Here is a 113,669-nt window from a genome sequence, read left to right as displayed (position 1 = left end):
GCGCGACCAGACAGGTGGCTCGATCTATCTGCGCCTGTCGACCCGGCCGCTGGAACAGCCGGTCCGCGCAATAGACGAGGAGCTGTCGCGCGCCATCGTCGACGGCGCCTACTGGCTGCGCAAGCCCGGCCCGAACGCGGAGGTCGTCATCGCCTATACCGGCGCGGTGGCGCCCGAAGCGATCGAGGCGACGGGGCTGCTCGCCGAAGACCGGCGCGACATCGGCCTGCTCGCCATCACCTCGGCCGACCGTCTCAACGCCGGCTGGACGGCGGCAGGCCGCGCCCGCGAGCGCGGCCTGGTCCATGCGCAGTCGCATGTCGAAAGGCTGTTCGCGGACCTGCCGCATCATTGCTCGCTGGTCACGGTCCTGGACGGCCACCCGGCGACCTTGGGCTGGCTCGGCTCGGTCGGCGGCCACCGCACCCGCTCGCTCGGCGTCGAGCACTTCGGCCAGACCGGCACGATCGCCGATCTCTATCGCCACCACGGCATCGACGCCCAGGCGATCGTCCGCGCCGCCCTGGCGCTCGCCCCGGAACGCCCGGTCCGCTACCTGCGCGAGGCGTCGGGACCTGGGGTTTAGGGAGGTCGAGCGCTCCTCTCCCTGAGGGAGAGGTCGACGGCGTAGCCGGCGGGTGAGGGGTTAGGGCCCCATCCGGAGAGGGCGAGGGTTTTGGACGGAGTCAGCCGATGGCTCTGGCAAAACGCCCAACCTCGCCCGTCATCCCTACGAAAGCAGGGATCCATGCGGCCGAGGCATCGGGAGGCTTGCGTGCTCAAGGCTCCAGCTGAATGGATCCCTGCTTTCGCAGGGATGACGGCGGAGTGTGTGACTGGCGATCGCCCGGGATGGCGCAGAGTTCTATTCAGGGCGCCGGCCGACTCCCTCTCCCGCTTGCGGGAGAGGGCTGGGGTGGGGGTCTTCCCTGAATCGGCCTCAGACGATCGTTTCGGTCGAGGCGCCGACGCGCTCGAGCAGGGCGACAAGGCCGGACTTCATCTGCGGCGCGCCGGCGGCGATGCGGTTGCCTTGCAGCATGCCGTCGCCGGACAGGAAATCATTGTGCCAGCCGCCGGCTTCCTGGATCAGGCAAAGGCCGGCCAGGCAATCCCATGAATTGATGTGCTGCTCGTAATAGCCGACCAGCCGGCCGCAGGCGACGTAGGCCAGCATCAACGCGCCCGAGCCGTTGCGGTAGAACATGCCGCCGGCTTCCAGCAGCGCGGTAACGAAGCGGCCGACATCTTCCGGCGGAATGCGGTGGTTGCTGCCGAAGCCGAGCAGGCCGTCCTCGATGGCGCGGGCGGGCGCCACCGCGATCGGAGCGCCGTTCAGGAAAGCGCCGAGGCCCTTGGCGCCGGCGAAGAACTCGTTGCTGACCGGCGCGTAGATAACGCCGATCTCGGCCTCGCCGCCCACCGCCACGGCGATCGACACGCACCAGTGCGACAGGCCGTTCAGGAAAGGGCTGGTGCCATCGATCGGATCGACCACCCAGAGCACGCCGGACTTGCCCTCGACCAGGCCATCCTCTTCGCCGAGCACGCCATCGTCGGGAAACGCCTCGGCGATGCGGGCGCGGATCAGCACCTCGACCTCGCGGTCGGCGATGCTGACGACGTCCTGGCCGCCATGCTTGAATTCGACGGCCAGCGTCGAGAGGCGCTCGAAATAGCCGAGCGCCAGCGCACCGGCCTCGCGCGCGATTTCCTGCGCCAGGGTGAAGCGGGCGGTGCGGTCTTCGATCGAAAGGGTCACGTGATTGTTCCGTTCAGGCGTGGTTTCGCGCAAACGGTAGCACAGCCGCATGAAGGGGTTGCAACAAGCTAGGCAGGCCCGGCCGGTTCGGCCGGGAGTTCGACCCGCGGCAGGCTGATTTCCTGCACCAGGCCGCCTTGCTCGCCATTGCGGATCAGGATGCGCCCGCCCAGGCGCTCGACGATTTCCTTGGCGATCGCAAGGCCGAGGCCGGCGCCGGGCACCGACTGGCGGCGCGCCGGATCGACCCGGAAAAACGGCTCGAAGGCGCGCTCGATCATCTCGGGCGGAATGCCCGGGCCCCGGTCGACGATGCGAATCATCGCGGTCTCGCCCTGGCGCGTGACGCTGATCGTGCCGCCGCCGCCATGGGTCGCAGCATTGATCATCAGATTGCGCAGCGCCCGCGTCAGCGCCAGCGGCGCGGCGGCCACCGCCACGGCGTCGAGCGGGCCGACCTCGATGTCATGGCCCTGCACCGCCAGTTCCGTTGCCAGCCGGCGGACGAGTTCGTCGAGCTTGACCGGATCGCGGTCGCCCTCCTCCACCTCCTCGCGCACGAGACGGATGGCGCTGTCGGCGATGCGGTCGAGTTCGTCGAGATCGTTCAGCCAGTTCTGCCGTTCGTCGTCGTCGAGGAATTCGGCCCGGAGCCGCATCCGCGTCATCGGCGTGCGCAGATCATGGCCGGCGGCCGCGACCAGGCGCATCCGGCTCTCCATGGCGCTTTTTAGCCGGGCCGAAAGGCGGTTGAGCGCGCCGGCCGTGGCGCGCGTTTCGGCAGAGCCGGTTTCCGGCAGCGCCGGCAGAACGCCGTCCGCGCCGACCGAGGCGATCGCCGCCTCGATCATCTGCAGCGGCTTGGTCAGCCGGTTGGCGATCACCAGCGCGATGACGGCCGCGCCCAGGATGATCGCCAGCATCCAGCCGATCAGCACGATCCAGCCGGCGCGCGCCGGCGGCGAATTGGAAAGCGGCACGGCGATATAGCCGAGGTCGCTGATCGGGATCGAGACCAGCGCCGGCGCATGCGGCCGCGGCTGGGTGACGATCACGTCGCGCGGATGGCCGGTATGGTCGAGCACATCGCGCAACGCCCGGGTCAGCTCTTCATGCACCGGCCCCCGCGCCGGTCTCTCGCGGATCCGGATGCCGAGATCGCGACCATGCCCGGTTCCGGGCACGACCTGGCCGTCGCGAAAATCCTCCGGATGGCGCTCGACGAGCTGGGCGATCAGGTCGATCTGGATCGCCGTCGGGCCCAGCATCCGCCCGGGGCCGGGCTCGCCGATGACGCTGACCGCGACCAGCGTGGCCAGCCCCACCACGGCGACGATGGCGCCGATGACGAGCAGGCCGATCTTGAGGCGAAGCGAATTCAAGCCGCCCCCTCCGTCTCGACCTTCACCGCCAGCTGGTAGCCGCCATTGCGTACCGTCTTGAAGATGTTGAACTTGCCGTCGTCACCCAGCTTGCGGCGCAGACGGCTCATCAGCACGTCGATCGAGCGGTCGAGCGGGTCGGCCTCGCGGCCCTGGGTGAGGTCGAGCAACTGCTCGCGCGATAGCACGCGGCCGGGACGGTCGAGGAAGACGATCAGCAGGTCGAACTCGGCGCCGGTCAGCGCTATCTCGGCGCCGTCGGGATCCACCACGGTGCGCGTCTCGGGCGCGGCGACGAAACCCGCGAAGCGGTAGCTGGCCGCAAGCGGAGCCGCCTCGACCACCTCGGCCGAGCGGCGCAGCACGGCGCGAATGCGCGCCAGCAATTCGCGCGGGTTGAAGGGCTTGCCGAGATAGTCGTCGGCGCCGATCTCCAGCCCGATGATGCGGTCGACATCTTCCTTCAGCGCCGTCAGCAGGATGATCGGGATCGGCGGGCGCCGGTCGCGCAGCTGGCGGCAGATGTCGAGGCCGGAGCCGTCCGGCAGCATCACGTCGAGCACGATCAGGTCGATATGCTGGGTGGCGAGCTTGTCCTCCAGCTCGCGCTTGTCGGCCGCCAGCGTCACGCGCAGGCCCTGCCCGTCGAGATAGCGGCCGAGAAGCCGGCGGATTTCGAGGTCGTCATCGACGACGAGGATGTGCGGCGGGTTGGACATTGCGGCGCTGGGCCTCTTGAAACCTGTCTGAAGGAGGCCGGCGGGAGTTGGCGCGGCGCGGAACCAGGCCAAGCTCTACCCGCTCGACGGCGTCGGGGCTCGGCTTTTTCGTAACCGAACGTCTCAAAGCGGCCCCGGGAAACATTTCGCAACGAAATCGTTGATCGCGGACATGCTCCGACACGAAACGACCTACCGGGGAAACAGCCCGCTCCTAGCTTCGGATCGTGCCCAGCGTAAGCCATTGGAGATTTCTATGAAGCGTACCCTCGCAGCCCTCACGATCCTCTCCCTCGCCAGCGTCTCGGCGATTGCCGTCGCGCCGGCCTTCGCCAAGCCCGACGCCCCCGCCGCGACGGAAAGGGGCGACCGCCCCATGATGCGCGGCATGCATGAAGGCCGTCACGGCGATATGCGTGGCCATGGTCCGCGCGGTCCGCGCGGCGAGCGCATGCAGATGTGGCTCGCCCAGAACCTCAGCACCGTGGAAACCCTGATCGGCATCCGCGCCGACCAGCATGACGCCTGGCGCGACTATACCAACGCGCTGCTCGCCATGTTCCAGCCGCCGGCTCCCCCGGCGCCGCCCGCACCGCCGGCCCCGCCGACAGCCGGCACCACGGATGCGCAGACCGCTCCGGCCCCCAAGCCCGCTCCGCAGGCCTTCGCCCGCGAAGAACGCCTGATCCGGAACGTCACCGACCGCGCCGCCAAGGCTGCGGATCTGTCGAAGGCGATCGATGCCCTCAAGGCCAAGCTGACCCCCGAGCAGCTGGACAAGCTGGCCAATGCCGACCTTCGCTTCGGCCCGCCGATGGGCCCGCGCGGTCCCGGCCGTGATCGTGGCCCCGGCCACGGCCCGCATGGCCATGGCCCGCATGACCGTGGCGGCCCGATGGGCGGCGACCACATGCGCGGTCCCGGCCCGATGGGCGACGACGACATGGGCGGCCCCGCCGGCCCGGCCCCGGATGAAGGCGGCCCGGCGGATGGCGGACCGGCCGATGGCGGTCCGGATGCCGGCCCGGCCGATTGATCCGGCGCGCGAAAGCGCGACGCCAACGCGGCCGGGGAACCATCCCCGGCCGTCGGAGTTGACAAGACAGACTAACTTCTGACCCCCCAATACGGCCCCGCCCTGAACCCCAGGGGCGGGGCCATTTTTGTTTTTGCCTGGCCCAATCGCGCAGGAGGGGCGGGGCAGCGTCACCGCATATTGCACGCGATATGCGTTTGTGGTTACATCGCCCTCGCGAACGTGGACTGGTGGAGCAGGCCGCGTCAGTCGCTGAGGGAGGACACCATGAATCTACGCCACCGTGGCGCGCGCTCGCGCGCCCTGCCGATGCTTGCCGCCGCCCTGTTCGGACTTGCCGCAGGCGCCGCCCACGCATCCGACAACAAGATCGCGCTCATTCCGGGCGGCCCGCATCCCTATTTCGCGCCCTGGGAACAGGCCGGCAAGGACGCGGCGAAGGACTTCGGCATCGCCGCCGTCGACTTCAAGGTTCCGGCCGAGTGGAAGCTGAACCTGCAGACCGAGCTGGTCGAAAGCCTAGTCAGCCAGGGCTACACCGCCTTCGGCATCTTTCCGGGCGATGCCGTCGGCATCAACCAGACGGTCGAGGAACTCACCGCCAACAACATCCCGGCCGCGGCGCTCGCCGGCTGCGCGCAGGACCCGACCAAGATGTCGTTCTGCCTCGGCACCGACGTCTTCAATTCGGCCTATCTCGGCACCCAGGCTCTGATCAAGTCGCTCGGCGGCAAGGGCAAGATCGTGCATCTGGCTGGCCTGCTGGTCGACCCGAACACCAAGCTGCGCATGGACGCGGTCGAGAAGGCCGTCAAGGAAACCAATGGCGCGGTCACCATCGTCCAGCACATCACCGATACCGATGCGCAGGAAGCCGCCGACCAGAAGATCAACGCCCTGCTCGGCGCCCAGAAGGACGAGATCGATGGCCTGATCTCGACCGCCTACATCCCGTCGGTGGTCGCGGCCAAGTCGCTGCGCAATCTCGGCGACAAGCGCATCAAGCTGGTCGGCATCGACGATGACCAGATCGTTCTCGACGGCATCAAGGACGGCTTCGTCGCCGGCACGATGGCGCAGAACCCCTATGGCCAGGGCTATGTCGGCGCCTATGTGCTCGACCTGATCGCCAGCGGCACCTGCACGGTCAAGGCCGATGCTCCGTGGATCAAGACGCCGCAGACCGAGCATTTCATCGACTCGGGCACGCTGCTGATCTCGAACGACAACGCCGCGACCTACAAGGACGATCTGAAGAAGATCACCGCCGAGATCCAGTCCACCTTCAAGGACAAGTATCTCACCTGCAAGTAAGCGGGTCGCACTCCCGGGATGATGGCGGGATCAACCGCCGCCATCATCCTGAGGTGCCGCGAAGCGGCCTCGAAGGAGGCTCGCGCTCGCGAGACATCTGGATCACCCTTCGAGGCTTCGCTGGCGCGAAGCACCTCAGGATGATGCCGGGTTCGATCTGGTCAAGGCGTCGCCCGGCCAGCGTCTCGCCATCCTCTCACATGGCTTCACCATGACCCTTTCCGTCCCATCCGATTCCCGCGCGCGGCCTTCCTTTCTGGCGGAACAGTCGAACCTGATCGGCCTCGCGGCCATCATCCTGCTGTTCTGGGTGCTGTTCACCAGCCTCGCCCCCGGCTTCGTCTCGACCTTCAACCTGTTCGCGCTGTCGCGCTCGCTCGCGGTCGACGTCGTTATCGGCTTCTCGACCATGGTGGTGCTCGCGACCGGCGGCATGAACCTCGCCATCGGCTCGATCGGCGTCTGCGCGGTGATGGCCTCCGGCTATCTGATGCAGACCCTCGGCCTGCCGATCCCCGTCGCCATGGCGCTGGCGCTGCTGCTCGGCGCGTTTCTCGGCTGGCTGAACGGCTTCGTCATTGTCCGCTCCGGCGTCAATTCCTTCATCATCACGCTCGCCAGCGCCAGCCTGTTCCTGGGCGGCATGCTGATCCTTTCCAAAGCGCAGACCTTCAACGCGCTGCCGCCGGAGATCGCCGCCTTCGGCCGCATGCGCTGGGGCTTCCTGTCGCCGCTGCTGTTCGTCGCGCTCGGCCTCGGCGCCGCGCTGATCGTGCTGTTCCGCTTCACGGCGCTGGGCCGGGAAATCCTCGCCGCCGGCGCCAATGCCCGCGCCGCCGAGCTTTCCGGCGTCCCGGTCGGCCGCGCCATCATCATCGCGCATACGCTGTCCGGCGCGCTCGCCGCCTCGGCCGGCCTGATGCTGGTCTTCCGGCTCGGCGCCGCCATGCCGTCGATCGGGCAGGACTGGCTGTTGCCCTCCTTCCTCGCGCCGGTGCTGGGCGGCACGCTGCTCGCCGGCGGCTATGTCTCCGTCGTCGGCACCATCCTCGGCGCCTTCCTCGTCACCACCATCCGCTCGGGTCTGCTGGTCATGCAGATCGGCAATTTCTGGCTCCAGCTCTTCCTCGGACTGATCCTGCTCGCCGCCGTCATGCTCGACCGCTATCGCAGCGTCTATGCCGAGCGCCGCAGTTTGGGCCGCCGCAATTCGGGACGCCGCGCATGAGCACCCTCACCCGCAACATGAGCTTCGGCCAGCGCTTCCTCGCCAATGAATGGTCGGCGCTGGCGGTGGCGATCGTCATCGGCCTGGTGGCGCTCGCCGCCCTGTCGCCGGCCTTCCTGACCGAGTTCAACCTCTATGTGATGCTGCGCTCGTTCTGCGTCGTGCTGATCGTCGCCTTCGCGCAGATGCTGACGCTCGCCGTCGGCCAGATGAACCTTTCGGTCGGCGCGCTGGGCGGCCTCGTCGCCATCGCGGTCGGCGGCATGATGGAGAAATGGGGTTTCCCGGTTCCCGTGGCGATCCTCTGCGGCCTCGCCATCGGCGCCGCCGGCGGCCTGCTCAACGGCCTGCTGACGGTCCGGACCGGCATCAACGGCTTCATCATCACGCTCGCGACCGCTTCCGCCTTCACCGGCATCAATCTGGGCATCACCGAGTCGATCCCGTTCTACAATCTGCCGGCCGGCTTCGTCGCCTTCGGCACCGGGCGCATCTCGGCCCTGCCCTATCTTCTGCTGCCGCCCGTGCTGATCGCCATCGCGCTCGCCTTCTTCCTGGCGCGCACCGTGCCGGGCCGGCAATTGCTCGCCGTCGGCGGCAACCCGCAGGCGGCCGAGCTTTCCGGCATCCCGCGCGACCGCGTCATCGTCATGGCGCATACGCTGTCCGGCCTGCTCGCCGCCGCCGCCGCCATCCTCGCCGTGGCGCAGCTGGGTTCGGCCCAGCCGACCATCGGCGTCGACTGGCTGCTGATGTCCTTCGCCGCCCCGATCATCGGTGGCGCGGCGCTGACCGGCGGCCATATCTCGGTCGCCGCCACCGCGCTCGCCGTCGTGCTGATCGTCATCATCCAGAACGGCATGGTGCTGGCCAAGGTCGACCCCTACTGGGTGCAGTTCCTGCTCGGCGCGCTGATCCTCGCCGCTGTCGGCCTCAACCGGCTGCGCGCCGTCCGCGCGGGAGGCGCCTGACCATGCGTCTCACCATCGAAGGCATCGGCAAGGATTTTCCCGGCGTCACCGCGCTCGACGACGTCTCGTTCGAGATCCTGCCCGGCGAAACCCACGCGCTGATGGGCGAGAACGGCGCCGGCAAGTCGACGCTGATCAAGATCATCACCGGCCTCTACCGGCCGGATCGCGGCCGGCTGCTGGTCGACGGCAAGCCGGTCGACTTCACCTCGCCGCGCGACGCCATCGCCGCCGGCATTTCGGCCGTGCACCAGGAGCGCAACCTGATCCCGCGCTTCACGGTCGGCGAGAACATCATGATCGAGCGGCCGCCGACCCGGAACGGCGTCATCGACTTCGACCGCGTGCATGCCGAGGCGCGAAAATTCCTCGACCTGATCGATCCGACGATCGACACCCGTACCGAGGTCCGTCATCTCTCGGTGGCGCAGATGCAGATCGTCGAGATCGCCAAGGCGCTGTCGCTGGAAGCGCAGGTGCTGCTCCTCGACGAGCCGACCGCCTCGATCACAGGTCATGAGGCCGACGCGCTGTTCGCCGTCGTCCGCCGCCTGCGCGACGAGGGCAAGGCGATCGTTTTCGTCAGCCACAAGCTTGAAGAGGTGATGGCGATCTCCGATCGCGTCACCGTGCTGCGCGACGGCAAGATCGCCGCCGCCGGCGAGCCGATTTCGGCGATGAACCGCGGCAAGATCGTCTCGGCGATGATCGGCCGCGAGGAGCGCGTCGCCGAGATGGGGGCGCGAAGCGCCGACCGCTCGCAGACCGTGATGGAGGCGACCAACCTCGCCACCTCCTTCGGCCACAAGAACGTCAGCTTCCAGCTGCACAAGGGCGAGATCCTCGGCCTTTACGGCCTGGTCGGCGCCGGCCGCACCGAGCTGGCGCGGGCGCTGATCGGCGACGGCAAGGTCGTTTCGGGCGAGCTGCGCCTGCATGGCAAGCCGGTCACGATCCCCGACGTTCCGACCGCCATCCGCCGCCACCGCCTCGGCTACATCTCCGAGGACCGCAAGGCGGAAGGGCTGATCCTCACCCATCCGATCCGCTCGAATGTCGCGATCACCGTCTGGCGGCGAATCGCCTCCAGTCTCGGCCTGATCACCCGCGCGACGGAGCGCAAGCTGGTTCATCCGCTGGTCGACAAGCTCGAGGTGAAGACGCCGTCGATCGAGCAGGCCGTCGGCAAGCTCTCGGGCGGCAACCAGCAAAAGGTTTCCATCGCCAAATGGCTGGCGGCCGGCGTCGAGATCCTGATCATCGACGAGCCGACGGTCGGCATCGACATCAAGACCAAGACCGCGATCCACGAGTTGATCGGCGAGATCACCCGCGAGGGGCTTTCCGTGCTGCTGATCTCCAGCGACATGCCGGAGATGATCACGCTGGCCGATCGCATCCTGGTGATGCGCGATTTCGCCATCGCCGGCACGATCGAAAACTCGCGCCGCTACGAGCCAATGAGCCGCGAAATCATGGCGCTGATCCACGCCGGCAGCGCCGAGGCGCACCAGGCAAGCCCGGCGCCCGAGGCGGCGCGTGTCTGACCGGCGGCAAGGCGGCCGCGCCGGACGATCGCCCGTGCCGGCCCACGCCGCCGCGTCGCAGGACGGGCCGGGAGGGCGCGCCCATGTCGGCGATGGCTGAACCGGAAGACATGGAGCTGCCGCTCTACGAGGTGATCTACCGCGTGCTGCGGCGGCACATCGTCGAGGCGCGGCTGCCGCGCGGCCTGGTCATCGGCGAAACGGCGCTGGCGCGGGCCTTCCAGTCGAGCCGCATCCCGGCCGGCGCCGCGCTGCGCCGGCTGGAGGATGAGGGCCTGGTCGTCCGCTTCGGCGGGCGCGGGCTGATGATCGGCGAGGACGCCGGCGCGCCACCGCTGCGCCTCGACCTGATCGAGGCCGGGCTCACCCTGCCCGATGCGCGGATGATCGAGCCGCGCACGCGCAACCGTCGCGCCACCATCTATCCCGAGGTCGAGCACATCGTCGCCTGCTGCCTGCCCTATGGCCGCTTCCATCTGAACGAAAGCCTGCTCGCCGACCATTACGGCGTCAGCCGCACCGTGGCGCATGAGGTGCTGACCGGGCTCGATCGCGCCGGGCTGGTCACGCAGGACAAGAACCAGCGCTGGTATGCCGGGCCGCTGACGCCGGAATTGCTGCACGAGCATTTCGAGGTGCGCTGGCTGCTGGAGCCGATCGCGCTGGAGCAGGCTCTGCCGCATCTCGATCCGGCCGAGCTGCGCGCCCGGCACGAGCGGATCCGCCGCGTGCAGGCGGGCAGGCGCACCCCGGCCCGCCTGGAGCAGCTGGAAAACGACCTGCATGTCGAAACCGTTCTCCGCTGCGGCAACAGCCAGCTGCGCGACGCCATCCGCCGTAGCCAGCTGCCGCTGATCGCCATGCACGAGACGTTTCAGCGCCACCGCGACACCGACGAGATCGAGGTGATGCTGGGCGAGCATCTGGAGGTGTTCGAGCACCTTCTGGCCGGCCGGACGGCGGAGGCGCAACGGGCGCTGGAGCGGCACCTGCGCCGTTCGGTGATCTCCAACCGGGAGCGGCTGACCCAGCTCGACCGGCAGGGCCGCCGGCACCGCGTGCCGTTCCTGATCGCGGTCAGCTGACGCATTCCCCGCCGCCGTCACGGGAACCGGATCGGCGTTGACGTGTTTTCTTCCTGAGGAAGCGAAGGAGACATTTCATGTCGACGCCGTATGACAAGGACAAGGCCGGAGGCAACAGCAGCTTCGGCAACGAAAATCGTCCTTCCGACATCCAGGGCGACGACCCCGGCAAGCAGGCGGAGCCGCACGATCCGGCCAAGCCCGCGCGCACCGAAGGCGGCAAGGCCCCGCCGCTGGGCAGCCCGACCCAGGACCAGGACGGCTAGTCCCGAGATCCCCCATCATTTTCCGGCCGATGCTCCTGCCCGATGCATCGTCCGGGGCGACGGGCCCGAATGCCCCCGATTCCGGCCCGTCGCCAACTCTTCAGCGCCCAGCCCTACCCCGCTTTTCAGCGCCCAGCCCTACCCCGCTTTCGCCAGCCCGACCGCCTGCCATGCGGGTGCGGGCCATTTGCATTGGCACGGGCGCCACGGGACAATTTTTCTCCGAGCGAATTCCCCCGAAACCCATCGCTTCGATCGTGACGCCACCACGATCGTTCAGTAGCTTGATGGCCTACGAGAAATTCTCAGGAGGAAAAGAATGTATCTCGAAAAGCTCCGCCTCGACGGCAAGGTCGCGCTCGTCACCGGCGGTGGCCAGTCGATCGGCCTCGCCACCGTCGAAGCGCTGGCCGAAGCGGGGGCGACCGTCATCATCGCCGATCGCGACGAAGCCGTTGCCAAGGCCGGCCAGGCCAGCCTGAAGGCCAAGGGCTATGACGTCGAGGTCGTGGTGATGGACGTCACCGACTCCGCCCGCGTCAACCAGGTCGCCGACGACGTCGTCGCCAAGCGCGGCAAGATCGACATCCTGGTCAACAATGCCGGCATCGCCCGCAGCATGACACCGGCCGAAACGGTTACCGACGAACACTGGCTGAACGTCATCGACGTCAATCTGAACGGCACCTTCTGGTGCTGCCGCGCCTTCGGCAACTACATGCTCAAGGCGAAGAGCGGCGCGATCGTCAATATCGGCTCGATGTCCGGCTTCATCGTCAACAAGCCGCAGGAGCAGGCCTTCTACAATGCTTCCAAGGCGGGCGTGCACCACCTGACCAAGTCGCTGGCGGCCGAATGGGCCTCGCGCGGCGTCCGCGTCAATGCCGTGGCCCCGACCTATATCAACACGCCGCTGACCGCCTTCGTGAAGGACGATCCGGTGATGAACGAAGCCTGGATCGGCGGCACGCCGATGGGCCGCATGGGCGAGACCGACGAGATCGCCTCGGTGGTGCACTTCCTCGCCAGCGACGCGGCCAGCCTGATGACCGGGTCGATCGTCTCGGCCGATGGCGGCTATACCTGCTGGTAGTCAGGCAGCCCTGGCCATTTCGGCCACGCGCTTGAGATCCTCGAGAAAGCGCGCGTGCTCGCGCGCTTTCATCGCCTCGTCCGGCAGGCGCAGCAGATAGGACGGGTGGATCGTCGCCAGCAGCGCCGTTCCCGCCTCGGTCTGCAGCCTCTGCTCGCGCGCCGAAGCCAGCGTCATCGTCTTGCCGGTCAAGCTTCGCACCGCGCTCAGGCCGAGCGCCACGACCAGGCGCGGCCGCAGGATCTGGAGCTCCTGCGCCACCCAGACATGGCAGGCGACGATCTCCGAAACATTCGGCTTCTGGTGCAGGCGGCGCTTGCCGCGCGGCACGAATTTGAAGTGCTTCACCGCATTGGTGACATAGACGCGGCCACGATCGATGCCGACGTCGCGAAGGGCCGCATCGAACACCTGGCCCGCCGGACCCACGAAGGGCTTCCCCGCCAGATCCTCCTGGTCGCCCGGCTGCTCGCCGACAAAGACGATCTCGGCATCCTCCGGCCCCTCGCCGAATACGGTCTGCGTCGCCGGCGCCCAGAGCGGGCAACGCCGGCAGCCTGCCGCCTCGGCCCGCAATGCCGCGATCGTGCCCGCCATTGCCGGCGCCTCGGTAACCTCCGCGGGCGTTGGCCGCGCGCGCTGCGGCCGGGGATTGGCCGGTGTCGTGGCGGACTGAACCATCTCGGCGCTCCTTCGCTCCGCCTGGTCGATCAGCGGTTTAATGAGCGACGCCTCGGGCAGGTTGCGCCAGTATTTCTGCGGCATCTCCGACATCATGGCCTGCACCTTGAGCCGGGCGGGATTGAAGATTGACGCATAATAGCGCCGCCAGAGATCCTCCAGCGCATCCTCGCCCGGTGCGGCCGAGCGGTCGACGCCCTCCGACAGGCGCAGGATCTCGCCGTCCCAATGCACGCTGCGCTCCGGCGTCAGGATCGACCAGCGCATCGAGGCAAAGCGGCGGGCGAAGAACGGCGCCGCCGCCTCGACGATATGATGCTCCGGCTCGAACCAGGCGATGAAGCACTCGCCCGCCTCCGTTTCGACAGCGCGGAAACGGACGAAGGCATGCATCTTGTGGATGTCCCGCCGCACCGATTTAGCGAAGCCGTTGAGCCGGACGACCAGCGGATCGACGCTGTCCTCCAGCGCGTCATGATTCGTCCTGAGCCGGCAAAGCATTGTGTAGAGCAAGGCGAACCGTTCGGGATCGCTGTGCAGGATCGCGGTCTCGGCGAGATCAAGAAAGGCGCGCGGCACGGCAAAGGCCGGCCCTTCCGGCGCAGGCGCCGCCGGCGTTTCCAACCCCGGCGCGCCGAACAGATCGCTGGACTCGCCGACGACGGTCCAGACCACGTCGGCGGGTTCGACGCCCTGCCGCGCCAGCCGGCGGGCAGCGTCGCGCCAGCCCTTGAAATCGGTGGGTCCCGCCAGCGCGATCCGGTGCATGGCTACGGCAGTCCTCCAGCCGTCCTGGACGATCCACCCGCTCGGCCATCATCCTGAGGCGCTTCGCGTGAGCGAAGCCTCGAAGGAGGATCCAGCGGGCACTCTAGACTTGTTGAAAGGCTCAAAATCCGGTGCCCCCACGACAATTCGCATCCGATGCTCGCTGGACCCTCCTTCGAGGCCCGGCTTTGCCGGGCACCTCAGGATGATGGTCATGCCGCCTGCTATCGCGAACGGCTCCCACCCAACGAGCTTCTAGAACGGCAGTTGCATCTGCGTCGGCTTGGGGCGCAGCAAGGCCGACAGCCGTTCCGAATCGAGCAGGCTGGAGGGCTTGTGGTCGCCGAGCACGACGAAGGGCATCAGCTTGGCGAGCGGCAGGCGCAACTGCACCAGATCGTCGCTGCGCAGCGTGCGGTGGCGGCGGGCCGAGATCAGCCGCTCGACAGTCTTCGATCCAAGCCCCGGCACGCGCAAAAGCTCTTCGCGCGGGGCGCGGTTGAGGTCGACGGGGAAGCGGTCACGGTTCGCCAGCGCCCAGGCGAGCTTCGGATCGATGTCGAGGTCGAGCATGCCGCCCTTGCCGCCGATCTCGGAGACCTCGAAGCCATAGAAGCGCAGCAGCCAGTCGGCCTGGTAAAGCCGGTGCTCGCGCATCAAGGGCGGTGCCTTGGGCGGCAGCTTCAGGCTCGAATCCGGGATCGGGCTGAAGGCGGAGTAATAAACCCGCTTCAACCGGTACGAGCCATAGAGGTTGGCGGAGAGATCGAGGATCGAGCGGTCGGTCGAATCATCGGCGCCGATGATCATCTGCGTGCTCTGGCCGGCCGGGGCAAAACGCCGGGCGTGCTTCAGGTGCTTCTCCGACTTCGCCTCATCGAGCTTCAGCCGCAGCCGGCCCATGGTGCGGCGGATCGAGGGGATGCTCTTTTCCGGCGCCAGCGCAGTCAGCGCTTTCTCGGTCGGCAGTTCGACATTGATCGACAGGCGGTCGGCATAGAGCCCCGCCTCGGTGATCAGCGCCTCGCTCGCCTCGGGGATCGTCTTCAGGTGGATATAGCCATGAAAGCCATGATCGAGCCGCAGCGACTTCGCCACCGCCACCACCTGCTCCATCGTGTAATCGGGATTGCGGATGATGCCGGAGGAAAGGAACAGGCCCTCGATATAGTTGCGGCGGTAGAAATCGAGCGTCAGCTTGACGATTTCGGCCACGGTGAAGCGGGCGCGCGGCACGTTGGACGAGGCGCGGTTGACGCAATAGAGGCAATCGAAATTGCAGGCATTGGTCAGGAGCACCTTCAGCAGCGAGATGCAGCGGCCGTCCGGCGCATAGGAATGGCAGATGCCCATGCCCTCGGTCGAGCCGAGGCCCTTGCCGGCCGGGGCGTGCTTTTTGTCGGTGCCGCTCGAAGCGCAGGAAGCGTCATATTTGGCGGCATCCGCCAGGATCCCGAGCTTCTCCAGCATGTCCATCGTGGCCCGTCCTCATCCTGTTCACGATATGTTCTAGGGCGCTGACGGACGGGCGGCAAGGGGCGGCAGGTTGCAAAGCGTCGCGGTTCAGGGGCGCAGCGGCGGATCGCTCTCGCCCGGCACGAGTTCCATCGGCCAGATCTTCTGCACGGTGCCGAGCGGATAGAGGTCCTTGTAGGCCGGCATGGTGGCGAGCAGCGATTGGGCCAGCTCGACGCCGACATCGTGCAGCGAGAGCCGGTAGCAGGTCAGCGCCGGCGACAGGAATCGCGCCTGCGGGCTCTGCCGAAAGCCGATGATCGCCATGTCGCGTCCGGGCGTCAGCCCAGCCTCGTGCAGGCGGCGGTAGAAGCCGATCGCCAGGCTCTCATTGACCAGCACGACGGCGGTCGGCCGGTTTGGCAGCGCCAGCAGCTTCTCGCAAGTCTGATAGCCGCCCAGTTCGGTGATATCGCTGCGCAAGACGATGTCGGGATCAAAGGCGATGCCGTGTTCGGCCAGAGCCGCGCGGTAGGCATCCTCGAAGACATAGCTCAGATTGATGCCGCGCGTGGTGTTGGCGAGCGCGATGCGGGTATGGCCGCGCGCGACCAACCGCGCCACGGACTGCGCCGCCACGCCCTCGAAATCCATGTCGATCCAGGAATGCTCGCCGCCGGAAAGGCTGCGGCCGAGCGTCACGAACGGGATGCCGCGCTCGATCAGATAATCGATGCGCGGGTCCTGGCGCTGGGTGGCCGAGATGATCAGCCCGTCGGCGAACTGGCGCGAGACGACGCGGCGGACATGGTCGAATGGATCGTCATCGGACGAGCAGAGCAGCACGACGAGATCGAGCTTGTGGCGGGCGAACACCGTCTGCACGCCGTCGAACACGGTCATGAAGAAGGTGTCGCCCTGCGACTTGGTCTCGACATTGGTTTCGATGGTGAAGCCGATGACGTTGGTCGCGCCCTGGCGCAGGCTGCGGCCGGACTGGTTGGCGACATAGCCCATCGCCTTGGCGGCGGCGAGCACGCGCTTGCGCGTATCGGGATTGACGTCGGCGCGCCCGTTCAGCGCCCGCGACACGGTGCCGATCGAGATATTCAGATGCTGCGCCAGATCCTTGATGCTCAAGGGTACGTCTCCTCCCCTTCCGGGCCGTTCCGCGAGGCGATCGCCTTGCGTACATCATTTTCGGTGGATCGTGCACCCGCTCCTTGCGGGGTTACCGCGCGTTGCCTGAACCCTCGCACTTGACAAGCGTACCTCAATTTGGTGTTGTCGTAAACGTTTACGGCCTTATTGCACCGCACCGTAAACGTTTGCGGTGCGATGTTTGAGGAACTGGCCGTGGGAGGAAGTCCGGAATGCAACGTGCCGTTTTGATCGGTTGCGGAGCGATGAGCCGCGCCTGGCTCGCCGCCGCCAAGACCATCCCCGATCTGGAGATCGTGGGGTTGGCCGACATCAACCCCGATGCGGCGCGAGCCCGCGCGGCGGAATTCGAGCTGGGCGACATCGTCATCGCCACCAGCATCGAGGAACTAATCGCCGAGGCGAAGCCCGATGTCGTCTTCGACGTCGTTATCCCGGCCGCCCGCCATCACATCGTTTCGACGGCGCTGGCCGCCGGCTGCCATGTCCTCTCCGAGAAGCCGATGGCCGAGACCCTCGACCAGGCGCGCGACCTGATCGCCCGCGCCAAAGAGGCCGGCAAGCTGCATGTCGTCGTGCAGAACCGCCGCTATCTCGAAGGCGTGCGCCGCATCCGCCGCGCCATCGACCAGGGCGCGATCGGTGACGTCACCTCGATTCATTGCGATTTCTTCCTCGCGCCGCATTTCGGCGGCTTCCGCGAGCAGATGGACCATGTGCTGCTGCTCGACATGGCGATCCACACCTTCGACGCCGCCCGCTTCATGTCGGGCAACGTGCCGGAAGCGGTCTATTGCCGCGAATGGAACCCCAGCAACTCCTGGTACCGCCAAGGCTCCTCCGCCGCCGCGATCTTCGAGTTCGGCGAGGGCGTGATCTTCAATTATCGCGGCAGCTGGTGCGCCGACGGGCTGATGACGAGCTGGGAAATCCGCCTGGCGCATCGTCGGCACCAAGGGGACGCTCGTTTGGGACGGGCACCAGGACATTCGCGCCGAGATCGCAGGAAAAGCGATCGACGGTCTCTTCTCCGAGGTGGTTGCCAGCGAGATCCCTCCACTCGCCGAATCCGACCGGACCGGCGGCCACCTCGGGGTCCTGCAGGATTTCATCGCCGCCACGCGCGGCGGGCCGGAGCCGGAAACGGTCGGCCACCAGAACATCAACAGCCTCGCCATGGTCTTCGGCGCGATCGAAAGCGCCGAGACCGGACGCCGCGTCGAAATCACGATCTGAACCTTTGCTGGCCGCGTCCCCGCGACGTCGGCCGAAACGCTCCAGGGAATTGATGCCTTGACCAATCCGCTTCTCGACATCCGCATCGGCACGATGATCAAGGGGAACCTCCCCGACCCGGCCGCCTACGTCCGGCAGATCCTGCCGCTCGGCTTTGAATCGATCGAGCCGTTCTTCTGGCAGACCATTGGCGGCAAGGACATCCCGAAGCTCGCCGCCGAGCTCAAGGAAGCGATCGGCGACGCCGACGTGAAGATCGACACGCTCGGCATGTTCGGCAATCCGCTCGAGACCACGGACATCGACCAGCAGACGCTGGAAGGCTGGAAGACGCTGATCGACAACGCGCATCTGTTCGGCGCCAAGACGATCGCCGGCTTCACCGGCCGTATCCGCGGCAAGTCGATCGAGGAAAGCCTGCCGCGCTACAAGGAAGTCTGGAGCGAGCTTGCCAAGCGCGCCGCCGACAAGGGCGTGCGTCTCGCCTTCGAGAATTGCGCCATGGACGGCAACTGGGCGAGCGGCGACTGGAACATCGCCCACAATCCGGACGCCTGGGAGCTGATCTTCAACGAGACGCCGGACGACAATATCGGCCTCGAATGGGAGCCGTGCCATCAGATGGTCTATCTGATCGACCCGATCCCGCAGATCCGCAAATGGGCGCCGAAGATTTTCCACGTCCATGGCAAGGACGCGACGATCCGTTGGGACGTCATCCGCGAGAACGGCATCTTCGGAAAGTATCCCTTCGTGCAGATGCGCTCGCCGGGCTTCGGCGACAGCGACTGGACCCGCGTCATCAGCGAGCTGCGCCTCGCGGGCTACAAGGGCTGCATCGATATCGAAGGCTGGCATGACCCGGTCTATCGCAACGAGCTCGAGATCACCGGACAGGTCAAGTCATTGAATTACCTGAAGGAAGCCCGTGGCGGGATGTCCTTCATCGCCAACCCGGCCTGATCGCCGGCGCCGACGACCAACCCGCCGGCTTGCCGGCGGGGACTGCAGGGGCCGTGCCCCGCCACGCGGAGGAGCGTGGGTTTGATTGCTCGCCACCAAGGAGGAAACCGATGGCGAATTTCACCAAGACCCTGTTGCTGGGCGCCGCTGGCGTTCTGGCCATGACCGCCGCTGCAACGGCGGAGCCCGTCGAACTGAACGTCTGGACGATCGATCGCCAGGCGGATCCGGGCTATAATTACGTCATGGCGGATGAGTTCATGAAGCTCCATCCGGACATCAAGATCAACATCAAGCGCGTCGAGTTCGCCGATTGGGCGAATGATGTCATGCGCGCGGTCGCGACCGGCACGACCCCGGACGTCGCCTATGTCGACAATCCCAACACGCCGTTCCTGTCGGCCAAGGGCGCGCTGCTCGACCTGACCCCCTACATTGCCGATTCCAAGATCGTCGACACCTCGAAGATCTTCCCGGGCCCGCTCTCTTCCGTCACCTGGGACGGCAAGATCTACGGCCTGCCGCGCGGCTCCAACACCATCGCGCTCTACTACAACGCCGACATGTTCAAGGCCGCCGGCCTCGATCCGGACAAGCCGCCGCAGACCTGGGAAGAGCTGTACGAGACAGCCAAGAAGCTGACCGACCCGGCCAAGAACGTCTACGGTCTCGCCTTCTCGGCCAATTCGAACGAGGAAGGCACCTTCCAGTTCCTGCCCTGGGCGCAGTCGACCGGCGCCGATTTCGATCACATCGCCGATGACGGCGCCGTCCGCGCGCTGGAGATGTGGCAGAAGATCATCGACGAGAAGCTGGCCTCGCCCGATACGCTGATCCGCGGCCAGTACGACTCGATGGCTTCGTTCAACGCGCAGAACGCCGCCATGGGCATTTCCGGCCCGTGGGAGCTGCCGCGCATGGCGAAGGACGTCAAGTTCGACGTCCGCGTCGCGCTGCTGCCGACCGAGAAGGTTGGCGACACGCGCGCCTCGGCGCTGGGCGAAGGCAACAATGTGATCTTCGCCAAGTCGAAGCATCCCAAGGAAGCCTTCCTCTATCTCGAATACATGTACTCGCAGATGCCGCGCGTCTGGAACGAGTTCGGCTTCATTCCGTCCTACCCGGTCGAGGCCAAGGACCCGAAGTGGGCGCCCCAATACAAGGTGTTCGAGGAATCGATGAAGTATGCCCGCGTCCGCGGACCGTCGCCGGATTGGGCGAAGATCTCCAAGGCGATCTCGACCGCGATCCAGCAGGCGCTGACGCACCAGGCTGACGCCAAGACCGCGCTGACCACGGCGCAGACGACGATCGACGGCATCGTCAAGAAGTAAGCGCCCTCCCAAGCGCACCGCCGGCACGCTGCCTTCCCTCGGGCGGCGTGCCGCCCCCCTTTCCGCCGTACCTGGCCGCGCCTGCGCCGCCGGACGAACGGCACCCCATCATCGGCAGTTTTGCGAACGCGCGCCCCCGGCCCGTTCCGGATCCTGGAGATAGCCAATGTCGGCGCTTCTGCGCAGCCTACGCGATGGACGCGGTTTCGACGTGGCGCTGGCCGCCCTGGCGCTCGCCTACCTGCTCGTCTTCTCGGCCTTCCCGCTCGTCTACAACGTCGCCATGTCCTTCCAGGAAGTGGACATGTTCTCGCTCGGCGACCTGATCCGGCCCTTCGTGGGCCTCGCCAATTACCGGGCGTTGTTCGCGGCGCCGGAATTCTGGTCGATCATGGGCAATACGGCGCTGTTCGTCAGCCTGAGCATCGTGTTCCAGCTCGCCATCGGCTTCGGCCTGGCGCTGTTCTTCCAGCAGGATTTCATCGGCGCCACCTATCTGCGCGGCCTGTTCCTGGCAGCCTGGATCATCCCGGCGCTGGTCGCCGGCGCGATCTGGAAATGGATCTTCGCCGGCGATTTCGGCGTGCTCAACTACATGCTGATGTCGACCGGCATCGTCAACGACAAGATCTTCTGGCTGTCGACGCCGGCGATCTCGCTCTATTCCGTCATCATCGCCAATATCTGGCTCGGCATCCCGTTCAACATGATCCTGCTCTCGGTCGGCCTTGCCGGCATTCCGAAGGACATGTACGAGGCCGCCGCCCTCGACGGCGCCGGGCCCTGGGGCCGGTTCTGGCACATGACGCTGCCGATGATGCGCTCGACGATCGGCGCGGTGACCTGTCTCGGCATCATCTTCACGCTGCAGCAGTTCGACCTGTTCGCCTCGCTGACGCAGGGCGGCCCGGCCAACTCCTCCAACGTCGCACAATACTGGTCCTGGCAGCTCTCGTTCCAGAACTACGACATCGCCACCGGCAGCGCCGTCTCGGTGCTGATGCTCGGCTTCGTCATCGTCGTCGCGCTGCTGTACGTGCGCTCGACGCGCCAAGAACACCGGGCCTGAGGAGCGCGACCCATGAAACGCTATGTCCTGCTGGTCGTCGCCATCGGCTTCCTCGCGATCTACCTGTTCCCGCTCTACTGGATGTATCTGACGGCCTTCAAGCCGTCGTCGGAGACCTTCACCTATCCGCCGAGCTTCTGGCCGGCCGACCCGCAGTTCAACTTCGTGCGGGTGTTCATCGACAAGAAGATGGACGTCTATCTGTGGAACTCGCTGGTGGTCGCCATCGGCACCACAGTGATCGCCGCCCTGATCGGCACGGGCTGCGCCTATGCGCTGGCCCGCGTCCGCAGCGTCTGGATGGACCTCGTCCTGTTCCTGATCCTGATGATGCAGGTGCTGCCGCCCTCGCTGATGGCGACGCCGATCTTCGTGCTGTTCAACCAGATCGGCCTGATCGCCACGCCGCGCTTCGCCGTGGTGCTGGCGCAGACCGCCAAGGTGCTGCCGCTCTACATCGTGCTCTGCCGCACCTCCTTCATGCAGATCCCGAAGGAACTGGAGGAGGCGGCCCGCGTCGACGGTGCCTCGCGCATCGTCGCCTTCTTCCGCATCATCGTGCCGCTGGCGCGCAACGGCATCCTCGTCACCTCGGTGCTGATCTTCCTGCAGTCCTTCGGCGAATATGTCTATTCGCGCACGCTGATCTCGCAGGAGGACCTGCAGACGGCGACGGTGGGGCTGATGAACTTCATGGGCCCGAACACCACCGACTGGAACGGCATCATGACCTATGCGGTGATCTATGTGACGCCGATCGTCATCGTGTTCATGCTGCTGCAGCGCAAGATCGTCAGCGGGTTGACCGCCGGCGCGCTGAAATAGAGGCGAAAACGAAAGGGCCCCGCTTCGGCGGGGCTTTTTTGTTTGGTCTGCCATGCACGGCCCGCTGCGTGCCCCCCCGACCATCATCCTGAGGAGCCCGGCGCAGCCGGGCCTCGAAGGAGGGTCCAGGGAACTGGTCTTGCCGGATCCGGACCGGACTGCAAGCAGCAGTGCTCCGCTGGAACCTCCTTCGAGGCTTCGCTGCGCGAAGCACCTCAGGATGATGGCGGAGCGGGTTTATCTGCCCGGAAGACTTCGCGGCCCCCTACTTCACCTCCGCCACCGACCCCTTGGCGACCCAGCCATCCACCGTCGCCGTGTTAAAGCCGAACTCGCCCAGAATCTCGCGGGAATGCTCGCCGATGCGAGGCGCCGGGCGATCGATTTCGGACGGCGTCTTCGACATCTTCACCGCCGGGGCCACGACCTTGACCGTGCCGGCGGTCGGGTGCTCGTAGCTGGTGATCGCGCCGATATGCTTGACCTGCGGGTCCTGTTCGGCTTGCAGATGCGTCTTGACCTCGCCGCACCAGATGTCGACGGCGAGCAGCGCCTGCATCAGCTCGGCGGTGGTCCAGCCCTTGGTCAGCGCCGCGAGCTTTTCCCAGATCTCGTCGCGCTTGTCGAAAAGGTCCTTCGGGTTGTCATAGACCAGCAGGCTGTCGTCGCCGAGCACGCCAACGAAGCGCTTGAACGGGCTCATCGCCACCGTGACCCAACCGTCGAACGTCGGATAGACGCCGAAGGGCGCATCCATGCCGGGGTGGCCGATGCCGGAATTGGGGCGGACGAAGTCCTGCTGGAAATTCATCGCCATTAGCATTTCCTGGCCCTGATGCGCCAGCATGGCCGAGAGCAGGTCGACCTTGATCTCCTGTCCCTCGCCGGAGCGCTCGCGCCAGTAGAGCGCGGAGAGAATGCCATAGACCATGTTCATGGCGCCGATCTGGTCGGAAAAGCCGGAGCCGACCGGAACCGGCGGGCCGTCGCCGCGGCCGGTCGCCGCCATGATGCCGGTCAGGCCCTGGATCAGCATGTCCTGCCCCGGGCGCGCCAGATACGGCCCGCTGTCACCATAGCCGGAGCCCGAGCAATAGATGATGCGCGGATTGACCTTGGCGAAGTCGGCATAGCCGAAGCCGAGGCGCTCCAGCACGCCGGGACGGAAATTCTGCACCACGACATCGGCCGTCTCGGCGATTCTGTAGAGGATCTCCTTCGCTTCCGGCGCCTTCAGGTCCAAAGCCAGCGACCGCTTGTTGCGGTTCCAGGCGAGGAAGTTCGGGCTCTCCGTGCCACCGACCCAGCGATTGTTGAAGGTCAGCGTGCGGAACAGGTCGCCCTGACCCGGCCGCTCGACCTTGATGACATTGGCGCCCATATCGGCGAGCAGCTGGGTGGCGAAGGGGCCCTGCAGGAGATGGCTCAGATCGAGGACGGTGACGTCCTGGAGGGCCTTGGCGGCGGTCATGGTCGAATCCTCACTCGTCGTTTGGCCGGCCGCATCGGCGGCAGGCCCTGGCTGGTCAGCCGGGTTCGCCCCGGGCCTGCCGCCAGAGCGGCGTCCCGAAGGTGTCGGTATCGATCTTCGTCACGTGCCAGCGGCCGAGATTGGCCGTGAACAGGGCCGCGCCGTCGAAGGCGATGTTGGTCGGATGGGCGAGGACATGCGCGGTCGCATCCTCGATGTAGATCTCGGACGGCCCACCGCCGGCCGGGATGCGCAGCACGCGCGACGGCTCGTAGCAACCGACGAACAGTGCCCCGGAATCATCGAAGGCGAGCCCGTCCGGCAGGCCCGGCAGATCGTCCGACCAGGTGGTCGCCTCCCCTGCCGAACCATCGGCCGCAATCGCGATCCGCGTGATCCGACGGGCGAAGGTCTCGCAGAGCAAAAGCGCGTCGCCCTCGGGCGCGAGCGCCATGCCGTTGGCATGGTCGAACGGGCCGCCATGCCAGACATCGCCCGCGCCGGTTTCGAGGTCATACGACCAGATCGACGGACCGGGATCGCCCGGGGCGCGGGTGTCCGAAACGTAGAGCCGGCCGCGCACGCGATCGACCACCGCGTAGTTCGGCACCTCGATGCCCGGCGCGGTGAAGCGCCTTAACGAACGGTCGGCGAGGTTGAGACGGAACACCGCCCTGTGCCGCGAGTCGCAGGCAAACAGCGCCCGGTCGCCGTCAAAGGCGAGGCCGAGCAGGAAGCCGCCCGTCGAGGCGACCTCCCCGATGGCAGAGCCATCCGGCGCGATGCGCAGGATCTGGCCATTCTCGCTGCCGGCCCAGACCCAGCCGTCCGGACCCACCGCGACGCCCTCGGGATGTTGCAGGCGCGGGGAGGAGAAGATGCCGTCGAACAGGACGGTGGCGCGCTCGGCCGGCAAAATCGTATTCCCGCCGGTCGAAAAGCCGTGATGGATCCCCGCGCCGGCCATCATGCGCCCCGCATCAGGAACTGCGCGTCATAGGGCACGGACGCCGTGCCGCCGGCCTCGTCGGTCAGCACCAGTTCGGACGCCCCGGCCTCGACCGAGGCCACGCGCGTCCAGCCCTCGGGCAGCGCGACGCCGCCGATGACATTGCGCACTTCCACCTCGCCGGCCGGATCGAGCGTCAGCGCCGTCGGGATGCCAGCCTCCGACCACGGGTTCGGCGCGATCGAGGCCTTGTGGCCATAGCCGGCATAGGTGCGGCCTTCCTCCAGGCCGAGCACGCCGATGTGGCGGCCATTCCAGGGCGCATAGTCCCGGCCGCCATTCGAGAACCACATCATGGTGATGGGGAAATCGGCCGGGTTCTTCAGCGACACGAAGATGTCGTGCTTGTCCGGGCGGATGGCGGCGGCCCAGCCGAGTACATTCTTCGAATCCTCGATCAGGGCGACGAAATCCTCCTGACGCGAGCCGATCGGATAGGTGGTGAGGTCGGCCGTGCCGCCATCCGCGCGCGGGGCCTTGGTCAGGTCCTCGAAGCGCGACGGATAGGCCAGGACCGAGCGGCCGCGCGCCGGATCCGGCTCCAGCCCGGTATCGGGCGTCATGCCGAACCGCTTGGGCGAGAAGGAGACCCGCCCGCCGGCGTCGAAGCGCGTCATGGCGTGGTTGCCGACCGGCACCGCACCCTCGCCACCGACGAAGATGTGGCGCTCATAGAGAAAGGGATGGCCGTCGAGTAGCGTAAATTCCTTGATGACCGTCGCGCCCAGCACCCGCTTTTCCAGCTCATAGCGCGCCGTCTGGCCGCCCTTGGGATGCGCCTCGACGCTGACCAGCTTCCAGGTCGAATTAGCCGGCCAGCCATGCGGCGGCGCTTGCTCGAAATCGGCGGCCGAGAAAGGCGCGCAGAAGAAATCGCCGGACAGGAAGCGCAGATTGGCGTCGAGGCTCTCGTCCTCATAGATCGCCTTGTCGTCGACCCAGGGGGCGGTGTGCAGCGGCTCGATCGTGCGGCCGTCCTGCTCGGTCGCGAAGACGCGGACATGGCCGCCACGCAGGTCGAGCGTCGCCTTGACGCCCCTGGCCTCGATCGTATGAAAATCGGTTGCGTTCATTCCGCTTCCTTCCGGTGATGGTTGCCGCGCGTCATTCGCCCCTGACGACGAGGCCGCCATCGACGCGCAGGATCTCTCCCGTGATGAAGGAAGCCCGATCGCTGGCCAGGAACAAGACCGCTTCGCCAACTTCCGGCGCTTCTCCAAAGCGGCCGAGCGGATGGGCGTTGTTCCAGCTCGAAATCAACCCCTCCGGATCGGGATGGGTGGCGAAGATCTTCTCGTTCAGCGGCGTCATGATCGTGCCGGGCGCGACCGCGTTGACGCGGATGCCATGCGGGGCGAGGTCGATCGCCGCCTGCTGGGTCAGCGCGTTGATGCCGCCCTTGGCCGCCGCATAGGCCGCCCAGCCCTTGAAGCCTGCCAGCGACTGCACCGACGACATGTTGACGACGGCGCCCTTGCCGCGCTTGCGCATTTCCGGGACGCAGACGCGCATGCCGCGCCAGACGCTGGAGAGGTTGGTGGTGATGACCGTGTTCCAGCTGTCCTCGTCGATCTCGTCGACGACGCCGCCGATCGCGCGGGCCGCATTGTTGACGAGGATGTCGATGCCGCCAAAGGCCTGCACGGCCGCCGCCGCCATCGCCTCCATGTCGGCCATGGCGGAGACGTCGGTGCGCACGAAGATTGCCTCGGCGCCGGTGCCGCGCAGGCCCGCCGCGGTCGCGGCCCCCGCATCTTCATCGATGTCGGCGACGACGATCGCCGCGCCTTCGCGCGCCAGCGCTTCGGCCGAGGCGCGGCCAATGCCCATGGCAGCGCCGGTGACGACGGCAACCCGTCCCAAAAGTTCGCTTCCACGCATCGTCATATTCCCTTGAAGACCGGATCACGTTTGTCGAGGAAAGCGTCGATGCCCTCCTGGCCGTCCGCCGTGCCGTAAAGGCGGAACAGAACTTCCTGCTCGAAGCCCTGCGCCACCGGCAGCGCCGCATCGGGCCCCTGCCGGATCAACCGCTTCATCTCCGCCTGCGCCAGCGGCGCGACCTTGAGCATGGCGCGGGCGCGGCTGAGCGCGGTATCCACCAGCGCCTCGTCGGCGACGCATTCGGCCGCGAGGCCGAGCTGGTACGCCCGCTCGCCGGTGATGCGGCGGGCGGCGAGCATCATGTCGGAGGCGACGATGCGGCCGACCGCGCGGGTCAAGCGCTGCGTGCCGCCGCCGCCGGGCGACAGGCCGAGCAGGCCCTCGGGCAGGCCGAGCCGGGCGCTGGTGGCGCAGAGGATGACGTCGCAGCAAAGCGCGATTTCAAAACCGCCGCCCAGCGCATAGCCACGGATCGCCGCGATGGTCGGTTTCGGCAAGGCTTCCAGCTTGTCGAAGACGCGCCGGCTTTCCAGCTGGTAGGCGATGAATTCGCCCTTGCGGTTGCCGCGATATTCGGCGATGTCGGCGCCGGCGACGAAGGCCTTTTCGCCCGCGCCAGCGAGGATAATGACGCGCACGGCGGGATCGGCGGCGAGGCTGTCGAGATGCGCCTCGAACTCACGCATCAGCGGCGTCGACAGCGCGTTCAGCTTGTCGGGCCGGTTGAAGGTAAGCCGGGCGATGCCGGGCTCGATGGCTTCGCTGAGAACGAGTGAACAGGTCATCGATCAGCCTTTCACGGCGCCGGCGGTGAGGCCGGCCACGAACTGGCGTTGCAGCAGGAAGAAGATCGCGATCACCGGCATGGAGATCAGCACCGAGCTTGCCATCAGCTCGCCATAGCGGATGCCGTACTGGCCGATGAAATCATTCATGCCGACGGGAAGCGTGCGCATGTCCTTGGTGGAGGTGAAGGAGAGCGCGAACAGGAACTCCTGCCAGGTGACGATCAGCACGAAGACGGCGGTAGCGACGATGCCCGGCTTGCAGAGCGGCAGGATGATTAGGAAGAAGATCTTGAACGGGCCAGCGCCATCGATCGCCGCCGCCTCCTCCAGCGCCACCGGCAGGCGCGAGAGAAAGCCGCGCAGCATCCAGATCGCCACGGGCAGCGTCACCGTCACATAAGCGAGGATCAGCGAGGCATAGGTGTTCAGCAGGTTCGCCGCCTTCATCATCTTGTAGATCGGGATGATGATGGCGCTGGCCGGGAACATCTGCGCCACGATGACGAGCAGCATCAGCACCGAAATGGCGCGCATCTGCGTGCGGGTGAAGGAATAGGCGGCGAACAGCGCCAGCGTCACGGTGATCACCACGGTCGACAGCGAGACCACGACCGAGTTGAAGAAATAGGTGCGGAATTCGGGCCGGAACGCCGTGACGTAGTTCTCCAGCGTCGGGTTCTGCGGCCAGAGCCGGGCCGGAATGGCGAAGGGCTCGGAAGCCGGCTTCAGCGACACCGACACCATCCAGAAGAAGGGCAGCAGGATCACCACGCAGAGGCCGAACTGCAACAGCATCAGGCCGGCGCGGGAAGTCTTGGAAGGAGCGACGCTCATGATGCAGCCTTTCGGCCAGAACCCTGGGCCAGGAAATAGAGCGTGATCAGGAGGGCGAGGATCACGATCGAGACGACGCCATAGCCGGCCGCCTCGCCGAAGCGGAACTGGCCGAAGCCGAGCTCGTAGATCTTGGTCGGGAAGATATGCGTCGCGTTCTGCGGCCCGCCGCGCGTCAGCACCCAGATCATGTCGAAATAGTTGAAGGTCAGGATGGTGGTCAGGATGAAGTTGATGACGATCACCTCCTTCATCGACGGCAGCACGATGTGCCAGAGCCGGCGGACCGCGCCGGCGCCATCGATGCGCGCCGCCTCCATCTGCTCTTCCTCGACGTTCTGCAGCGCCGCCAGATAGACGATGGTGCAGAAGGGAAAGCCCTTCCAGACGGCGGCGATCACCGCGGCGGCCATGGCGGTCGACGAGTCCGCCAGCCAGGCGAGGCCCTGATCGCCGAAGCCGGCGCTGATCAGGAACGAATTGATGAGGCCGAGCTGCGGGTCGTACATGAAGCGCCACAGGATGGCGGCGACGACGCCGGGCAGCACCCAGGGCAGCAGGATCAGCGAGCGCATCATGCCCTGGCCGGGCAGCTTCTGGTTGAGCAGCAGCGCGCTCAGGAAGCCGAAGACGTTCTGAAGCGCCACGACGGCCAGCGTCCAGACGCAGGAATTCCACACGATCTGGCCGAAATCGGCGCTGCCGAAGATCTTCTGGTAGACGGCGAGGCCGACGAATTTCGGCGTCGGGTTGATGAACGAGGTCGAGTAGAGGCTCTCGATGACCGTGCCGATCATCGGGTAATACATCATGACCGCGACCAGCAGGACGGCGGGCGTCACGAAGATCCAGGTGAGCCAGCGATCGCGTTTCAGCATGGTTTTTCTTTTCGGTATAGGCGTGCCGGACGCAGGTGTGGCTTCATCCCGGGCTTGACCCGGGATCCATTCAGCCTGAGGCGTCTCAGGCCTTGATGGATCCCCGCTTTCGCGGGGATGACGGAGAGGGTAGCGGCCGGGCAGCGCTTTCTAGACGCGCGCCCGGCGACAGGTCTTAGTTCAGGCCGTCAATGGCGGCGCAGGCCTTGGCGGCGGCTTCCTTGGCGTTGGCGCCGGAATAGACGTCCTGCGCCAGCGTCACCTGGATGTCGGATACTTCCAGGTAGCGGGCCGAGAGCGGGCGCGGCTGGGCGTTCTGCAGGTGCGTCATGATCTTGTCGGCGCCCTTGCGGTTGGCGTCGAGGAAGGTCTTGGCCGCCTTGACGTTGGCCGGCACCAGGTCGACGACGGCGCCATTGACGTCTTCGCGCGTCAGGAACTGGATGAACTTCCAGGCCGCGTCCTGGTGCGGCGACGACTTGTAGACGACGAGGTTCCAGCCGCCATAGGTACCGACCGGGGTCTTGCCCGCCGGCGCGGTGCCATTCTCGAAGTCCCAGTCGATCTTCGACTTCTGCAGCGTCGGCTGCTCCAGCGCCGGCCAGAACTCGACGGCGAGCGAGCCGTTCAGGAACAGTTCGCGCATGTCGCCCGACGAGGCATTGAGGATGCCCTTCGGCGCGAACGGCACCAGTGTCTGCAGATATTCGAGCGCGCCGACCGCCTCGGGGCTGGTCAGGGCGCACTTGCCGTTTTCGTCCAGCACCTTGCCGCCATTCGAGAAGATGAAGCTGTCGAGCACGGCGACGGTATCTTCGCCCTTATGGCCGAACAGGCCGACGCCATACTTGCCCTTGGCCGGATCGGTCAGCTTTTCCGCCGCCGCCTTCAGCCCCTCAAAGGTCGAGATCGAGGCCGGGTCGATGCCGGCTTCCTTGAACAGCGCCTTGTTCAGGAAGGAGAACTGCCAGACGTCGACGTTGAACGGAATGCCGTAGAGCTTGCCGTTATAGTTGGCCGAATCCCAGGCGCCCTTGAAGAAGCCCTCGGACGAGATGCCGGCCGCCTTGGCCTGCGCGTCGAGATCGGCGATCGCGCCGGCCTCGGCGAAGGCGCCCTGCCAGATCTGGTCGACGGTCGAGACGTCGGGCGCGTTGCCGCCCTGCACGGCGGTCAGCAGGCGCTGCTGGAATTCCGGATAGGGAATGGTCGTGACTTCGATCTTGATGCCGGGATTCTCGACCTCGAAGCGCTTGACCGCTTCCTGCTGGTACTGGCTCAGGCCGGATTCGGTCTGCTGGTTGTCCCAGAACTTCAGCGTGATGGTGTCCTGCGCGAAGGCGGCAGGCGTCAGGCCCGCGAACATCGTCGCGGCGAGAAGCAGTATCTTCATGGTATCCTCCCAGTTCTTCTTCAGTTTCTGCAAGCGTGCGGCCGTTCAGGCCTTCCGTCTGTCCGCCGGCCTGTGCGTCCGTGGCGCCGCCATCTCCTCCGGCTCCTCGTCGGCAAGCGTGATGCGCGTGCCCATCGAGGCAAAGGCGAGCCGATCCGCCGGCAGCGAGGCGGAATCCGTGATCAGGTCGTCGATCGCGCCGAGCGCCACGATGCGGTGGCTGGCCTCGACGCCGACCAGCGAATGGTCCGCCATGACGACGACCTCGCGCGAGGCGTCGACGAAGCGCTTGGCCGCCAGCGCCAGCCGCTCGTCCGTCGCCGAAGCGCCGAAATGCGGCGAGATGCCGTCGACCGAGAGAAAGGCGCGATCGACCCGCATGGTCTCGAACAGCGCACCCAGGCTGGGCCCGACCAGGCAGCGATCCTTCAGCTGGTATTCGCCGCTGGTCATGATCAGCTTCAGGCCCGGACGGCCGGAAAGCCGCTCCATGACGTCCACGGCGTTGGTGACGATGGTGATGCCTGTGCGGCCCATCAGTTCGTCGGCCAGCAGCGTCGAGAGGATGCCGCTGTTGATCAGGATGGTGTCGCCGTCGCGCACCAGCCGGGCGGCGCTCTTGGCGATCAGGCGGCGGATCGCGGCTATCTCGCGGGCAATGCCGGATTGCGGGGCGGCGATCTTCAGCTCGAAGCCGAGCGCCTCGGCCCGCTCGCGCATGGCGCGGGCCATGTTGCGATACCAGTCATGCGCGGGATAATGCGGCACGAAGCCGATGGCGCGGCGCGGCCCGACCGAACGCACGAAGGCCGGACGCTCGGCCGCGCCCAGGATCGACGCCTCGGCTTCCGGCGCCAGGCCCCAGCCTGCGCCGGATTTGCGATAATAGGGGTCGAGCGTGTCGGGCGTGACGACGACATGCGGCGTGCGGATCTCGTCCGGCATGGCGCTGCCATGCAGCGCGCTCGCCAGCGTCTCGACGGCGCGGATGCCGACAATTTCCGGGAACAGCGCGCAGGTCGCCTTGAGCTTGCCGCGCGAGGCCAGCGCATCGAACAGCGCCCCGCCCTCGCCGCCGACGGAAAAGGCGCTGACCTCGGCGACGCCGGCCCGGTCCGATGCCTCGATCGCCGCCAGCACCGAATGGTCGTTGACGCCGAAGATCACGTTGATATCCGGATAGGCGGCAAAGGCGTCGAGGCTGGCGCGCAAGGCGATGCGAAAGCTGCCCTGGCCGTCGACGCGCCATGGCCGCACGAGCCCACGAAACGTCTCGCCAAAGCCCTTGATGAAGCCGTCGCAGCGGGCGCGCGTGTTGGGCAGCGTCTCCAGCGAGACCAGCAGAACGCGGGCCTCGGCAACCGCGCCGGTCATCATGCGCCCGGCGGCGCGGCCCAGTTCGCGGCCGGCGGTGAAATTGTCGGGGCCGAGATAGACGCCGCCTTCCTGCGGCGAGGATTCGGCCAGGAACGGGATGCGGCGGCGCTTGGCCAGCATGCGCAGCGTATCCGCCCCGCGCCCGCCGATCGGCGGCAGCACGATGGCATCGACGCCCTCGATCTCGTCCTGCAGCGCGTTTTCACGCGGCGTCGGCGCCTCCGCGTCCTGCGGGGAGGTCGTCGGCAGCAACGCGCCGCCATGGGTGCGCTCGACGCGGCCCTCTTCCGCCAGCCGGACGATGTCGCGCCGGATCGTCACGCCGGACACCCGGCCAAGGCGCTGCGCGATTTCCAGCACGGAGACCTCCTCGCCCGCCTGGGCCAGAATGTCGAGAATGCGCTGTTCGCGTTGCGATTTGATCATCTTGATCACGATTCCTGCTCTGCCGGTCATTATTCAGACGGGCATTTTGCACGCAAGCCGGCAAACGGCCATGAGCGCGATTGATCAATTTGATCGAAATCAACGAGGACGCGTCATCGCGGGATCGTTTTGACCGTGCGCGCAACGGTTTGGTCGAAGCCGAAAGCGAGCGGCGGAGACCGCGCCCCCTGTTCATGCCCGCCAATCTGTCCGATCTTGGCCGCCCCCTCGGCGCGGATCGAATGCCGCGCGGGATAGAAGAACGGGCCGACTTGCCGGCCCGCCAGAACGATCAGGACCCAGAATGACAAGCCAGAGCGCCGCCCCCATCAAGGTGATCTACGACACGGACCCCGGCATCGACGACGCCATGGCGCTGCTGTTCCTGGAATATGCGCCGCAGATCGACCTCGTCGGCATCACCACCGTGCTCGGCAACGCCTCGATCGACACGACGACGCACAACGCCCTCTATCTGAAGCAGCTGTTCGACATCGCCGCTCCGGTCGCGCGCGGCGCGGGCAAGCCGCTGGTGGTGCCGATGGTCGAGGAGCCGCATTTCGTACACGGCCGCAATGGCCTCGGCGAAGTGCCGGTTCCCGAGACGCTTTCGGTCCAGGAGCATGAGCTGCCGGCACACCGCTTCATCATCGACATGGTGCGCAAGCACCCGCACGAGATCGTCATCGTCGCCGTCGGGCGCATGACCAACCTGGCTCTGGCGCTCCGCGAAGACCCCGGCATCGCCGAACTGGTCAAGGAAGTCGTCATCATGGGCGGCGCGTTCGGCTTCTACGGCCATTCCGGCAATGTCACGCCGGTGGCCGAGGCCAACATCATCGGCGACCCGCACGCCGCCGACGAGATGTTCGCCGCCCCGTGGCCGGTCGTCGCCGTCGGCCTCGACGTCACGCAGGAATGCGTGATGACCACCGCCTACATGCAGGAACTGCGCGAAAAGGGCGGCAAGGCCGGCCAGTTCTTCTGGGACATCTCGCGCTTCTACGAGGACTTCTACCGCCGCGCGACCGGGATCGACGGCATCTTCGTGCACGACTCGTCCGCCGTCGCCTATCTGCTCGATCCCAGCCTGTTCACGACCCGCGCCGGCCCGATCAAGGTTGTGACCGAGGGCATCGCGATCGGCCAGACGATCCAGAAGTCTGCGCTGCGCTCCTTCCCGCCGACGCCCTGGGATGGCCTGCCGGAGCAGAAGATCTGCACCGCCGTCGACGGCCCGCGCTTCCTCGAACTCTACTTCAAGGTCATCGTCGAAGGCGCGGCCGCGCGGGCGTAAGGCTCGGGGCCTGCAAGGCCCTCACCCTGCCCTCTCCCGCGAGCGGGCGAGGGTTCCGGCCGGCTCTCTTCATCGACGGAAGAGCGCGAGCCGTCGTCGCAGCTACCCCCTCTCCCGCCTGCGGGAGAGGGTTGGGGTGAGGGTCCTTGGATGGTTCGAGAGCGCGATGAGCCATGCGCCATGCGCCATGCGCAATGCGAGCCGTTGGGCGCTGCGTGATCCAGGTCTAGCCTCCCCGCTCTCCCACGCTCGCCGTCATCCTCGCGAAGGCGAGGGCCCATCCAGCCGGGTTTTCCCCGCGCGAGCCTCCCAAAACCTCCGCTGAATAGCTCCCGGGTCTTCGCCCGGGATGACGGCGAGCGTGGGGTGAGGTAGGGCCTGATGCGGACAGGCTGGGAGCCGGAATTGTCCTCTTTTTGTCCGCTTCCGGTCTTCGCGACGACGACCGCTTCCGGCCTTCGCGGCGATGGCTGGACTGGCTCAACGCTTCCAACCCCTCCCCGTCATCCCTGCGAAAGCAGGGATCCATGCAGCCGGGTTCTCGCCGCGCGAACCTCCCAAAAACCTCGCTGCATGGATCCCTGTGTGTTGAAGCTGTGCGATGATGGGGTGGCGGACGAGAGATCGTTGGATCCCTGGTCTTCGAGACCGTGAGCCGGCCCGGTCCTCGTCCGCCTGCTTCGATACCCAAGCCTGAACAGTTGATCGAGGCCGTGGTGACGGACCTCGCAGCACAGGGATAGGCATCATGAAGATACACCCTGGCTTTGTCGGTTGCGACATCTCCAAAGCCCATCTGGATCTGTTCGACGGCGCCGTGGGCGTGGCCGAACGCATCGCCAATCAAGCCGAGGCGATCGCGCAAAGGCTCGAACCTTGGCGGCATGGCGATATCCTCGTCGTGTTCGAGGCGACCGGTCCGTACGACCGGGTCCTCGCTCAGGCCCTGACAGAGGCCGGCATCGCTTTCGTTCGCGTCAATCCGGCCCGGGCGCGTGACTTCGCCCGCGCCACCGGCGTTCTCGCCAAGACCGACCGGATCGATGCGCGCATGCTCGCCGCCATGGCCCAGACGCTTCGTCCCGCGCCCCGCCAGCCGCGCTCCCCGGAGCGCAACCGTCTGGCGGAGTTGCACAAGCGTCGCGACCAGCTCGTCGCCATGCGCAAGCAGGAACGCACCCGACGGCAGGGATGCAGCGACGAGATCGCCGACGACATCCGCGAGACCCTGGCCTGGCTCGACATCCGCATCGCGGCGCTGGAGCGCACCATTCAGGCCTGCATCAAGGCCTCGGCCGATCTCGCCGGTGCTGAGGCGCGGCTGCGCTCAATCCCCGGCGTCGGCCCCGTCGCCAGCGCCACGCTGATCGCCCTGCTGCCCGAACTCGGCCAGCGCTCTCCCAAGACCATCGCCGCGCTGGCTGGCCTGGCACCCTACAATGTCGACAGTGGTCAGTTCCGCGGCAGTCGCCGCATCCACGGCGGACGACGGCGCGTCCGCGAGGCCCTCTACATGGCAGCCGTCTGCGCCGCCCGGATCGAGCAACGCTTCGCAGACGCCTACCGACGCATGATCAACGCCGGAAAGCCACCCAAGGTCGCCCTCATCGCTATCGCCAGAAAGATCCTAGTCATCGCCAACGCCATGCTCCGACAACACCTCTCATTCAACCCGTGACCACACAGTTGCCGGGTCTTTGCCCGGGATGACGGCGAGCGTGGGATGGCGCCGACCCGCATCAGCCAGGTCGCGTCGGGATACTCTCCAGCCAAAGGCGCCCCCTGCGCCCAGCCACGCATGCTTTCCCTGCCTCCACCCCCACACCCCTCCGCGCCGTCACGCCCTCCCCCACGCGTCGGCCTCCCTCGCCATGCCTGCCCACACGGCCTCCCCACGCCTCTCACCCCCGCATGCGCCTTGACTCCTCCGCGGCGAAAGCCTATCCATTTCACATAAGTGATCGCGCCTCACATTTGTGAAAGTCATGCCGAGCATCGCTACCCCCGCCCCCCCGAGCCGTGACGAGCAGCGCGAGCACCGCATGGTGCAGGTCGCGAAGCTCTATTACGACCTGGAGCGGACGCAGAGCGAGATCGCCGAGGAAGTCGGCCTGACCCGCTGGCAGGTGAGCCGGCTGCTGCGCGATGCCCGCGAAACCGGCATCGTCCGCATTGCCATCGTGCCGCGCGCCCAGCGCCTGCCGGCGCTCGAATCCCGGATGCAGAAAGCCTTTGGCCTGCGCGAGGCGATCATCGTGCCCTCGATGGGCGATGGCGACGTGGCGCAGGACGCGGTGGCGCAGGCGGCCGGCCAATATCTGGCCAGCCTCAGCCCTCGCCCCGGGCTGGTCGGCGTTTCCTGGGGCCGGACCATGGCCTCCGTCGCGCATTGGCTCGCGCCCGGCTGGAATGACGGTGTCCGCGTCGTTCTGATGAACGGCGCCACCAACCTCAAATCCGCGACGCTGAAGACCAACACCGTCGCCGAGCGCTTCGCCGAGGCGGGCAATGGCACGGCGACGCTGCTGCCGGTGCCGGCCATCGTCGGCCGTGCCGAGACGCGCACCGTCATCGAGGCCGACCCGGTGATCGAAAGCGTGCTGACCCTCGCCGCCGAAGCCCCGGTCGCCTGCTTCGGGCTTGGCGGCATGGCCGGCTCGGTTCATGTCGAATCCGGCTACCTGTCCACCGAAGAGGTCGACGGCCTCGCCGCCAACCATGCCGTCGGCGACGTGCTCGGCCGTTTCATCGACGCCAACGGCGCCATCGCCGACCCGGCGCTCGACGCCCGCACCATCGGCCTCGCGCCGGAGCGGTTGCGCGACAAGACCCATTCGATCGGCGTCGCTTCCGGCAAGGCCAAGCACGCCGTCGTCCTCGCCGCCCTCAAGGCGCGCTACGTCAACGTTCTCGTTACCGATGAGGCGACCGCTCTTTACGCCCTGTCGGACCACGCCATCCACGAAACAGCCCTTTCCGAAGACCGGGAGAAAACCCATGCCGGCTGACGGCTCCACGGAGCGCAAGACTCCGCCGCTATCCAATGCCCTGAAGCGCAATGACGGCACGCCGTTGCAGGTCGAATGGTTCGACGGCGCCCAGGTCAACACCTCCGCCGCGGAGCGTCGCGCCGCGACGCTGCCGACCCGGCGTACGGTGAAGAAGGAATATCAGGCCGCCTGGCTGGTGAAGGCCGTGACGCTGATGGACCTGACGACGCTGGCCGGCGACGATACGCCCGGCCGCGTCCACCGCCTCTGCATGAAGGCGCGCCGGCCGTTCCGCGAGGATCTGGTCGAGGCGCTCGGCCTCCAGGCGAACCCGCCCAAGGTCGGCGCGGTCTGCGTCTATCCGACCATGGTCGCCCCCGCCGTCAAGGCGCTGGAAGGCTCGGGCATTCCCGTCGCCTCGGTCGCCACCGGCTTTCCGGCCGGCCTGACGCCGCTCAAGCAGCGGCTGGAAGAGATCCACTACGCCGTCGGCGAAGGCGCGCATGAGATCGACATCGTCATCACCCGCGCCCATGTGCTGAACGCCGACTGGCAGGCGCTGTACGACGAAGTCGCCGCCATGCGCGAGGCCTGCGGCGAAGCGCATCTGAAGGCGATCCTCGCCACCGGCGATCTGAAGACGCTGCGCAATGTCTACAAGGCGTCGATGGTGGCCATGCAGGCCGGCGCCGACTTCATCAAGACCTCGACCGGCAAGGAAGACGTCAACGCGACGCTGCCGGTGAGCCTGGTGATGTGCCGCGCCATCCGCGACTACGAAGCACTGACCGGCTTCAAGATCGGCTTCAAGCCGGCCGGCGGCCTCAAGACCGCCAAGGACGCGATGTCCTGGCTGATCCTGATGAAGGAAGAGCTCGGCAATGCCTGGCTCGAGCCTGAACTTTTCCGCATTGGCGCCAGCTCGCTGCTTGCCGACATCGAACGGCAGATCGAGCATTTCGTTACCGGCCGCTATTCCTCCACCATCCGTCACGCGCTCGCCTGAGGGGAACGAACATGGCACTCGTCAAGGACATCCTCGTGAGCATGGATTACGGCCCCGCTCCGGAAGTAAACGAACCCGTCGTCGGCTGGCTCGACCAGCACAAGGACGGCTTCAACCATTTCATCGACGGCAAGTTCGTCGCGCCTTCGACCGGCGAACGCTTCCCCGTGTTCAACCCGGCCTATGAGACGGAACTGGCGCAGGTTGCACAAGGCAGCGCCGCCGACGTCGACAAGGCCGTCAAGGCTGCGCGCAAGGCGTTCAAGTCGTGGTCGGCGCTGTCGGGCCATGAGCGCGCCGTCTATCTCTACGCCATCGCCCGCCACATCCAGAAGCGCGAGCGCTTCCTCTCCGTGCTGGAGACCATGGACAATGGCAAGCCGATCCGCGAGACGCGCGACATCGACATTCCGCTCGTTGCCCGCCACTTCTATCACCACGCCGGCTGGGCCGAACTGATCGAGAGCGAATTCCCCGGCGAAGGCCCGGTTGGCGTCTGCGGCCAGATCATCCCGTGGAACTTCCCGCTGCTGATGCTGGCCTGGAAGATTGCCCCGGCGCTCGCCGCCGGCAACACGGTGGTGCTGAAGCCGGCTGAATACACGCCGCTGACCGCGCTCGCCTTTGCCGAGATCTGCCGCGAGGTCGGCCTGCCGGCCGGCGTCGTCAACATCGTCACCGGCGACGGCGTGACCGGCAACGCCATCGTCGAACATCCCGATGTCGACAAGATCGCCTTCACCGGCTCGACCGAGGTCGGCCGCATCATCCGCGAGAAGACGGCGGGCTCCGGCAAGAAGCTGTCGCTCGAGCTCGGCGGCAAGTCGCCCTTCATCGTGTTCGACGACGCCGACCTCGACGGCGCGGTCGAGGGTGTCGTCGACGCGATCTGGTTCAACCAGGGCCAGGTCTGCTGCGCCGGCTCCCGCCTGCTGGTGCAGGAAGGCGTCGCCGAAGCGGTCTATGCCAAGCTGCGTACCCGGATGGCAAGCCTCCGCGTCGGCGATCCGCTCGACAAGTCGATCGACATGGGCGCCATCGTCGACCCGGTCCAGCTGAAGCGGATCAAGGAACTGGTCGCCAAGGGCGAAGCCGAGGGTGCGACGCTCTTCCAGGCTAACAAGGGGTTACCAAGCAAGGGCTGTTTCTTCCCGCCGTCGCTGTTCACCAATGTCGCGCCGGCCTCCACCATCGCCGAGGTCGAGATCTTCGGACCGGTGCTGGCGGCGATGACCTTCCGCACGCCGGACGAAGCGGTGGCGATCGCCAATAACAGCCGCTTCGGCCTGGCCGCCTCGGTCTGGTCGGAGAACATCAACCTGACCCTCGACGTCGCCGCCAAGCTGAAGGCCGGCGTGGTCTGGATCAACTCGACCAACATGTTCGACGCCGCCGCCGGCTTTGGCGGCTATCGCGAGAGCGGCTATGGCCGCGAAGGCGGGCGCGAGGGCATGGCCGAATATCTGAAGCCGGTGATCGACAAGCCCTTGAAGGCAGACGAGAAAATCGCCGCCAAGCTGTCGGCGCTACCGGTCGCGGACGAAGAGATCTCGGGCCTGCCGTCGATCGACCGCACCGCCAAGCTCTATGTCGGCGGCAAGCAGGCTCGTCCGGACTCCGGCTATTCCTACACGGTGCTCGGCCCCAAGGGTCAGCCGATCAGCCAGGCCGGCCTCGGCAACCGCAAGGATATCCGCAACGCCGTCGAAGCGGCCGGCAAGGCCGGATCGTGGGGCGGCGCTACGGCGCATAACCGCGCGCAGGTGCTTTACTACGTCGCAGAAAACCTCTCGTCCCGCGCCAAGGAGTTCGAGGAGCGCATCGTCGCCATGACCGGCGTTTCGGCCAAGGCGGCGGCAGAGGAAGTGGCGGTCTCGATCCGGCGGACCTTCTGGTACGCGGCGCAGGCCGACAAGTTCGACGGCGCGGTGCATGCGACCAAGTCGCGCCACGTCACGCTCGCCATGAACGAAGCCTTTGGCAATATGGGCATTCTCTGTCCCGACGAGGCGCCGCTGCTGGGCTTCGTCTCGCTGGTGATGCCGGCGATCGCCATGGGCAACCGGGTGATCGTGGTGCCGTCCTCCAACCATCCGCTGGCGGCGACCGACTTCTACCAGATCCTCGACACTTCCGACGTCCCGGCCGGCGTGGTCAACATCGTCACGGGTGAGCGCGACGTGCTCGCCAAGACCTTGGCCGAACACGATGATGTCGCCGCACTCTGGTATTTCGGCTCCAAGGCCGGCAGCGCGATGGTCGAAAAGGCTTCGGCCGGAAACCTGAAGCCGGTCTGGGCGAACCAGGGCGTTCCGCGCCGCTGGAACGAGGCTTCCGGCCAGGGCCGAGAGTTCCTGCGCCGCGCCACCCAGGTCAAGAACATCTGGGTTCCCTACGGCGAATAAGCGCCCACGACACCCGCCTCCGCGCGTTTCCCAGGGACTTGTCCCGCCGGACGCGCGGAGGCGAATTTTCCCGCCGGCCTTGAGCCGATGCGCCCGTTCGACCATGCTGCCTCGCCGGCCATGGGGGAGCCATCGGTTCGGCGGGAGAGGGCATGACCAACCGGTTGGAATCCGAGGCGTTTCGCTGCGAGGCCCGAGGCGGGCTTGATGACGCGACTCTCGCCTATATCGAGGCGGCGGAAAACTGCTTCGAGGATCTGCGCCAGGTCGCGGCCCAGCTTGCCGGTCTTCTGCTGCTTACCGCCACCGGCGCCCGCTCGGCCGGACCGCATCATCCCATGCTCGCCGTCGCCGCCGATCTCTTCGATTCCGCCCGTGATGCCACGCTTCGTCTGACGCCGCGCTCGGCGCTGGCCAGGCATCACCATTTGCATCTCAAGGCCGCAGTCGAGAAGCTGGCGGAAACGCTCGCCCTGCTGCGCATCGCGCCGGCCGACAGGGAGTCGGTTACCGCGCCGACGCAAAAACTGACCAGCGCTTGGCAGGAGTTGGGCCATGCCTCGCGCGCGCTGCCCGGCTTCGATCTCGTCGATTTCAGCCAGTCCTGCTGCGCCGAACACCGGCCGGCCGGGCGACTAGCGCTCTAGGCTTCCGGGGGGAACATGGCCACTTATTCGATCTGGGTTCTGGAATACGCCTATATTCCCGAGATGCCGCTCAGCGCGCTGGTGCATGGCGAGCACAACAAGGGCACCTGCAAGCTGCCCTATGGCTACACGCTGCTTAAGAGCGACGAACACACCATCCTGATCGATTGCGGCCATGACGACGCCGCCTATGGCAAGGTGCTCGCCGACAATTCCGGCGTGGTGAACTGGCAGCCGCCGCATGTCGTGATGGCCGAGATCGGCGTGAAGCCGGAAGAGATCACCGACGTCATCATCACCCACGCCCATTTCGACCATATGGGCGGGCTGGCGCTGTTCCCGAATGCGAAGTTCTACATCCAGGAGCGCGAACTCTCGCGCTGGATCTGGGCGATGTCGCTGGACCGGCGCTTCCGCTGGCTGATGAAGGCGGCCGATCCCGGCGACATCATCCGCTGCGTCGAGCTGGCGCGCGACGGCCGGCTCGTCTCGATCAGCGGCGACATGGAGGATGTGTTCCCCGGCGTCGATCTGCGTCTCGCCTCGGACACGCATACGGCAGGCTCGCAATATGTCGTCATCCGCAATGACGGCCGGCGCGACAGCGAGGACAGCTGGGTGATCACCGGCGATCTGGTCTACCGGATGGAAAACCTGCATGGCGGCACGCCGGACGATCCGTACTACCGCCCGGTAGGCATGGGCGTCGGCAGCCAGACCAACATGGTTCTGGCGCTGCACGACATCGTCGAGGCCGTAGGAGGCGACTGGAACCGCGTGATCCCGCCGCACGAAGCCCGACTGCCGGAGCGCTTTCCCTCGCGCCTGAGCGACAAGGGGCTGCAGATCATCGAGGTCGCGCTGGCGGATGGGGCGGCGAGCTACGTCGGGAGATAGGCCGGAACCGACGGAGCGCCATACGCCTCGGCCAACGGAAAGCACCACCTGCCAACACCCTCCGCCGTCATCCCAGGCTTGACCTGGGATCCATACATCCGAGGGATCGGGAGGTTATGCGGGCGATAAATCGGCGGAATGGATCCTCGCCTATGCGAGGATGACGGCGAGCGTGGGGCAGGTCTTGTGCCACCGGGCGGAATCTGCGAACGACGAACCCGTCAGACCTCGCCCCACACGCGCGGCAGCGGGTCGCCTTGCTTCGGGCGGCCGCCGAAGACCGTCGTCGCCTCGGCGCCGGCTTTGACGCCGCGCTCGAGGCAGACGTCGACGCCTTTGCCGGCCAGGTGCGCTGCCAGGAAGCCGGCGAGGAACGCGTCGCCCGCTCCCGTCGTGTCGGCGACCTCGACCTTGGGCGCCGCCGCCTTGAGGCGAACCGACAGATTGGCGGCCTCCGCGCCCTCGGCGCCGCGCTTGATGACGGCAAGGTCATAGCGCGCGGTCAGGAAGCGGATCTGCTCCGCGGCGTTGCGGGTGCCGGTCAGGCAGGCCGCTTCCTCGGCATTGGGGAAGATGATCGAGGCGTCGCTGGTCCAGCCGAGGAAGTTCGAAGGGCCGACTTCCTCCAGGAAGCCGACCGAGGCCGGATCGACGGTGACCGTGATGCCGCGCGCCCGCGCCACCGCCATCATGGCCATCACCGCCTCGCGCGGGCCGGGCGTGAACAGCGAATAGCCGGAGACATGCACCAGATCGATTTCGTTCAGCATCGAGAAGGGCAGGTCCTCGGCCGAAAGCCCGTCATTGGCGCCGCGGTCGGTCAGGAAGCTGCGCTCGCCGCCCTCGGAGAGAAGGACGATCAGCATGCCCGTGGTGCGCTCGTCATCGGCCGAGAGCACCGGCACCACGCCGGCATCGCGCAGCGCCTGTTCCTGCTCGGCCAGATCGCGGCGGCCGACCCGGCCGGCAAAGGCGACCGGAATGCCGAAATGCGCCAGCCAGGCCGCCTGGTTGCAGCCCGAGCCGCCCGGATAGAGGCCGATCTTGGCGCGCCGGTCGGAGCCTACCACCAGCGGGCCGTCCGGTCGCACGATGACGTCGGTCATGACATCGCCGATCACGAGCATGCGGGGACGGAGCGGAGCGGAGGCAGACATGGCGAAACTCGAATCGGACAGAAGGTTGGTCTCTCTCCTATAGAGAGGAATGCAGCCGGCATTAAGCTTGAACCGCGCGGCCGATGGCTCCATGTCTGGGCCAGCTCATTCTCACCGAGGACCGCATGACTGCCGAAAATCCGCTTCTCGCGCCCTGGAATACGCCGTTCGGCGTCCCGCCCTTCGCCTCCATCGAACCCGCCCATTACACGCCCGCCTTCCAGGCGGCGATCGCGGAGCATGAGGCCGAGATCGCTGATATCGCGGACAATGCCGAGCCGCCCAGCTTCGACAACACGATCGCCGCGATGGAGCGCGCCGGCCGCAAGCTCGACCGCGTCGCCAGCGTGTTCTTCAACCTGACCGGCGCGCATACCAATGACGAGCTGGAAACCATCGAACTCGACCTCGCGCCGGTGCTCGCGCGGCACAGCAACGGCATCTACCAGAACGCCAAGCTGTTCGAGCGGATCGACACGCTGTTCAAGGCCGGCACAGCCGGCCTCGATGCCGAGCAGGCGCGGGTGCTGGATCGCTATCACACCGGCTTCGTGCGCGCGGGCGCCGGCCTGCCGCCGGAGGCCAAGACCCGTCTCGGCGCCATTGCCGAACGGCTTGCGACGCTCGGCACCAATTTCGGCCAGAACGTTCTGGCCGACGAGAAGAGCTGGAGCCTGACGCTGGAAGGCGAGGACGATCTCGCCGGCCTGCCCGACTTTCTGCGCGATGCGGCGGCGCAGGCAGCCAAGGACCGTGGACTCGACGGCAAGCATGTCATCACGCTGTCGCGCTCGTCGATCGAGCCGTTTCTGCAGTTTTCCGCCCGGCGCGATCTGCGCGAAAAGGCCTTTGCCGCCTGGACCGCGCGCGGCGAGGCCGGCAAGACGGACAACCGCGCCATCATCGCCGAAACCGTGAAGCTGCGCTCCGAGCGGGCCAAGCTGCTGGGCTTCCCGACCTTCGCGCATTACCGGCTCGACGATTCCATGGCCAAGACGCCGGAAGCGGCGATGGGCCTGCTTCGATCCGTCTGGAAGCCCGCCCGCGCCCAGGCGATCGCCGAGCGCGAGGCGCTGCAGGCGCTGGCGCAATCGGAAGGCGGCAATTTCGACATTGCCGCCTGGGACTGGCGCTACTACTCGGAGAAGCGCCGCAAGGCCGAGTTCGATCTCGATGAAAGCCAGCTGAAGCCCTATCTCCAGCTCGACAGGATCATCGACGCCGCCTTCGACACGGCGACGCGGCTGTTCGGCGTTACTTTCACCGAGCGCTTCGACGTGCCGGTCTATCACCCGGACGTCCGCGTCTTCGAGGTGAAGGACCGTGACGGCAAGCCTGTCGGCCTGTTCCTCGGCGATTATTTCGCGCGTTCGTCGAAACGCTCCGGCGCCTGGATGAGCGAATATCGCGGCCAGGAAAGGCTGAATGGCGACATCCAGCCCATCATTGTCAATGTGATGAACTTCGCCAAGGCGGCCGATGGCCAGCCGACGCTGCTTTCCTTCGACGACGCCCGCACGCTGTTCCACGAATTCGGCCATGGCCTGCACGGGCTGCTGTCCGACGTGACCTATCCGATGATCGCCGGCACCAATGTTGCGCGCGATTTCGTCGAGTTCCCGTCGCAGCTCTACGAGCACTGGTTCGAGCAGCCTTCGGTGCTGGAGCGCTTCGCGCTGCACTACAAGACCGGCGAACCGATGCCCAAGGCGCTCATCGAGCGGCTGATGGCAAGCCGCACCTTCAACCAGGGCTTCGCCACCGTCGAATATGTCTCCTCGGCGCTGGTCGATCTCGAACTGCACCTGCTGGACGATACTTCGGGGCTCGACGCGCCCGCCTTCGAGCAGAAGATCCTGGATGAGATCGGCATGCCGCAGGCCATGGTCATGCGGCACCGCTCGCCGCATTTCCAGCATGTCTTTGCCGGCGACGGCTATTCCTCGGCCTATTACTCCTATCTCTGGTCGGAAGTGCTCGACGCGGACGGGTTCGGCGCCTTCGAGGAAGCGGGCGATATCTTCGCGCCGGCGGTTGCCGCCAAGCTCAAGGAATCCGTCTATTCGGCCGGCAATCGCCGCAAGCCGGACGAGGCCTACCGGGCCTTCCGCGGCCGCGACCCCGAGCCCTCGGCACTGCTGAAGAAGCGCGGCCTGCTTGCCGCGGCGGAATAGCCATATCACCGCCCCGGCATCGCGCTTTTCGCGGCGCCGGGGCGGGCTTCACCAATTCGCGGCGCGGCGCTAGTCTTCCCGGGATTATTCGCTATTGTCCGCGGCAAATCACTGAGAGGACCGTGCCATGGCCGTTTCGAAGACCGACCTTTCCCAAATCGAGCTGAAGACGCTGGCTCGCGTCGCGCGTCCCGGCCCGTATGTCGGCCTGAACGGCAAGGCCGTGCAGAAGCTGATCGAGCTTGGCCTCGTCCGCACCCGCGTCGCCGGCTATGTGCTGACCGAAGAAGGCCTCGGCATCCTGCGCGCCGACGCCGAGTAGGCTTCAATCCGCCCCATAGAAAAGCCCCCGGCGAACGGACTTCGCCGGGGGCTTTTTGTTTGCGGTTCCGTCTCAATCCGGCAGGACGACGCCGATCTTGGCGAGCAGGCCGCCATCGACCTTGTATTCGCCGCCGGTGCAGAAGGCGGCGCGCGGACCGGCCAGGAAGGCGATCATCGCCCCGACATCCTCGATGCGGCCGACGCGGCCGATCGGATGCGCCGCTCCCCAGGAGGCGATCACCTCATCGTCCGTCCTGCCGTCGAGATTTTCGCTGGCGGCGAAGCGCAGCATCGGCGTATCGATCGAGCCGGGGCAGACCGCGTTGACGCGAATGCCGTCCTTGGCGTGATCCAGCGCCATGGCGCGGGTCAGCGCCAGAAGGCCGCCCTTCGAGGCGACATAGGCGGCGACATTGGTCTGGCAGGCGATGCCCTGCACCGAGGCGATGTTGACGATCGCGCCGCCGCCATTCTTCCGCATCACGGGAATGGCGTGGTGGGCCGTCAGATAGGTGCCCTTCAGGTTGACGGCGAGGACACGGTCCCATTCCGCCTCGCCCATCGTCTCGACCGTGCCATAGGGCTGGATCGCAGCGCTGTTGACGATGATGTCGATGCGGCCGAATTTTGCGACGGTCTCGGCGACCATGGCCGATACCGAGGCATCGCTGGAAACATCGCCGACAATGCCATGGGCCGTGGCGCCCGAGGCCGCGAGCGTTGCGACCGCCTTGTCCAGCGCCGCCTTGTCGAGGCCGAAGATCACGATCGTCGCGCCCTCTCCGGCCAGCGCCTGGGCGCCGCCAAAACCGATGCCGGTCGCGCCGCCTGTCACGATCGCCACCTTGCCCGCCAATTCCGCCATGCTTGTCTCTCCCTATCTTTGCCTCGCCGTGCGGCGGACGCGGTCCTGCCCCTGACGCATCCCCGACGGCGGTCTTTTTTAGCGCCGATCCCTGCGGAATCAGGCACCCCGTTGGATGGGGCTAACCTGCCATCGGCCACCGCGGAGCGCCATGATTTCGCACGCGGTCGACGCGCTTCCCGAACGAATTCGTCAGCGGGACGAGCCCGGCTCGGCGGCCAGCAGCACCGCCACGAAGCGGACCAGGCTGTGTTGCACGTGCTGGGTGACGCTGCCCTGCGGATCGAAGCTCCACCAGAGCAGCGAGCCCTGCCACTGCGCCGCCATCAGCAGGCCGATATCGGCGGGGGCGTGCGGCGTTTCCGCGAAGCAGGCATCGAGTATCCCGGCGAGTTCCGCCTTCCATTTGGCACCGCGCGCCCGCAATTGCGGATCGCGCAGATCCTCGCGCAGGATCAACAGCCCCTCGGCATAAGCGTCGATCTCGCCATAGTCGGACAGTCCGACGAGGAAAGCGATCGCCCCGGCAGGATTCTTCGGCACGGCGGCGGCAAGCGTTGCCGTCCGGGCATCGAGCCCATCCCACGCATGCAGCAGCGCCGCCTGCTTTAGGGCAGCCTTGCTGCCGAAGCGCTGCACCAGAGTCGAACCCGCCAACCCGGACGCACGGCCGAGTGATTCGAAGGTCAGCGCCTCCGGGCCCTGCTGCTGGATGATGGCCAGGGCCGCCTCCAGCACGGTCTCGTCAGGCATCGACTTCGGGCGGGCCATGTTGACATCCTTTTATAAACGAATGATCATTTATATATAGAAAACATCGGATAGGCCAGCGTTGGGGGCCTGAACTCGGGAGAAATCGGGATGTTGAAAGGGAAAGTGGCGCTTGTCGCGGGAGCGACGCGGGGCGCTGGCCGTGGAATCGCTGCCGAACTCGGCGCGGCCGGGGCCACCGTCTATGTCAGCGGACGCACGACGCGCGACCGGCCGTCCGAATACCAACGCACGGAGACGATCGAGGAGACCGCTGAACTCGTGACGGCGCTTGGCGGCCGCGGCATCGCCGTGCCGACCGATCATCTGGTACCGGAGCAGGTTCAGGCCCTCGTCGAACGCATCCGCCGCGACGAAGGCCGGCTGGATATCCTCGTCAACGACATCTGGGGCGGTGAAAAACTCTTCGAATGGAACAAGCCGGTCTGGGAGCACGGTCTCGACAACGGCCTGCGCCTGCTTCGGCTCGGCATCGACACCCATCTGATCACGGCCCACTTCGCGCTGCCGCTCCTGATTGCCCAACCCGGCGGCCTGCTCGTCGAGGTGACCGACGGCACTGCGGACTACAACGCGACGCATTACCGGCTCTCGCCCTTCTACGACCTGGCCAAGACGGCCGTGAACCGCATGGCCTGGGCGCATGCCAAGGACCTGGCGCCCCATGGCGCGACGTCTGTGTCGCTTACGCCCGGTTGGCTGCGCTCGGAAATGATGCTGGAGGCGTTTGGCGTCCGCGAGGAGAACTGGCGCGACGCGCTCGAGGACCAGCCGCATTTCGTGATCTCGGAAACGCCCCGCTTCGTCGGCCGTGCCGTCGCCGCGCTTGCCGCCGACCGGGACCGCGCCCGCTGGAACGGCCAATCGCTCTCCAGCGGCGGCCTCGCGCAGGTCTATGGCTTCACCGATCTCGACGGTTCGCGACCCGATGCGTGGCGCTATCTCGTCGAAGTGCAGGAAGGCGACCGACCCGCCGACGCAACCGGCTATCGCTAGAGTTCGTCCTCCGAGGCAGCCACGGCAAGCTCCACCCTGGCCAGAAGCCAGACAAGCAAGAAGAGGCAGGCCTGCCGGTAGGGCATTTACGTCTTCGTAGAAGAAGCGGCGTATCGCTTTGCTTTTGCAACCAAGAGGAGACGAAATGCAGATCACCCGGCTGAGCAAGACGGCGCTTGTCGCTTCGATTGCCTTCTTCGCGACGCTGGTCGCGTTCGGCAACATCACCGATTACGGCTCCAACTTCGAGTTCGTGCGCCACGTGCTGCTGATGGACACGATCTTTCCGAACGCCACGATTCACTATCGCGCCATCACGAGCCCGACGCTGCACCATGCATTCTACATTCTGATCATCGCGGCGGAGACGCTGACGGCGATCCTGTGCTGGATCGGCACCTTCGCCATGCTCGGCCGTCTCGGCGCCGACGCCCGCGCGTTCAATCGCTCGAAGAAGTGGGCGATCGGCGGTCTCGCCTTCGGCTTTCTGGTCTGGCAGGTAGCGTTCCTGTCGATCGGTGGCGAATGGTTCGGGATGTGGATGTCGCAGACCTGGAACGGCATCGAATCGGCCTTCCGCTTCTTCATCACGATCATCACCGTGCTGATCTTCGTCTCGATGCCGGATACCGAACTGAACGACTGAGACTGGAGACGGTAGGGCCGCATGAAAACGGGGCGCGCCATGACCGGCGCGCCCCGAATGATGCGGAAGCCCGGGCCCTCAGACGGAGAGGCCGATCACCATCAGGCAGTAGCCAACCAGCGCACAGTTCACGAGCGTGAAATAGAGATGCGGTTTCCTCGCCTCGCCCTGGAACAGCACGAAGTTATGGAACAATGCGGTGGCGGCGATCAGGAAAAGGATCAGCAGCGCGGCGCCCCAGGCAGGCAGAATGCCAAGCGCGACGGAAAGGCCGCCGACCAGCTGCGAGGCGAAGCCCAACGCCACCAGCGGCGCCGGCAGCTTGAAGCCGTAATTGGTTTCGGAGGCGCTGGCCTTGGCAAAATTCAGGAAGTTGCGGATGCCCGCAATGATGAAGAACAGGCCAAGAAGAACCCGACCGATCAGGATCAGAGTAACGGCAAATGTCATGATTTCCCCCACTTTCCCAACTGACCTACCGGATCGCCGGCGAATAGGAAAGAGGGAGCAGAGCTTGCGAGCGCGAAGATGTCTCCGGCTCTCCTTTGGCGGTGTGACTGCGAGGCTGGCCCGTGGCCGCGACCAGAAGCGAGGGGGAATTCGGGACCGTCTGTATCATGATGCCTCGGTCGGTGACATCGGCTCGTGACGCCGCTCCGATCCATTCCGGATGAGGCGCAGGCCATGCTCGGGATAGGTGACGATGTCGGTCGGGCTGCGCGCCCCGACAACCAGGAAGGTCGCGTTCGCCTCGGAGCGATTGACCAGGCAATGCCCGACCGGCTTTCCCGCCGGCCAGGCGGCAGCCTCGCCAGAGCGCAGCAACTGTTCCTCGTCTTCGACAAGCACCAATTCTCCGGAAAGAACATAGACGAGTTCATCTTCGGTCTGGTGCCAATGGCGCTCGGAAGATTGCGATCCCGGCGGCAGACGCTCGATCCGGACCCCGAATTGCGTAAGCGCGGCCTGGTCGCCGAGAACGAGTTCTGCGAACGGCCCCGTGGAGTTCTGAAAAACGGGATTGATCTCGCCCGCTCCGGTCCTCCAGAGCGTCATGTCAAGCTTTGGCAACCGTCCCTCCCCTACCCTGCGGAGCCACGAGACTAGGACGAGGCGCGGCGCCTATCCAAGCATGAGGATCCCGGGAATGCCCCCTGAGCACAGATATCTCCGCGCAAGCCTCCGGCTCCACGCGCTTCCGATCGCGCAAGCGCGATCAAGTGGCCCCTCTGCAAATCGACGATAGGTAGGGAGGTCAAGGGGGGCACATGGATCCGGTTGGAAAAGCACTTTGGTACATGGAGTGCCACTTCGCGAAAGCGATCACGCTGGACGACATTGCGGAAGCCAGCGGCGTCTCTCGCTTCAACCTGTCGCGCAGCTTTGGAACCGCGACCGGGCACACCGTGATGAGCTATCTGCGGCGCCGTCGACTTGCGGAGGCGGCCCGTGCCCTGGCCGAAGGCGCGCCCGACATTATGACGGTCGCGCTCGACGCCGCCTACAGCTCCCACGAAGCCTTTTCCCGTGCTTTCCGCGACCAATACGGCCTGACGCCCGAACAGGTGCGGGCCCAGGGCCACCTCAACAATCTCACATGTCTGGAGCCGATCAGGATGGACGAATCTCTTATCGTGGAACTCGACGCGCCGCGCCTGGAACGAGGGCGCGAATTGCGGATCGCGGGCCTTTCCGGCCGCTACTCCTTTGAGACCAACCAGGGCATACCGTCGCTATGGCAGCGGTTCATGCCTCATATCGGCAATATTCCCGGGCAGGTCGGCCGCAAATCCTACGGCATCTGCAGCAATGGCGATGATACCGGCCATTTCGACTATATGTGCGGGGTCGAAGTGAAGGAATTGCCGGACGCTAGGGCCGAGCTGACGGGTATCCGCATCCCTGCGCAGCAATACCTGGTGTTCCTGCACAAGGGCCATATCTCCACCATCTCCAGCACGGTCTATACGATCTGGAACAAGGCCCTGCCGGAATCGGGATATCAGGCTGCCTGCGCCCCGGATTTCGAGCTCTATGACGACCGTTTCGACGCCGCCACCGGTGCGGGGGAAGTCGAGATCTGGATCCCGGTCAAGAGTCCGTCGCCGGTGTCGCCCACGCACTAGATGCCGGAGATCCGGACGCACGCTTTGCGAAAGGAGCGGCCGGCTTGCCTCGAGCCGCCGCTCCCGACCGTCATGCCGATCTATGGAGAGGCCCGACGAGGAACCGCGCCCGTCGCGGCATGGCCAGCCCGATGCCTTGTTGGCGGCATCGGCACCAACGCCTGCAGCCAAGATATCCAGAGGCACCCCGGCAACCTGCCAGACCCGATGATTCCAGCGGCATTTGCAGCAACCTTGCCTTCTCGGGAAGCCAGCGTTAGAACGGCCGCCAGTAGAAGGAGATCAATGCACAGAGACCCGAACTGAGCCGCATGCAGCGGACTTTTCACGCGCCCTTTCGGGCGCCGTTTCTCTATGCAAACTTCTCTACGGAAGAAATCATGACGTCTCTGGAATTGAATATCCGCGCCTATGACGAGGCAACGGACCGGGATACGCTGTCGAACATCTGGTTCGAAGCATCCCTGCTCGCGCATCCATTCATCGGCGAGGCGCGGCTGCGCGAACAGCGCCCCTTGATCGAAACCGAATATCTGCCGAAAGCGGAAACCTGGGTCGCCTGCCTCGGCGAGACGCCGGTCGGGTTCATCAGCCTGCTCGATCGCTTCATCGGCGGCCTGTTCGTCGCCCCCGGCCGACAGGGACACGGGATCGGCCGGACCCTGGTGGCGCACGCCTTGAACTTGAAGGGCGAATTGCAGCTGGAGGTCTACACCGCCAATAGGCAGGCCACCTCGTTCTACGAGAAGCTCGGCTTCGAGGAAGTCTCGCGGCGGGCCGAGGATGATCAGGGCCTGCCTCACGAGAACGCTCATCTCGTCCTGAAGCGCTAGAAAGCCGGCGGGGCGGTCTGTCGCCGCCCCGCCTCTTCCAGCTGTCCAGCCAGTCAGCGCGTTCTCTGGCTAAGGATGCGCAGGCGGCGCCAGCCAAGCGCCGCTGTTTTTCGCCCACAACTTGCGTTTGCACCGCATCAACGCGGGAACTTCACCCCGCCTCTGGAATTGTTGCTGGAGGGGCCGTCGTTCACCCCGATCGGCGACGCCCAAGACCCGTCGGTTGCCGCAACGGCCGACGGGTTCTGCATGTCTCCGATGAGTAAAATTCCCAATGACCACATGGCACTGGAATATCCGACGTCTCGAAGAAGACGGAGTCACGGTTCGCGCGACCGTCGAATGCGTACCGGGCGGACCGCCTCCCATCGCGCTTGGACGAATGGAGGTTGCGTTCGAATTCCCGGCGGACACGCGCCCGCTCACGCTCGAGCAGTTGCATGCGGTCGTCATCGATCAGGCCTGCGAATTTGCCCGCCGCTGCCTGTACCATCCTTAGCGCCCTGCGATTCCGGGGATCGGCCACTGGCCAGGTGTGACGTCGGTCACTCGCGCCCCTCATCCATTGCTGACAAGGTCCCGGAATTCGAAAATCATCAGGGGACCCAAGATGAAAAAGACCTACGAAAAGCCTTCGTTCACCCGCGCCGCGCTTCTTCAGTCGATTGCCGCTATACAGCCCTGCGTGTCGGGCACAGATTGCCTTTGATGGCGACATGCCGGTGAGTCGGCATGGAGCTGCGCCTAGTCGGACAAATCAAGCGGAGGAATTGACATGAAGAAGACCTACGAAAAGCCTTTGATCGCCAAGTCGAACAAGCTGCAGGTCATCGCGGCGGCGCCGCTGAGCTGGGAAGGCCCGGCGACGTAGCCCGTCTCGACTTCTGTGATTTCCGGGGCGGCGGTTCCCCCAATCGCCCCGAGCCCGCCGACACTTAAGCCGTACAATGTGCGTTAGTTGGCGCTACCTGGCGCGAAATACGCAAATGCAACCGTTCCATTTGGTCAGCGTCAAATCGACGGTCTCTCTTGGATCGAAACGCAAGGGGGCAGGCCTTATTCCCCTTTTTGCAGATCTTCCAAGAAGGGGCACAAGGCCCGAAGCTATCTGGGGCCGAGCCTCCATGGAAGGCGAGCGCGGTCGATAGGAAGTGCAGTCAAACGGCCGGGAGACATAGATCTCCCCGCCGCTGATTGGCATCCAGAGCCTAGCTCTGGCTAATTGCAGACGATCGCCACACTCACATTTCAGCGAGGAGTTTGCCGGTAGAGTCTCCTGCCATTCCGTCAATGGCGGACAGCGGGATAGAAAGGACCTTGTCGCTCTTCGCGAGTTCGTTGAGATCAAACTTCTTGTAGTTCATGTCCTTGTACGTTCTGAGGTACAACGTGCCACGATCTATATCATGAAGCGCTGTCCAGGACGTGTATTCGGACGTAAAGGGACCGCTTGATTCGCCTGACTTTGCAACCCCTTCGCTTCCACCCGCGCCCATATCGATGGTAATATCCTTCGGCCGATCGAAGTTATTCATGATGTGAGCAAGGGTGCGCGTCGCTTCGTCCCGATCGCTGACCTTCTGTGCAAAGTGCGAATAGTACACGGCCCGGACGAAGCGGCCGACGGACGTATTGGAAGCGGGAAGCGCGACGGTCGCAATACCCGAGTCGGGCTGCGATACATTGAGGCTACCAAATTTGTTCGTAGACTTATCGATATTGCTGAAGAACGTGTAGTTGTTTAGGTTCGTCAAATGCCACTGAAAGGTCGGTGCATTGGTCATCACACCGACAGGATTGTCATAGACGGTTTGCTTGTTATTGGCGAACTCGATGACAATCGATGCGCCGCTCTTATCGTGCAGCACGTAATGGAAGGGTGTGTCGGCCCCGCCAAGCGCAGCCAGCGGCGTCAATAGAACCGGCTGCTGTGACAACGCTGTCTTGACTTCATCCACATTTGCGAACTGCCCCAGGGTCCAGGAGCCGAGATCGATTGCGGCGAGCGCAGCCTTGGTCTTGTCAAAAGATTCCTTGGGTCCGGAGGTGCCGGCAAAAGCAAGGAGGCTAAAGGTCAAGCCCTTGTCATTCATGCCCTCCAGGACCTTCAGATCCTTGGGATTGACATCCGGAACCGTGATTGCCAGGATTTGGTGCTTTGTCGTGTAGGAGAGGCCTGCCTCCGTGTCACCGGCCTTCGATACATATTGGCTTCCCTTGGGTATAAACGTCACCTCATAGGGGAGCTCCATGGAAAGCTCCAGCGTTCTGCCAGCATAGAATCGGCCCTCTAGGTCCTGGTACATGAGCGTTGTGCAGGCGTTAGCAACGGGCACCGCCTGCGTCGCAATCATGGCACAACTGATTAAAGCCGACGCAAGAAACCTATTCTTTCTGGCATTACGAATCATAACTTTACCTGCTTTCACAATAAAACATTCAGCTAAGATTGGTTAGACTGTCGCTTTCACGCAACTAACGTATCGGCAACGAAGAAAATTCACTATTCAACTGACGCGGGGGCGCTCTCGCGCGTGGAACCCGATAGTTACACTATTGGACCCTGCACCAAGGCTAGACCGATAAGGGCCTTCGCAAAACCGATGATTTGGACAGTTGACAGCCGTTCCCGGGGCCATCCATAGCCGGTTGACAGCAAGCCGCCATGACGTGCTCGCTCCGGGAGCCTCTGTGGCCATGGCAAGGCCCAGCAAAACGAGCAAAGAAAGGTCGCGTCATGAGCACCATCGTCATCGAGAAATTTGTCGACGGCATCTGCGTGGAAGAATTGAAGCTTCCCGTCGCTCCCTTGAAGTTCCTGGCCGGCCTATTGCCCAGCCAGGCATACCGCGAACTCCAGCGCCACGGCATCGATGTCGACGCCTTGCTGAACGACCGAGATGCCGCTGCCGATGAACAATGGCTGGAGGTACAAGAAGGAGCCGTGGCCAAACGGGTTCGCATAACGCGCCGGGCGTAACCGATCCCGACGGCCAGGCAAGGCGCGGGACGCAATTGGAAATGACCGACATTGGTGACGAGCGCCCGGGCGGCTCCCGGAGCACCAATGTACGAAACGGCCATCGCCTCGCCCACAATGACATGACCGCTGTCGACCATTGCCGGCCACCCAGCCCATCGAATACGAGCCCCTGAAGCTGACATACGCCAGCGTGGACCATCAAAAGGTGGACTGGACGTCAGACTTTGCGATCCTCGAAATCCGCCAGAACCCCCATCGCGTCCGCGATCCGTCGCATGTCTTCTTCTTCAAGCTTGCGCTTCGGCCCGCGCATCACGATGCCCCAGTTGGCGCCGTGATCGCGGGTTAGCCGGAGGTCATTCAGAAGCGGTTTGATCGGAGCAGGCTTGGCGTCCGTCAGGTAGTCCACATCGACGCGATACGGATTGAAATCCATCGCTTGCTCAGCCCGGTATGGTTCATCCGACGTCACCCGCCCGATGGTCGTGAACGCCTGCACCGTCTTGCCATCCCCCATGCCTTCGCGCGGGGAATAGTAGACGATCCAATCGCCCTTCCTGAGAGACTTCACCGCGATGTGCTTGCCATGACCGAGTTGCGCAAAGCCCCCATCGCGTCCGCCGCGGGCATGCTGCGCCGATGCGACGCCCATCCAGAACGCCACGGCTAGCCCTTCTCCTGCACGGTGTGCGCCGTAATCGAGTAGCCGAACGGATCGCGGAACGCGAAGTAGCGGCCGAACGGCCCATCTTTCGGGGAGAATTCGATATGGACACCGTGCTTGACCAGATGGTCGTGCAGCGCGTCGGCGTCGTCGCAGCCGAACCAGATGGCGACACCCCAGCCCAGCCTGTCTGTTGCTCCGAGGTCGACCACGGGCGTGCGCACCGCGAACGGGATCGGCTTTGTGTCGAACACGATGGCTCCCGGCGGGCTATGGGGAGCGGCCTCCAGTCCGACGACTTCCGAATAGAACGACCGCGCAGCTTCGAGATCCTCGGTTTGGATGCCGATGAAATCGGGTCCGATCAGATGGGGCATGTCAGGGCTTTCCTTCGCTGTGCCAACCGCTATCATCAGTTCACTGATATATGTAAGGGTCCTTATATGTCAAACATGAATCCGCCAATGAGCGATCCCTATGCGACGATCGGTTTCGCGCTGAAGCAGGCGCAACAGGCGCTTCGCACGCGGATGGATGCAGACCTGCGGGAGATTGGCCTGACCACGCCGCAATACGCAGTCCTTGCCTATCTGAAAGTCGAAGCAGGGGCCTCGAACGCGGCGCTCGCACGTCGCGCGTTCGTCACGCCACAGACGATGCAAGCCATCCTTGTCACGCTCGAGAAAGCAGGCCTTATCACGCGGAGTCCTCACCCCGAATATGGGCGGGTTCAGAAGACCGAACTGACGGCTTCAGGCGATCGCGCCTTTGAAGCGGCATCTGCAATCGCGGCCGATGCGGAGACACGTCTTCGCAATGCCGCGGCACCCGTCGATCCTCAGACCGCCACAGCCATGTTATTGCGGATTGCCGAGGCGCTCAGATAGAGGCGGGTTTCGCTATTGCCCACAGAGGCTGCCAGGCGGAAAAGTCCCCGATATCGACATTCGGCCGAGTCTAGCGCGTGAAGAGGATCCGCCGAGAGCCCAAGCTCACGGCGAAGCGGAGGCGATCACCTTCAGTAGATCAATGAACGCGCTTGTCCTGACCCCACGCGCGTTCTGCTTCAGATCGACAGCTTGGACCACCACAAGCCTCTTCGATGGCACGACGGCGATGACCTGGCCACCGTACCCCGAGGCATAAAAGGCGTCTGGACCCCAGGTATCGGCGGGCAACGTCCACCACATGTAGCCGTAGCCCTGCCGTATCCGCTTTGCCCAGGAGTGGGGGGCCGTCGATTCCCTCACCCATTCGGCGGGAATGATCTGCTTTCCGCCCCAACGCCCTCCATTGAGATATAATTGGCCGAAGCGCGCCGCGTCACGGGCGCTAAGCTTGAAGGGATAGGCCGGGTGCTCGGAAAGCTTCTCGGCGGCGTAGCGCCCATCCTGGATCGAGAAATCTTCCATGCCGAGCGGCCGGGCAATTCTATGTTCAAAGCTTTGGAAGATGTCTTCGCCGGCCCGCTGTCGATAGATCGTTCCCAGCGCGTTGAAGTCCCAGTTGTTATAAAACCAGAAAGTTCCGGGTGGATGGCTCCCGCGTTCAGGCCGCTTGCGCTTGATGTCGGCCGTTTCATGGGCAGCGGGATGGTAGACGCCAGAACGCGCCATCAAAAGATCCCGGACGGTTGCCGTTTTTTCAGCTGCGGTAAGACTGGGTGCGTTATCGTCGATACCGAGGTCAGCCAGGTTGCTGGAAAGATCAATCCTTCCTTCGGAAACGGCAATCCCATAAAGCGCACTCAGAAGGCTCTTTCGGACGGAAGCGACATTCACTTTGTGGGCCGCGTCTCCCCAACTGGCGACGACCCTCCCGTCCTGAACGATCATCAGGGCTGTCGACCTGAGAGCACTCGATTGACGCTTTGCAACCTCTAACCCCTCGGAGGACCAACCCGAGGTCGCGGGATCGACCGCTTGCCAAGGTTGAGCGCCAGCGCTTCCTGCGATCAACATGCTGATGACCAGCATGAGCGCGACCCGAGCTTTGAACATTGAGGCCTCCCGCCATTTCGGTCTTTGAACGATACCGGCAGTACGGCGGTTTTTGGGCGCCAGCGAAGCGTACGAACTCCGTGTCTGGACACCTTGGACGCGGCCGCCAGGACCTGAGCGCGATCCGTTCTATTATCAGGGCAGTGCCAAAGCCGGCATCGCGGCCCGCTCTATAACGGGCCGCGTTTGCGGCGCCCGGATGCCACAGCCGTGATACCCCTCGCGTAGGCGTGGCAAGCCGCGCATTTGCGAGGCGCCATCCCGGTACTGATCGCTTCCGGTTACGCGCAGGCCTGGTCCGCCGCTCTCAAAGCCGCTGACACGCCCTTCAGGGAATAGGTGTCCGTTGTATTCGTGCCGCGTTTCGACAAGCCATGGACAGACATCTTGCTTCCCGCCTTCATGGCGTTGACGAGCCACGCCTGTTCAGAAAGCTCATCACTCCAGGCGCCGTCGCCCTGGGTGAAGAGCCTGAACTTTTTGCCATCCACGTTCACCGTGACGTAAGAATCCGTCTTGAATGGGTAGCCTATGACAATCGACACTTCGTTGTGGACTTTTGAGCCCGGACGATTGGTCACCATGAAGTATGTCGGGTCGCGATTGACGCCGGTTGGGCGCTGCGACGTAGGCGCCGCCATCGCAAAGCAGACCTTCCCCGCCTTGTCGGGGTAAGTATATAGGGCCCAATCAGAATATTTTTTGACCAGCCTTGGAGTTTGAGCAGCAACGCTGCTGGCCATTACACAGATTGCTCCTGCGAGAAGCGCTCTTGTCGCGATCGATAATCCAGTCATTACGCTCCCACCAGACTTATATAAAGGACTGCCCGGTAGGGATTATTCCGAACAGCCAAGGCAAACTGGCCAACAGGATTTAACAATTTATGAATTTTGATGCGGCCAGTCGGCCTACGGCACGGCCAGCCTGCCAGAGCCCGGGCTAGGACGCCCCCCCGGCCGGAAGGAGATCGGTCCCGCAAGCGGCACTGTCTAGTGCCGCTTCGCGAACTCTATGATTGCAGCACTTACTTGCTCCGGCCGTTCTTGCGGAACCCAGTGACCGCTTCCCGGCACGAATATTGGTTCCTCGAGTTTGGGAACGAGAACTGGCATTGCGGAAATCAGGTCTCGCATACCGGGAATACTCAAGCCTACATCTCGCTCGCCGACCATATAGAGCGCAGGGATATCGACCGTCTTGCCTTTCAGAGAAGCCTGAAGGGCCCAGTTGCGATCCAGGTTGCGGTAATAGTTGAGGCCCCCGCGAAAGCCGCCCTCGGAGAAGGCGGCGGCATAAACTGCGAGATCTTCCTCACTGAGCCATGACGGCAATTGCGCCGGGATAGGCAGGGGCGCCAGCAATCCCTCTCGTCGCGATACCATGCTAAACGGGTTGGGCGTGCCATCACCGGCTTGGCGAGGTCCCGCGTCGCCGGAGGCTCCGTAAAGCAGCTTGAGCAACGTCACCCGCACACTACGTTCGAACTCGGTTTCGGCTAAGCCCGGCTGCTGAAAATACAAGGTGTAGAAGAGGGACTCCTCGGTTTGTGGAAAAATTTGAGTTGGCGGCATCGGGGGCTGCGGCATCATCGGAACCCCAAGCGCCACAACTCCGCGGAATCGATCCGGGCGCATCAGAGCAGCCTGCCAGGCAATGCTCGCTCCCCAATCGTTGCCAACGATAATGGCTGTCTGCTCCCCAATCCCATCCAACAAGGCGACCATGTCACCAACTAGATGCATCAGAGTGTATGACTCGGGGTCCTGGGGAGCATCCGTCTTCCCATAGCCACGCATGTCTGGTGCAACGGCGTGAAAGCCGGCATCGGCAAGAGCTGACACTTGATGTCGCCATGAGTAGGAGGTTTCGGGAAAACCATGGCAAAGAACGATGAGCGGTCCCTCCCCTTGCTCGGCAAAATTGATCCGGATGCCATTCGCTTCGATCACTCGATACTGCATTCCAACCTCCGATCTATGGAGCCATTCCGCGCAAGCGCTCCTGGTGTACGGCGACGCGAGAGCTAGCGAAGAAGTCGCGCCGGCCAAGCCAGTCAGAAAATTTCGTCTCAACATGGCTTTGACCTCCTTGAATGCGAAACCACATAAGTTGCGCATAAGGGAGAGTCAACAATCCGTAACTGAATTTGTTACGATCAATGAAGGAGCATTTCCCCTTGAGAAGCGACAGCCGTCTTTCCCGGATGCTCCATGTGCTGGTGCATATGCATCTCCTGGGGGGAACCGAAACATCGGACACAATCGCATTGATGCTGAACACCAATCCGGTCGTCGTGCGTCGGACGATGGCGAAGCTCAAGAAACAGGGCATCGTTTCGTCAGAAGGAGGTCCCGGCGGTGGCTGGCGACTGCTGCGGACGCCGGAGGATTTGACCGTGTTTGAGATCCACCGCGCGATTACGGACGCATCGATCTTCACGATGTCATTGAGTTCCGATCATCCCACCTGCCCCGTCGAGCGGGCAGTCAATTCCCGGCTATTGCACGCATTCAATAAGGCGGAAGCTGTGCTCGCTGACGAGTTCGGACAGGTTACGCTTGCCGACATCGCCCGAGATTTGTCCCGCCCTAGCGATCCCCCGAAGAGGTAGATAGCCCGGCCGGCTTTCGCCTGGACGATGCCGCCCGACAAATATTCATTCGTCCACAAGCAGCCGCTGGCTGCCACCGATTTCGGTTGCCCTCGGCGTGTACCCCAAGCCCAAAACACAAAAGCGCCCCGGAAGGGCGCTCTGGTAAACAATTGATTTTATTGAAGGAAATGGCGCGCCCGAAGAGATTCGAACTCCTGACCCCCAGATTCGTAGTCTGGTGCTCTATCCAGCTGAGCTACGGGCGCCTGTCGCTTGCTTCACCCTGGAGCAAACCTCCCGGGCGCCGCGCCGACCCTCAGGCCGTCGACGAGGGGATTGCTACAGCCTCGTTCCCGCGATTGCAAGCGTCGAGTTGGATGAGCCTGTGGAGAATTTTCCGCGCCGGCTAAAGACGCGCCGATTGCCGTCGGGTCGCCGAGCGCTCGCGACTTCGCCGCTCATCAAAGCATTGAGGGGGAAATCCCTAGCCGACCCGCGCCCGGGCGGCGAGATCGAAGGCGATCGGCCGGTCCGGCAGAGTTATCTCGAACACCGCCCCCGGCTTGCTCTGGTCGACCAGGGAAATCGTGCCGCCATGGGCGCGGACGATCTCCGCCGCGATGGCGAGGCCGAGGCCCGCGCCCCCGGGCCGCACGCCACCCTGGAAGGCCTGGAACAGGTGCTGGCGGGCCTTGGCCGCCACGCCGGGGCCGGTGTCGCAGATGCGGAGGATGACGACGCTGCCCTCGCGCCGCCCTTCGATGGAAAGGCGCCGCACGATAGCCGGGTCCGCCTCGCCGTCCATGGCCTGAACGGCGTTGCGGCACAGATTGAGCAGGACGCGGAACAGCTGGTCGGGATCGGCATCGATCTCGAAGCCGGGCTCGATGCGGTTGTCGAAGGTGATGCTCGTATGCTGGTCGAGGCCGAGCACGTCGGCGACGTCGTGGCAGATCCGCGCAAGATTGATCAGGCGCCGCTGCGGCTCGCGTTCGCGCGCCCGGCCATAGGCGAGCGTGGTCTGGCAATAATCGATGGCGCGGTCGAGCGTGGCGATCAGTTTTGGCGCGAAGCGCTGCACAGCCGGATCCGGCAGCGCCGCGATGCGATCGGAGAAGAGCTGCGCCGAGGCCAGCAGGTTGCGCAGATCGTGATTGACCTTGGACACCGCCAGGCCGAGATCGGCGAGGTGGCGCTTCTGCGCCAGCGACTCGGTCAGGTGGTTCTGCATCGCGGCCAGCTTGTCCTCGGCGATGCCGATTTCATCGGAGCGGCCGCTCGGCTCGATGATGCGCGACTTGTCTTCCGGATCCTCGGAATAGCGCACCATTGCCTGCGCCAACCGGCGCATCGGCCGGATCAGCAGGCGCTGCAGGCTGACATAGATCAGCATCGCCGTCAGGATCGAGATCACTGCCGAAAGCAGCAGGATGTTGCCGGCGAAGCGGATCATCGCCGCGCGCAGCGGCCGGTCGCTGATCACCAGTTCGAGGCTCTTGCCGTCCCGATCCGGCCCGATGACGCGCAGCGTGCGCGGCGTCCAGGCGGTCAGGGTCGAGAAGGCGGCCTCGGCCGAACGCCACAGCGTCACCTCGCGCAGATCCGCCACCTCGTCGACGGTGGGCGGCATTTCGACGGCGGCGAGCAGACGGCTCGCCTTGCCGGTACGCAGCACGATGGCGGTCGCGCCGACTGAGGCGAGCAATTCGTCCTGGACGCTGCGCGGCACATTTTCCCAGGCGGCCGAGCCGAGCAGGACGGCAGCCGCCTGCGCGGTCGCCAGCTTCTCTTCCAGGAAGCGGACGCGATAGCTCGACACGGAGGGGACGAAAGCCGCGACTTCGCTGACCATGACGAAAACGATGGTCAGCAGGATCAGCTTGATCGACAGGCCGAAGGCATGGCGCCGCGGCCGCGCGGGCACGACATCCGGCACGGAAGCCTGCGCGACAATACCGGACTGCAAGGGGCCTGCGTTGAGATCCGTCACTTTGGCGTCATTCAATCGGCACTCCCATCTAGGCCGATGACACCCTATGATGACTCGCGCGGCCACATTGCGTCAAACTTTGGCTCCCTTCCGGCGCCGTCCATCCGGCAGCGGGCGCCCTCTGGGGATCTGGCGACGCAATACCGGAGTCGCGTTGACTTGGCTGGACCTAGTCCGTATAAGCCGGGCTCACGAGAGCACGCTTCCTGTCGTGCCATGGCTTTTGTCGTGGCACGGGGTCCTGGACCGCCGGGAAGGCTCGCTCATCCGATGATAAACATTGAATTCGAGGGGCCGCCCCAAGCGGTGACGACGCATGAAGCGCACGTATCAACCTAGCAAGCTCGTTCGCGCCCGCCGCCACGGCTTCCGTTCCCGTATGGCCACCGTCGGCGGCCGCAAGGTCATCGCGGCTCGCCGCGCGCAGGGCCGCAAGAAGCTCACTGCCTAATCGGCGGAGGGACAGCCGGCCGGCGCCCGGAAAGGCCTCCCATGGATCATATGAAGACCATGGATCGTCTCAAGAAACGCGCCGAATTTCTTGCCGTCGCCGGAGGGCCCCGCGCCTCCCGGCGCGGCTTTGTCTTGCAGAAACGCGACCCACGCGCGGATGACGAGAGTCGCCCGGCGCGTGTCGGCTATACGGTCACGAAGAAGATGGGCAACTCGCCCGAGCGCAACCGGATCCGGCGGCGCCTGCGCGAGGCCATCCGCCTCGCGGGCATCGACCACGCCGTTGCCGGCACCGACTATGTCCTGGTCGGCCGCCGCGCCACACTGTCGCTGCCCTTCGAAACCCTCGTGACCGATCTTATCTCCGGCTTCGACGCGCTGAAGCGCCCGACCTCCGGACCGCGGCACCATGATCGCGGCAAGGAAAAAGCCCAGCAGCCGGGCCAAGCGACCTCACCCGAAAGACGTGAACGATGACCGATAACCGCAATCTGATCCTAGCCGTCATTCTTTCGGTGGCGGTCGTCTTCGGATGGCAGTATTTCGTCGCGGGCCCGAAGATCGATCAGACGCGCCAGCATACCGCTCAGACGAGCCCGGCCGCGCAGTCGACCTCCGGCAGCCCGACGGCCACGACCGGCACGGAAGGCGCGGCGGCAACGCAGGGCGCCCCGACCACGCCGGGCCAGGCGACCGTCATGACCCGCGACCAGGCGCTCGCCGCCAACCCGCGCGTCGCCATCAACACCCAGTCGGTGACCGGCTCGATCAACCTCAAGGGCGCCCGCTTCGACGATCTGCATCTCGACGGCTTCCGCGAGACGGTCAATCCGAACAGCCCGACCATCGTTCTGCTGTCGCCCTCGGGCGCGCCGAACGGCTATTTCTCCGAGTTCGGCTGGGTCGCGCCCGCCGGCGTCGCGGCGCCCGGCCCCGACACGCTCTGGACCGCGCCCGAAGGCGCGAAGCTGACCGACACCACCCCGGTCGTCCTGACCTGGGACAATGGCGCCGGCCTCACCTTCAAGCGCACGATCTCGATCGATCCGCGCTTCATGTTCACCGTCAAGGACGAAGTCGCCAACGCCACGGGCCAACCCGTCTCGATGGCGCCCTATGGCCGCGTCGTGCGCCTGGGCGAACCCACCGTTGCCGGCTACTACATCCTGCATGAAGGCCCGCTCGGCGTGCTCGGCGAGAAGGGCCTGCAGGAAATCACCTACAAGAACCTGCGCAAGGCCGGTTCCGAATCCTTCCAGGGCATCAACACCGGCTGGCTCGGCATCACCGACAAGTATTGGGCCGCCGCCGTCGTTCCGCGCGGCACCGAGTCCTTCGACGCGTCGTTCAGCTTCGTCGACGGCGTCACGCCCCTCTACCAGACCGATTTCAAGAGCAAGGCGATCACCGTCCCGGCCGGCGGCACCGCCACCGCCGAGGGCCTGCTGTTCGCCGGCGCCAAGCAGGTGTCGGTAATCCAGGACTACCAGAACAACCTCAAGATCGACCGCTTCGACCTGCTGATCGACTGGGGCATGTTCTATTTCTTCACCAAGCCGCTGTTCTTCCTGATGGACTATTTCTTCAGGCTGTTCGGCAATTTCGGCGTGGCCATCCTGCTGGTCACCGTCATCGTCAAGGCCGTGTTCTTCCCGCTCGCCAACAAGTCGTACAAGTCGATGAGCGCGATGAAGAAGGTGCAGCCGGAAATGGCCGCCCTACGCGAGCGCTATGCTGACGACAAGGTGAAGCAGCAGCAGGAGCTGATGGCGCTCTACAAGAAGGAAAAGATCAATCCGCTCGCCGGCTGCTGGCCGGTGCTGATCCAGATCCCGGTCTTCTTCTCGCTCTACAAGGTGATTTTCGTCACCATCGAGATGCGCCATGCGCCGTTCTTCGGCTGGATCCAGGACCTTTCCGCGCCCGATCCGACCACCATCTTCAACCTGTTCGGCCTGATCCCCTGGACTCCGCCGCACATGCTGATGATCGGCATCTGGCCGCTGATCATGGGTCTGACGATGTGGGTCCAGATGCGCCTGAACCCGGCTCCGGCCGACCCGGCGCAGCAGGTGATCTTCAACTGGATGCCGGTGATCTTCACCTTCATGCTCGGCACGTTCCCGGCCGGGCTGGTGATCTACTGGGCCTGGAACAACACGCTGTCGATCGCCCAGCAGTGGGTCATCATGCGGCGCCAGGGCGTCGACGTGAACCTGCTCGGCAACATCATGTCGACCTTCAAGAAGAAGCCCAAGGACGGTGGCGACAAGACCACCGCGCCAACCAAGGCCAAGAGCTGATGCCGGAGATTGATCAGGAAGAGATCGACCGCCTCGAAACGGGCCGTCTCTTCTTCGCCAAGTCCTGGGAGTTCGTGATGAGCGTGCCCACGATCGGGCACCTGCCGCCGATCGACGTGGCAGAAATCGCGTTCTCGGGGCGCTCCAATGTCGGCAAGTCGTCGCTGATCAACGCACTGACCAACCGCATCGGCCTGGCGCGGACGTCGAACACGCCGGGCCGGACGCAGGAGCTGAACTTCTTCACCTCCGGCAGCGGCCTGTCGATCGTCGACATGCCGGGCTATGGCTATGCCGAGGCGCCGAAGAAGCTCGTCGATGCCTGGAACCGGATGATCCGCGACTATCTGCGCGGCCGCGTCAGCCTGCGCCGCGTCTATGTGCTGATCGATTCCCGCCACGGACTGAAGGCCAACGACAAGCTGACGCTCGACCTGCTTGACGAGACGGCGGTCTCCTACCAGATCGTCCTCACCAAGGTGGACAAGCTGAAGACGGGCGAACTCGCCCGCGTCAAGGCGGCGACGGAAGCCGCCATCGCCAAGCGTCCGGCGGCCTTCCCGGTCGTCATCGCCACCTCCTCGGAGACCGGCGAAGGCATGGATCTGCTGCGCGCCGAAATCGCCCAGCTCGCGACCTGAGGAACTGCGGCGGCGAAACCGTCGCCGTCATTGTTCCGCCATCGCATAATCGCTATAGAGCCCTGCCCTTTTGCAGCGGAGCGGAGATTTGAGGATGGATATGCGGGTAGAGGACAGCACGGATCCTGTGCTGACCGCACGACTGATCGCCACCGCGCTGCCCTACATGCTGCGCTATGACGAGAAGACCGTGGTGGTCAAGTTCGGCGGCAATGCCATGGGCTCGGAAGAGCTCGGCAAGGCGTTTGCCGAAGACATCACCCTGCTCAAGCTCGCCGGCATCAATCCGGTCGTCGTCCATGGCGGCGGCCCGCAGATCAACGCCATGCTCACCCGCCTCGGCATCAAGTCCGAATGGGCGGCCGGGATGCGCATCACCGACAAGGCGACCGTCGAGGTCGTCGAGATGGTCCTCGCAGGCTCGATCAACAAGGAGATCGTGCAGACGATCACCGAGGCGGGCGGCCGCGCCATCGGCCTGACCGGCAAGGACGGCAACATGGTCACGGTCAAGCGCCTGACCCGCAAGGTCGTCGACCCCGATTCCAACATCGAGAAGGTCATCGACCTGGGCTTCGTCGGCGAACCGACCCGCGTCCGCACCGAAGTGCTGGAAGTGCTGGCCAAGTCGGAGATCATCCCCGTGCTGGCGCCCGTCTGCGCCGGCGAGGATGGCGAAACCTACAACGTCAATGCCGACACCTTCGCCGGCGCCATCGCTGGCGCGCTCGACGCCAGCCGCCTGCTGTTCCTCACCGACGTCCCCGGCGTGCTGGACCGCGACAAGAACCTGATCAAGGAACTGACCGTCGCCGAGGCGCGCGCCATGATCGCCGACGGCACCATTTCGGGCGGCATGATCCCCAAGGTCGAGACCTGCATCGAGGCGCTGGATCGCGGCGTCGAGGGCGTCGTCATCCTCGACGGCAAGACGCCGCATGCCGTTCTGCTCGAACTCTTCACCGAGCGCGGCGCCGGCACGCTGATCAAGCGCTGACCGGCCGAATGCCCAAGACCCCGTTGTCGACGGACCCGGCGCTGGCCCGGTTCGCCGACATCCGCGCCTGGGTATTCGATCTCGACGACACGCTGTATCCGCACCATACGGGCCTGTTCGAGCAGGTTTCGGAGCGGATCCTTCTCTATGTCGAGCGCCATCTTTCGCAGACCCGCGAGCAGGCGCTGGCGGTCCGGGCGGATTTCTGCCGGCGTCACGGCACGACGTTGCGCGGCCTGATCGTCGAGCACGGCATCGATCCCGCGCCCTTCCTGGACTTCGTGCACGACATCGATCACTCGAAGCTTGCGCCCGACCCGGCCCTGGTCGCCACCATAGGGCGCCTGCCCGGACGGCGCTTCGTGCTGACCAATGGCTCGCAGGACCATGCCGAGCGGATCCTCGCCAGGCTCGGCTTCCGCGACCCTTTCGACGACATCTTCGACATCATCCGCGCCGATTTCGTGCCGAAGCCACATCCCGACACCTATGCCCGCTTCCTCGGCCAGAACGGCATCGACCCGGCTTCGGCCGCGATGTTCGAGGATCTGCCGCGCAACCTCGAAGTGCCGAAATCGCTCGGCATGGCGACCGTCCTGGTGGTTCCGCGCGGCACCGCCGAAGCCCCCGTCGAGGCCTGGGAGGGGCGCGCCAACACGGCGCATATCGATCACCAGACCGATGATCTCCCGGCCTTCCTGGCCCGAATCGCCCCGAGCGCCTAAGCCGGCAGCGAAACGGCGCCGGCGAAAAAGTCGGCCTGCCTGCCTTGCGCGTTGACTTCCCCCGATTGCCCGATATCGTCCGGCCCGAACCATGCCGGCCTCTCCTGCGCCGGAGATGCCCGCTTTCCAAGGAAGAACGATGACCACGCACGACCTCGCCGCCCTCAAGTCCACCGTCGAAGCCGCCTTCGAGGATCGCGCGAATGTCAGCCCCGCGACGCAGGGCGCCGTCCGCTCCACCGTCGAGACAACGCTGGGCCTGCTCGACCGGGGCGAAGTCCGCGTGGCGGAAAAGATCGATGGCGACTGGGTCGTCAATGACTGGCTGAAGAAGGCCGTGCTGCTCTCGTTCCGCCTGAACGACATGGGCCCGATCCCCGGCGCCCCGAACGGCTCGACCTGGTGGGACAAGGTGCCGACCAAGTTCGAAGGCTGGGGCGCGGATGAATTCACCAAGGCCGGCTTCCGCGCCGTGCCGGGCGCCGTCGTGCGCCGCTCGGCCTATATCGCGCCGAGCGTCGTGCTGATGCCGTCCTTCGTCAATCTCGGCGCCTATGTCGACACCGGCACCATGGTCGACACCTGGGCAACCGTCGGCTCCTGCGCCCAGATCGGCAAGAACGTGCATCTCTCCGGCGGCGTCGGCATTGGCGGTGTACTCGAGCCTCTGCAGGCGAGCCCGACTATCATCGAGGACAATTGCTTCATCGGCGCCCGCTCGGAAGTCGTCGAGGGCGTGATCGTCGGCGAGGGGTCCGTCATCTCGATGGGCGTGTTCATCAGCGCTTCGACCAAGATCGTCGACCGCGAGACGGGCGAGATCCATATCGGCCGCGTGCCGCCCTATTCCGTCGTCGTCTCCGGGTCGCTGCCGGGCAAGAACCTGCCGAACGGCCAGCCCGGCCCGTCGCTCTACTGCGCCGTGATCGTCAAGAAGGTCGACGCCAAGACCCGCTCCAAGACCAGCGTCAACGAACTGCTGCGCGACTAGGTTGCGTCCTTGCATATCGCCCTCTCCCTGATAGGCTAAAGCCTCATCTGGGCGGGGGCGCAAATGAATTTATTGTGGCTGCTGTTTTCATTTAGGGGACGGATTGGGCGCGCCAAGTATTGGCTTTGGCTCATTGGGTTCTCGTCTGTATCCGGATTCATATTTGGCTTCTTTATTCATTTTATTCGTCCTCCCGAAGAACACATCCATGCAATCCTGATATCATCCTCATTATTCTATACGGCTCTATTGTATGTTTGTGCATCATTTGGTGCGAAGAGACTACACGATCGCGATAAGTCTGGCTGGTGGATAGCTCTCTTCATGCTGGGCGGTCCGGCATTAATCCTAGCCTCTCTATTGGCGAAGCATACCGTTGGGGATTTGGTGACGTTGAACGTTATCTCCATCGCCGGCACAATCGGCCTCCACCTTTGGGCACTGATAGAGCTTGGTTTCCTGCGCGGCACGCGTGGTGAGAACCGTTTCGGCCCGGATCCGCTCGCCCCTACCTCTTCCGCACCAGTTTCCGCCGAGCCCGGGCTTGCCTGACGCAAGAACGCGTGGCAACGAGATGGCATGCATCGCCACGACCCAACCCGTATCCTGCAAGACCTCATCCGCTGCCCGTCGGTGACCCCGGCCGAAGGCGGGGCGCTCGTCTATCTGGACGGCGTCCTGGCTGAAGCCGGATTCACCGTCGATCGGCCGGTGTTTTCCGAGGCCGGCACGCCGGACGTAGAAAACCTGTTCGCGACCATCGGCAGCGGCGCGCCGCATTTCGTCTTTGCCGGTCATACCGACGTCGTGCCGCCGGGCGATGAAGCACACTGGAGCCATGACCCGTTCGGTGGCGACATCGTCGACGGCATGCTCTATGGCCGCGGCGCGGTCGACATGAAGGGCGGCATTGCCGCCTTCACCGCAGCGGCGCTCGATTTCCTAACCGAGGGCGGGTTGAAGCAGGGCACGATCTCGCTGCTGGTCACCGGCGACGAGGAAGGTCCCTCGATCAATGGCACGGTCAAGCTGCTCGACTGGGCAGCCAAGAAGGGCCACCGCTTCGACGCGGCGATCGTCGGCGAACCGACCAATCCCGAGCGGTTGGGCGACGCGATCAAGATCGGCCGGCGCGGCAGCCTTTCCGGCACCATCACCGTGCAGGGACGGCAGGGCCATGTCGCCTATCCGCATCTGGCGGTGAACCCGATCCCACAGCTGATGAAGCTGATCCGCCGGCTGACGGCGGAGGCGCTCGATCACGGCAATGAGCGATTCGACGCCTCGAACCTCGAATTCATCGGTCTCGACGTCGACAACAAGGCCTGGAACGTCATCCCGGCCGAGGCCAGCGCCCGTTTCAACATCCGCTTCAACGACGAGTGGAACCGCGACACGCTGGAAGCCTGGCTAAGGAGCCGGCTGCGGGAAGCGGCCGGCAACGAGATCGACTTCGAGCTCGAGCTGGTGCCGACCGGAAGCGCATCGTTCCTGACCCATTCGGACAAGCTGATCGGCACCCTGTCGGACGCGGTCGAGGCTTCTACCGGCCGCCGGCCGGCGCTCTCGACCAGCGGCGGAACCTCGGATGCGCGCTTCATCAAGGACTATTGCCCGGTGGTCGAGTTCGGCCTTGTCGGGCAAACTATGCACCAGATCGACGAACGGGTATCCGTCGCCGATCTCCAGACCCTGACGGCAATCTATCGCGGCTTCCTCGACCAGTATTTTGCGTGACGGCGGCGGCGCGATGATCAACCCCTCCGCATCCAGCGCGCTGACGGGCGCGTTCGAGCTGTTTCTCGGCCGGCGCGAGGGGCTGACGCGTTTCGACTTCAGCGTCGACGGCTTCTGGCGCTCGTTCGGCGCCGTTCTCTACATGCTGCCGTTCTTTGCCATCAGCGTCGCCGTCGAGCACCGGCTGCGTCCGGAAGACGTCACCATTGCCGGTCCGACGGACGCGATCTTCCTCGTCTCGCGCGGGCTCGATCTGGTGCTCGACTGGATCGCCATGCCCATCCTGCTGGCGATCTTCGCCAAGCGGCTCGGCATCGCGCGCAGCTACGCCTCCTATATCGTGGTGCGCAACTGGGCCTCGGTGATCATGGCCGCGCCGCAGGCGGCGATCGCGCTGCTGGCCGGACTTGGTTTGGTGCCGATCGAATTCGCCGCTGTCGTCTCGCTGGCGATCGTCGGCGTCATGCTGCGCTACCACTACCAGATCGTCGGCGCGACGCTCGGCAAGTCGGTCGGCTTCCGGGTCGGGCTGGTAGCGGCCGACCTCGCGCTAAGCCTCATCCTCAGCGGGATCTTCAGCCGGCTGTTCGGCGCCTGAGGCGGCGTAGTCGACGCGGACGAGATAGAGCCCCCCGGGCGGCGCCACCGGGCCGCAGGCTTTGCGATCGCGCGCTTCCAGAACCTCGGCGACGCGGGCGACCGGCCAATTGCCCTCGCCGACCTTCTTCAGCGTCCCGACCATGGAGCGCACCTGGTTATGCAGGAAGGAACGGGCCGAGACCTCGAACAGAACCTGGTCGCCCTCGCGGCGGATCTCCAGCCGCTCCAGCGTCTTCATGGGGCTCAATGCCTGGCAATCGGCGGAGCGGAAGGTGGTGAAGTCGTGCCAGCCGAGCAGCGAATTGGCCGCCTGCTGCATCGCCTCGATATCGAGCTGCTTGCGCACATCCCAGACGCGATTGATGTCGAGGGCGGCCGGGGCGCGGCGGTCGATGACGCGATAGATGTAATGCCGCTTCACGGCCGAATAGCGCGCGTCGAAGCTGTCGTCGACCGGCTCGGCCTGGAGGATGGCGATCGGCTCGGGGCGCAATTGCGCGTTCATGGCGTCGCGGATGCGCAGGCCCGACCATGTTCCCGAAAGGTCGAAATGGCCGACCTGCCCGGTGGCATGGACGCCTGAATCGGTCCGCCCCGCGCCGAAGGTCAGCACGTCCTCGCCGGTGAAGCGCTTGATGGCCGCCTCCAGCGATTGCTGCACGGACGGCGCATTCTTCTGGCGCTGCCAGCCCGCATAGGGCGTGCCGTCATATTCGATCAGGATCTTGTAGCGCGGCATCGCCCGGCCTAGCCGACGAGAGCACCGGCTTCAACCGATGCTCCGCGCAGAAAATCGACGGCACGAAGCGGCTTGCCGCCGGCGCGCTGCACTTCGACCAGCCGGACGGCGCCATCGCCACAGGCAATCGTCAACTGGTCGTCAAGCACCGTGCCCGGCGCTCCGGAGCCGGTACCCAGCGTCGAGCGCAGGACCTTCACCCGCTCGACCTTGTCGCCAAACGTCATCTCGCACCAGGCGCCCGGGAAGGGCGACAGGCCGCGGATGTGATTGTGGACTTGCGTCGCCGGCTTGTGCCAGTCGATCCGTGTTTCGCTCTTGTCGATCTTGGCCGCGTAGGTGACGCCCTCCTCCGCCTGCGGCACGGCATCGAGCCCGCCACGCGAGGCGGCGGCAAGCGCGCGCACCATCAGATCGGCGCCGAGCCGCGCCAGCTTGTCATGCAGGTCGCCGGTGGTGATATCGGGCGCGATCGCGATCTTTTCCGCCATGGCGACGGGGCCGGTATCGAGGCCCGCTTCCATGCGCATGACCATGACGCCGGTCTCGGCATCGCCGGCCATGATGGCGCGATGGATCGGTGCGGCGCCGCGCCAGCGCGGCAGCAGCGAGGCATGCAGGTTGAGGCAGCCTTCGCGCGGCGCGTCCAGGATTGCTTGCGGCAGGATCAGGCCATAGGCGACGACGACGGCGACATCGGCATCAAGCGCGGCGAAGGCCTCCTGCTCGTCGGCGCCTTTCAGCGATTTCGGCGTGAAGACGGGAATGCCGAAGCGCTCCGCCGTCTCGTGCACGGGCGACTTGCGCTCGGCCATGCCGCGGCCGGCGGGGCGCGGCGGCTGCGAATAGACGGCGACGACCTCATGCCCCTGGCCGATGATCTCGACAAGCGTGGGCACAGAGAATTCGGGCGTGCCCATGAAGACGACGCGGAGGCTCATATCCGCCTCACATCTCGTCGGGGGTATGCGACTTGAATTCCGGCCGGACGCCCGTCTTGGACGCCTTGACGAACTTCTTGATCACCATGTCGCGCTTCAGGCGGGACAGATAGTCGATGAACAGCTTGCCATCGAGATGGTCGACTTCATGCTGCACGCAGGTGGCCAGGATGTCGTCGGCCTCGATTTCCTGCAGCTTGCCGGCGCGATCGAGATAACGCAGGCGCACGGAAGCGGGGCGTTCGACCTCGGCATAATAATCCGGGATCGACAGGCAGCCCTCTTCATAGACCGAACGCTCGTCCGAGGACGTCAGGATCTCGGGATTGATCAGGAACAGCGGCTCGGGCTTGCTGCCCTCTTCGCGGCCCGACACGTCGATGGTGACGATCCGGCGCGGCACGCCGACCTGGATCGCGGCGAGGCCGATGCCCGGCGCCTCGTACATCGTCTCCAGCATGTCGTCCATGAAGCGCAGCAGTTCGTCGTCGATGCGCTCCACCGGCTCGCTGACGAGCCTCAGCTTCGCGTCCGGCAGGGTGATGATGTCGAGTAGGGCCATGAAAACCTCAGATTGAGCCGTTTCAGATAAGAGATGCGGCGGAGTGGGTCAACGAGGAATGATGGAGGCCAAGCCCGGCTATCCGACGCGTGTTCTTGTTTTGATCTCGTCTTGGCATGCGAATCTGGTATGAAGAGGCATGCAGGATGTCCTCTTCTTCGTCGGCGACCGGCCGATCTCCGTCGCCATGCTGGTGCTGGCCGCCGCCGCGGCTGCCGTCCTGCTGCTTCTGCTCGTGCTGATCGTGGTCTGGCGCGGCATGAGCCGGCGCGACTCGGCAGAAGCCGAGCAGGCGATGCTGGGCGGCGAATTCGAGCGTCGGATCGGCGAACTGGTGCGGATCCAGAGCGAGATGACCGGCCGCATGCAGACCATGGCGGAGGTGTTCGGGTCGCGCCAATCGGAACTGCTGCACGGACTGTCCAACCGCATGGACGGGCTCGGCCACCGCATCGGGCAGACCATGGTCGAATCGACCCGCAACACGCATGAAAACCTGACCCGGCTGAACGAGCGCCTCGCCGTCATCGACACCGCGCAGCGCAACATCACCGAGCTTTCGAGCCAAGTCGTCGGGCTGCAGCACATCCTCGCCAACAAGCAGACGCGCGGCGCCTTCGGCCAGGCGCGGATGGAGGCGATCGTCCAGGACGGCCTGCCGATGGGCGGCTACCAGTTCCAGGCGACGCTCTCGAACGGCAACCGGCCGGATTGCGTCATCGCCTTCCCGAATGGCGCCGCCGGCCTCGTCGTCGACGCGAAATTTCCGCTGGAGGCCTGGAACGCGATCCGCGCCGCCGAGGGCCCCGAACTGACCCGGGCCGCCGAGGCGCAATTCCGCCGCGACGTGACCAAGCATCTGAAGGACATCGCCGAGCGCTATCTGATACCCGGCGAGACGCAGGACACGGCTTTCATGTTCGTGCCGTCGGAATCGATCTTCGCCGACGTGCATGAGCGCTTCGAGGACCTGATCCAGGCCGCGCATCGGCTCCGCATCGTCATCGTCTCGCCATCGCTGCTGATGCTGTCGATCCAGGTCGTCCAGTCGGTGCTGAAGGATGCCGGCATGCGCGAGCAGGCGCATCTGATCCAGGGCGAGGTGATGAAGCTGATGGAGGATGTCGGCCGCGTGAACGACCGCGTCCTCAAGCTGAAGACGCATTTCGACCAGGCCTCCAAGGACATCGACGACATCCTGATCTCGACCCGCAAGCTGACGGCACGGGGCGCCAAGATCGAGGCGCTAGAGTTCGGCGACGAGGGCTCGCCGGCCTATGACCGCCAGCCGGACCTGCTGGCCGGCGAATAGGCTTGGGCGGGCCATGAACACCCTGCGTGCCGCGGCCCTCTACTTCGCAGCGACCTTCGCGGCCGGGTTTGTGTTGGGCACGCTGCGCGTGCTGCTCATCGCGCCCCGATGGGGCGAGGTCGCCGCGGTCCTTCTGGAACTGCCCGTCATGCTGGGCATCGCGTGGCTCGTCTGCGGCCTCACCCTGCGCCGTTTCGGCATATCCGCCACGAACCATCGGGACATCGGCATGGGCGCGATGGCGTTCCTGTTCCTCATGGCGGCTGAATTCGCGCTTGGCATCCTCGCTTTCGGCCGCACGGCAACCGGCATCGTGGCGAGCTATGCAACGGCGGCCGGGGCTCTCGGTCTCGCCAGCCAGCTCGTTTTTGCCGCCCTCCCCGTGGTCCGGTCCCGATGGCGGCGTTTCCGGCCTCAGTAGCCGCGGCCGTCCTTCAGAAATTCGATCTCTTCCAACGTGGACTCGCGGCCGAGATCGGCGTTGCGATGCGGGAAGCGACCGAAACGGCGGATCAGGTCGCGGTGCTTCTCAGCATAGCCCACGAACGACCGATAATCCTCCTTGTCCTCCTTGTCCGCCTCGGGCACCTCGGCCAGAAGCGCCTCGTAAAGGCGGACCGAGAGATCCTGGTCAGCCAGTTCCTCGCTATGTTCGAACGGCAGATAGAGGAAGACGCGTTCGATTGGCGCGAAGCGATCCACCCCGCCCGCGATCAGCCGCCGCACCGCCGCCCGGGCGCGCGCGTCATAGGCAAAGGCGCGACCGTCGTCGCGGAAGAGATTGCGCGGGAACTGGTCTAGGAACAGGACGAAACCGATCGCGGCCGCCGGCTGCAGGCCTTCGAAGGCCCAGTCCGCGTCGGCGACGGTGTCGAGGGAATCGGCGAAGCGGGCGCGAATGGCGTCATCGGTGGCGTCGCGGCGCGAGAACCAGACCTTGACCCGCTCGGCCAGCGGCGCGACGCCGGCAACCAGGTCCTCGAACCAGAAGCGGTGCGCTTCCAGCAGAATGGCGGGATCGGGCTGTTCGGTCGGCATGGTGAGTTGTCCCCGTATGTCGCAAGTCTTTAGGCAACGCCCTCGCTCCACCCTCTCGCGCAAGCGGTCGAGGGCTTTCCGGGACTAGCCTCAGAAGGGCGTGCGGGCGCGGATGGCGGCGGCGAGCGTGCCCTCGTCGAGATAGTCGAGTTCGCCGCCGACCGGCACGCCATGCGCCAGCCGCGAAACCTTGACCGGCGTGCCGGTCAGGCGGTCGGTGATGACATGCGCCGTGGTCTGGCCGTCCACGGTCGCGTTGACCGCCAGGATCACCTCGGCGACCTCGCCAGTCGAACAGCGACGCACCAGCGAATCGATGTTGAGATCCTCAGGCCCGACACCATCGAGCGGCGACAGCGTGCCGCCCAGCACATGATAGCGCGCCCGGATCGCGCCGGCCCGCTCCAGCGCCCAAAGGTCGGAAACGTCCTCGACCACGACGATCGTCTTCTCGTCGCGCGTGACATCGGTGCAGATCGTGCAGGGATCCGCCGTATCGATGTTGCCGCAGACCGAGCAGGTAAGGATCCGCTCGGCCGCGACCGTCATCGCGCCGGCCAGCGGCACCAGCAGCTGGTCCTTCTTCTTGACGAGCGCCAGCGCCGCGCGCCGGGCCGAACGCGGCCCAAGCCCCGGCAGCCGCGCCAGCAGCTGGATCAGGTGTTCGATCTCGGGACCGGCAGTGCTGCGGGACATTTTTCTACTTGGATTTGCGGATCGAAAAGGGCGAACGCAAACGCGCTCGCCCCCTCTCCGTCAGACTAGAACGGCAGCTTCAGGCCAGCCGGCAGGCCGAGGCCGCCAGTCAGTTCTTGCATCTTGTCGGCCATGGTGCGCTCGGCCTTGGCCCGAGCGTCGGCATGGGCGGCGATGATCAGGTCTTCCAGGATCTCGACGTCTTCCGGCTTCAGCAGCGAGGGATCGATCGAGAGCTTGCGCAGGTCGCCCTTGGCGGTCATCAGAACCGTGACGAGGCCGGCGCCGGCCGAACCTTCGACTTCGATGGTTGCGACTTCGGCCTGCATGTCCTGCATCTTGGACTGCAGTTCCTTGGCCTTGCTCATCATGCCGAGAATGTCGCGCATGCGGGTTCTCCTGGTTCGAATCGTCGGAAAATGGATGGATCAGTCGTCGTCGGGATCGGGCGCTTCGTCGGGATTGTCGACCGGAACGGCCGGGGACGGCAGACCCTCGGGCTCTTCGGCGCTGCGGATCTGGATGTCGACGATCTTGGCGCCGGGAAAGCGCGACAGAACGGCCGCGACCAGCGGATCGGCGGCGGCGTCCGAGCGCGCCTTGTCCTTGGCGAAAGCGCGCGCCTCGGCAATCGTCGGCTCGGTCGCGCCCTTGCCGAGCGCCACGACCCAGCGATCGCCGGTCCAGTCGGAGAGCTTGCGGCCGAGATCCTGCGCCAGCGTACGCGGCGCATCCTCGGTCGGCTCGAATTCGAGCAGGCCGGGCTCGAAGCGGATCGGCTTGACCTGCTGTTCCAGCGCCAGCTTGAGCGGGATATCGCGCTTCAGGCCGACATAGGCGACGAGATCCTCGAAGCGCTGGAAGCGGATCGCCGGCTCGGCCTTGGCCTGCGGCGCGCTCGCGGGCTGGGCCATCGTCGCCGTGGCCGGAATGGGCGAGGTGTTGGTGATCGTGCGCATCTGGCCGATCGGTCCGCCACTCGAACCGCCCGACGCCTGCGGCGCGGATGGCGGCTGATGCGAAACCTGCGGCGTCGCGCCGCCGCCTGATGAACTGGCCGAGAAATTGCCGCTCTTCAGCAGGCGCAGCGCCTCGTCCGGCGTCGGCAGATCGGCGGCATGGGCGATGCGGATCAGCACCATGTCGGCGGCGGCCAGCGGCCGGCTCGAGCTGGAGACTTCCTCGATGCCCTTCAGCAGCATCTGCCAGGCGCGGGCCAGGACGCGCAGCGAAACGGTTTCCGCCAAGGCGCGCCCGCGAACCCGCTCGTCCTGCGGCAGGGCGGCGTCCTCAACGCTGTCCGGCACGACCTTGAAGCGAGTCACCGCATGGGTGAAAGAAGCGAGATCCTGCAGCACGACGGCGGGATCGGCGCCGATGTCATACTGTTCCTTGAGCAGCGCCAGCGCTTCCGCGATGCGGCCGCCCATCAGCGCCTCGAACAGATCGATGATGCGGGCCCGGTCGGCGAGGCCGAGCATGCCGCGGACGTCCTCGGCCGTGATGGCGCCGGCGCCATGCGCGATGGCCTGGTCGAGCAGCGACAGCGAATCGCGGGCCGACCCCTCGGCGGCACGGGCGATCATTGCCAGCGCGTCGTCGCCGATCTCGACCTGTTCCTTCTCGGTGATCGAGCGCAGAAGGCCGATCAGGCGGTCCGATTCGATCCGGCGCAGGTCGAAGCGCTGGCAGCGCGACAGGACGGTAACCGGCACCTTGCGGATTTCGGTGGTCGCGAAGATGAACTTCACATGCTCGGGCGGCTCTTCGAGCGTCTTCAGCAGGCCGTTGAAGGCCGCGCCGGACAGCATGTGCACTTCGTCGAGGATATAGACCTTGTAACGGGCCGAGACCGGCTTGTAGCGCACGGCCTCGATGATCTCGCGGATGTTGTCGATGCCGTTGTTGGAGGCGGCGTCCATCTCGAGCACGTCGACATGGCGGCCTTCCATGATCTCGGCGCAATGGACGCCGAGTTCCGGCATGTCGATGGTCGGGCGATCGACCTGTCCGGGAATGGAATAATTGAGGCCACGCGCCAGAATGCGGGCCGTCGTCGTCTTGCCGACACCGCGAACCCCGGTGAGCATGTAGGCCTGCGCGATGCGGGCGGTCTCGAAGGCGTTCTTGAGGGTGCGGACCATCGGCTCCTGGCCGACGAGGTCGTCAAAGCTGCGCGGCCGGTATTTGCGCGCAAGGACGCGGTAGGCGCCGTTCGCGCCATCCTTCGGGGTGCTGGAAAGATCGCCGCCGTCCATGCGTCGCCGCTGCCGTCCCTGCTGTTCCATTTCACGCCGCCCTCGCGGGCAAGCCTCTTCGACCTTAGCACACCCGGAGGGGCGCGCCGTCTGATCATCGAGGCTGACGCGATGGCTGGGAAAAGGTAGGAGGCTGGCACGCGACCCGTGCCGTGGCTCGTTGGGGCTGCTTCCTTCCGGACCTGACCCGATTGGCGAGTGGCTCGTCCACCACCAACCTCCCGCGGAGACATATCGTCGTTCCCGATCGAAATGGCAAGCCCGAAGCTTGATCGGGGCTATCGCGATGAAAAGGTCTATGGCGTAATCACCAGATTCATTTCGAGTCGACGCTTGTCGGCCACCCTCCGCACATCACAGCAGCACCATGACCCGCAATTTCTTTGATCGCTTGCCCCCGGTCGAGCCGAGCACGACCGTCGGCTTTTCCGGCAATACGCTCGACCGCCGCAGCGAGGCCCGCAACGAATCGACCTATGCCGCCGCGCTGGCCGATCCGAATGTGCGCGTGTTCCTGCTCCGCGGCGACGAGGCCATGATGCGCGCCGGCGGTACGTCGGAAAGCCTGTTCAGCCTGAAGGAAGCCAAGGCGCTCGGTGCGCTGATGGATGACGCCATCCTGCTCGGCTGGCAGGATTCGTCGCCCCGCATTGCCGCGATCGTCGGCAACGACACCTCGTTCGACGTCGACGCCTTCCACGCCGTGCCGCTACGGACGCTGGCGACCGCCGCCTATTCCGGCGGGATCCTGATGGACACGGTCGAGCCCGCCACGCTCGGCGCGCTTGCCCAGGCGCGGGCGCTGCTGCACTGGCATGCCTCGAACCGGCATTGCGGCCGCTGCGGCACACGCTCGATCATGGCGCAGGGCGGCTATCGCCGCGACTGCCCGAATTGCGGGCTGCAGAAGTTTCCGCGCACCGATCCGGTGGCGATCATGCTGGCCGTCGATGGCGACCGCTGCCTGATGGGCCGCCAGGCGCGTTTCGCGCCGGGCACCTATTCCTGCCTCGCCGGCTTCGTCGAACCGGGCGAGACGATCGAGGACGCGGTGCGCCGCGAGATCCAGGAAGAGGCCGGCATCCAGATCGGCCGCGTCGCCTATCATGCCAGCCAGCCCTGGCCGTTCCCGATGTCGCTGATGATCGGCTGCATCGCCGAGGCGACCTCGACCGACATCGTGCCGGACACGGAAGAACTTGAGGATTGCCGCTGGTTCTCGCGCGACGAGACGCGCTCGATGCTGGACGGCGACCATCCGGACGGCCTCTCGACGCCGCCGCGCATGGCGATCGCGCACACGCTGATCCGCGCCTGGGTCGAGGCCGGCTAAGGCCTCAGTCCGATTCCTTCACCTCTCCCGGCGGGAGAGGTGAAGAGAACGAAGTCTCTATGATCCGCTATTTCGGCTCGACGACGTCGGCGCGGAAGGTCGCGGCCGGATAGACGCCCAGGATCCGCATCTCGGCCGAGAAGAAGGCAAGTTCCTCCAGCGCGTGAGCGAGGCCGACATCCTGCGGATGGCCCTCGACATCGACATAGAATCGCGTCGCCGAGAAGCGGCCGTCGAGCTGGTAGCTCTCCAGCTTGGTCATGTTGATGCCGTTGGTGGCGAAGCCGCCCAGCGCCTTGTACAACGCGGCCGGAATGTTGCGGACGCGGAAGACGAAGGTGGTGATGACCGGCCCGTTGCCGAAGGCCGCGTGTTGCGGCTCGCGCGACAGGATGACGAACCGCGTCGTGTTGTGAGCGGCGTCCTCGACGTTCTCGGCCAGGATGTCGAGGCCGTAGATCTCCGCGGCGAAGCGGGGCGCGAGGGCGGCGCGGGTGAGATCGTCGGTTTCCGAGATGATGCGGGCAGCCCCCGCCGTGTCGCCCGCGACGACGGCGCGATAGCCATGTTCGCGCATGATGCGGCGGCACTGGCCGAGCGCATGGACGTGGCTTTCGACCGTCTTGATCGTCTTGAGCGTCGCGCCCTTCACCGCCATCAGCTGGAAGCGAATCGGCAGGAAATACTCGCCGATGATGTGCAGGCCCGAATCCGGCAGCAGATGGTGGATATCGGCGACGCGGCCGGCGAGCGAGTTCTCGATCGGGATCATGGCGAGGTCGACGTCGCCGCGCGAGATCGCCTGGAAGCAATCCTCGAAAGTCGGAGCCGGCACGGCCTCATAGTCGGGATAGACGTCGGCGCAGGCGATATGGGAGTTGGCGCCAGGCTCGCCCTGGAACACGATCTTCTTCATGCGATTGAGACTTCTGTTCAAGATTGCCGGTTCTAGCGACCGGACCCGCGGGAGGCCGCCAGCAGGCGGCGCGCCCTTTCGAGATCGGCGGGAGTATCAACACCGAGCGGCACGGCGTCAACGAGCGCCACGTCGATGCGCATGCCGGCCTCGAGCGCGCGCAGCTGCTCCAGCTTTTCGCGCTTTTCCAGTACCGAGGGCGGCAGCGCGACATAGCGGTCAAGCGCGGAACGGCGATAGGCGTAGAGCCCGATATGGTGCAGCAGCGGCCCTTCGCCCCAGGGCGCCGTGGCGCGGGTGAAATAGAGCGCCCGCAGGCGGTTCGCGTCGATCGGCGAGCCGACGATCTTGACCACATTCGGATTGGTGCGCTCCTCCTCGCGGTCGATCAGCGCCGCGATGGTGGCGATGTCGACGGCCGAATCAGCGAGCGGCGCGAAGCAGGCGGCGATCGAGGCCGGCTCGATCGTCGGCAGGTCGCCCTGAACGTTGACGATGACGTCATAATGCCGGGCCGAATCGACCAGGCCAGCCGCCTCATGAATGCGCGCCGAACCGTTCTCGTGATCGGCGCGGGTGAGCACCGCCTCGCCGCCCGCGCCGCGCACGGCGGCGGCGATATCGACGTCATCCGTCGCCACGACCACGGGTCCGATCTGCGCCTCGCTCGCCCGGCGCCAGACATGGACGATCATCGGAACGCCGTGAATATCGGCCAAAGGCTTGCCCGGCAGCCGCGTCGCCGCCATGCGGGCGGGGATAAGCACCAGGGCCTCGGAGGCGGAAGGCATCAGGTTTTCCTCGATTATTGCCCGGCTCCGGGCATGTAGGTGTCAAAACGTCTCAATCTGGAAGCGTTCATACGTATTGCACCCAACACTGGAAAGCTTGTAGTTTCCGCGCCACATGCGGGGGAGATGGCGCCAAGGGGCAGCCGGTTCCCATAGCCTATTTGAAGCGCCTGGGGCCAAGACCGATGGATTCATTCGAACTTAATAAGATTCTCGGCGCGATCCTGTTCACGCTTCTGGTGGTGATGTCGCTGAGCATCTTCTCGGGAGTGATCTATTCGCCGGCCGTTCCGGAGAAGCCCGGCTTCGTCATCGAAGTGGCCGAGGAATCGTCCGAGGGTGGCGCGGCCCCGGCCGTGGCGCAGGATCCGCCGATCGCCGTCCTGCTGGCCAGCGCCAAGGTCGATGCGGGCGAAGCCGTCGCCAAGAAGTGCGGCGCCTGCCACAACTTCGTCGAGGGCGCCGGCGCCAAGGTCGGCCCGGATCTGTACAATGTCGTCGACCGCGGCATCGGCTCCGTCGAAGGCTTCAAGTATTCCGCTCCGCTTCAGGCCGCGCATGACGAAGGCAAGAAGTGGACCTATGAGCACCTCTACCACTTCCTGAAGAACCCGAAGGCCGACATGCCGGGTACGGCGATGGGATTTGCCGGCCTGCCGAAGCCCGAGGATCGCGCCAACCTGATCGCCTATCTGCGCACGCTGGCGCATGAGCCGGTCCCGCTGCCGGCACCGGAAGCCGCCGCTCCGGCCGAGGCAACGCCCGCCGAAGTGGCGCCGGCCCCGTCCGACGCGACGCCTTCGCCCGGTTCCGCTCCGTCCACCCCGGCTCCCGCCGCCGAGCCTGCTCCGGCAGCCCCGGCCGCAGAGCCCGCCCCGGCCCCTGCAGAACCCGCTCCGGCGACGCCGGCACCGTCCGCCACGCCGACCGAGCCCCCTCCGGCAGCTCCGGCCACCGAGGCGCCGACGAAGGAGCCTGCCCCGGCTACCCCGGCTCCGGCCGAACAGCCCGCGGCGCCCTAAGGGCCTGCGCATCCTGCGACAATTTCGAAAGGCCGGAGATCACTCTCCGGCCTTTTTCTATTGCCAAGTCGGTTGCATGGGATCACGCGGCAGTTGCCCTTCGCGCGATCCGCCTTAGTAATGAGCGTAGTCAGCCGGAGAATCGCGCCCATGAAGTTCGTTGCCGCCGCCCTGCTCAGCCTGTCGCTCCTGCTGCCCGCGGCAGCCAGCGCGAAAGCGGACGAGGTCTGGCGCGCATCGACCTCTCTCATCGGCAAGCCGAAATACGAAGACGGCTTCAAGCACTACGACTACGTCAACCCTGACGCCCCCAAGGGCGGCACGCTGAACCAGGCGGCCGTCGGCACCTTCGACAGCCTGAACCCCTATATCGTCCAGGGCAGCCCGGCGGCGGGATTCGCGGCGTTTGGCGGCGGGCTGCTCTACGACACGCTGATGGAGCAGGCGACCGACCAGGCCGGCACCAATTATGGCCTGCTCGCCGAGGCGATCAGCTATCCCGACGATTTCGCCTGGGCCAAGTTTCGCCTGAACCCGAAGGCGCGCTGGCATGACGGCAAGCCGGTCACGCCGGAGGACGTCATCTGGTCGTACGAGACGCTGAAGGCCCAGAGCCCGATGTACAACAAGTACTACGCCAATGTCGTGAAGGCGGAGATCACGGGCGATCGGGAAGTGACCTTCACCTTCGACAAGCCGGGCAATCGCGAGTTGCCGAACATCATGGGCGACCTCGCCGTGCTGCCGAAGCACTGGTGGGAGGGCACCGACGCCAGCGGCAAGAAGCGCGACATCTCGAAGTCGACGCTGGAAGTTCCGCTGGGCTCCGGCGCCTATCAGATCGACTCCGTGGCTCCCGGCCGCCAGATCGTCTGGAAGCGCGTGCCGCATTATTGGGGCAAGGACCTGCCGACCCAGGTCGGCCGCAACAATTTCGATCGGATCAAGGTCGACTACTACCGGGATCCGAATGCATCCTGGGAGGCCTTCAAGAAGGGCGGCCTCGACGATTACCGGCTGGAAAACCGCATCGGGCGCTGGATGACGGAGTATAATTTCGACGCCGTGAAGAGTGGCAAGGTGGTGCAGCGCTCGTTCCCGCTGGCCTCCTCGGGCCGCATGCAGGGCTATGTGCTCAACCAGCGCCGCGACAAGTTCCAGGATCCGCGCGTCCGCCAGGCGCTCAACTACGTCTTCGATTTCGAGACGATGAACCGGACCCTGTTCTTCGACAAATACAAGCGCATCGAGAGCTATTTCGCCGGCATCGACTTGGCCTCCAGTGGCCTGCCGGAAGGCAAGGAACTGGAGATCCTGGAGACGGTGCGCGACAAGGTCCCGCCAGAGGTCTTCACCACGCCGTTCAAGCTGCCGGTCAACGACACGCCGCAGGCATTCCGCGACAATCTTCGCAAGGCGCTGGCGCTGTTCCAGGAAGCCGGCTGGGAACTCAAGGGCAACAAGCTGGTCAATGCGAAGACGGGCCAGCCCTTCACCATCGAGTTCCTGGAGAGCGATCCGTCGTTCGAGCGCGTGGTCGCGCCCTATATCCAGAACCTGAAGCGCATCGGCATCGACGCCACCCTGCGCGTCGTCGATACCGCGCAATATGTCGCCCGCGTCAATGATTTCGACTTCGACGTCGTCTCGACGGTGATCGCGCAATCGCATTCGCCCGGCAACGAGCAGCGCGAAATGTGGGGATCGGCTGCTGCGAAGACGCCCGGCAGCCGCAACCTAATGGGCATCCAGAACCCCGCCGTCGACGCGCTGATCGACCGCGTCGTCTTCGCCACCAACCGGGACGACCTGGTCGCCGCCACCCACGCGCTCGATCGCGTGCTGCTCTGGAATTATTACGTCGTGCCGCAATGGTTCAGCGACACCATCAACGTCGCCTATTGGAACAAGTTCGGGATCCCGGAAAAGCAGCCCGAATATGTCGGCATCGACACCTATTCCTGGTGGGTCGATCCGGCCAAGGAAGCGGCCCTGGGGGCCAAGCCTTGAGCGAACGCCCTTCGCCCGAACCGCGCCGCGCATCGTCCATCACGCGCCGTACCTTGCTGGGCGGCGCGGCCGTCGGCGCCGCCCTGCCGATCCTCGGCCTGTCGCCGCTCCGCGCAGCCGCCGCCGAAGCGACCCGTTCGCACGGACTCTCCGTGTTCGGCGATCTCAAATATCCCGCTGATTTCAAGCGGTTCGACTATCTGAACCCGGCAGCGCCAAAAGGCGGCAGCTTCATCTTCGCCGCGCCGAACTGGTACTACAATCAGAACGCCTACACCTTCAACACGCTGAACGGCTACACCTTCCGGGGCGACGCGCCGCCGCGCATCGAGCTTTGCTTCGACACGCTGATGGCATCGGCATCCGATGAACCCGGCTCCGCCTACGGACTCATCGCCGAAAGCGTCACCATCTCGGAAGATCGCAACACCTATGCGTTCCGCCTGCGCGACGGCGTCAAATTCAACGATGGCTCGGCGCTGACGGCAGACGATGTCGTCTTCTCGCTGCAGACGCTGAAGGAAAAGGGCCATCCCGACATCTCGCAATCGATCCGCGAGATGGTTTCGGTGACGGCCGAAGGCCCGCGCGACGTTACGATCGTGTTTTCCGGCAAGCAGAACCGCAAGGTGCCGCTGATCGTCGCCTCGACGCTGCCGATCTTCTCAAAGGCCTATTTCGCCGGCCGCGATTTCGAAGCCTCGACCATGGACCCGCCGCTTGGCTCCGGGCCCTACCGCGTCGGCAAGATCAGCGCGGGACGCTCGATCGAATATCAGCGCGTCGCCGATTATTGGGGCAAGGACCTGCCGGTCACCGCCGGCGCCTTCAACTTCGACCGCATCCAGGTCGAATTCTACCAGGATGACGAGGTGCAGTTTCAGGCCTTCGCCAAGGGCGAATTGCTGTTCCGCGAGGAACCCTCGTCCAAGACCTGGGCGACGGGCTATGACTTCCCGGCCGCCCGGGATGGGCGCGTGCACAAGCCATCCTTCGCGGCGGAGCGCCGGCCGGACATGTATGGCTGGTTCTTCAATCTGCGCCGCGCCAAGTTCGCCGATCCACGCACCCGCCAGGCCATCGGCATGGCGCTCGATTTCCCCTGGACCAACAAGAACCTGTTCTTCGGGCTTTATGTCCGCTCGACGTCGTTCTTCGAGATGTCGGATTTCGCCGCGGTCGGCGAGCCCGGCCCGCAAGAACTGGCGCTTCTCGAGCCATATCGCGACCAGCTGCCGGCCGAAGTCTTCGGCCCGGCCGTGATGCCGCCGGAGGCCGATGGCAGCGGACGGGACCGCAAGCTGCTGCGGCAGGCGACGACCCTGCTGGCCGACGCCGGCTGGAAGCGACAGGGCAATGACCTGGTCAACGCCGCCGGCGAACGGCTGACACTGGAATTCCTGATCCAGTCGCAGGCCTTTGAACGCGTCCTGTCGCCGCTGATCGCCAATCTGAAGGCGATCGGCATCAACAGCTCGATGCGGATGGTCGACGCCGCACAGTATCAGAGCCGCAAGAACGCATTCGATTTCGACGTCATGGCGCAGCGGATCATGTTCGACGCCACGCCGATCGATGGCATCGAGCAGATCTTCGGGTCTGCGGCCGCCGATATTCCCAGCGGATCCAATCTGGCGGGGTTGAAGAATCCCGTTGTCGACGCGTTGGTAGCCCAGGCCGCGAACGTCAGGGACCGCGCCGAACTGGTGACATTGATGCGCGCACTGGACCGCGTGCTCCGATCCCTGCATATCTGGTTTCCGGCCTGGCTTTCGACGGCGCATCGCGTTGCCATCTGGGATAAGTTCGGCTGGCCGGAGACAAAGCCCGACTATGGCTTTTCCCCGGAAACGACATGGTGGCAGGACGAGGCCAAGGCGATCGCCATCGGCAAAGCCGGCTAGGGCGGGAGACAGATGGCAGCCTATATTTTCCGACGCATTCTGCTGATGATCCCGACGATCTTCGGCATCATGGCGATCAGTTTCATCATCGTGCAGTTCGCGCCCGGCGGGCCGGTCGAGCGCGTCATCGCGCAGCTGCAGGGTAACGACGTCTCGGCGACCAGCCGGATCGGCGGCGGCGGTGGTGCCGATGCCGGCATGGGCGGTCAGGACCGGACGCTCGGGAGCGCGCCCGTTTCATCCAAATATCGCGGCGCGCAGGGCCTTGATCCGGAGTTCATCGCGAAGCTCGAGAAGCAGTTCGGTTTCGACAAGCCGCCGCTGGAACGCTTCGGCCTGATGCTCTGGAATTACATCCGCTTCGATTTCGGGCAGAGCTATTTCCGCGACATCAGCGTGCTGGAGTTGATCAAGGAGAAGATGCCGGTCTCGATCTCGCTCGGGCTCTGGATGACGCTGATCTCCTATGGCATCTCGATACCGCTCGGCGTCGCCAAGGCAGTGCGCGACGGCGCCCGCTTCGACGTCTGGACCTCGGCGGTGATCGTGGTCGGCTATGCGATTCCCGGCTTCCTGTTCGCGATCCTGCTGGTGGTGCTGTTCGCCGGAGGCAGTTTCTTCGACTGGTTCCCGCTACGTGGCCTGACTTCGGACAATTTCGCCAGCCTGTCGCTCGGCGGCAAGATCGTCGACTATTTCTGGCACATCACCTTGCCGATCATCGCCATGTCGCTGTCGGCCTTCGCGACAACGACGCTGCTGACCAAGAACTCGTTCCTCGACGAGATCCGCAAGCAATATGTCGTCACCGCACGCGCCAAGGGCCTTTCGGAGCGCAAGGTGCTCTACGGCCATGTGTTCCGCAACGCGATGCTGATCGTCATCGCCGGCTTCCCCGGGGCCTTCATCTCGGCCTTCTTCGCCGGGTCGCTGCTGATCGAGACGATCTTCTCGCTGGACGGGCTCGGCCTGCTCGGCTTCGAATCCGTCATCAACCGCGACTATCCGGTGGTGTTCGCAACCCTGTTCATCTTCTCGCTGATGGGCCTCGTGATCGGCCTGCTCTCCGACTTGACCTACACCTGGATCGATCCGCGCATCGATTTCGAACGGCGGGATGTCTGACGTGACCGATGTCTCCATACAAGCCCGCGAGATCGAGCCGCGCCGGCTGGCTCTGTCGCCGCTCAACCTTCGCCGCTGGCGCAATTTCAAGGCGCATCGGCGCGGATACTGGTCGCTCTGGCTGTTCCTGGCGCTGTTCGGGCTGACGCTGGCCTCCAACTTCATCGCCAATGACCGGCCGCTGCTCGCCTCCTACAAGGGCGAATTGCTGCTGCCGGTGTTTGCCGATTATCCCGAGGAGAAATTCGGCGGCTTCCTGGCGACGACCAATTTCCGCGATCCCTTCATCCAGGAAGAGATCAACGCCAATGGCTGGATGATCTGGCCGCCGATCCGCTACTCGTTCGACACCGTCAACAACGACATGGCGACCCCGGCGCCGGCCCCGCCCTGGTGGATGATCCCCAAGGAAGATCGCTGCCGCGCCTATCCGCTCGGCGACGCCGACCCCAACTGCACGCTGGGCAATTTCAACTGGATGGGCACGGACGACCAGGGCCGGGACGTGGTTTCGCGCCTGCTCTATGGCGTGCGCCTGTCGGTGCTGTTCGGTCTGGTGCTGACGGTGGTCTCCTCGGCGGTCGGCATTCTCGCCGGCGCGGTGCAGGGCTATTTCGGCGGCTGGCTCGACCTGATCTTCCAGCGCTTCATCGATATCTGGACCTCGCTCCCCGAGCTCTACATCCTGCTGATCATGGCCTCGATCCTGGTGCCCAGCTTCTGGGTGCTGCTCGGCATCCTGCTGCTCTTCTCCTGGGTGCGGCTGGTCGGATTGGTGCGCGCCGAATTCCTGCGCGCGCGAAACTTCGAATATGTCCGCGCGGCGCGGGCGCTGGGCGTCAAGAACCGCACCATCATCGTCCGCCACGTCCTGCCCAACGCGATGGTGGCGACGCTGACCTTCCTGCCCTTCATCCTGAACGGCTCGATCACGACGCTGACCTCGCTCGATTTCCTCGGCTTCGGCCTGCCGCCCGGCTCGCCGTCGCTTGGCGAACTCCTGGCGCAGGGCAAGAACAACCTGCAGGCGCCATGGCTTGGCCTGACCGGCTTCGTCGTCATCTCGGTGATCCTGAGCCTGCTGGTGTTCATCGGCGAGGCCGTGCGCGACGCCTTCGACCCCAGAAAGACGTTCGGCTGACAGAATGGACAAGACCATGACAGCCGAGACAGGCAACACCGCATCGGGCAAGCCCCCGCTCCTCGCCATCGAGGACCTTTCTGTCCACTTCCTGCAGGGCGAGACGCGCACGATCGCCGTCGACCGGATCTCGTTTACCGTCGGGCGCGGCGAAACCGTCGCCTTGGTCGGCGAATCCGGCTCCGGCAAGTCGGTGACGGCCCTCTCCGTGCTGAAACTGCTGCCCTACCCCTCGGCCGAGCATCCGACCGGCAAGATCCTGTTCGAGGGCAAGGACCTCCTGACAGTCAGCGACCGCGAACTGCGCAAGGTTCGCGGCAACGACGTCACGATGATCTTCCAGGAGCCGATGAGCTCGCTCAATCCGCTGCATACGATCTCGCAGCAGATCGGCGAGATCCTCAAGATCCATCGCGGCCTTTCCGGCAAGGCGGCCGAGAAGCGCATTCTCGAACTGCTGGCCGAGGTCGGCATCCGCGACGCCGAGAAGCGCCTCAACGCCTATCCGCACCAGCTTTCGGGCGGCCAGCGGCAGCGCGTCATGATCGCCATGGCGCTCGCCAACGAGCCGGACCTGCTGATCGCCGACGAGCCGACCACGGCGCTCGACGTCACCGTGCAGGCGCAGATCCTGAAGCTGCTCAAGGAAATCCAGACCCGCACCGGCATGGCGCTGCTGTTCATCACCCATGACCTCGGCATCGTGCGCAAGATCGCCGACCGGGTCTGCGTGATGACCAAGGGCAAGATCGTCGAACAGGGGCCGACCAAGGAACTGTTCGCGCATCCGCAGCACAGCTATACCAAGCACCTGCTGGCTGCCGAACCCAAGGGCGCCCCGCCGCCGGCCGACGAGACGGCGCCGGTGGTGATGGAGGCGCATGACCTTAAGGTCTGGTTCCCGATCAAGCGCGGCATCTTCCGGCGCACGGTCGACAACATCAAGGCGGTCGACGGCATCGACGTCGCCGTCCGGCGCGGCCAGACGCTGGGCGTGGTGGGCGAATCCGGCTCCGGCAAGACGACGCTCGGCCTCGCCATGATGCGGCTGATCAGTTCCAAGGGCGCGATCGACTTCAAGGGCGAGCGCATCGACGGCCGCGGCTTCCAGGCGATGCGCCCGCTGCGCCGGCACATGCAGATCGTCTTCCAGGACCCGTTCGGCTCGCTCAGCCCGCGCATGTCGGTGGGCGAGATCGTCGCCGAGGGGCTTCGCGTGCACGAGCCACAGCTTTCCTTCCGCGAGCGCGAACGAAAAGTGGCGCAGGGGCTGGAGGAAGTGGGCCTCGACCCGGCCACCCGCCACCGCTACCCGCATGAATTCTCCGGCGGCCAGCGCCAGCGCATCGCCATTGCCCGCGCCATGGTGCTGGAGCCGCAATTCGTCATGCTCGACGAGCCGACCTCGGCCCTCGACATGTCGGTGCAGGCGCAGGTCGTGGACCTCTTGCGCGACCTGCAGAAGCGGCATGGCCTCGCCTATCTGTTCATCAGCCACGATTTGAAGGTGGTGCGGGCGCTCGCCAACGAGGTCGTCGTCATGCGCGGCGGCAAGGTGGTCGAGCGCGGCACGTCGGAACAGATCTTCACCGCTCCCGAGACCGACTATACCCGCGCCCTGATCGCAGCCGCCTTCTCGATCGAGACGGCCCCGGAAGGCATCGTTTCGCAATGACCGAGAAGACCGTTCTGCCCGGCGTCCTGATCGCCTCGGGCAATTGGGCGCCCGAGCCATGGGCGGTCCCGTTCGCCAGCGAGCCGGATCGGCCCGTGGCCATCTGGCCCGACGTGCCGGACCGCGCGGCGATCCATTATGTACTGGCCTGGCGCCCGCCGGCCGAAGCCTTCGCCAATCTGCCGAACCTCAAGGCCGTGTTCTCGCTCGGCGCCGGTGTCGACCATGTCGTCGGCAATGCCGCGCTGCCCGACGTGCCGATCGTGCGCGTCGTCGACCCGGACCTGACTACCCGCATGACCGAATGGGTGACGCTGCAGGTGCTGCTGCACCACCGCCAGCATCTCGCCTATGCGCGCCAGCAGGCGGCGCATCAATGGCGCGAACTCCGCCAGCCGGTCGCCAACGACGTGCGCGTCGGCATCATGGGCCTTGGCGAACTGGGCCGCGACGCGGCCGCGGTGCTCGCCCGGCTCGGCTTTCAAGTCGCCGGCTGGAGCCGCTCGGCCAAGTCCATTCCTGACATCGAGACCTTCCATGGCGAGGACGGGCTGACGGCGTTTCTCGGCCGCACCGACATTCTCGTCGTGCTCGTGCCGCTGACGGCGGATACGCGCGGCATTCTCGACGCCTCGGTGTTCGACCGGCTCGCCAGGGATGGCGCCCTGGGCGGGGCGGTGCTGATCAATGGCGGTCGCGGCGGGCTTCAGGTCGAGGCCGACATTCTGGCGGCCCTCGACGACGGCCGGCTGATCGGCGCCAGCCTCGACGTGTTCGAACCGGAGCCGCTCGGCCCCGACAGCCCGTTCTGGGATCACCCGCGCGTCGTGTTGACGCCGCATGTCGCGGCCTCGAGCGAGGCCAGCGTGCTGGCCGACGGCATCCACCGCCAGATCCTCGACTTCGAGGCGGGAAAGCCGCTGGCCAATCTGGTGGATGTTTCCCGCGGCTACTGACGCGTCTGCGCCGCAGGCTCGCGGCTAGCCGTGCTGGCTGAGCCCCTCATAGGCCGGAGCCCGCACCGGAGCTGGGGCGCGTTGCGCGTTGGCGCGCGCCTCATCCGAGGCCAGCCGCAGCAGATAGGCGAGATCGTGCATCTCGTGCTGCTTGGCCAGATTGCTCAGTTGATCCGACAATTCTTCAATATATTGCGCGGTGGCCTTCATCTTGTTCCTCCTGTCACGCCATAAACGGCGCGCTTGGTGCGAAGGACGCTCGCTGCGCCACATGCCGCCCCTTGGCTGACAGACTAAGCAGGATGATCAGGGGCGACATACCTCAAATGGGGTAAGCAGGCGGCTTGCACGCCGATCCGATCGGCTCATCCAAACGACGGCCGCCGGACCGCCGTGACCAGAGATCCGGCCTTCTCATAGCGTGCGAGCGCGTCCTTCAACGGCTCGGAGACCACGGCCATGTGGAAACCGCTCGCGTGCAGCAGCGTGTCGGGGTCGCGCAGGATGCCGACATGGCCTTTCCAGAAGACCAGGTCGCCGCGGCGCAGCGTGCCTGCGATGTTGCCGTCGACGGGGGAGCCGATCGCCTCTTCCTGCTGGTCGGTATCGCGCGGCACGGGCAGGCCTGCCGCCGCCAGCGACAATTGCACCAGGGCGGAACAATCGAGGCCGAGGCTGGTCCGGCCGCCCCAGAGATAGGGCGTCTCGAGAAAGCGTTCGGCCACGGCAACGAAATCCGGCTCCGCGGCCTCTTCCAGCGCGGCGACATGTCGGGCGACGACAGCGCCGCTGAAATCCGCCAGCCACAAGAACCGGGTGCCGCGCGTCTCCGCCGCCTGGCCGAGCGCCAGCCGGCTGCCGAGGGACAGCGCGGCCACGGGCGGGAACTTCATGTCGGCCGCGGGATAGACGAAGGTCCGAAGCGCCGTGACACGGTGGGTCGGCGCGGGATCGACAGGGCCGAGCGCATCGGAAGCGACAAAGCCGACATAGGAATCCGCCTCGGCCTGGATCCAGGCCCAGCCCTCGGCCGTCTCCTCGAACACGCGGACCCTTTCGCCGCAAAGCGCCTCGCTGTCGATCATCGCGTCGGAGCGCGGCGCGCGGCGGATCGGGGTCGAGGCGACCGCGATGCGGCGAAGCGCGCCCTCGACGAAGCGCGAAGCCTCGACCTGGCCCTGAAGCCTGCTGTCGGCGAGATCGGGCCGATAGGCATTTGCGCGGACATCCAGCGTCAAAACGGCAATTCCCTATGCCGGGCGATGACGAGATCGCCCAATCGTTCGACGGCAAGGGCGCCGGCGACGGTCCGTTGAATCACCACATTGCGGCGGTCTTTGGCATCGCGGTGCCGGCTGACCAGGCCGAGCCGTCCCATCGTATCGAGCGCCCGGGTGATCGCCGGCTTGGTGACGCCGAGCTTGGCGGCAAGCCCGCGCACCGTATGCGGCGGCATTTCGAGATAGACGGTCAGGAGCACGGCCATCTGGCGTGCGGAGAGGTCGTGCTCGCCGTCGCGGACGAGATCGAGCGTGACGTCATGCCAGAGGCGAAGCGCCTGCGTTGGACGCAGTTCGGCAGGCATGACGGCTCCCCTGACAAATCCGCGATCGTTTCGGACCCGTTCTATTTAAGCGTCGCGCTGCGATGGCCACAAGGCCTGATCGCAGCGCGGGCTCCGATTGTATCGAGCGTGCGCGCCGAGCCGAGCTATTCGGCGGCGAAACGTTCCTGGATCAGCGAGAACAGGGCACGGATGGCCTGCGCCTCGCCGCCTTCCGGCTTGCCGGGCTTGCCCGAGGGGTTCCAGGCATAGATGTCGCCATGGACCCAAGGGATCGACTTGGGAACAAAACGATCGAGGAAAAGCGCCGCCGTGATCGCTCCGGCAAACCCGCCGGCGCCGGCATTGTTGATGTCCGCGATCTTGGAATCGATCATCGACTCGTAGGGCGCCCAGAGCGGCAGGCGCCAGAGTGGATCCAGATGCAGCGCGGCATGGCGGGCGAGGTCCGCCGCCAGCGTGTCGTCATGGGTGAAGATCGCCGGCAGTTCGGGTCCGAGCGCGACGCGCGCCGCGCCGGTCAGTGTCGCCAGGTCGATCAGCAGGATCGGATTCTCCTCGGCGGCGACGGCCAGCGCGTCGGCGAGGATCAGGCGACCTTCGGCATCGGTATTGCCGATCTCGACCGTGACGCCGCCGCGCGAGCGCAACACATCGCCGGGACGGAAGGCGGGGCCGGAGATGGCGTTCTCAACCGTGGGAACCAGCAGGCGCAGCCGCACCGGCAGCTTCGCCTCCATGATCATGTGGGCCAGCCCCATCGTGTTGGCGGCGCCGCCCATGTCCTTCTTCATCAGCAGCATGCCGCTCGACGGCTTGATGTCGAGACCGCCGGTGTCAAAAGTGACGCCCTTGCCGACCAGCGTGACCTTCGGATGCGAGGGATCGCCCCAGACCAGATCGACCAGGCGAGGCTCACGATCGCCATCGGCGGCGCGGCCCACGGCGTGGATCATCGGCAGATTGGCGGAAAGCAGATCCGCGCCGACGATTTCGCTGACCTTGGCGCCGAAGCGCGCGCCGAGGTCGTGGATGGCGGCGGAAAGCTCGGCCGGGCCGAGATCGCTCGCCGGCGTGTTGATGAGATCGCGCACCATGGCGATGGCCCGCGCCATGCTGCGGGCCCGCGACGGGTCGGCGCCCTTCGGCACGACCAGCCGCGGGATCGGCGAAGGATTGCTCTTGTAGCGCTCGAAGCGGTAATTGCCGAGCGCCCAGCCGACCGCGCCCAGCATCGGGTCCGGCAGGTCTGTGACGAAATGATAGTCGCCCTGCGGCAGGATCATCGGCAGCTTGCCGGTGATCAGCGGCGCGGCGCGGCGGCTTTCCGCGCGCCCCAGCCCGAACAGCACCCGGCCGATGACGCCGCGCGTGTCGGCGATGATTGTCACGGCGCCGGCCGATGCATCGAAGCCGGTCGAGCGCGCCCAGGCGGCCTCAACGTCGCCGATGGATGCCAGCAGGGTCTCCAGCCCTTCGGGATCCACGGCATGAATCGGAATAGCGACGTCGGAACGGTCGATCAAGCTGTCGCTCACTTCAATCATCCTTGCCTTGCTGGCCTCGATTCGAAATCGGCGCAGATCATGGCCCCGGCGCGCCGACGGATCAATTGCGCCGCGATGACGCTGCTTATTGCCAAGATCATGCCAAACCGTTTGCGGATGAGGGCTGACCTGCCGACAATTTGAGCTAAGCTGGGCAGGGGCTCCGTTCCGGCCATCCCGCGAAGGATATCATGCCAGCTGCTGTCGAAGTGATGCTTGACGATCGGACGGCCTCGCCGCGCGAAACCGTAATCCTCGATGGCTCCCCCCTGCGTCTGTCGACGCTGTCGCTGATCGGCCGCGGCCTGCTGCATGTGGTGCCGTGCGAGGTGCGACTGGTCGAGGTCGCGAAAGCCTATGAGGCGGTGCGCGGCGCGGTCGAGGGCGGGCGGCAACTCTATGGCGTGACGACGGGCGTCGGCGCCATCAAGGATCGGTCGATCGCCCTGGCCGCCTCGGCCGATCGCACCGATCTGGTCCGCGCCCATCACTTCGGCGTCGGCGAGCCGCTGCCGCCGGAGATCGTCCGCGCCGGCATCGCTATCCGCGTCAACACGGCGCTTTCCGGCATGGTCGGCTGCAGCCCCGAGCTGGTCCGCGCCTATGTCGCGGCGCTCGACGCCGACATCGTCCCGGTCGTGCGCCGGCTCGGCTCGATCGGCGCCGCCGATATCGGGCTGATGAGCCAGGTCGCAACCGCGCTGGCGGGCGAGGGCCAGGTCTTCCATCGCGGCGTGCTGAAATCCGCCGAGGAAGCACTGCGCGAAGCCGGCCTGACGCCCCTGGTCTTCCGGCTGAAGGACGCCCTTTCCGCCGTCAGCACCAACGCGCTGACGGTCGCCAGCGCCGGCGCGACGCTGATCGAGGCCGCGCAGTTGATCCGCGTCGCCATGGCGACCGGTTCCAGCGCCGCCGCTGCGCTGCGCGCCTCGCCCGAGCCCTGGCGCGTGGCGACGCGCATCGGGTCGCCGCGCGAGGCGGCGGCCGGCACCGTGCTGATGGCGGTGGCGGACGCCTTTCCCTGGGCGCCGGCCACCCATCTGCACGACCCGCTCAGCCTGCGCATGATGGCGCAGATCTTCGGCGCCTCGGCCGGGGTCGTCGCCTTCGCGGCCGCCAGCGTCGAGGCCGCCACGGCGCGGCCGGACGACAATCCCGTCGTCATCGACGGCATCCCGATGACGTCGGGCGGGTCGCTGCCGCTCGAACTCGCGCTGACGCTGCAATCGGTCGGGCCGGGCCTGGCGCATCTCGCCCGCAATATCCTCAACCGCATCATCCTGATCGCCAATGGCGGGCGCGGCGTGCTGCCGGCCAATCTCGTCTCGGAGGCGACGGACGCCACCGGCTTCGGGCCGCTGGTCAAGCTGGCGGGCGACCTCGCCAGCCGCGTCATGGCCGATCTGGCGCCGGTTTCCGCCATGCCGCTGCTAATCGCGGGCGGCATGGAGGACGAGGCGATGTTCGCGCCGCTGATCGTCGAGCGCCTCAACCGGCAGATCGCCTCGCTGAAGATGCTGACGGCGATCGAGGCGCTTCTGGCCGCCCAGGGGCTCGACATGCAGGGGCTGAAGCCGGCCGGACTGGTCGGCATGGTCTATGATTCCGTCCGCTCCGAAGTTGCCTTCCTGGAGAAGGATCGTGCGCTTTCGCTCGATATCGAGACCATCGAACGCAACCTTTTTCAGCCTGCGCTCTTGGAGACAGTCAGAAATTTCTACGAATCCATCACAACGGATGAGCTCATTTTCTCGCGTTGACGCGCGCGGAACCCTAAGAAGTACGATGCTCGCCCAGACCCACCGACAGTAGAGGAACTTCCGCAATGAAAGCTCTGAAGACCATCGCGGCAGCGGCCGCGATCCTCGCCTCGATCGGCGGGGCGCACGCAGCCGATGTCGTCGTTTCCTCGAAGATCGACACCGAGGGCACGCTGCTCGGCAACGTCATCGCCCAGGTGCTCGAGGCGAACGGGATCACGGTCGAGGACCGCATCTCGCTCGGCGGCACGCCGGTGGTGCGCAAGGCGATCACGGCCGGCGAGATCGACATCTATCCGGAATACACTGGCAATGCCGCCTTCTTCTTCAACAAGGCGGACGATCCGCTCTGGAAGGATGCGGCCAAGGGCTTCGAGACCGCGAAGACGCTCGACTATGACGCCAACAAGATCGTCTGGCTGTCGCCCTCGCCCGCCAACAACACCTGGGCGATCGGCCTGCGCGGCGATGTCGCGGAAGGCAACAAGCTGAAATCGCTGAGCGATTTCGGCAAGTGGGTCGCCGGTGGCGGCAAGGTGAAGCTGGCCGGCTCGGCCGAGTTCGTCAATTCGGCCGCCGCCCTCCCCGCCTTCCAGACCGCCTATGGCTTCTCGCTGAAGCCCGAGCAGCTGCTGGTTCTCTCCGGCGGCGACACCTCGGCGACGATCAAGGCCGCGGCCGAGCAGACCGACGGCGTCAACGCCGCCATGGTCTATGGCACGGACGGCGCCATCCAGGCGGCCGGCCTGGTCGTGCTGGACGACGACAAGTCGGTGCAGCCGGTCTATGCCCCGGCGCCGATCATCCGCGAGGAAGTGCTGAAGAAGTTCCCGAGGATCGAGGAAGTGCTGAAGCCGGTCTTCGCCTCGCTCGATCTCAAGACGCTGCAGGAACTGAACGGCCGCATCCAGGTGGGCGGGGAGCCGGCCAAGGAAGTCGCCAAGGCCTATCTGGCCCAGAAGGGCTTCGTGAAATAGGCGCCGAAACGCGCTTCACGTGAAACCCGGACGGCGTCGAAAGCGCGCCGTCCGGCCCCTGTTAACAGCCTCCCGCGTGTTAGCTTCCCGTTAACCTTGCGGTACGCCGATTTGCCCTTAAGCTCTTGCGCAACGAGAGAGAGCCATCCGGCGTGACGGAAGCCAGCCAGACCGCAGCCCAGCCCCTGACCGCGCGCCTCGACCGCGTCGGCATCGTCGTCGCTGTGATCGCGATCTTCGGCATGGACTGGCAATCCTTCGCCACGCTGAAACCCAACCGCCTGATCTCCGGCCAGGGCCTCAGCCTCGCCCAGTCATTGCCGACGCTGTGGGCGGCGATCGGCATCGGCCTGTTGTCGATTGCCACCATCGTCGCCGTGCTGCGCACCGGCGCGCTGCTGCGGCTGGCTGTGGGCATCGGGTCGCTGCTGCTGCTGGCCGTGCTGATCGGCATCGTGCCGGCGACAGTCGTGCCGCCCGACAACAGCTATACCCGGGTGTCCCCCGCCGCCGGCTTCTGGCTGATGGCCTTTGCCTTCGCGGTGCTGACCACCGACGCCATCGCCAAGCTGCAACTGGGGCCGCTGGCGCGGCTCGCCATGCTGGCGGGGGCCGCGATCGCGGTCGCCCTGATCCTCGGCTCCGGCCATTGGGACGGACTGTCGATCCTGAAGGAATACGCCACCAACGCGCAGAAGTTCTGGCGCGAGGGGGCGAAGCATATCGAGCTGGCGCTGGGGTCGCTCGCCGCCGCCGTCGTGATCGGCCTGCCACTCGGCATCGCCTGCCACCGGAACGCCACGCTGCGCGGCATCACGCTGCCGGTCCTCAACATCATCCAGACCCGTGCCGTCCATGGCGATGTACGGGCTGATGATCGTGCCGCTCGGCCTGCTCGCCGCCTGGTCGCCGCTCGCCGCCTCGCTCGGCATCCGCGGCATCGGCACGGCCCCGGCGCTGATCGCGCTGTTCCTTTATTCGCTGCTGCCGGTCGTGGCCAACACCGTGGTCGGCCTCGGCGAGGTGCGCCGCTCGGTGGTCGAGGCGGCCGAGGGCATGGGCATGACCAAGTTTCAGCGCCTGTTCCAGGTGGAGCTGCCGCTGGCCCTTCCCGTCATCCTCACCGGCATCCGCATCGTGCTGGTGCAGAATATCGGCCTCGTCACCATCGCCGCCCTGATCGGCGGCGGCGGCTTCGGCACCTTCGTCTTCCAGGGCATCGGCCAGGCCGCCACCGACCTCGTCCTGCTCGGCGCGGTTCCCACCATCGCGCTCGCCTTCACCGCCGCCATCCTTCTCGATGCGGCCATCGAGCTTTCCGAAAGGCGCCGGCTTTGATCGAACTCGAACATGTCAGCCGCCGCTTCGGCGACCAGCTCGCCGTCGACGACGTCTCCTTCTCCGTCGAGCGCGGCACCATCACCGTCATCGTCGGCACCTCCGGCTCCGGCAAGTCGACGACGCTCAGGATGATCAACCGGCTGATCGAGCCTTCCGCCGGCACGATCCGCATCGACGGCAAGGACACTGCCTCCGTCTCCGGCGAGGAACTGCGCCGCGGCATCGGCTATGTCATCCAGGGCAACGGCCTGTTCCCGCACTGGACGGTCGCGCGCAACATCGCCACCGTGCCGACGCTGCTCGGCTGGGACGCCGCCCGCATCGCCAGGCGGGTCGACGAGTTGCTGACCCTGTTCAGCATGAAGCCGGAAGAGTTCGCCCAGAAATTCCCGCACCAGCTTTCCGGCGGCGAGCAACAGCGCGTCGGCGTCGCCCGCGCGCTGGCCGCCGAGCCCGGACTGCTGCTGATGGACGAGCCGTTCGGCGCGCTCGACCCGATCATCCGCGCCAAGGCGCAGGAAGACCTGCTCGCCGTGCAGCAGCGCCTCGGCATCACCGTCGTGCTGGTGACGCATGACATGGAGGAAGCGATCCATCTCGGCCACAGGATCGCGGTCATGGATGGCAGCAAACTGCTGCAATATGGGCCGCCGGCGGAAATCCTGGCGCGGCCGGCGCATGGCTTCGTCGAAAAGCTGGTGAACGGCGTCGACCGGCCGTTCCGGCTGCTGTCGCTCGCCCCCGTCTCGTCGATCGTCGAGCCCGGCACGGCCGAGGGCCCGCCGATCGCCGCGACCGCCACGCTGCGCGATGCCTTGTCCGAACTGCTCTGGCACCAGCGCGACGCGCTGCCGGTGGCGAGCGCGGACGGCACGCTGGTCGGCCGCATCTCGCTCGCGGCGCTGCGCGCCCATGCAGGTGTGCCCGCGTGAGCCGCATCGTCGGACCCCTGGCACGCCTCGCGGCGCTGGCGCTGCTGCTCGCGCTCATCCTCCGGCCCGAATGGTTCGTGCCGATCCTGAAGCCGTTCACCGAGAACGACGCGCCGGTAATCTACAACCAGGGCAGCCTGCTCAGCCTGACGCTCTATCACCTCGGCCTTGTCGCCATCGCCAGCCTGATCGGCACCGCGCTGGCGCTGGTCATGGGCGTGTTCGTGACGCGAAAGGTCGGCGAGGAATTCCTGCCGCTGTCACGCAGCCTGGTCAATATCGGCCAGACCTTTCCGCCCGTCGCGGTGCTGGCGCTGGCCGTGCCGGTGGTCGGCTTCGGCTTGAAGCCGACCCTGATCGCGCTGGTGCTCTACGGCCTGCTGCCGATCTTCGAGAACACCATCACCGGCCTCAAGGAAGTGCCGGCGAATGTCGTCGAAGCGGCGCGCGGCATGGGCCTGAATCCGACGCAGCAGCTGTTTCGCGTCGAGCTGCCCCTGGCGCTTCCGGTGATCCTCGCCGGCATAAGGCTGTCGGTCGTCATCAACATGGGCACGGCAACGATCGGCTCGACGGTTGCCGCGAAGGGGCTTGGCGAGGTGATCATCGCCGGGCTTCTGACCTCCAACACCTCGTTCATCCTGCAGGGCGGCATCATCGTCGCGCTGCTGGCGGTGCTGATCTATGACGCGCTGTCGATCGTCGAGCGCCGGGTCGCGAAGCGGACCGGGCGGCTGGCGGAGGTCGCGGGGTAAGGGCTTTGGCGACGACCATGTCGAGCGAATGGATGGTTCGCTCGCGCGGCTGTCAGGCGTCCAAGCCGATTGAGAGGCTCCACCATCATCCTGAGGTGCTTCGCGTCAGCGAAGCCTCGGAGGAGGCACCAGTGGGCATTTCGGCTTGCAAACCAAGTCACGACCCCGACGAAATCACCTGGATTCAGAGCGTTCGCTGGACCCTCCTTCGAGGCCCGGCTTTGCCGGGCGCCTCAGGATGATGAGCGAGTTTTGAATTGTGGGCCGGACACTCCGTCGCGTCTCGAACCACGCACCCAGCGCGCAACAGGGAAAGCGCAAGCAAAGCCCCTCACCCTACCCTCTCTCCCAAGCGGGCGAGGGTTTTTGGCCGGCGCTCTTCACAAAGATCGAGCGCGGCAGAACTCCCTCCCCCGCATGACCAGCGACCCCTCCCCGAAAGCGCCATGCGCTTTCGACCCTCCCTCGAGGGGAGGGTTCAAGCGGAGCGCGGTCCGGCGAAGCGCCATCGGTATCCATCAGCAGAGCTTTGGCCCCGCGGCGGGCCTCCTGAACCCTCCCCTTGAGGGAGGGGCAAAACCGGCCTGCCGGTTTTGGGGGAGGGGGACGCCTTGCTGGGCCAGCCGGCAACCTCACCAACCGGGCCCTGAAACGCTGAGGAAGCGGCCCGAACGCAAATCGGCCTTCCCATTTCGTCGGCAAAGCCGTCAACTTGGCGACGAGGGTGCGTCTCTGATGTACCGAGTCGCAATCTCCCTTTCCGACAACCGCCGGTGATGCCATGAGCGATTTCGATCTCGTCCTTTCCGGAACCGTCGTTACCGCCGACCGCGTCATCGAGGGCGGGTTCGTCGCGGTGCGCGACGGCAAGATCGCCATGGTCGGCCAGGGCGAGGCGCCCTCGGGACGAGAGAAACACGCGCTCGGCAAGGCGCTGATCCTGCCGGGCGCGATCGACGCGCAGGTGCATTCGCTGAGCCAGAGGGACCAGGAGGATTTCATCTGGTCGACCCGTTCGGCCGCGGCCGGCGGCGTCACCACCATCGTCGACATGCCCTATGACGAGGGCAACCTCGTCTGCTCGGCGGCGGCTGTGCAGAGGAAGCTCGACCATGCCGGGCCGCAGGCGCGCGTCGATTTCGCGCTCTATGGCACGATCGACCCGGAGGAAGGCACGGCGCGCATCCGCGAAATGGCGGCGGCCGGCGTCGCGGCGTTCAAGTTCTCCACCTTCGGAACCGATGCCAAGCGGTTTCCCCGCATTCCCCCGGCCCTGCTGGCGGAATGCTTCGCCGCGATCGCGCCGACCGGGCTGACCGCCGGCGTGCACAACGAGATCCACGAGGCGGTCGACGCGCATATGGCGCGGGTGCGCGCCTCCGGCATCACCGACTGGCGGGCGCATGGCCTGTCGCGGCCGCCCATCACCGAGCTGCTCGCCGATGTCGAGATTTTCGAGACCGGCGCGCTGACCGGCTGCCCGGCGCATGTGGTGCATTCCTCGCTGGCGCGCGGCGCCGAACTCGCGGCCCGCTACCGCGCCGAGGGCCATGCCGCCTCCGTCGAGGTCTGCATCCACTATCTGACGCTGGACGAGGAGCATGATGTCTGCCGGCTCGGCGGCAAGGCCAAGATCAACCCGCCGATCCGGTCGCGCGCCGAGGTCGAGGCGTTGTGGCGGCAAGTGGCGCTCGGCCATGTCGACCTCGTTTCGACCGACCACGTGTCCTGGTCGGAGGACCGCAAGACCAAGCCCGCCATGCTGGACAACGCATCGGGCGTGCCGGGTCTGGAGGTCATGCTGCCGCTCTTCGTCAAGGGCGCGCTGGAACGCGGCATCCCGCTCACCTCTGCGGCGCGGCTGATGGCCCGGAACCCGGCCCGGCATTTCCGCATCGCCGACCAGAAGGGCGCGCTGGAGATCGGGAAGGATGCCGACATTGCCGTGCTGACGCATGAGCCGGCGCTCTATGATGCGGCGGCGAGTGGGCATAATGTAGTGGGCTGGAGTCCGTATCACGGCATGACGCTCCCCTGGCGGGTGAGCGGCACGTTCCTGCGCGGAATCCAGGTCTTTGACGGGCGCGCTGTGCTGGCTGAACCTGGTTCGGGCCGGTTCGTGCGTCCGCCCCCCACCCTGCCGATCGAGACCTGATCCCTCCATGCGCAACAACCTGCCGATCGACGAGACCCAGCTCTGGGACGATCTGATGGCGCTCGCCGAACTGACCGATCCCGGCCGGCCCTGGACCCGCCGCGCCTTCACGCCGATGTTTCTCGAGGGCCGCGCCTTCGTCGCCCGGCGCATGCAGGAGGCCGGGCTCGCCATCCGCCTCGACGCGGCCGGCAACCTGATCGGCCGGCGTGAGGGCCGCTTTCCCGACCACAAGACCATCGTCATCGGCTCGCACAGCGACACGGTTCCGGATGGCGGCCGTTTCGACGGCACGGCCGGCGTCATGGCCGGCATCGCGGTCGCGCGCAGCCTGCAGCAGGACGGCGCCGAGCTCGACCACCCGTTCGAGGTGATCGACTGCCTGGCGGAAGAGGTCTCGATCTTCGGCCTTTCCTGTATCGGCAGCCGCGCCGTCGCCGGGCTGCTGACGCCCGAGCAGTTGGAACGGCCGGAGCCTGATACCGGCGAGGTGCTGCGCGACGCGATCGACCGCATGGGCGGCGACGTCGCCTATCTCGCCGAGGCGCGGCGCGACGACATCGCCGCCTATCTGGAACTGCATATCGAGCAGGGGCCGATCCTCCAGGACGAGCGCTGCGACATCGGCATCGTCACGGCGATCTCCGGCATCACGCGGCTCGAGATCGTCATCGAGGGCCGCGCCGACCATGCCGGCACGACGCCGATGAACCTGCGCCAGGACGCGCTGGCGGGGGCCGCCGCCGCCGTGTCGGTCATTGCCAAGGATGCGAGCCGCCGCGCCAAGGCGGGGCACGGGCACTTCGTCGCCACGGTTGGCGAATTCCGCGTCGAGCCCAACGCCGCCAATGTCGTGCCGAGCCGGGTGACGCTGCTGGTCGATGCGCGCGCCGAGGAGCGCAGCTTCATGGAAGGCTTCGTCGCCGAATTGCGGCCGCTGATCCTGCGCGCCATGTCGGGCACGGGCGCGCGGATCACCGAATTCCGCGCCATTTCGGACAACCGCCCGGCGCTTTCCGATCCGTTGCTGCTCGACGTGCTGGAGCAATCGACCGAGGCGCTGGGGCTCACGCCGCGCCGCATGGCCTCGGGGGCCGGCCACGACATGGCCTGGTTCTCGCGCATCGCCCCCTCGGCTATGATCTTCGTTCCCTGCAAGGATGGCCGCAGCCACACGCCGGAAGAATGGTCGGAGCCGGGCGAGATCGCCGCCGGCGCGGCCGTGCTGCTCGACGCCGTGCTGCGCCTCGATACCCTGCTCGCCTGAAGGAGAACCGCATGGGCCGCATCCTGACCGAGAAAGACGTCGAACCCGCCGTGCGCGGCGGCTCGGTCTATGCGGCCGGGGGCGGCGGCTGGGCCGACCATGGCCGCATGCTGGGGCTCGCCGCGGTGCGGATCGGCAAGCCGGAACTGGTCACGGTCGACGAGCTCGACAAGAATGACTGGGTCGCGACCGCCGCCGCGATCGGCGCGCCGGCCGGCACCACCGCCTGGGAAATGCAGGGCGTCGACTATGTCCATGCCGTGCGGCTGCTGCAGGAAGCGCTGGGCGAACCGATCGCGGCACTGATGGTCGGCCAGAACGGCCGCTCCTCGACGCTGAACGGCTGGCTGCCTTCCGCCATCCTCGGCACCAAGGTGCTCGACGCGGTCGGCGACATCCGCGCGCATCCGACCGGCGACATGGGGTCGATCGGGCTTGCCGCCTCGCCCGAGCCGATGATCCAGACGGCGGTCGGCGGCAACCGGGCCGACAACCGCTATATCGAGCTGGTGGTGCGCGGCGCGACCGCCAAGGTGTCGCCGATCCTGCGCACGGCCTCCGACATGTCGGGTGGCTTCATCGCCTCGGCGCGCAATCCGGTGCGTGCCAGCTATGTGCGGAAGAACGCGGCGCTGGGCGGCATCTCGATGGCGCTGGCGCTCGGCGAGGCGATCGTCGCGGCCGACGGCAAGGGAGCCGGCAAGGGCAGCGGCACCGCCGTCATCGACGCGATCTGCAAGGTGACCGGCGGCCATATCGCGGTTTCCGGCCGGATCGCCCGCAAGGACGTGGTCTACACCAACGCCGCCTTCGACATCGGCACGGTGGTGATCGGCGCCGGCGACAAGGCGACAACGCTGCATGTAATGAACGAATATATGGCGATCGACGATGCCGGCGGCACCCGCCTCGCCACCTTCCCGGATGTCATCACCACGCTCGACAAGGATGGCGAACCGCTCTCGGTCGGGCAATTGCATGTCGGCATGACGGTGCATGTGCTGCATGTGCCCAAGGCGATCATCCCGCTTTCGGCCGGCGTGCTCGACCCCTCCGTCTATCCGCCGGTGGAAGCCGCGATGGGCATCGAGCTCGCGCGCTATGTTTTTGCAGACGAACCGAAGAAGAAGCGGAAGAAGAAATAGCGGCGGGCTGCGAGGCTCGCTGCGCGCGCATCTCGGCCTGATGGGGGCTGGTGCGGCACCCGTCCTGTCCATCATGCTGAGGCGCCGCCCGCAGGGCGGCCTCGAAGCACGCACGACCGACCCGCGAGGCGCTTTCCATGCCGAACCCCCGCTATCCCGTCACCTCGGGAACGACGCTGCGCTGCAAGGGCTGGCGGCAGGAGGGCCTGCTGCGGCTGCTCGAAAACGTGCTCTCGGTCGGCGAGGACCCGGACAGCCTGATCGTCTATGCGGCGCTCGGCAAGGCGGCGCGCAACTGGGCGGCGCATGACGCCATCGTCCAGGCGCTGAAGACGATGGACGAGGACGAGACGCTGATCGTCCAGTCCGGCAAGCCGATCGGCCTATTGAAGACGCAGGTTCAGGCGCCGATCGTCATCATGGCGAACTGCAACATCGTCGGCCAATGGGCCAAGGCCGAGTATTTCTATGAGCTGGAGCGGAAGGGCCTGATCTGCTGGGGCGGGCTGACGGCCGGCGCCTGGCAATATATCGGCAGCCAGGGCGTCATCCAGGGCACCTACGAGATCTTCATGCGCATCGCCGAGAAGCATTTCGGCGGCGATCTCGCCGGACGCTTCATCCTGACCGCCGGCCTCGGCGGCATGGGCGGGTCGCAGCCGCTCGCCGGCCGCATGGCCAACGCCGCCATTCTCACCGTCGACGTCGACCCGGAGCGGGCGGAAAAGCGCAAGGCGATCGGCTATGTCGACGAGATCGCCCCCCGACCTCGACACGGCGCTGCAGCGCATCGCGCACGCCCGCCATCACCGCGAGCCGCTCTCCATCGCGCTGGTCGGCAACGCGGCCGAGATCTATCCCGAAATTTTTCGGCGCGGCATCGTGCCTGACATCGTCACCGACCAGACCTCGGCGCATGACCTCGTCTATGGCTATGTGCCGGCGGGGATTTCGCTCGCCGAAGTGCGAGCATTGCGGCAGAGCGATCCGGCGAAACTGATGGCGCTGTCGCGCGCCTCGATCGTTCCCCATGTGCGCGCCATGCTCGATTTCCAGAAGCATGGCTCGGTCGTGTTCGACAACGGCAACCTGATCCGCACCCAGGCGCGGGAAGCCGGCCTCGCGAACGCCTTCGACATCCCGATCTTCACCGAGGCCTATCTGCGGCCGCTCTTCGCCCGCGCCATCGGTCCGTTCCGCTGGATGGCGCTTTCCAACGATCCCGACGACATCCGCCGCATCGACGACCTCGTGCTGCAGCGCTTTCCCGACAACGCCATCGTCACCAACTGGATACGCCTGGCGCGCGACAACGTGCCGTTCGAGGGCCTGCCGGCGCGGATCGCCTGGCTCGGCCATGGCGCGCGCACCGAACTGGCGCTCGCCGTCAACGACCTGGTGGCGGCCGGCGCGCTTTCCGGGCCGATCGCCTTTTCCCGCGACCACCTCGATGCGGGGGCGATGGCGCATCCCAACATCATGACGGAGAACATGCGCGACGGGTCGGATGCGATCGCCGACTGGCCCTTGCTCGACGCGATGACGCTGTCGGCCTCCGGCGCCGACCTCGTCACCGTGCATTCGGGCGGCGGCGGCTATGCCGGCTACATGACCTCGGCCGGCGTGACACTGGTCGCCGACGGCACGCCCGCCGCCGGCGAGCGCCTGGCGCGGGCGCTCACCAACGACACCTCGCTCGGCGTGATGCGCTATGCCGACGCCGGCTATGGGGACGCGCTCGACGAGGCAGCGGTCAAGGGCATCCGCCGCTTCGAAGTGCCATCGGAGAAGGTGGTGCGGCGGGGAGGTTGAGCCGCACATAGAGGCCCCGCCCCCTTGTGCCCCCGGATTAGTGTCCTCGTTGCCCATGCGCAACAGCCAGGGTGCTGCGCGACGGCTAAGAAGGATTAGGAACCCTGAGAGGCCTATCCATGAAGCTTATCTTCGCCGCATCAAGCCTCTTGCTTCTCGCGTCGCCAGCCTATGCCGCGGATGTTTCCGCGAGCGAACCGGCGCCCATTGCATCCGCCTTTTCCTGGACGGGCCTCTATGTCGGCGCCAATGCCGGCGCGGGCTGGAGCAATGGCGATCCGCTCGGCGACACGACCTATCACCTCAATGGCGAAAATGGCACTTTCGCCAATGGCTGGTTCAACAGCGAAGACAGCTCCAACAAGAGCGGCTTCACCGGCGGCGCCCAGATCGGCTACAATTACCAGACCAACAATATTGTGCTCGGCATCGAAGCCGACCTCAACTATCTCAATGTCAAAAACCAATATTCTGCAGATTATTTTGACACGCTCTATTCGGATGCGAGCCCCGACTACAACTATAATCTGAAAGAAGACCTGGACACCGAGAGCAAGATCGAGTGGTTTGGTACCATCCGTCCCCGCCTCGGCGTGACACCGTCCGAACGCCTGCTCGTCTATGCAACCGGCGGCCTCGCCTATGGCCAGGTGAAGAGCAGCGCCAGCTACAAGTGGCACGAATATGGCTACTGGTGGGGCGGCCCCGGCGATCACTTTTTCGACCGCAGCGGCGGCTTCGACGGATCGTCCAGCAATGTCCGCTGGGGCTGGACCCTCGGCGCCGGCGCCGAATACGCCCTCACCGACAAGCTCAGCCTGAAGGGCGAATATCTGTACGTCGACCTCGGCAGCAAGAACCATTCGGTCCTGAGCCCCGACGACAGCACGGAATCCATCAGCTGGCGCGACTCGGCGCAGTTTCACGCCGTCCGACTCGGTCTGAACTACAAGTTCTGATTACAGACGGCTATTAAGAGACGGGCGAGCGCCTGGCGCGGGCGCTCACCAACGACACCTCGCTCGGCGGATGCGGTAGGCCGACGCCGGCTACGAGGACGCGCTCGACGAGACTGCGCAAAAGGCATCCGCCGGTTTGACGTACCGTCGGACGAGGTGGTCCGGCGGGGAGGTTGATACGTCGCTTCACCTCTCCCATGGGGAGAGGTCGACACGCGGAGCGTGGCGGGTGAGGGGTTGAGGCCTCACCGGCGAGATCGCATCCCCTCACCCGGAGCTTCGCTCCGACCTCTCCTCATGGGAGAGGTGAAAGCCGCCCTCCCCTACCCGTGCGGATGCGAGAAGATCTCGGTCAGCATAGCGACGAAGCGCTTCGGGTCGGCGTCGAAGGCGACGTGGGCGTTCGGCTCGCGATTGCCCCGGAAATGCGTGTCGATCACCGTGCGGCCCACCGTCAGCGCGCCGCCGGTCTCGACGTCGACATGCAGATGGCGGGTCGTCAGCACGTCGCGATCGACCAGATAGGCGACGCAGACCGCGTCATGCACCGGCGCCGTGCCGAGCACCTCCATCTTCTGGGAAATGTCGTGCATCTCGATGCGGAAGCGCACGATGTCCGAGGTCGCCTGGGCGGCCGGCGTGCCGAGCATGGCGAGATGGTCGCAATCGGCATAGGAAATCAGCGCCCGGTGCGTCGCATCGAGAGTCACCAGCGTCACCTTCTCGAAGCCGGCCGAAAATACACGCGCCGCCGCTTCCGGATCGGCCCAGATGTTGAATTCGGCCGAGGGAGTCATGTTGCCGATCTCGTGGCCGCCGCCCATGATGATCAGCTCCGGCACGCGCTTGGCGAAATCCGGATCGGCCGCGAGTGCCGCAGCGATGTTGGTGAGCGGGCCGACCGGCATCAGCACGATCGGCTCCTTCGCGTTGCGATAGGTCTCGACCAGATAATCGACCGCGCCCTTGTCGGCCTTCTTCGACTTCGCCGCCGGGACGGGCAGCGTCTCGACATGGAATTTCGAGGCCTGGTCGGTGACGCCGCGCGCGACCGGGAAATTGTCGCGCACGAAGGGGCGGTTGGAGCCCTCATAGACCGGGATGTCGGAACGGCCGATATGGTCGAGCACGCGCAGCGTATTGTCGGTGCAGAACTTGACCTCGACATTGCCGTTGACCGTGGTGACGCCGATCAACTCGATTTCCGGATGCAGCGCCGCCAGCATGATGGCGACCGCGTCGTCGGTTCCGGTATCGACATCGAGAATGAGCTTCTGGGCCACGCGCGGCACTCCATGGGCAGGGACAAGAGGAAGGCGGGAAACGTCTCCCGGCCCGGCCGGCCGTCAAGGGCCGGCACAGGGGGCCGGCGGACGTTAGGGGCGCGCGCGGGGAAGCGTCAAGGTGGAGCCTGCGCCACCCGGCCTCGGCAAGGAGCCGGCGGCGGGCGTTCGATCCTTTCCGCCGGTTTCAGCGGGTAACCCTCCGGCAGCACCCGCTATGGTGTTGCTTTCGCAATGATTTCCACGCCAATCTCCGCTCCGGTTCTTCGAACGGGAGTTTCCCATGTTTCCGACGCCGGTGCCTAGGCTGGTCCCGAACACCTACGACTTCGAATCGAAGCCGATGGTGAAGCCGACCGGCTTTCGCGAATATGACGCGCGCTGGCTGTTCGGGGACGAGATCAACCTGATGGGCGTGCAGGCGCTCGGCATGGGGCTCGGCACGCTGCTCGGCGAGATGGGCGTCCCGCGCGAGCTGGTGACCGGCCACGACTACCGTTCCTATTCCGGCTCGATCAAGCTGGCGCTGACGACCGGGCTGATGGCGACCGGCGTGAAGGTGCACGATATCGGTCTCGCCGTGACGCCGATGGCCTATTTCGCCCAGTTCGACCTCGACGTGCCGGCCGTCGCCATGGTGACCGCCTCGCATAACGAGAATGGCTGGACCGGCGTCAAGATGGGCGCGGCGCGGCCGCTGACCTTCGGGCCGGACGAGATGATCCGCCTGAAGGAGCTGGTGCTGACGGCCGCCTTCGACCTGCGCGGCGGCGGCGCCTATCTCTTCCACGAGAACTTCCCGGCGCGCTACCTGGCCGACCTCACGAACCGGCCGAAGCTCCGGCACCCGATCAAGGTGATCGCCGCCTGCGGCAATGGCACGGCCGGCGCCTTCGCGCCGAAGGCGCTGGAGATGATCGGCGCCGAGGTCATCCCGCTCGATGCCGATCTCGACTTCACCTTCCCGCGCTACAATCCCAACCCCGAAGACATGAAGATGCTGCACGCGATCCGCGACGCGGTGCTGGAGCATGGCGCGGCGGTCGGGCTCGGCTTCGACGGCGATGGCGACCGCTGCGGCGTCGTCGACAATGAGGGCGAGGAGATCTTCGCCGACAAGGTCGGCGTGATGCTGGCGCGCGACCTCGCGGCGCTGCATCCCAACTCGACCTTCGTCGTCGACATGAAATCGACCGGCCTGTTCGCCACCGATCCGGTGCTGCTCGGCCATGGCGCCAAGGCCGATTACTGGAAGACCGGCCATTCCTACCTGAAGCGGCGGGTGCATGCCCTGAACGCGCTCGCTGGCTTCGAGAAATCCGGCCATTATTTCTTCAACCCGCCGATCGGCCGCGGCTATGACGACGGCCTGGTCTCGGCCTTCGCCATTCTCGACATGCTCGATCGCAACCCCGGCAAGAGCATGGCCGATCTCAAGAACGCGCTGCCCAAGACCTGGGGCTCGCCGACCATGTCGCCGCATTGCGACGACGAGAAGAAGTATGGCGTCATCGACAAGGTGGTGCGGCGCTTCCAGGAGAAGCAGGCCAGGGGCGAACGCGTCGCCGGGCAGAAGATCGTCGACCTCGTCACCGTCAATGGCGTGCGCGTCGTCAACGAGGACGGCACCTGGGGCCTGGTGCGCGCCTCGTCGAACAAGCCGGAAATGGTCGTCGTGGTCGAGAGCCCCGTGTCCGAGGCCCGCATGCGCGAGATGTTCAAGGCGATCGACGAGACCTTGCGCGAAAATCCGGAAGTCGGCGCCTACAACCAAACGATCTGACCTTCCAACAGGCACTTGGCCGGTTCGCCGGCCGGGGCCGATAATAAACGCCTAGAAAACACCCGTGGAGAGAACGCACATGACTTCCCGCTCCTTCGGCACGATGCCGGATGGCACATCCGTCGAGGCCATCACCATCTCGAATGGCGACCTGACGGCGACGATCCTGACCTTCGGCGCCGTGATCCAGGACATCCGCCTCGCCGGCGTGCCGCATCCGCTGGTGCTCGGCTACGACAACATGGAAGCCTATCTGCGCAACCGCACCTATTTCGGCGCGATCGCGGGCCGCTTCGCCAACCGCATCGCCGATGGCCGCTTCGAGATCGACGGCACGCCCTACCAGGTGTCGCAGAACGAGGCGCCGAACCATCTGCATGGCGGCTTCGACGGCTTTGGCACGCGCGTCTGGACGCTGCTGCGCTCGACGCCGTCCAGCGTCACGCTCGGCATCAGCAGCGCCGATGGCGAAGAGGGCTATCCCGGCAAGGTCGATGTCGAACTGACCTATTCGATCGAGGCGCCCGGCACGCTGAAGACCGTGATATCCGCCACGACCGACAAGCCGACCCTGGTCAACCTGGCGCAGCACAGCTATTTCAACCTGGACGGCACCGGCACCATCCGCGACCACATGCTGACCATCCCGGCCGAGACCTACCTGCCGATCGACGCGGGCAAGATCCCGACCGGCGAGTTCCGTCCCGTCGCCGGCACCGAATATGATTTCCGTGGGGGCCGCCGCTTCGGCGAAGGCCATGACGGCGTGGTCGAGAGCTATGACCACAACATGGTCGTCCGGCGCGAAAAGGTCGCGACGCCGCAGCCGATCGCCGTGCTCTCCTCGTCGAAGAGCGGCGTCGCGCTCGAAGTCACCTCGACCGAGCCGGGCGTGCAGTTCTATGGCGGCCAGATGGTGGCCTCGAAGGACGCCGGCATCAATGGCGAAGTCTATGGCGCCAATGCGGGCCTGTGCCTGGAGGCGCAGCTCTTCCCCGACGCGCCGAACCAGAAGGACTTCCCGAGCGCGGTGCTGCGCCCCGGCGAGACCTATCACCAGGAAACCCTGTTCCGCTTCAGCCGCACCGGCTGAGGACTCTCTTTGCTGGCCCTCCCGCACGCCGGAGGGGCCAGCCCTTGATGAAGCGACCGCGCCACGACCGGCGCGGTCGCTTTTTTGTTGGCTGCGGACCGTCGCCCCGGCGAAGGCCGGGGCCCAGGAACACCGGCTTTGGAAATCTTGGCCGAGACCTTTCCGTTGAGGCCGGAGTGTCTGGATCCCGGCCTCCGCCGGGATGACGACGGAGGGTTTGGGCGGGCGGAGCGCAGGGGTCGACTGGCGGATGTGAAGACAGCGCCGGCCGGGCGGAAAGCACGTTCTGACGGCGCCGGCCGACGGCGCCACGTGGATGTTCGCCCCCTCGCCCCACCCTCGCCGTCATCCTGGTGGGCTTCGCTCGCGAAATCCTGCGCCGACCATCATCCTGAGGTGCTTCGCGTCAGCGAAGCCTCGAAGGAGGGTCCAGCGGGCATCTTCGCGGACGGCGCGTCGCCCCAAGGCCGTTCCCTGAACCCTCCTTCGAGGCCCGGCCTTGCCGGGCACCTCAGGATGATGGTGGAGCCTGTCCGGCGCTCTGCCGAAATGCCGCGAACCCAAAACCCAACCCCCGCGCGAATTTTCTTCCCTTCCGCAGCGGCGCGGATCATTCTGACGTGCTCTCGCAGGCCGGTTCGCTGGAGCATCATGACGACGATCAACCGTTCGACGCATATCCGTCTCACCTCGCATCCCGGCGCCCAGGCGCCGGTCCGGTTTCCGATCCGCTGGGGCGACCCCGACCCGCGCCGGCGCGGGCCTGTGGTGGGAACCGTGTCGAACCCCGCCGACCGCAACACGATCGGCACGCATGGCGGCTCCTATTCGCTCTATCGCGCGCTCGCCGTCTCCTCCGGCGCGCTGAACCCGATCCAGCGGCCGGATTATCGCAACACCTCACCGGCAGTCTCGATCGGTCCGCACCCGCAATGGGCCGACCCCGCCAGGATCGTCTCGCTCGACCCGTTCGGGCACCTCGCCGCCGAGCTTTTCGCCGACCTGATCGCCGAGGGCGTCGACATCCGCCCGACCATCGCCATCACCAAGGCGCGGCTCACCATGATCGAGCTGCATGAGGCGATCCGGCTGAAGCGGCTGCCGATCGATGGCACCATCGTGCATGGCAATGGCGACGTCGCCGTCACCAAGGCGGCGATCGATCCGGTCTGGCACCTGCCGGGCATCGCGGCGCGCTTCGGCGTCGAGGAGGACCAGCTGCGCCGCACGCTGTTCGAGCAGACCGGCGGCATGTATCCCGAACTGGTGACCCGGCCGGATCTCGCGCTGTTCCTGCCGCCGATCGGCGGCATCACGCTCTACATCTTCGGCGACGCGGCGGCGATCGCGGATCCGAAGCGGACGCTCGCCTGCCGCGTGCATGACGAATGCAACGGCTCCGACGTGTTCGGCTCCGATATCTGCACCTGCCGGCCCTATCTGGTGCATGGCATCGAGGAAGCGGTGAAGGAGGCGCAGGCAGGCGGCGTCGGGCTGATCGTCTACAACCGAAAGGAAGGCCGGGCGCTTGGCGAGGTGACGAAGTTCCTCGTCTACAACGCCCGCAAGCGGCAGGAGGGCGGCGACCAGGCGGCGACCTATTTCGAGCGCACCGAATGCGTCGCCGGCGTGCAGGACGCCCGCTTCCAGCAATTGATGCCGGATATCCTGCACTGGCTCGGCATCACCAAGATCGACCGCTTCGTCTCGATGTCGGACATGAAATATGACGCCATCACCGGCTCCGGCATCGAGATCCGCGAGCGGGTGGCGCTGCCGGATGCCCTGATCCCGGTCGACGCGCGCGTCGAGATGGAGGCGAAGAAGGCGGCCGGCTATTTCTCCGCCGACGCGCCGCCCACCGCCGACGATCTGGCGCACACGATCGGCAGGCCGCTGGAGAAATATTGAGAGGGCTGCCGGCGGTCGGGATGGAGGCGCTTTTCTCCTCGCGTCGCAAGGGAGAGATCGGCCCAAACGTCCGGCGAGGGTTTACGCCCTCTCCGGAAACGCCGTAAACCCTCACCCGCCGGCTCCGCCGTCGACCTCTCCCTCCGGGAGAGGTGAAGTCCGTTCCTATCGCATCGACGGAGCATCTCCTTGGCATCGATCCCTTCCCTTCTCTCCGCCAGCGCCGTGCGCGAGCGCGCCAACCGGCTGCTCGACCTCGGCATCGCCGGCGAACTCGACCATTTCGCCGTCGATCTCGGCCGCCTGCCGGCGGTGGCCGACTACGTCATTGAGACGATGCGGGAAAACTATGGCGATCGCGACATCCCATTCCATGCGCGCTGGCGCCACTTCGAAGCCGGCCAGATCGACCGGTTCGGCGGCCTGGTGGATGCCGCCGGCATTACCGATCCCTTCGTCTTCGGCCGCGCCGCCTATGACCTCGCCATCGTCTCCGTGCTGCTCGATGCGGGAGCCGGGCCCGACTGGCGCTATCACGAGGCGATGACCGGCGAGACCTTTTCCCGTTCGGAGGGGCTTGGCGTGGCGAGCTTCGCCATGTTCGCCTCCGGCCTGTTCTCGCAGGACCCGGCCGATCCGCTGCGCGCCGACGCCGCGGCGCTCGCCGTGCTCGAAGCCGCCGACCTCGCCGAGGGCTTCCAGGTTTCGCCTGGAAATCCGATGGTCGGGCTCGAGGGCCGGGCCAGGCTGCTGAACGCGCTCGGCCGGGTCGTCGCCGACCGCGCCGATCTCTTCGGCACCGACGAGGCGCGGCCGGGCGGGCTGTTCGACGCGGTGCTCGCCACCGCCGACGAGGACGGCCGGGTCTCAGCGCCGAAAATCCTGGAGCTGGTGCTGGAGGCGCTCGGGCCGATCTGGCCGAGCCGGCTGCTGCGCGAAGGCGTGGCGCTCGGCGACACCTGGGAGCATCGCAAGCTCATCACGGACGACGCGACCTCGGGCCTGATGCCGTTCCACAAGCTGTCGCAGTGGCTGAGCTACTCGCTGATCGAGCCGCTGCTCTGGACCGGGGTCGAGGTCGTCGATCTCGACGGGCTGACCGGGCTGCCGGAATACCGCAATGGCGGGCTGTTCCTCGATTTCGGCGTGCTGGTGCCGAGGGATCCCGCCGCGTTCGCCCGGCGCTGGAAGGCCGAG

General features: G+C 65.8%; 104 protein-coding genes, 1 tRNA gene, 1 other RNA gene and 3 pseudogenes (2 of these 109 running past the window's edge). 66 read left to right on the top strand and 43 right to left on the bottom strand.

Annotated elements, in window-relative coordinates; genetic code table 11:
* Positions 1–586, top strand: the end of a protein-coding gene (locus ACHMWQ_RS05265) for a transketolase-like TK C-terminal-containing protein (protein WP_396306655.1). The gene continues 1,853 nt to the left of window position 1, outside the view; only the last 586 of its 2,439 coding nucleotides appear in the window; its start codon lies off the left edge, out of view; its stop codon occupies positions 584–586.
* 354 nt (positions 587–940) lie between these two features.
* Here the strand turns inward: ACHMWQ_RS05265 and ACHMWQ_RS05260 are convergent, their stop codons facing one another.
* The 3 genes from ACHMWQ_RS05260 to ACHMWQ_RS05250 are packed head-to-tail and all read right to left on the bottom strand — an operon-like array spanning position 941 to position 3,863.
* Positions 941–1,813 carry an inositol monophosphatase family protein gene (locus tag ACHMWQ_RS05260; RefSeq protein ID WP_396306654.1) on the bottom strand — a complete coding sequence of 291 codons (873 nt, stop codon included), beginning with the start codon at positions 1,811–1,813 and terminating at the stop codon, positions 941–943.
* 17 nt (positions 1,814–1,830) lie between these two features.
* Entirely contained in the window at positions 1,831–3,144 is a 1,314-nt protein-coding gene (locus tag ACHMWQ_RS05255) for an ATP-binding protein (RefSeq protein WP_396306653.1), read from the bottom strand.
* Positions 3,141–3,863 (bottom strand): response regulator, encoded by a 723-nt coding sequence (locus ACHMWQ_RS05250; protein WP_396306652.1) that lies wholly within the window; start codon positions 3,861–3,863, stop codon positions 3,141–3,143. Before ACHMWQ_RS05250 ends, ACHMWQ_RS05255 begins: the two co-directional genes overlap by 4 nt.
* A 256-nt stretch (positions 3,864–4,119) precedes the next feature.
* On the opposite strand from ACHMWQ_RS05250, the gene ACHMWQ_RS05245 reads away from it, so the two are divergent.
* The 8 genes from ACHMWQ_RS05245 to ACHMWQ_RS05210 all read left to right on the top strand — a co-directional run bounded on the left by ACHMWQ_RS05245 (position 4,120) and on the right by ACHMWQ_RS05210 (position 12,403).
* On the top strand, positions 4,120–4,899 hold the full coding sequence (locus ACHMWQ_RS05245) for a hypothetical protein (protein WP_396306651.1): 780 nt from the start codon (positions 4,120–4,122) through the stop codon (positions 4,897–4,899).
* 267 nt (positions 4,900–5,166) lie between these two features.
* A complete protein-coding gene (locus tag ACHMWQ_RS05240; protein WP_266334155.1) occupies positions 5,167–6,213 on the top strand; it encodes a substrate-binding domain-containing protein in 1,047 nt (348 codons plus the stop codon).
* Between the two features lie 211 nt (positions 6,214–6,424).
* A complete protein-coding gene (locus ACHMWQ_RS05235) occupies positions 6,425–7,441 on the top strand; it encodes an ABC transporter permease (RefSeq protein WP_396306650.1) in 1,017 nt (338 codons plus the stop codon).
* Positions 7,438–8,412, top strand: a complete 975-nt coding sequence (locus ACHMWQ_RS05230) for an ABC transporter permease (protein ID WP_396306649.1) — start codon at positions 7,438–7,440, stop codon at positions 8,410–8,412. The genes ACHMWQ_RS05235 and ACHMWQ_RS05230 overlap by 4 nt, the downstream gene beginning before the upstream one ends.
* Positions 8,413–8,414: 2 nt before the next feature.
* On the top strand, positions 8,415–9,959 hold the full coding sequence (locus ACHMWQ_RS05225; RefSeq protein ID WP_396306648.1) for a sugar ABC transporter ATP-binding protein: 1,545 nt from the start codon (positions 8,415–8,417) through the stop codon (positions 9,957–9,959).
* Positions 9,960–10,042: 83 nt separating this feature from the next.
* Complete coding sequence (locus tag ACHMWQ_RS05220; protein WP_396306647.1) at positions 10,043–11,044, top strand: GntR family transcriptional regulator; 1,002 nt, start codon at positions 10,043–10,045, stop codon at positions 11,042–11,044.
* A gap of 77 nt (positions 11,045–11,121) precedes the next feature.
* The gene (locus ACHMWQ_RS05215; RefSeq protein ID WP_396306646.1) at positions 11,122–11,310 is read left to right on the top strand and encodes a hypothetical protein; all 189 of its coding nucleotides are present in this window, start codon (positions 11,122–11,124) and stop codon (positions 11,308–11,310) included.
* Between the two features lie 319 nt (positions 11,311–11,629).
* A complete protein-coding gene (locus tag ACHMWQ_RS05210; RefSeq protein WP_396306645.1) occupies positions 11,630–12,403 on the top strand; it encodes an SDR family NAD(P)-dependent oxidoreductase in 774 nt (257 codons plus the stop codon).
* Here the strand turns inward: ACHMWQ_RS05210 and ACHMWQ_RS05205 are convergent, their stop codons facing one another.
* The 3 genes from ACHMWQ_RS05205 to ACHMWQ_RS05195 all read right to left on the bottom strand — a co-directional run bounded on the left by ACHMWQ_RS05205 (position 12,404) and on the right by ACHMWQ_RS05195 (position 16,447).
* Complete coding sequence (locus tag ACHMWQ_RS05205) at positions 12,404–13,852, bottom strand: UdgX family uracil-DNA binding protein (protein WP_396306644.1); 1,449 nt, start codon at positions 13,850–13,852, stop codon at positions 12,404–12,406. It lies immediately after the preceding gene.
* A 255-nt stretch (positions 13,853–14,107) separates the two neighbouring features.
* On the bottom strand, positions 14,108–15,328 hold the full coding sequence (locus tag ACHMWQ_RS05200; protein ID WP_396306643.1) for a putative DNA modification/repair radical SAM protein: 1,221 nt from the start codon (positions 15,326–15,328) through the stop codon (positions 14,108–14,110).
* A gap of 87 nt (positions 15,329–15,415) precedes the next feature.
* Positions 15,416–16,447, bottom strand: a complete 1,032-nt coding sequence (locus tag ACHMWQ_RS05195) for a LacI family DNA-binding transcriptional regulator (protein WP_396306642.1) — start codon at positions 16,445–16,447, stop codon at positions 15,416–15,418.
* 233 nt (positions 16,448–16,680) lie between these two features.
* Between ACHMWQ_RS05195 and ACHMWQ_RS05190 the strand changes: the two are divergent.
* The 5 genes and pseudogenes from ACHMWQ_RS05190 (at position 16,681) to ACHMWQ_RS05170 (ending at position 21,895) form a co-directional block, all read left to right on the top strand.
* Positions 16,681–17,704 (top strand): annotated as a pseudogene (locus ACHMWQ_RS05190) (Gfo/Idh/MocA family protein).
* Positions 17,705–17,797: 93 nt separating this feature from the next.
* The gene (locus ACHMWQ_RS05185; protein WP_396309390.1) at positions 17,798–18,667 is read left to right on the top strand and encodes a sugar phosphate isomerase/epimerase family protein; all 870 of its coding nucleotides are present in this window, start codon (positions 17,798–17,800) and stop codon (positions 18,665–18,667) included.
* A 110-nt stretch (positions 18,668–18,777) separates the two neighbouring features.
* Complete coding sequence (locus tag ACHMWQ_RS05180; RefSeq protein ID WP_396306641.1) at positions 18,778–20,001, top strand: ABC transporter substrate-binding protein; 1,224 nt, start codon at positions 18,778–18,780, stop codon at positions 19,999–20,001.
* A 166-nt stretch (positions 20,002–20,167) separates the two neighbouring features.
* Complete coding sequence (locus ACHMWQ_RS05175; RefSeq protein ID WP_266334131.1) at positions 20,168–21,070, top strand: carbohydrate ABC transporter permease; 903 nt, start codon at positions 20,168–20,170, stop codon at positions 21,068–21,070.
* 12 nt (positions 21,071–21,082) lie between these two features.
* A complete protein-coding gene (locus ACHMWQ_RS05170; RefSeq protein WP_354553447.1) occupies positions 21,083–21,895 on the top strand; it encodes a carbohydrate ABC transporter permease in 813 nt (270 codons plus the stop codon).
* Positions 21,896–22,160: 265 nt separating this feature from the next.
* Here the strand turns inward: ACHMWQ_RS05170 and ACHMWQ_RS05165 are convergent, their stop codons facing one another.
* The 9 genes from ACHMWQ_RS05165 to ACHMWQ_RS05125 form a co-directional block, all read right to left on the bottom strand.
* The gene (locus tag ACHMWQ_RS05165; protein ID WP_396306640.1) at positions 22,161–23,366 is read right to left on the bottom strand and encodes a CaiB/BaiF CoA transferase family protein; all 1,206 of its coding nucleotides are present in this window, start codon (positions 23,364–23,366) and stop codon (positions 22,161–22,163) included.
* Positions 23,367–23,421: 55 nt separating this feature from the next.
* Positions 23,422–24,336, bottom strand: a complete 915-nt coding sequence (locus ACHMWQ_RS05160; protein WP_396306639.1) for an SMP-30/gluconolactonase/LRE family protein — start codon at positions 24,334–24,336, stop codon at positions 23,422–23,424.
* Positions 24,333–25,448, bottom strand: coding sequence for a hypothetical protein (locus ACHMWQ_RS05155; protein ID WP_396306638.1), 1,116 nt, complete (start codon positions 25,446–25,448; stop codon positions 24,333–24,335). The genes ACHMWQ_RS05160 and ACHMWQ_RS05155 overlap by 4 nt, the downstream gene beginning before the upstream one ends.
* Positions 25,449–25,479: 31 nt before the next feature.
* Positions 25,480–26,256 (bottom strand): SDR family NAD(P)-dependent oxidoreductase, encoded by a 777-nt coding sequence (locus ACHMWQ_RS05150; RefSeq protein WP_396306637.1) that lies wholly within the window; start codon positions 26,254–26,256, stop codon positions 25,480–25,482.
* A 2-nt stretch (positions 26,257–26,258) separates the two neighbouring features.
* Positions 26,259–27,044 (bottom strand): enoyl-CoA hydratase/isomerase family protein, encoded by a 786-nt coding sequence (locus ACHMWQ_RS05145; protein WP_396306636.1) that lies wholly within the window; start codon positions 27,042–27,044, stop codon positions 26,259–26,261.
* Between the two features lie 3 nt (positions 27,045–27,047).
* Complete coding sequence (locus tag ACHMWQ_RS05140) at positions 27,048–27,881, bottom strand: carbohydrate ABC transporter permease (protein ID WP_396306635.1); 834 nt, start codon at positions 27,879–27,881, stop codon at positions 27,048–27,050.
* Positions 27,878–28,759: a carbohydrate ABC transporter permease gene (locus tag ACHMWQ_RS05135; RefSeq protein ID WP_396306634.1), complete on the bottom strand. Its 882-nt coding sequence runs from the start codon at positions 28,757–28,759 to the stop codon at positions 27,878–27,880. Before ACHMWQ_RS05135 ends, ACHMWQ_RS05140 begins: the two co-directional genes overlap by 4 nt.
* A gap of 175 nt (positions 28,760–28,934) precedes the next feature.
* Entirely contained in the window at positions 28,935–30,152 is a 1,218-nt protein-coding gene (locus ACHMWQ_RS05130) for an ABC transporter substrate-binding protein (protein ID WP_396306633.1), read from the bottom strand.
* A 45-nt stretch (positions 30,153–30,197) separates the two neighbouring features.
* Positions 30,198–31,955, bottom strand: a complete 1,758-nt coding sequence (locus tag ACHMWQ_RS05125; protein ID WP_396306632.1) for a substrate-binding domain-containing protein — start codon at positions 31,953–31,955, stop codon at positions 30,198–30,200.
* Between the two features lie 80 nt (positions 31,956–32,035).
* On the opposite strand from ACHMWQ_RS05125, the gene ACHMWQ_RS05120 reads away from it, so the two are divergent.
* The 8 genes from ACHMWQ_RS05120 (at position 32,036) to ACHMWQ_RS05085 (ending at position 41,197) form a co-directional block, all read left to right on the top strand.
* A complete protein-coding gene (locus tag ACHMWQ_RS05120; protein WP_396306631.1) occupies positions 32,036–32,263 on the top strand; it encodes a hypothetical protein in 228 nt (75 codons plus the stop codon).
* Positions 32,260–33,252, top strand: a complete 993-nt coding sequence (locus ACHMWQ_RS05115; RefSeq protein WP_396306630.1) for a nucleoside hydrolase — start codon at positions 32,260–32,262, stop codon at positions 33,250–33,252. Before ACHMWQ_RS05120 ends, ACHMWQ_RS05115 begins: the two co-directional genes overlap by 4 nt.
* 748 nt (positions 33,253–34,000) lie before the next feature.
* Positions 34,001–34,930: an IS110 family transposase gene (locus tag ACHMWQ_RS05110; protein WP_396306466.1), complete on the top strand. Its 930-nt coding sequence runs from the start codon at positions 34,001–34,003 to the stop codon at positions 34,928–34,930.
* Positions 34,931–35,237: 307 nt separating this feature from the next.
* A complete protein-coding gene (locus ACHMWQ_RS05105; protein WP_354553436.1) occupies positions 35,238–36,260 on the top strand; it encodes a sugar-binding transcriptional regulator in 1,023 nt (340 codons plus the stop codon).
* A complete protein-coding gene (deoC, locus tag ACHMWQ_RS05100) occupies positions 36,250–37,248 on the top strand; it encodes a deoxyribose-phosphate aldolase (RefSeq protein ID WP_266334107.1) in 999 nt (332 codons plus the stop codon). The genes ACHMWQ_RS05105 and deoC overlap by 11 nt, the downstream gene beginning before the upstream one ends.
* 11 nt (positions 37,249–37,259) lie before the next feature.
* Complete coding sequence (locus tag ACHMWQ_RS05095; protein ID WP_396306629.1) at positions 37,260–39,653, top strand: aldehyde dehydrogenase family protein; 2,394 nt, start codon at positions 37,260–37,262, stop codon at positions 39,651–39,653.
* A gap of 152 nt (positions 39,654–39,805) precedes the next feature.
* Positions 39,806–40,300: a hypothetical protein gene (locus tag ACHMWQ_RS05090; protein ID WP_396306628.1), complete on the top strand. Its 495-nt coding sequence runs from the start codon at positions 39,806–39,808 to the stop codon at positions 40,298–40,300.
* Between the two features lie 15 nt (positions 40,301–40,315).
* Positions 40,316–41,197, top strand: a complete 882-nt coding sequence (locus tag ACHMWQ_RS05085) for an N-acyl homoserine lactonase family protein (RefSeq protein ID WP_396306627.1) — start codon at positions 40,316–40,318, stop codon at positions 41,195–41,197.
* A gap of 221 nt (positions 41,198–41,418) precedes the next feature.
* Here ACHMWQ_RS05085 and ACHMWQ_RS05080 read toward each other — a convergent pair whose 3' ends face one another.
* Positions 41,419–42,354: a carbohydrate kinase family protein gene (locus ACHMWQ_RS05080; RefSeq protein ID WP_396306626.1), complete on the bottom strand. Its 936-nt coding sequence runs from the start codon at positions 42,352–42,354 to the stop codon at positions 41,419–41,421.
* 125 nt (positions 42,355–42,479) lie between these two features.
* Between ACHMWQ_RS05080 and ACHMWQ_RS05075 the strand changes: the two genes are divergently transcribed.
* Both ACHMWQ_RS05075 and ACHMWQ_RS05070 read left to right on the top strand, forming a co-directional pair.
* Complete coding sequence (locus ACHMWQ_RS05075; RefSeq protein ID WP_396306625.1) at positions 42,480–44,528, top strand: M3 family metallopeptidase; 2,049 nt, start codon at positions 42,480–42,482, stop codon at positions 44,526–44,528.
* A gap of 127 nt (positions 44,529–44,655) precedes the next feature.
* Positions 44,656–44,850 (top strand): hypothetical protein, encoded by a 195-nt coding sequence (locus ACHMWQ_RS05070; protein WP_354553430.1) that lies wholly within the window; start codon positions 44,656–44,658, stop codon positions 44,848–44,850.
* A 72-nt stretch (positions 44,851–44,922) separates the two neighbouring features.
* Here ACHMWQ_RS05070 and ACHMWQ_RS05065 read toward each other — a convergent pair whose 3' ends face one another.
* Positions 44,923–45,717, bottom strand: coding sequence for an SDR family NAD(P)-dependent oxidoreductase (locus ACHMWQ_RS05065; protein ID WP_396306624.1), 795 nt, complete (start codon positions 45,715–45,717; stop codon positions 44,923–44,925).
* Positions 45,718–45,909: 192 nt separating this feature from the next.
* Positions 45,910–46,488, bottom strand: a complete 579-nt coding sequence (locus tag ACHMWQ_RS05060; RefSeq protein WP_396306623.1) for a TetR/AcrR family transcriptional regulator — start codon at positions 46,486–46,488, stop codon at positions 45,910–45,912.
* Positions 46,489–46,578: 90 nt separating this feature from the next.
* On the opposite strand from ACHMWQ_RS05060, the gene ACHMWQ_RS05055 reads away from it, so the two are divergent.
* Entirely contained in the window at positions 46,579–47,484 is a 906-nt protein-coding gene (locus tag ACHMWQ_RS05055; RefSeq protein ID WP_396306622.1) for an SDR family oxidoreductase, read from the top strand.
* 145 nt (positions 47,485–47,629) lie between these two features.
* Entirely contained in the window at positions 47,630–48,130 is a 501-nt protein-coding gene (locus ACHMWQ_RS05050; RefSeq protein WP_354553426.1) for a DUF2165 domain-containing protein, read from the top strand.
* 78 nt (positions 48,131–48,208) lie between these two features.
* On the opposite strand, the gene ACHMWQ_RS05045 is transcribed toward ACHMWQ_RS05050, so the two are convergent.
* Together ACHMWQ_RS05045 and ACHMWQ_RS05040 are read right to left on the bottom strand one after the other, a co-directional pair.
* On the bottom strand, positions 48,209–48,580 hold the full coding sequence (locus ACHMWQ_RS05045; RefSeq protein ID WP_396306621.1) for a DoxX family protein: 372 nt from the start codon (positions 48,578–48,580) through the stop codon (positions 48,209–48,211).
* Between the two features lie 165 nt (positions 48,581–48,745).
* Positions 48,746–49,201 carry a cupin domain-containing protein gene (locus ACHMWQ_RS05040; RefSeq protein WP_396306620.1) on the bottom strand — a complete coding sequence of 152 codons (456 nt, stop codon included), beginning with the start codon at positions 49,199–49,201 and terminating at the stop codon, positions 48,746–48,748.
* Positions 49,202–49,398: 197 nt separating this feature from the next.
* Between ACHMWQ_RS05040 and ACHMWQ_RS05035 the strand changes: the two genes are divergently transcribed.
* The 3 genes from ACHMWQ_RS05035 (at position 49,399) to ACHMWQ_RS05025 (ending at position 51,588) form a co-directional block, all read left to right on the top strand.
* The gene (locus ACHMWQ_RS05035; protein WP_396306619.1) at positions 49,399–50,256 is read left to right on the top strand and encodes a GyrI-like domain-containing protein; all 858 of its coding nucleotides are present in this window, start codon (positions 49,399–49,401) and stop codon (positions 50,254–50,256) included.
* Between the two features lie 380 nt (positions 50,257–50,636).
* The gene (locus tag ACHMWQ_RS05030) at positions 50,637–51,089 is read left to right on the top strand and encodes a GNAT family N-acetyltransferase (protein WP_396306618.1); all 453 of its coding nucleotides are present in this window, start codon (positions 50,637–50,639) and stop codon (positions 51,087–51,089) included.
* Positions 51,090–51,363: 274 nt separating this feature from the next.
* A complete protein-coding gene (locus ACHMWQ_RS05025) occupies positions 51,364–51,588 on the top strand; it encodes a hypothetical protein (RefSeq protein ID WP_396306617.1) in 225 nt (74 codons plus the stop codon).
* 742 nt (positions 51,589–52,330) lie between these two features.
* On the opposite strand, the gene ACHMWQ_RS05020 is transcribed toward ACHMWQ_RS05025, so the two are convergent.
* Positions 52,331–53,395, bottom strand: coding sequence for a linear amide C-N hydrolase (locus ACHMWQ_RS05020; protein WP_396309389.1), 1,065 nt, complete (start codon positions 53,393–53,395; stop codon positions 52,331–52,333).
* Positions 53,396–53,826: 431 nt separating this feature from the next.
* On the opposite strand from ACHMWQ_RS05020, the gene ACHMWQ_RS05015 reads away from it, so the two are divergent.
* Entirely contained in the window at positions 53,827–54,069 is a 243-nt protein-coding gene (locus ACHMWQ_RS05015; RefSeq protein ID WP_396306616.1) for a hypothetical protein, read from the top strand.
* A 220-nt stretch (positions 54,070–54,289) separates the two neighbouring features.
* Here the strand turns inward: ACHMWQ_RS05015 and ACHMWQ_RS05010 are convergent, their stop codons facing one another.
* Together ACHMWQ_RS05010 and ACHMWQ_RS05005 are read right to left on the bottom strand one after the other, a co-directional pair.
* A complete protein-coding gene (locus ACHMWQ_RS05010; RefSeq protein WP_396306615.1) occupies positions 54,290–54,736 on the bottom strand; it encodes an EVE domain-containing protein in 447 nt (148 codons plus the stop codon).
* Positions 54,737–54,738: 2 nt separating this feature from the next.
* A complete protein-coding gene (locus ACHMWQ_RS05005; RefSeq protein WP_396306614.1) occupies positions 54,739–55,113 on the bottom strand; it encodes a VOC family protein in 375 nt (124 codons plus the stop codon).
* Between the two features lie 87 nt (positions 55,114–55,200).
* On the opposite strand from ACHMWQ_RS05005, the gene ACHMWQ_RS05000 reads away from it, so the two are divergent.
* Positions 55,201–55,623, top strand: a complete 423-nt coding sequence (locus ACHMWQ_RS05000; RefSeq protein ID WP_396306613.1) for a MarR family winged helix-turn-helix transcriptional regulator — start codon at positions 55,201–55,203, stop codon at positions 55,621–55,623.
* A gap of 105 nt (positions 55,624–55,728) precedes the next feature.
* On the opposite strand, the gene ACHMWQ_RS04995 is transcribed toward ACHMWQ_RS05000, so the two are convergent.
* The 3 genes from ACHMWQ_RS04995 to ACHMWQ_RS04985 form a co-directional block, all read right to left on the bottom strand.
* Positions 55,729–56,736, bottom strand: a complete 1,008-nt coding sequence (locus tag ACHMWQ_RS04995) for a serine hydrolase domain-containing protein (protein WP_396306612.1) — start codon at positions 56,734–56,736, stop codon at positions 55,729–55,731.
* Between the two features lie 281 nt (positions 56,737–57,017).
* Positions 57,018–57,479 (bottom strand): invasion associated locus B family protein, encoded by a 462-nt coding sequence (locus tag ACHMWQ_RS04990; protein ID WP_396306611.1) that lies wholly within the window; start codon positions 57,477–57,479, stop codon positions 57,018–57,020.
* A gap of 249 nt (positions 57,480–57,728) precedes the next feature.
* The gene (locus ACHMWQ_RS04985) at positions 57,729–58,700 is read right to left on the bottom strand and encodes an alpha/beta fold hydrolase (protein ID WP_396306610.1); all 972 of its coding nucleotides are present in this window, start codon (positions 58,698–58,700) and stop codon (positions 57,729–57,731) included.
* 197 nt (positions 58,701–58,897) lie between these two features.
* Between ACHMWQ_RS04985 and ACHMWQ_RS04980 the strand changes: the two genes are divergently transcribed.
* Positions 58,898–59,350, top strand: a complete 453-nt coding sequence (locus tag ACHMWQ_RS04980; protein ID WP_396306609.1) for an Rrf2 family transcriptional regulator — start codon at positions 58,898–58,900, stop codon at positions 59,348–59,350.
* A 171-nt stretch (positions 59,351–59,521) separates the two neighbouring features.
* Here ACHMWQ_RS04980 and ACHMWQ_RS04975 read toward each other — a convergent pair.
* A tRNA-Arg gene (locus tag ACHMWQ_RS04975) sits at positions 59,522–59,598 on the bottom strand.
* A 218-nt stretch (positions 59,599–59,816) separates the two neighbouring features.
* Complete coding sequence (locus ACHMWQ_RS04970) at positions 59,817–61,337, bottom strand: sensor histidine kinase (RefSeq protein WP_396306608.1); 1,521 nt, start codon at positions 61,335–61,337, stop codon at positions 59,817–59,819.
* 301 nt (positions 61,338–61,638) lie between these two features.
* Between ACHMWQ_RS04970 and rpmH the strand changes: the two genes are divergently transcribed.
* The 10 genes from rpmH to ACHMWQ_RS04920 all read left to right on the top strand — a co-directional run bounded on the left by rpmH (position 61,639) and on the right by ACHMWQ_RS04920 (position 69,767).
* Entirely contained in the window at positions 61,639–61,773 is a 135-nt protein-coding gene (rpmH, locus tag ACHMWQ_RS04965) for a 50S ribosomal protein L34 (protein WP_201401895.1), read from the top strand.
* Between the two features lie 41 nt (positions 61,774–61,814).
* Positions 61,815–62,252 carry a ribonuclease P protein component gene (gene rnpA, locus ACHMWQ_RS04960; protein WP_396306607.1) on the top strand — a complete coding sequence of 146 codons (438 nt, stop codon included), beginning with the start codon at positions 61,815–61,817 and terminating at the stop codon, positions 62,250–62,252.
* Complete coding sequence (gene yidC / locus ACHMWQ_RS04955; RefSeq protein ID WP_396306606.1) at positions 62,249–64,078, top strand: membrane protein insertase YidC; 1,830 nt, start codon at positions 62,249–62,251, stop codon at positions 64,076–64,078. The genes rnpA and yidC overlap by 4 nt, the downstream gene beginning before the upstream one ends.
* Positions 64,078–64,719, top strand: a complete 642-nt coding sequence (yihA, locus tag ACHMWQ_RS04950) for a ribosome biogenesis GTP-binding protein YihA/YsxC (protein WP_354553411.1) — start codon at positions 64,078–64,080, stop codon at positions 64,717–64,719. Before yidC ends, yihA begins: the two co-directional genes overlap by 1 nt.
* 94 nt (positions 64,720–64,813) lie before the next feature.
* Entirely contained in the window at positions 64,814–65,716 is a 903-nt protein-coding gene (argB, locus tag ACHMWQ_RS04945) for an acetylglutamate kinase (protein ID WP_266334063.1), read from the top strand.
* 8 nt (positions 65,717–65,724) lie between these two features.
* Positions 65,725–66,441 (top strand): pyrimidine 5'-nucleotidase, encoded by a 717-nt coding sequence (locus tag ACHMWQ_RS04940; protein ID WP_396306605.1) that lies wholly within the window; start codon positions 65,725–65,727, stop codon positions 66,439–66,441.
* 139 nt (positions 66,442–66,580) lie between these two features.
* Entirely contained in the window at positions 66,581–67,432 is an 852-nt protein-coding gene (gene dapD / locus ACHMWQ_RS04935; protein WP_396306604.1) for a 2,3,4,5-tetrahydropyridine-2,6-dicarboxylate N-succinyltransferase, read from the top strand.
* A gap of 63 nt (positions 67,433–67,495) precedes the next feature.
* Entirely contained in the window at positions 67,496–67,984 is a 489-nt protein-coding gene (locus tag ACHMWQ_RS04930) for a DUF805 domain-containing protein (RefSeq protein WP_396306603.1), read from the top strand.
* A gap of 27 nt (positions 67,985–68,011) precedes the next feature.
* Positions 68,012–69,169, top strand: coding sequence for a succinyl-diaminopimelate desuccinylase (gene dapE, locus ACHMWQ_RS04925; RefSeq protein ID WP_396306602.1), 1,158 nt, complete (start codon positions 68,012–68,014; stop codon positions 69,167–69,169).
* A 13-nt stretch (positions 69,170–69,182) separates the two neighbouring features.
* Positions 69,183–69,767, top strand: a complete 585-nt coding sequence (locus ACHMWQ_RS04920; protein WP_396306601.1) for a hypothetical protein — start codon at positions 69,183–69,185, stop codon at positions 69,765–69,767.
* On the opposite strand, the gene truA is transcribed toward ACHMWQ_RS04920, so the two are convergent.
* Genes truA through def form a run of 3 tightly spaced genes read right to left on the bottom strand, consistent with a single transcriptional unit; the run spans position 69,720 to position 72,011 of the window.
* Complete coding sequence (gene truA, locus ACHMWQ_RS04915) at positions 69,720–70,508, bottom strand: tRNA pseudouridine(38-40) synthase TruA (protein WP_396306600.1); 789 nt, start codon at positions 70,506–70,508, stop codon at positions 69,720–69,722. The genes ACHMWQ_RS04920 and truA overlap by 48 nt on opposite strands.
* A gap of 8 nt (positions 70,509–70,516) precedes the next feature.
* Positions 70,517–71,449: a methionyl-tRNA formyltransferase gene (gene fmt / locus ACHMWQ_RS04910; protein WP_396306599.1), complete on the bottom strand. Its 933-nt coding sequence runs from the start codon at positions 71,447–71,449 to the stop codon at positions 70,517–70,519.
* A gap of 7 nt (positions 71,450–71,456) precedes the next feature.
* Entirely contained in the window at positions 71,457–72,011 is a 555-nt protein-coding gene (gene def / locus ACHMWQ_RS04905; RefSeq protein WP_396306598.1) for a peptide deformylase, read from the bottom strand.
* A gap of 139 nt (positions 72,012–72,150) precedes the next feature.
* Between def and ACHMWQ_RS04900 the strand changes: the two genes are divergently transcribed.
* Together ACHMWQ_RS04900 and ACHMWQ_RS04895 are read left to right on the top strand one after the other, a co-directional pair.
* On the top strand, positions 72,151–73,323 hold the full coding sequence (locus tag ACHMWQ_RS04900) for a DNA recombination protein RmuC (RefSeq protein ID WP_396306597.1): 1,173 nt from the start codon (positions 72,151–72,153) through the stop codon (positions 73,321–73,323).
* Positions 73,324–73,336: 13 nt separating this feature from the next.
* Positions 73,337–73,744: a hypothetical protein gene (locus ACHMWQ_RS04895; RefSeq protein ID WP_396306596.1), complete on the top strand. Its 408-nt coding sequence runs from the start codon at positions 73,337–73,339 to the stop codon at positions 73,742–73,744.
* Here ACHMWQ_RS04895 and ACHMWQ_RS04890 read toward each other — a convergent pair.
* From ACHMWQ_RS04890 to ffs, 5 genes are all read right to left on the bottom strand, one after another.
* Entirely contained in the window at positions 73,738–74,361 is a 624-nt protein-coding gene (locus tag ACHMWQ_RS04890; RefSeq protein ID WP_396306595.1) for a DUF924 family protein, read from the bottom strand. The two genes, ACHMWQ_RS04895 and ACHMWQ_RS04890, sit on opposite strands and share 7 nt — an antisense overlap.
* Before the next feature lie 90 nt (positions 74,362–74,451).
* Entirely contained in the window at positions 74,452–75,057 is a 606-nt protein-coding gene (recR, locus tag ACHMWQ_RS04885) for a recombination mediator RecR (protein ID WP_396306594.1), read from the bottom strand.
* A gap of 65 nt (positions 75,058–75,122) precedes the next feature.
* Positions 75,123–75,446: a YbaB/EbfC family nucleoid-associated protein gene (locus tag ACHMWQ_RS04880; RefSeq protein WP_354553397.1), complete on the bottom strand. Its 324-nt coding sequence runs from the start codon at positions 75,444–75,446 to the stop codon at positions 75,123–75,125.
* A 39-nt stretch (positions 75,447–75,485) separates the two neighbouring features.
* A complete protein-coding gene (locus ACHMWQ_RS04875) occupies positions 75,486–77,315 on the bottom strand; it encodes a DNA polymerase III subunit gamma/tau (RefSeq protein ID WP_396309388.1) in 1,830 nt (609 codons plus the stop codon).
* 127 nt (positions 77,316–77,442) lie between these two features.
* Positions 77,443–77,535, bottom strand: an RNA gene (ffs, locus tag ACHMWQ_RS04870) — signal recognition particle sRNA small type.
* A 147-nt stretch (positions 77,536–77,682) separates the two neighbouring features.
* Between ffs and nudC the strand changes: the two genes are divergently transcribed.
* The gene (nudC, locus tag ACHMWQ_RS04865) at positions 77,683–78,648 is read left to right on the top strand and encodes an NAD(+) diphosphatase (protein ID WP_396306593.1); all 966 of its coding nucleotides are present in this window, start codon (positions 77,683–77,685) and stop codon (positions 78,646–78,648) included.
* Positions 78,649–78,715: 67 nt separating this feature from the next.
* Here the strand turns inward: nudC and ACHMWQ_RS04860 are convergent, their stop codons facing one another.
* Positions 78,716–79,564, bottom strand: a complete 849-nt coding sequence (locus tag ACHMWQ_RS04860; protein ID WP_396306592.1) for a prephenate dehydratase — start codon at positions 79,562–79,564, stop codon at positions 78,716–78,718.
* Positions 79,565–79,596: 32 nt separating this feature from the next.
* Entirely contained in the window at positions 79,597–80,355 is a 759-nt protein-coding gene (locus tag ACHMWQ_RS04855; protein ID WP_396306591.1) for a 3-deoxy-manno-octulosonate cytidylyltransferase, read from the bottom strand.
* 185 nt (positions 80,356–80,540) lie between these two features.
* Here ACHMWQ_RS04855 and ACHMWQ_RS04850 point away from each other — a divergent pair, with 185 nt between their 5' ends.
* The 7 genes from ACHMWQ_RS04850 to ACHMWQ_RS04820 all read left to right on the top strand — a co-directional run bounded on the left by ACHMWQ_RS04850 (position 80,541) and on the right by ACHMWQ_RS04820 (position 90,188).
* Positions 80,541–81,377 (top strand): c-type cytochrome, encoded by an 837-nt coding sequence (locus tag ACHMWQ_RS04850; protein ID WP_396306590.1) that lies wholly within the window; start codon positions 80,541–80,543, stop codon positions 81,375–81,377.
* 150 nt (positions 81,378–81,527) lie between these two features.
* On the top strand, positions 81,528–83,387 hold the full coding sequence (locus ACHMWQ_RS04845; RefSeq protein ID WP_396306589.1) for an extracellular solute-binding protein: 1,860 nt from the start codon (positions 81,528–81,530) through the stop codon (positions 83,385–83,387).
* Entirely contained in the window at positions 83,384–85,291 is a 1,908-nt protein-coding gene (locus ACHMWQ_RS04840) for an extracellular solute-binding protein (RefSeq protein ID WP_396306588.1), read from the top strand. Before ACHMWQ_RS04845 ends, ACHMWQ_RS04840 begins: the two co-directional genes overlap by 4 nt.
* Positions 85,292–85,303: 12 nt before the next feature.
* Entirely contained in the window at positions 85,304–86,416 is a 1,113-nt protein-coding gene (locus ACHMWQ_RS04835) for a microcin C ABC transporter permease YejB (RefSeq protein WP_354553390.1), read from the top strand.
* Entirely contained in the window at positions 86,409–87,557 is a 1,149-nt protein-coding gene (locus ACHMWQ_RS04830) for an ABC transporter permease (RefSeq protein ID WP_396306587.1), read from the top strand. The genes ACHMWQ_RS04835 and ACHMWQ_RS04830 overlap by 8 nt, the downstream gene beginning before the upstream one ends.
* 16 nt (positions 87,558–87,573) lie before the next feature.
* The gene (locus ACHMWQ_RS04825) at positions 87,574–89,232 is read left to right on the top strand and encodes an ABC transporter ATP-binding protein (protein WP_396306586.1); all 1,659 of its coding nucleotides are present in this window, start codon (positions 87,574–87,576) and stop codon (positions 89,230–89,232) included.
* Positions 89,229–90,188 carry a 2-hydroxyacid dehydrogenase gene (locus tag ACHMWQ_RS04820; RefSeq protein WP_396306585.1) on the top strand — a complete coding sequence of 320 codons (960 nt, stop codon included), beginning with the start codon at positions 89,229–89,231 and terminating at the stop codon, positions 90,186–90,188. Before ACHMWQ_RS04825 ends, ACHMWQ_RS04820 begins: the two co-directional genes overlap by 4 nt.
* Positions 90,189–90,212: 24 nt before the next feature.
* Here the strand turns inward: ACHMWQ_RS04820 and ACHMWQ_RS04815 are convergent, their stop codons facing one another.
* The 4 genes from ACHMWQ_RS04815 to ACHMWQ_RS04800 form a co-directional block, all read right to left on the bottom strand.
* Positions 90,213–90,398: a hypothetical protein gene (locus ACHMWQ_RS04815; protein ID WP_396306584.1), complete on the bottom strand. Its 186-nt coding sequence runs from the start codon at positions 90,396–90,398 to the stop codon at positions 90,213–90,215.
* 155 nt (positions 90,399–90,553) lie between these two features.
* Positions 90,554–91,426, bottom strand: a complete 873-nt coding sequence (locus ACHMWQ_RS04810; RefSeq protein WP_396306583.1) for an NlpC/P60 family protein — start codon at positions 91,424–91,426, stop codon at positions 90,554–90,556.
* A complete protein-coding gene (locus ACHMWQ_RS04805) occupies positions 91,423–91,773 on the bottom strand; it encodes a MarR family transcriptional regulator (RefSeq protein ID WP_354553384.1) in 351 nt (116 codons plus the stop codon). The genes ACHMWQ_RS04810 and ACHMWQ_RS04805 overlap by 4 nt, the downstream gene beginning before the upstream one ends.
* 125 nt (positions 91,774–91,898) lie before the next feature.
* The gene (locus ACHMWQ_RS04800; protein WP_396306582.1) at positions 91,899–93,290 is read right to left on the bottom strand and encodes a leucyl aminopeptidase family protein; all 1,392 of its coding nucleotides are present in this window, start codon (positions 93,288–93,290) and stop codon (positions 91,899–91,901) included.
* 200 nt (positions 93,291–93,490) lie between these two features.
* On the opposite strand from ACHMWQ_RS04800, the gene ACHMWQ_RS04795 reads away from it, so the two are divergent.
* The 10 genes and pseudogenes from ACHMWQ_RS04795 to ACHMWQ_RS04750 all read left to right on the top strand — a co-directional run bounded on the left by ACHMWQ_RS04795 (position 93,491) and on the right by ACHMWQ_RS04750 (position 106,402).
* Positions 93,491–95,059 carry an aromatic amino acid lyase gene (locus ACHMWQ_RS04795; RefSeq protein WP_354553382.1) on the top strand — a complete coding sequence of 523 codons (1,569 nt, stop codon included), beginning with the start codon at positions 93,491–93,493 and terminating at the stop codon, positions 95,057–95,059.
* Between the two features lie 65 nt (positions 95,060–95,124).
* A complete protein-coding gene (locus tag ACHMWQ_RS04790) occupies positions 95,125–96,036 on the top strand; it encodes an ABC transporter substrate-binding protein (RefSeq protein ID WP_396306581.1) in 912 nt (303 codons plus the stop codon).
* A gap of 242 nt (positions 96,037–96,278) precedes the next feature.
* A pseudogene (locus ACHMWQ_RS04785) lies at positions 96,279–97,374 on the top strand (ABC transporter permease).
* Positions 97,371–98,309, top strand: a complete 939-nt coding sequence (locus ACHMWQ_RS04780; protein WP_396306580.1) for an ABC transporter ATP-binding protein — start codon at positions 97,371–97,373, stop codon at positions 98,307–98,309. The pseudogene ACHMWQ_RS04785 and the gene ACHMWQ_RS04780 overlap by 4 nt, the downstream one beginning before the upstream one ends.
* A complete protein-coding gene (locus tag ACHMWQ_RS04775) occupies positions 98,306–99,064 on the top strand; it encodes an ABC transporter permease (RefSeq protein ID WP_396306579.1) in 759 nt (252 codons plus the stop codon). The genes ACHMWQ_RS04780 and ACHMWQ_RS04775 overlap by 4 nt, the downstream gene beginning before the upstream one ends.
* A gap of 781 nt (positions 99,065–99,845) precedes the next feature.
* Positions 99,846–101,219 carry a dihydroorotase family protein gene (locus ACHMWQ_RS04770; RefSeq protein WP_396306578.1) on the top strand — a complete coding sequence of 458 codons (1,374 nt, stop codon included), beginning with the start codon at positions 99,846–99,848 and terminating at the stop codon, positions 101,217–101,219.
* 7 nt (positions 101,220–101,226) lie between these two features.
* On the top strand, positions 101,227–102,486 hold the full coding sequence (locus ACHMWQ_RS04765) for a Zn-dependent hydrolase (RefSeq protein WP_396306577.1): 1,260 nt from the start codon (positions 101,227–101,229) through the stop codon (positions 102,484–102,486).
* Between the two features lie 11 nt (positions 102,487–102,497).
* Positions 102,498–103,631, top strand: a complete 1,134-nt coding sequence (locus tag ACHMWQ_RS04760) for a DUF917 domain-containing protein (protein WP_396306576.1) — start codon at positions 102,498–102,500, stop codon at positions 103,629–103,631.
* A 137-nt stretch (positions 103,632–103,768) separates the two neighbouring features.
* Positions 103,769–105,443, top strand: a pseudogene (locus ACHMWQ_RS04755) (urocanate hydratase).
* Between the two features lie 119 nt (positions 105,444–105,562).
* Complete coding sequence (locus ACHMWQ_RS04750) at positions 105,563–106,402, top strand: outer membrane protein (protein ID WP_396306575.1); 840 nt, start codon at positions 105,563–105,565, stop codon at positions 106,400–106,402.
* A gap of 323 nt (positions 106,403–106,725) precedes the next feature.
* Here ACHMWQ_RS04750 and ACHMWQ_RS04745 read toward each other — a convergent pair whose 3' ends face one another.
* On the bottom strand, positions 106,726–107,685 hold the full coding sequence (locus tag ACHMWQ_RS04745) for a nucleoside hydrolase (protein WP_396306574.1): 960 nt from the start codon (positions 107,683–107,685) through the stop codon (positions 106,726–106,728).
* 283 nt (positions 107,686–107,968) lie between these two features.
* Between ACHMWQ_RS04745 and ACHMWQ_RS04740 the strand changes: the two genes are divergently transcribed.
* From ACHMWQ_RS04740 to ACHMWQ_RS04725, 4 genes are all read left to right on the top strand, one after another.
* On the top strand, positions 107,969–109,468 hold the full coding sequence (locus tag ACHMWQ_RS04740) for a phosphomannomutase/phosphoglucomutase (RefSeq protein ID WP_396306573.1): 1,500 nt from the start codon (positions 107,969–107,971) through the stop codon (positions 109,466–109,468).
* 79 nt (positions 109,469–109,547) lie between these two features.
* Positions 109,548–110,561, top strand: coding sequence for an aldose epimerase family protein (locus tag ACHMWQ_RS04735; protein ID WP_396306572.1), 1,014 nt, complete (start codon positions 109,548–109,550; stop codon positions 110,559–110,561).
* 651 nt (positions 110,562–111,212) lie between these two features.
* On the top strand, positions 111,213–112,472 hold the full coding sequence (locus ACHMWQ_RS04730; RefSeq protein ID WP_396306571.1) for a GTP cyclohydrolase II: 1,260 nt from the start codon (positions 111,213–111,215) through the stop codon (positions 112,470–112,472).
* A 189-nt stretch (positions 112,473–112,661) separates the two neighbouring features.
* Positions 112,662–113,669: the 5' portion of a URC4/urg3 family protein gene (locus ACHMWQ_RS04725; protein WP_396306570.1), read on the top strand. The gene runs 216 nt beyond the window's last position; the window shows 1,008 of its 1,224 coding nt (coding positions 1–1,008); it begins with the start codon at positions 112,662–112,664; its stop codon lies off the right edge, out of view.

It is taken from the genome of Kaistia sp. UC242_56 (assembly GCF_044452255.1).
GTDB lineage: Bacteria > Pseudomonadota > Alphaproteobacteria > Rhizobiales > Kaistiaceae > Kaistia > Kaistia defluvii_A.
This window is presented reverse-complemented; position numbering and strand designations above follow the sequence as displayed.

Coding starts and splice junctions, on each gene's coding strand:
- ACHMWQ_RS05230 (WP_396306649.1), top strand. CDS start 7,438: ATGAGCACCCTCACCCGCAACATGAGCTTCGGCCAGCGCTTCCTCGCC.
- ACHMWQ_RS04860 (WP_396306592.1), bottom strand. CDS start 79,564: ATGAAGAAGATCGTGTTCCAGGGCGAGCCTGGCGCCAACTCCCATATC.
- ACHMWQ_RS05225 (WP_396306648.1), top strand. CDS start 8,415: ATGCGTCTCACCATCGAAGGCATCGGCAAGGATTTTCCCGGCGTCACC.
- ACHMWQ_RS05135 (WP_396306634.1), bottom strand. CDS start 28,759: ATGCTGAAACGCGATCGCTGGCTCACCTGGATCTTCGTGACGCCCGCC.
- ACHMWQ_RS05055 (WP_396306622.1), top strand. CDS start 46,579: ATGTTGAAAGGGAAAGTGGCGCTTGTCGCGGGAGCGACGCGGGGCGCT.
- ACHMWQ_RS04890 (WP_396306595.1), bottom strand. CDS start 74,361: ATGCCGACCGAACAGCCCGATCCCGCCATTCTGCTGGAAGCGCACCGC.
- ACHMWQ_RS05140 (WP_396306635.1), bottom strand. CDS start 27,881: ATGAGCGTCGCTCCTTCCAAGACTTCCCGCGCCGGCCTGATGCTGTTG.
- ACHMWQ_RS05080 (WP_396306626.1), bottom strand. CDS start 42,354: ATGTCTGCCTCCGCTCCGCTCCGTCCCCGCATGCTCGTGATCGGCGAT.
- ACHMWQ_RS04990 (WP_396306611.1), bottom strand. CDS start 57,479: ATGGCCAGCAGCGTTGCTGCTCAAACTCCAAGGCTGGTCAAAAAATAT.
- ACHMWQ_RS04855 (WP_396306591.1), bottom strand. CDS start 80,355: ATGCCTTCCGCCTCCGAGGCCCTGGTGCTTATCCCCGCCCGCATGGCG.
- ACHMWQ_RS04835 (WP_354553390.1), top strand. CDS start 85,304: ATGGCAGCCTATATTTTCCGACGCATTCTGCTGATGATCCCGACGATC.
- ACHMWQ_RS05105 (WP_354553436.1), top strand. CDS start 35,238: ATGCCGAGCATCGCTACCCCCGCCCCCCCGAGCCGTGACGAGCAGCGC.
- ACHMWQ_RS04740 (WP_396306573.1), top strand. CDS start 107,969: ATGTTTCCGACGCCGGTGCCTAGGCTGGTCCCGAACACCTACGACTTC.
- ACHMWQ_RS05125 (WP_396306632.1), bottom strand. CDS start 31,955: ATGATCAAATCGCAACGCGAACAGCGCATTCTCGACATTCTGGCCCAG.
- ACHMWQ_RS05095 (WP_396306629.1), top strand. CDS start 37,260: ATGGCACTCGTCAAGGACATCCTCGTGAGCATGGATTACGGCCCCGCT.
- ACHMWQ_RS05235 (WP_396306650.1), top strand. CDS start 6,425: ATGACCCTTTCCGTCCCATCCGATTCCCGCGCGCGGCCTTCCTTTCTG.
- ACHMWQ_RS04845 (WP_396306589.1), top strand. CDS start 81,528: ATGAAGTTCGTTGCCGCCGCCCTGCTCAGCCTGTCGCTCCTGCTGCCC.
- ACHMWQ_RS05005 (WP_396306614.1), bottom strand. CDS start 55,113: ATGCCCCATCTGATCGGACCCGATTTCATCGGCATCCAAACCGAGGAT.
- recR (WP_396306594.1), bottom strand. CDS start 75,057: ATGTCCCGCAGCACTGCCGGTCCCGAGATCGAACACCTGATCCAGCTG.
- ACHMWQ_RS05180 (WP_396306641.1), top strand. CDS start 18,778: ATGGCGAATTTCACCAAGACCCTGTTGCTGGGCGCCGCTGGCGTTCTG.
- ACHMWQ_RS05170 (WP_354553447.1), top strand. CDS start 21,083: ATGAAACGCTATGTCCTGCTGGTCGTCGCCATCGGCTTCCTCGCGATC.
- ACHMWQ_RS05145 (WP_396306636.1), bottom strand. CDS start 27,044: ATGACCTGTTCACTCGTTCTCAGCGAAGCCATCGAGCCCGGCATCGCC.
- ACHMWQ_RS04830 (WP_396306587.1), top strand. CDS start 86,409: ATGTCTGACGTGACCGATGTCTCCATACAAGCCCGCGAGATCGAGCCG.
- ACHMWQ_RS05155 (WP_396306638.1), bottom strand. CDS start 25,448: ATGAACGCAACCGATTTTCATACGATCGAGGCCAGGGGCGTCAAGGCG.
- ACHMWQ_RS05205 (WP_396306644.1), bottom strand. CDS start 13,852: ATGCACCGGATCGCGCTGGCGGGACCCACCGATTTCAAGGGCTGGCGC.
- ACHMWQ_RS05250 (WP_396306652.1), bottom strand. CDS start 3,863: ATGTCCAACCCGCCGCACATCCTCGTCGTCGATGACGACCTCGAAATC.
- argB (WP_266334063.1), top strand. CDS start 64,814: ATGGATATGCGGGTAGAGGACAGCACGGATCCTGTGCTGACCGCACGA.
- ACHMWQ_RS04920 (WP_396306601.1), top strand. CDS start 69,183: ATGATCAACCCCTCCGCATCCAGCGCGCTGACGGGCGCGTTCGAGCTG.
- ACHMWQ_RS05200 (WP_396306643.1), bottom strand. CDS start 15,328: ATGGACATGCTGGAGAAGCTCGGGATCCTGGCGGATGCCGCCAAATAT.
- ACHMWQ_RS05035 (WP_396306619.1), top strand. CDS start 49,399: ATGGATCCGGTTGGAAAAGCACTTTGGTACATGGAGTGCCACTTCGCG.
- ACHMWQ_RS05150 (WP_396306637.1), bottom strand. CDS start 26,256: ATGCGTGGAAGCGAACTTTTGGGACGGGTTGCCGTCGTCACCGGCGCT.
- nudC (WP_396306593.1), top strand. CDS start 77,683: ATGACCCGCAATTTCTTTGATCGCTTGCCCCCGGTCGAGCCGAGCACG.
- ACHMWQ_RS04850 (WP_396306590.1), top strand. CDS start 80,541: ATGGATTCATTCGAACTTAATAAGATTCTCGGCGCGATCCTGTTCACG.
- ACHMWQ_RS04795 (WP_354553382.1), top strand. CDS start 93,491: ATGCCAGCTGCTGTCGAAGTGATGCTTGACGATCGGACGGCCTCGCCG.
- ACHMWQ_RS04790 (WP_396306581.1), top strand. CDS start 95,125: ATGAAAGCTCTGAAGACCATCGCGGCAGCGGCCGCGATCCTCGCCTCG.
- rpmH (WP_201401895.1), top strand. CDS start 61,639: ATGAAGCGCACGTATCAACCTAGCAAGCTCGTTCGCGCCCGCCGCCAC.
- ACHMWQ_RS04980 (WP_396306609.1), top strand. CDS start 58,898: ATGAAGGAGCATTTCCCCTTGAGAAGCGACAGCCGTCTTTCCCGGATG.
- ACHMWQ_RS04930 (WP_396306603.1), top strand. CDS start 67,496: ATGAATTTATTGTGGCTGCTGTTTTCATTTAGGGGACGGATTGGGCGC.
- ACHMWQ_RS05175 (WP_266334131.1), top strand. CDS start 20,168: ATGTCGGCGCTTCTGCGCAGCCTACGCGATGGACGCGGTTTCGACGTG.
- ACHMWQ_RS05260 (WP_396306654.1), bottom strand. CDS start 1,813: ATGCGGCTGTGCTACCGTTTGCGCGAAACCACGCCTGAACGGAACAAT.
- def (WP_396306598.1), bottom strand. CDS start 72,011: ATGGCCCTACTCGACATCATCACCCTGCCGGACGCGAAGCTGAGGCTC.
- ACHMWQ_RS05115 (WP_396306630.1), top strand. CDS start 32,260: ATGACAAGCCAGAGCGCCGCCCCCATCAAGGTGATCTACGACACGGAC.
- ACHMWQ_RS05215 (WP_396306646.1), top strand. CDS start 11,122: ATGTCGACGCCGTATGACAAGGACAAGGCCGGAGGCAACAGCAGCTTC.
- ACHMWQ_RS05015 (WP_396306616.1), top strand. CDS start 53,827: ATGAGCACCATCGTCATCGAGAAATTTGTCGACGGCATCTGCGTGGAA.
- dapE (WP_396306602.1), top strand. CDS start 68,012: ATGCATCGCCACGACCCAACCCGTATCCTGCAAGACCTCATCCGCTGC.
- ACHMWQ_RS04875 (WP_396309388.1), bottom strand. CDS start 77,315: ATGGACGGCGGCGATCTTTCCAGCACCCCGAAGGATGGCGCGAACGGC.
- ACHMWQ_RS04880 (WP_354553397.1), bottom strand. CDS start 75,446: ATGCGCGACATTCTCGGCATGATGAGCAAGGCCAAGGAACTGCAGTCC.
- yidC (WP_396306606.1), top strand. CDS start 62,249: ATGACCGATAACCGCAATCTGATCCTAGCCGTCATTCTTTCGGTGGCG.
- ACHMWQ_RS04825 (WP_396306586.1), top strand. CDS start 87,574: ATGACAGCCGAGACAGGCAACACCGCATCGGGCAAGCCCCCGCTCCTC.
- ACHMWQ_RS05110 (WP_396306466.1), top strand. CDS start 34,001: ATGAAGATACACCCTGGCTTTGTCGGTTGCGACATCTCCAAAGCCCAT.
- ACHMWQ_RS04900 (WP_396306597.1), top strand. CDS start 72,151: ATGCAGGATGTCCTCTTCTTCGTCGGCGACCGGCCGATCTCCGTCGCC.
- ACHMWQ_RS04985 (WP_396306610.1), bottom strand. CDS start 58,700: ATGCAGTATCGAGTGATCGAAGCGAATGGCATCCGGATCAATTTTGCC.
- ACHMWQ_RS04940 (WP_396306605.1), top strand. CDS start 65,725: ATGCCCAAGACCCCGTTGTCGACGGACCCGGCGCTGGCCCGGTTCGCC.
- ACHMWQ_RS05165 (WP_396306640.1), bottom strand. CDS start 23,366: ATGACCGCCGCCAAGGCCCTCCAGGACGTCACCGTCCTCGATCTGAGC.
- ACHMWQ_RS05130 (WP_396306633.1), bottom strand. CDS start 30,152: ATGAAGATACTGCTTCTCGCCGCGACGATGTTCGCGGGCCTGACGCCT.
- fmt (WP_396306599.1), bottom strand. CDS start 71,449: ATGAGCCTCCGCGTCGTCTTCATGGGCACGCCCGAATTCTCTGTGCCC.
- dapD (WP_396306604.1), top strand. CDS start 66,581: ATGACCACGCACGACCTCGCCGCCCTCAAGTCCACCGTCGAAGCCGCC.
- ACHMWQ_RS04730 (WP_396306571.1), top strand. CDS start 111,213: ATGACGACGATCAACCGTTCGACGCATATCCGTCTCACCTCGCATCCC.
- ACHMWQ_RS05000 (WP_396306613.1), top strand. CDS start 55,201: ATGAGCGATCCCTATGCGACGATCGGTTTCGCGCTGAAGCAGGCGCAA.
- ACHMWQ_RS05185 (WP_396309390.1), top strand. CDS start 17,798: ATGATCAAGGGGAACCTCCCCGACCCGGCCGCCTACGTCCGGCAGATC.
- ACHMWQ_RS05160 (WP_396306639.1), bottom strand. CDS start 24,336: ATGATGGCCGGCGCGGGGATCCATCACGGCTTTTCGACCGGCGGGAAT.
- truA (WP_396306600.1), bottom strand. CDS start 70,508: ATGCCGCGCTACAAGATCCTGATCGAATATGACGGCACGCCCTATGCG.
- ACHMWQ_RS04735 (WP_396306572.1), top strand. CDS start 109,548: ATGACTTCCCGCTCCTTCGGCACGATGCCGGATGGCACATCCGTCGAG.
- ACHMWQ_RS05210 (WP_396306645.1), top strand. CDS start 11,630: ATGTATCTCGAAAAGCTCCGCCTCGACGGCAAGGTCGCGCTCGTCACC.
- ACHMWQ_RS05245 (WP_396306651.1), top strand. CDS start 4,120: ATGAAGCGTACCCTCGCAGCCCTCACGATCCTCTCCCTCGCCAGCGTC.
- ACHMWQ_RS05240 (WP_266334155.1), top strand. CDS start 5,167: ATGAATCTACGCCACCGTGGCGCGCGCTCGCGCGCCCTGCCGATGCTT.
- ACHMWQ_RS04760 (WP_396306576.1), top strand. CDS start 102,498: ATGGGCCGCATCCTGACCGAGAAAGACGTCGAACCCGCCGTGCGCGGC.
- ACHMWQ_RS05020 (WP_396309389.1), bottom strand. CDS start 53,395: ATGTACCAGGACCTAGAGGGCCGATTCTATGCTGGCAGAACGCTGGAG.
- rnpA (WP_396306607.1), top strand. CDS start 61,815: ATGGATCATATGAAGACCATGGATCGTCTCAAGAAACGCGCCGAATTT.
- ACHMWQ_RS05060 (WP_396306623.1), bottom strand. CDS start 46,488: ATGGCCCGCCCGAAGTCGATGCCTGACGAGACCGTGCTGGAGGCGGCC.
- ACHMWQ_RS04765 (WP_396306577.1), top strand. CDS start 101,227: ATGCGCAACAACCTGCCGATCGACGAGACCCAGCTCTGGGACGATCTG.
- ACHMWQ_RS04750 (WP_396306575.1), top strand. CDS start 105,563: ATGAAGCTTATCTTCGCCGCATCAAGCCTCTTGCTTCTCGCGTCGCCA.
- yihA (WP_354553411.1), top strand. CDS start 64,078: ATGCCGGAGATTGATCAGGAAGAGATCGACCGCCTCGAAACGGGCCGT.
- ACHMWQ_RS04805 (WP_354553384.1), bottom strand. CDS start 91,773: ATGCCTGCCGAACTGCGTCCAACGCAGGCGCTTCGCCTCTGGCATGAC.
- ACHMWQ_RS05025 (WP_396306617.1), top strand. CDS start 51,364: ATGACCACATGGCACTGGAATATCCGACGTCTCGAAGAAGACGGAGTC.
- ACHMWQ_RS05050 (WP_354553426.1), top strand. CDS start 47,630: ATGCAGATCACCCGGCTGAGCAAGACGGCGCTTGTCGCTTCGATTGCC.
- ACHMWQ_RS04820 (WP_396306585.1), top strand. CDS start 89,229: ATGACCGAGAAGACCGTTCTGCCCGGCGTCCTGATCGCCTCGGGCAAT.
- ACHMWQ_RS05220 (WP_396306647.1), top strand. CDS start 10,043: ATGTCGGCGATGGCTGAACCGGAAGACATGGAGCTGCCGCTCTACGAG.
- ACHMWQ_RS05090 (WP_396306628.1), top strand. CDS start 39,806: ATGACCAACCGGTTGGAATCCGAGGCGTTTCGCTGCGAGGCCCGAGGC.
- ACHMWQ_RS05070 (WP_354553430.1), top strand. CDS start 44,656: ATGGCCGTTTCGAAGACCGACCTTTCCCAAATCGAGCTGAAGACGCTG.
- deoC (WP_266334107.1), top strand. CDS start 36,250: ATGCCGGCTGACGGCTCCACGGAGCGCAAGACTCCGCCGCTATCCAAT.
- ACHMWQ_RS04815 (WP_396306584.1), bottom strand. CDS start 90,398: ATGAAGGCCACCGCGCAATATATTGAAGAATTGTCGGATCAACTGAGC.
- ACHMWQ_RS05045 (WP_396306621.1), bottom strand. CDS start 48,580: ATGACATTTGCCGTTACTCTGATCCTGATCGGTCGGGTTCTTCTTGGC.
- ACHMWQ_RS05085 (WP_396306627.1), top strand. CDS start 40,316: ATGGCCACTTATTCGATCTGGGTTCTGGAATACGCCTATATTCCCGAG.
- ACHMWQ_RS04895 (WP_396306596.1), top strand. CDS start 73,337: ATGAACACCCTGCGTGCCGCGGCCCTCTACTTCGCAGCGACCTTCGCG.
- ACHMWQ_RS05030 (WP_396306618.1), top strand. CDS start 50,637: ATGACGTCTCTGGAATTGAATATCCGCGCCTATGACGAGGCAACGGAC.
- ACHMWQ_RS05075 (WP_396306625.1), top strand. CDS start 42,480: ATGACTGCCGAAAATCCGCTTCTCGCGCCCTGGAATACGCCGTTCGGC.
- ACHMWQ_RS04995 (WP_396306612.1), bottom strand. CDS start 56,736: ATGTTCAAAGCTCGGGTCGCGCTCATGCTGGTCATCAGCATGTTGATC.
- ACHMWQ_RS04770 (WP_396306578.1), top strand. CDS start 99,846: ATGAGCGATTTCGATCTCGTCCTTTCCGGAACCGTCGTTACCGCCGAC.
- ACHMWQ_RS05065 (WP_396306624.1), bottom strand. CDS start 45,717: ATGGCGGAATTGGCGGGCAAGGTGGCGATCGTGACAGGCGGCGCGACC.